The organism is Pseudomonas sp. MWU12-2020 (genome assembly GCF_023100605.1).
Taxonomy (GTDB): Bacteria; Pseudomonadota; Gammaproteobacteria; order Pseudomonadales; family Pseudomonadaceae; genus Aquipseudomonas; species Aquipseudomonas fluorescens_H.
Genome location: NZ_JALMEX010000002.1, coordinates 629771 through 745113 on the forward strand (window position 1 = coordinate 629771; position 115343 = coordinate 745113).

Here is a 115343-nt window from a genome sequence, read left to right on the forward strand (position 1 = left end):
CTGGTCATTGGCCTGCGCATGCCCAACGGGGCCAGCGAGCAGGCGGCCAGTGAATGGCTGCGCAGTGCAATCATCGCCTCGGCGCCGCACGTTGCCTTGCTCAGCCGCCAGCGCATGAGCGGATTGAGCCACCAGGCCATGAGCCGCAGTGAACAAGTGGCCTACAGCGTCGGCGATGACACGCGGCTGTTTGTGGTCACGGCCGAAGGCGCGTGGTTCGACGCACAACTGCCACTGATGATCGCCGCGCCAGCAGCGAAGTTGACCAGCAGTCCGTGGCAGGTGGTGCTGTTTGTTGCGCAGACGAGTGAAAGTGCCTGATCACACAAGGAACGCAGCATGTCGGAAGGGACTGCCGGGGCCGGAACGAGAAATCTGAGTTTGCAGGACGCGCCGCTCAGCAGCGCATTTCGGCAGACGTGGCAGCAATGGTCGCTGGACTGGAGCCAGTTGCCCAAGGACCGCGAGGACGAGGCGGCTCTGGTCGAAACCGTGGTCGAACTCTCGACTCAGGCCTCGCAACGATTGTGGCGCACGGCGTACTCACGGGTAGGGGATTCGGCCACTGAGCAAGTCAAGGCGCTGGTCTATGCCTTTGTCGCGCTGGTTGATGAAACCCTGTTGTTCAGCCCGTGGCCGGGGCAATCGGCCTGGCAGAGCAAACCTCTGGAGTCGCGTCTGTATTCGACGCGCCAGGCCGGCGAGCAACTGCCGGCGGCGATTCAAACAGTGCTCGATGAACAACAACCGACCGCTCGCGATCTGGGCAACGTCTACCTGCAGTGCCTGATCCTCGGTTTTCATGGGCGACTGCGCGGCGAACACAGCCAGGCGCAGTTGGAGAAGTGGCGGTTGGCGTTGTTCAACTTCGCCTGGCAAGACGAGGCCGACTATGCCGATGTCAGTCAGCGCCTGGTGCAACCCTCGCAGGTACCGCCGTTGCAGCTACCGGTACGCACGGCGTTGCCGGACGGCTTTCGCCTGGCGCTGGGGATTGTGGCGATGGTTCTGTTGCTGACCGGGATCGGCCAGTTTCTGTGGCGTGACATTCGTTCGGAACTGGAGCCGGTGCTGCAGATGAGCGATTCAGTGGCGGCCCCGGAGCAAGACTCATGAGCACTTTGACGATTGTCGCGTGGGTGGTCGCGCTGTTGTTGCTGCTGGTGATCATCGCGGTCGCGGTGTGGTGGCTGCGCACCCAGAGCGGCGCGGCGATCCGCAGTTTCTACGCTTCGGTGCGGCACATGGAGCAAGAGCAGGGCACCCATGATCGTTATCAAATGCCGTGGTTGTTGATGCTCGGGGATGAAATCCAGGGCACGCAACTGGTCAACGAATGGCACCTGCAACCCACCGACAAACCGGCGTGGTTCGGCCGCTGGTGGTCGGACCCCGAGGGCGCGGTGCTGGTGGTGCCGCAAGCATTGTTCTTGCCCGAGGACGGCATGCACCTGCAACGCGGCGGCTGGTGGCGTCTGCTCGGGCTGATTTTACGCCTGCGCAGCAAACGTCCGCTGGACGGGGTGATCTGGACGGTGCCGGTCAGTCGTCTGGACAACCTGGAGCAGGCCACCCAACTCGGTCTGGCGGCGCGTCGGCGCTTCATCGATCTGCTGCAACGGTTCGGTTTGAGTGTGCCGGTGTATGTGATCGTCACGGGTCTTGAAGAACTGCCCGGGTTTCAGGAACTGATCAGTGCACTGCCGGATGAGGCCCGTGATCGCACCCTGGGCTGGTCATCGCCCTACGCGCGCGATGCGGTCTGGCAGGGGCAATGGAGCGACCAGGCGCTGGACAGCTTGCACCGGGCTCTGGCCGAGGCGGTGATCGAAATCGGTACTTTGTCCGGGCACCTGAGCGCGGACCTGTACGCGTTGCCGGAACGTCTGGAAAGCCTGCGCCGTGGCCTGCAGAACGTATTGGAGCCGGTATTTCAGGGCAACGCGCAGGGTGAGGCGCCGTGTTTTCGCGGCGTGTATTTCAGCGCGAATCAGCCGGCCGATGATGCGCTCGACGGGTTTTCCGCCGATGACAGCGGCTTGCAGCGCAGTGCGTTCGTGCGCCAGTTGTGGCGCCAGCGCCTGGTCGGCGAACGAGGGCTGGCCCAGGGTGTGCCGCGCCTGTTGCGCTTGCGTCAGCGCTGGCAACGAATCACTGCCGGCGTCGCGCTGGTGGTCGGAGTGCTGTGGGCGGTGGCGATGATCTGGGTCTGGCACGATTCGGTACGCGATGCTCACGAACTGGCGCGGCTGATGCAGGGCGCGCAGAAGAGCTATGTCGCCGTCACCGACGAAGCGCATCGCATCGAGCCGACGCGGCGCAATGTGCAGAGCTTCTGGCGCGTGCTGGAAAAAGCGCCGCACTGGCACTACGTGTCGTTGGTGTTTCCGACCTCGTGGTTCTCCTCTTTCGATACCCGGATCGAACAGGAACTGTTCCGCTCGACCCAGCGCCATATGCTGGTGCCGCTGCACGATCTGCTGGTGGCGGAGCTGGCGAAAATCAAGGCGATTCGCAGCACTGATCGGCGCTCCAGCGTCGAAAGCGAAGACCCGGCGCAATGGCAGAACTACCAGAAGGCCACGGATCTGGTGGATCGCGCATTGCGTCTGGAGCAACAGAATCAGTTGTTCGGTGAAGTGCAGAACAACCAGCGAGTGCCACTCGATGACCTGGTGCAACTGAGCAACAGCGCGCTGTCACTGAATCTCAACGCCGCCACCTTGCCCCATGCCGCTTATTACAACCGACTGCTGGCGGCAGGGGATGGCGGTGATCTGCAGGCGCTGGACCTGAGCGTCGAGCGGCCGCTGATTGTCAGCAACTTCACCGGGCTGATGGAACGCTGGCTCGATCAGTACTTCCTCGCCGACAACTTTGTCAGCAAGGCAGGTTATCTCAAGCTGCATCTGGAGCAACTGGAGGCGGGCAGCGGCAACAGCCTGAGCGAGCTGGAAGATCTGCGGGCACTGATTGATGATCTGCAAGCGGCGATCGCCCTGACCAACTCGACCTGGAGTCGCGGCAAGGGCCAGGAACTGGTACCGGGCTACCGCGACTTTCTCGACAAGGTACGCAAGAGCACATTGCTCGGGCCTGCCGTTGAACAACAACTCGACGCCCAGGCGAGCAAGTTGCAGCAGAGTTTTCGCGATCAGTGGATCGCCCAGGTCGGTTCTCGCGGCAACCTGCTGGTGCAGCAGGGCAGCGGGCAACTGGCGTTGCAGGATCAGGTGGTGAAACTCAACAACGCCGTGCAGGCGCTGTTCAGGCGCGACTTCGTTTCGATCGCGATGCGCGCCACGCAGGACAACGTCAATATGCAGGGCCAGACCGTCGACGGCGATGACCTTAATACCTCGTTGAGCTATTTCGCCAGCTACAAAAGTTATGTCGCCGAAGAGCTGCCGCGCATCCCGCCGGTGTATCGCGATGCCTTGCTGCAAGCGGCCGAAACTGCCGCCGCCCAGGCGATGTGGCTGAGCCTCAAGGATCACAACGACCAGACTCAGCCGTACGCGGTATTCAACGTTCAGGCCGAACAGGCGATGGCCCTGCAAAAAGCCTTTGTCGAGGTGCACCGCAGCGACCTCGCCGCGCGTCTGCAAGGCGCATTGAACCGGCGGGCGCTGGCGCAGATCGTCAGCGGTCTTGAAGAAATCACCGCGCAACCGTTGTTCGGTGGCCGTGCCGAAATCAGTCAGTGGAACGGTTCGAAAAACCTCGGCCTGCAGCTGTTCGGTGCCAGTGATGTGCAGGATCTGAAACTGAGTCTCAAACAGCAGTTCAACACCATGCTCGGCATCACCGAACGTCGCGCGCCGGCCCTGCAGTGGCTGATGACCCAGCAGGGCAACCTGTCGGCGCTGGATTACGAGCGAGTGACCCAGTTCAGCGCGCTCAACGATGAATTGCTCAAGTACAAGGACGCCAACCCGGCGAGTTCCCCGGCGCAGATCGAGCAACTGGTCAGTCGTGATTTCATCGAGATGGACACCGGTTCCTGCCAGCAGGTTCTGCAAACGGCCAACCTGGCGGGTGGGCGTGGCACGCTGGCGATGCGTGCGGTGGAGTTGCAGCAGTCGGCGATGCAGCGTTGCCAGTTCCTGCAACAGCAAGAAGCGGCCACGGCCTGGAATGAACTGGCCAACTATTTCAATCAATACCTGGCCGACCGCTTCCCGTTTGCCAACGGGGTGCAGGCGCAGGACGCCGACCCGTCACGGGTCCAGCATTTTCTGGAAATCATCGACAAGCGCCTGCCGGTGGCGCAGGCCGGACTGGTCTTGAGCCAGACTCCGGAGCGCTTGGCCGCCGAAGACTTTCTCAACCGCCTGAAGCAGGCCAGCGTGTGGCTGACTCCGCTGTTCGTGCGCGACAAGAGCGGCATCCTCGGGGTGGAACTCGACGTGCGCTGGCGCACCGACCGCGAGGAAGAAAGGGGCGCCGATCAGGTGATTGCCTGGGGCTTGCTGGCGGGTAACCAGCAGATCAACTACCCCGGCGTCGAACAGCCGAACCTGCGCTGGATGGTCGGCCAACCGATCCGCCTGACCCTGCGCTGGGCACGCAACGGCAAGGAGCGCCCGGTCAACGATCCGCTGCAACCGAACCTGGTGGTGCGCGACATGGAGGCCGGTTGGGAGTACGGCGGGCCGTGGTCGCTGCTGCGCTTGATGCGTGCGCACTTCTCGGTGCAGCGTCAGCCGAATATGGATTACACCGATTTTCCGCTGGCGTTGCGCCTGCCGGTTACGGCGGCGACCGACAGCGTCACCAGCGAATTCACGCGGATGTTCGTGCGCCTGTCGCTGATGAGCCAGGGCTCAAAATTGCCGCTGTCGATCTCGCCATTGCCTACCCGCGCACCGCGTTCACCCTTTCAGATGACCAACACGACCGCTGCCCTCGAAGCCTCCAAGGAGAATCTGTGAGCCTGCCTTTGACAACCTTGCCAGAGCTGATCGACCAGTTGCTCGCGCCGATCAGCGCCGAGGCGCCGTGTGGTGTCGATCTGCGTTATGAACGCGAGTTCGACCAGTTGCGCGATCTGCGCCGCGAAGACGATGCGAGCCTGCCGACCGGGGTCTGGCAATCGACGCTCAAGCGCGCTAACTGGCCGGAAGTCGAGAAACTGACCACCTGCCTGCTGCTGGAGCGCAGCAAGGATTTGATGCTCAGCGCCTGGCTCGGCGAAGCGTGGCTGCACCTGCAAGCGCTGGACGGGTTGCCCGGCAGTCTGGCGCTGATCGCCGGATTGTGTGAACGTTTTCCCGAGCACCTGCACCCGCAAGCCGAGGACGGCGATCAGTCGTGGCGGGTGATTCCGCTGGAATGGCTGGTGCGCCGGTACTGTGAAATTTTGCTGACCCGGGTGCCGTTGTTCGGCGCGAACAACAGTGATTTCGAGGTTTATACCCTTGAAGTCTGGCGTCGCCTGAAAGTGCAGCAGGTTCAGGCCAATGACAGTAAAGGCGCAAAGACTTCGGCGGAAAATGCGCGCAACGAACAGAAACGGCTCAGTGAGCAGATCCGCGCGACGCCGCTGGCATTCTGGCTGCGCACGCAGGGCAGTCTGCTGTTGAGTCTGCAACACCTGCAACGTCTCGATGCGTGGAGCGATGCTTATCTGGGCGGTCAAGGGCCGGGCTTCGGGCCATTGCAGCAAACCATTGAGGCGCTACTGACGCTGGTTCAGGAGTTCATCGCCATGCACCCACAACAACCGACGCCCGCGCCTGCAACACTCGAGACGCCTGTTGCCGTGGCGCAGGTTGTCGAAGAGGCGCCGGTGGCTCAGGTGTTACGCGAGCCGGCCAGTCGTGAAGAGGCTTACCGCCAATTGCTGCTGATCGCCGAATACCTGGCGCGCACCGAGCCTCACAGCCCGGTGCCGTACCTGATTCGACGCGGAGTCGAGTGGGGTAATAAACCATTGAGCGAATTGCTCGGCGAGCTGATCAGCGCCGACGCTGAATCGCGGCGTTTGTGGACGTTGCTTGGCGTGCTTTAGCGCACGCGTTGATGGCCTGTTTTCGGCGGTAACTGAATTGGCGTCAGCACGGGTTGCCCCGAGAAGAATGCCGTAAGGTTTTTCCCCACCAGTTCCACCGTGCCTTGCGTAGCCTCCGGCGACAGACCGGCGACATGCGGGGTCAGTATCACGTTGCCGAGCGTTTTCAATGCGTCCGGTACTTGTGGTTCGTGGTCGAATACATCCAGCGCGGCGCCGGCGATTCGCCGTTGTTCCAGTGCCGTGATCAGCTCGGCGGTGGCGATCACACTGGCGCGAGCAATATTGACAATGAATCCCGCAGGCCCGAGCGCGTCGAGCACCGGACGCGTCACCAGATGCTGAGTGCCAATTCCGCCCGGCGTGGCGACGATCAGAAAGTCCGAGGCCCGCGCCAGTTCGGTCGGCGTCGAGCAGAAGGTGTAGGGCACATCGCTGCGCACCTGGCGGTTGTGGTAGCTGATCTGCATGTCAAAACCGAGGTGCGCGCGCTTGGCGATCGCCATGCCCACCGCGCCGAGCCCGAGAATCCCCAGGCGTTTGCCGGCCAGCGACGGGCGCATGATCTTCGGCCATTCCCCGCGACGCACGGCGGCGTCGCAGCGCGGAATGTCGCGCACCAGCGCCAGCAGCATCGCCATCGCGTGGTCGGCCACCGACGAGGCGTTGACCCCGGCACCGTTGGTCACGGTGATGCCGCGATCACTGGCAGCCTGCAGGTCGACATGCTCGTATCCGGCGCCGATCACGGTAATGATTTTCAGCGCGGGCAGGGCCGCGATTTCGTCGGCGGTCAGGCCCAACGGGCCACGGGTCAATACCGCATCGATGCGGCTACCGTGGCTGGCGATGGCTTGCGCACGTTCGGCAGGCGTGGGGGCGAGGATCAGGTGAAAGCCCTGATGCTCGAGAATCGGCAAATAGTCATTGATGGTTTCAACCAGTACCAGAACGGTTGCGGGCATTGCGCGGCTCCTGTGATCGTCGGCGGGGCAGGTTGCGAAATTCGGTTCAGAGTGCTGAATGCGGAGCGGCTTGGCAATCATGCTGATTCGCGTTGTGGTGTTCTGATTCTGGACGGCTTCGCGCAAGAAGCAAGGGCGGCAGCACACCGGCTATCCAGTGTGCTGACGGGATCATTGCGCTGTTTGGGCTTTGGTTTGTTCGGCCAGGGCAATCGGTTTGAAATCGTAGGTGGGATAGAACTCGGTTCGGTAACTGCCCCACGCGGTGTTTTCCAGTGCGAGGTTGACTTCGGCCAGGCGCGATGCCGGGAAGCGCACGGTGACCACTTGGCCGATGCCCATCATGATGTTCCAGCTCACCACTTCCACCCCGGCCGGGGGAAAGGTTTTATAGAACCCCTGTTGCGCGAGCTGGGCCTTGAGTTCGCTCAGCGGTCGCGACTGATCGTGTTTCAGGAACACGGTCAACATCATCGCGTTGTCTGCTGTAGCGACAGCATCCTTGACCGGCGGGGTGGCAGCTTGCGCACTGACGCCTGCGCAATAGGCCGAGGAGATCAATAGCGTCGACATCAGCAATGCTTTCATTGTTTTTTGCATGGTGGACTCCTGGTTTATTGTTGGGTGGCGGACTTTGTCTGGACCGTTCCGATATAAGGCGCAAGAACAACGTAGATCCGTACAGGCGGATTCTCATTGCGCATGTCGCGTGGCACTTCCCGGGAATAAAGAAATAACCACCACCGCCGTTGTTGTATTTTGATTCGCCCGTGTCGGTGTGGAAGAACTCATAACGATTGCGTTCGGGATCCCATGTCGAAATTCCCACTACGCCCGGGTAATTCGCTTTGCGTTCTTTGATTCCCTGAACTCAATGCCAGAAAAATATAGGCCCGTAGTTGTGAATTGTTCAATGGCTGAGTATTCGCTTGTAACAAAGAGTTGTTATTTTGCCTTGCGTAACGTTTTGTTCGATTTGTTTTTGCTGGTTTAGGTTGTAGGAGTTATCTGAAATCCCGAAATGAATTTAATTCGGGATGGGCGTTAGATGAAATCAATGCCCAGAACTATGGGCAGTCGTCGGTTATTGACTTCGGTGAACGCGGATCAACATTAAACATCCTTGTAGGAACGCCGATGCAGTTACAAATGCTGCATTGACGTAACCGCACTACAGTGCAGCGACGTCAATTCGCAGGGCGGCGGGTCAGAACGTCACGTCGGCACTGTTGATCAACCGGGCGAAGGCAGCGCCGAGGGTTGCGTTGTGGTGATCGATGATCGCCTGCGCAGCGAGCGCGGGGGTGTCCATGCACGTGTGAGCGTCGGCCACGAGCACGGGTTTGAAACCGAGGTCGGCAGCGGCGCGGCAGGTGCTGTCGATGCAGAACTGGCTTTTCATTCCGACGATATAGAGGTCATTGATCTGCGCCGATTCGAGTCGGCGCGCCAGGTCCGTGCCGTGGAAAGCATTGGGGCGGGATTTGTTGAAGAGGGTATCGACTTCTGCATCCAGCTCCAGTGCCGGCAGCAATTGCCAGAATGGGCTGCCCGCAGCAATCGGCGAACCTTCCGGCCCGGTGTGGCGCACGGCGAAGATTGGCACGTGTTGTTGGCGAGCCAGAGCAATCAGGCGTTGGATATTGGCGAGGAGGCGTTCGCCGTCATGGGGTTGTTCCGGGCCATGGAACAGACCGACCTGCATATCGATGATCAACAGTGCTGCGGACATGGTGTTTCTCCTTGAGTGACTCACTGGTTTGCAACAGCAGCCGCACGGACGGGAGAAACAACAAGGCCCCGTCCATTGCTGGCGGGGCCTTGGGTTTGCTGCGCGGGTTTTACCTCATGCACAAACACCACGACCCGCCGGTGGCGGTCGTGGTGGTACGGGTGAGGTGCAGCGCGCAAACGTTCATGTGGCCGATGATGCGGGGGCCCGTGGCGGGCTGTCAACTGGCGTATTGGGCGATGCCGTTGCCGAACGACCAGTTCTCTTTTTTGACCTCAACCAGATTGATGAACACGTCCTCCAGACGAATGCCCAGATGGGTGTTCAGGTTCTGGGCGATGGCCTGGTACAGGGGCTTTTTTCTGCTCCAGGGTCCGGCCTTCATTGAGGGTGATCTGGATGATCACCAACTGATCGGTGCGCTGGATGCCCAGATATTGCGGGTCGAAGATGAAATGCTCGCCGTCGTGTTCGTTGAGGACCTGGAAGTTATCGTACTCCGGGACGTTGATGGCGCTGCGCATGGCGGCGTAGATCTGCTCGCCGATGCGTTTGGCGAAGGTGGGATCGGCGTGTTTTTTGATTTCGACGCGGACGAGGGGCATGGGCAGAGACTCCGTGGGGGCAGGGGACTCCTCTCACGCTAGAGCATGTCGGCCAAATTGAAAGTGTGGAGTGATGAATTCGCCGCTGTTTTTGTATGAGGCTGCCTACAATTTTCGCGGATTTTGCCTACGAACTTGGCAGATGCATCTGCTATCGGAATGGTGATGAACGCGAAATCATGTGGGCACAAAGCAGCCCGGGCAATGACTGCCAATCGCCAAGGAAGGCAAATGCTTCAAAACAATCGAGAACACCTGGAACTCGAAAGGCTCCGAAATGAAACACGCAAACTCATCGCCGAAAGAAAAAAACTTCTGGCGGAAGAAAAGAAGCTAAGCAGGGAAACGTATTTATATCCGCTCGCCGTATTAGGTGCCCTGGTGACTGCAATCACTGCGGTAGCAAGTGTTTTTTTCAAGTTTTGAGTGTTTTTGTTTCACCACCGTCAGACCCATAAGCCAAAAAGGAAAAACGTACATGAACACCTATGACCTCAAAGCCAGAATGGAAGAACTGGAACGTGAGCACGATGAGTGGGAAGAAAGAATGCGTATTAAAAACAAGGGCGATATTTACCCAATCCTGGGAATGTTGGCGTTCGGCCTGTTTTGCATGTCGCTCGGATTTCTCCTGGCTCGATCGATCTGATCAAGTCCTGTCGTTCGAATTGGCGTTGAAACTTGCCGGAAAACGACATCTCGCGTATCCGCAGCCGACAGGATTTTTCCCGAAAACGACAACCCGCTGATCTGCTCCGTACAACCATTCCTCAGCTAAGTCTTTGCTTCTGCTCATTTATCGCGGAGAATCGCGCCCCTGTTTCGGCCGGAGCATGTCTGTCGGTTTTTTCCGACGCGTCCTGACCGAGTGGCAAGTGACCGGAATGCGGAGATCCGACCGGATGAATGATCAGGCCAATAGCGTCGACGAACGCTATGAAGCGGCAGCACCAGCTGAACTGTCGAGCTGGAATCGCCATGACACCACGTGGATGTTGGGACTGTTCGGGACGGCCATTGGCGCCGGTACCCTGTTTTTGCCGATCAACGCCGGTCTGGGTGGCTTCTGGCCGCTGGTGATCCTCGCGCTGCTGGCCTTCCCGATGACCTTCTTCGCCCACCGAGGCCTGACCCGCTTCGTACTCTCCGGTCGCGAAGGCGCGGACATCACCGATGTGGTCGAGCAGCATTTCGGCATCAAGGCCGGCGCGCTGATCACCTTGCTGTACTTCTTCGCCATTTTCCCGATCCTGCTGATCTACAGCGTCGGTCTGACCAACACGGTCGCCAGTTTCCTCGACCATCAACTGCACATCACGCCGCCACCGCGCGCGCTGCTGTCGTTCGTGCTGATCCTCGGCCTGCTGGCCGTTGTGCGTTGCGGCGAGCAGGTGATCGTCAAGGCGATGAGCCTGATGGTGTACCCGTTCATCGTTGCGTTGCTGTTCCTCGCGGTGTACCTGATTCCGCACTGGAATGGCGGCATTCTCACCACCGCTTCGCAAGTACCGGCGCCGTCGGCGCTGCTGCACACGCTGTGGCTGGCGATTCCGGTGATGGTGTTCTCGTTCAACCACTCGCCGATCATCTCGGCGTTTGCGGTGGACCAGAAGCGTCGTTACGGGGTCAACGCTGACCAGCGCAGCTCGCAGATCCTGTGCCGCGCCCACCTGCTGATGGTGGTGATGGTGCTGTTCTTCGTCTTCAGTTGCGTGCTGACCCTGTCGCCGGAACAACTGGCCGAAGCCAAGGCGCAGAACCTGTCGATCCTGTCGTACCTGGCCAACCACTTCAGCAATCCGACCATCGCTTTCGCGGCGCCGTTGATTGCGTTCGTGGCAATCTCCAAGTCGTTCCTCGGCCACTACATCGGTGCCAGCGAAGGCCTCAAGGGCCTGATCGTCAAGAGCGGCAAGCGTCCGGGCGCCAAGGCGCTGGATCGCATCGTGGCGGCGTTCATGCTGGTGGTGTGCTGGATCGTCGCGACCCTGAACCCGAGCATCCTCGGCATGATCGAGACCATCGGTGGCCCGGTGATCGCCGCGATTCTGTTCCTGATGCCGATGTACGCCATCCGTAAAGTCCCGGCGATGGCACGCTATCGCGGTCAGGCGTCGAACGTGTTTGTCACCGCCGTAGGTCTGGTGGCGATTTCGGCGTTGATTTATTCGCTGACGGCGTAAGCCAAAGCTCCAGATACTCAGCTACAGTGGCCGCTGTGCGTGATGCGCACAGCGGCTTTTTTTCGTCTGGAGACAGTGGATTGTCGAGCGCGCCCCAACCTGTAGAACCACCCAATCGCTGGCAGGACATCCTCGCCGGTCTGTCGATTGCTGGTCTGTTGTTGCCCGAAGCAGTCGCTTATTCCACCATCGCCGCGCTGGCGCCCCAGGCCGGGGTGATCGCCTTGTTTGCCGGGTTACTCTGTTATGGGCTGTTTGGCACCAGCCGTTTTGCGATTGTTTCGGCCACTTCTTCCTCGGCGGCGGTGTTGGCGGCGGCGACTGCAACCCTGGCCAATGGCGATCCGCAGCTGCGTTCTACGCTGGCCATCGGGCTGGTATTGGTCAGCGGTGGGTTGTTCTTGCTGGCCGGAGTATTCCGCTTGGGCACTGTCACGTCGTTTATCGCCAAGCCGGTGCTGCGTGGGTTTGCCTTCGGCTTGGCCCTGACCATCATCCTCAAGCAGGTCGCCAGCGTGGTCGGCGTGCATCTGACCGACGCCAATCTGGTGCGCTTCGCCCCGCAATTACTCGAACAACTGCCGCAATGGAACTGGCCGGCGGCGGCTGTCGCAGCGGTGGCGTTGCTGCTGTTGGGACTGTTTTCGCGCTTTCCACGGGTCCCCGGTGGTTTGCTGGTGGTGGTGATCGGCATTGTCGCCGGGCAATGGCTGAACCTGCCGGCTCATGGCGTGAGCATGATCGGTTTAATCGACCTGAGCCTTGAAGTGCCGAGCCTGCCGGTGTTGCCGTTTGCCGACTGGCTGCGGCTGGGTGAGGTCGGGTTCGCGCTGGTAATGATTCTGTACGCCGAGTCTTACGGTTCGATCAGCTCTTACGCGCTTAAGCACGGTGATCGTGTGACCTCCAACCGTGATCTGCTGGCGCTGGGTGCCTCGAATCTGTTGTCGGGATTGTTCCATGGCATGCCGGCGGGGGCCGGGTATTCGGCAACGTCGGCGAACGAGGCTGCCGGGGCGACTTCCCGCTGGGCCGGTGGGGTGGCGGCGCTGGTGGTACTGGTGATCGTGCTGACGGTACTGCCGTGGATCGCTCTGACGCCGGAGCCGATTCTGGCGGCCATCGTGATTCATGCGCTGGCGCGGGGCTTGAGTCTGCAGCCGCTGGGGCGCTATTTCGTCTGGCGCCGGGATCGGGTGCTGGTGCTGTGCGCGGTGGGGGCGGTGCTGGTACTGGGCATTCTCGACGGGTTGCTGGTGTCGGTGGCCATCAGCGTGCTGCTGATGCTCAAACAGATGTCGGCGGCGGACATTCAGGTGCTCGGGCGGATCGACGGCGGGCATGATTTTGTCGATCTGCAACGTCATCCAACGGCGACAACCGAGCCGGGAGTGTTGATTGTGCGGCCCAGTGAGGCGTTGTTCTTTGCCAACGTCGAGCGGATTCTCGGTGCAGCGTTGCGCCTGATTCGCCATTCGGAGGCGCCGGTGCACACGGTGATCCTGAGTCTGGAGGAAACCCCGGACCTGGACGGCACCAGCATCGAGGCGATGCAGGAGTTTTTCCTGCGGGTGCATCAGGAAGGCAAACGGTTGATTCTGGCGCGGCTCAAGCATGAGGCACTGGCGGTGCTGGAGGCGTTGCCTGAAGTGCAAGCAAATGGCGTGACGCTTAGCGGGCTGAGCGTTGATGGCGCGGTCCGGCAAGCCCTCAAACTCAACACTTAACCCCCGGTATTCCAAGGCATAAAAAAACGCCGCGCATCTCACGATGGGCGGCGTTTTCTATTGCTTTGTAACGTTAGGCTTGAACGACCGGAATCTTGGCGTTCGCAGCTGCTTCACGGAACTCGGCGATCTGGTCGAAGGACAGGTAGCGGTAGACATCGGCCGCCATGCTGTCGATCTTGCCAGCGTATTCCATGTACTCCTCGACGGTCGGCAGGCGACCCAGGATCGAAGCCACGGACGCCAGCTCGGCCGAAGCCAGGTAGACGTTCGCGCCGTCGCCCAGACGGTTCGGGAAGTTACGGGTCGAAGTCGAGACCACGGTGCTGTTCGGCTCAACGCGTGCCTGGTTACCCATGCACAGCGAGCAGCCTGGCATTTCCATGCGCGCGCCGGCCTTGCCGTAGATGCCGTAGTAGCCTTCTTCGGTCAGTTGGTGAGCGTCCATCTTGGTCGGCGGCGACAGCCACAGACGGGTAGGCAGCTGACCCTTGACCTGATCCAGCAGTTTACCGGCAGCGCGGAAGTGACCGATGTTGGTCATGCACGAACCGATGAACACTTCGTCGATCTTCTCGCCAGCAACGCTGGACAGCAGACGGGCGTCGTCCGGATCGTTCGGTGCGCACAGTACCGGCTCGTTGATGTCGGCCAGATCGATTTCGATGACTTCGGCGTATTCGGCGTCGGCATCGGCTTCCATCAGCTCAGGGTTGGCGATCCAGGCTTCCATCGCTTGCGCGCGACGTTCCAGGGTACGTGCATCGCCGTAGCCTTCGCCGATCATCCAGCGCAGCAGGGTGATGTTGGACTGCAGGTACTCGGTGATCGACTCTTTCGACAGCTTGATGGTGCAACCGGCAGCCGAACGTTCGGCCGAGGCGTCGGACAGTTCGAACGCCTGCTCCAGTGTCAGACCTTCCAGGCCTTCGATTTCCAGGATGCGGCCGGAGAAGGCGTTTTTCTTGCCTTTCTTCTCGACGGTCAGCAGACCGTTCTGGATGGCGAAGTAAGGAATGGCATGAACCAGGTCACGCAGGGTGATGCCAGGTTTCATTTTGCCTTTGAAGCGCACCAGGATCGATTCCGGCATGTCCAGCGGCATGACGCCGGTGGCAGCGGCGAACGCGACCAGGCCGGAACCGGCCGGGAACGAGATGCCCATCGGGAAACGGGTGTGCGAGTCACCACCGGTACCCACGGTGTCCGGCAGCAGCATGCGGTTCAGCCACGAGTGGATGATGCCGTCGCCAGGACGCAGGGAAACGCCGCCGCGGGTCATGATGAAGTCAGGCAGGGTGTGGTGGGTGGTCACGTCGATCGGCTTCGGATACGCCGCGGTGTGGCAGAAAGACTGCATCACCAGGTCAGCGGAGAAGCCCAGGCACGCCAGGTCTTTCAGTTCGTCACGGGTCATTGGACCGGTGGTGTCCTGAGAGCCCACGGTGGTCATCTTCGGTTCGCAGTAGGTGCCAGGACGAACGCCTTGGCCTTCTGCCAGACCGCAAGCCTTGCCGACCATTTTCTGCGCCAGGGTGAAGCCCTTGGTGCTTTCAGCCGGTGCTTCAGGCTTCTTGAACAGATCGAATGCTGGCAGACCCAGTTCGGCGCGAGCCTTCTCGGTCAGGCCACGGCCGATAATCAGCGGAATACGACCGCCGGCACGGACTTCGTCCAGCAGCACAGGGGTCTTCATTTCGAAGGTGGTGATGACTTCGTCGGTACCGTGCTTGCAGACTTTGCCTGCGTGCGGGTACAGGTCGATCACGTCGCCCATGTTCATGTTCGACACGTCGAACTCGATTGGCAGTGCGCCGGCATCTTCCATGGTGTTGTAGAAGATCGGAGCGATTTTGCTGCCGAAGCAGAAACCGCCAGCGCGCTTGTTCGGCACGTAAGGGATGTCGTCGCCGAAGAACCACAGGACCGAGTTGGTCGCGGATTTACGCGAGGAACCGGTACCGACCACGTCACCGACGTAGGCGATCGGGAAGCCTTGGCCGCGCATCTCTTCGATCTGCTTCATCGGGCCGGTCTTGCCTTGCTCGTCCGGAACGATGCCGTCACGAGCCATTTTCAGCATGGCCAGGGCGTGCAGCGGGATATCAGGACGCGACCAGGCGTCTGGCGCAGGGGACAGGTCGTCGGTGTTGGTTTCGCCGGTGACCTTGAACACGCGCAGGCTGATCTTGTCGGCCAGTACCGGGCGCTTCTTGAACCACTCGCCGTCAGCCCAGGATTGCAGCACGGCTTTGGCGTGAACGTTGCCGTTCTTGGCTTTTTCAGCCACGTCGTGGAAGGCATCGAACATCAGCAGGGTGTGCTTGAGTTCTTCGGCAGCCACTGGCGCCAGTTCGGCGTTGTCCAGCAGTTCAACCAGGGTCACGATGTTGTAGCCGCCCTGCATGGTGCCGAGCAGTTCTACAGCGCGCTTCTTGTCCAGCAGAGGGGAGGAGACTTCGCCTTTGGCCAGGGCCGACAGGAAACCGGCTTTGACGTAAGCGGCTTCGTCCACGCCTGGTGGTACGCGATTGGTGATCAGGTCAACGAGGAAAGCTTCTTCGCCAGCCGGAGGATTCTTCAGCAGCTCGACCAGGCCTGCAGTTTGTTCGGCGTTAAGCGGCTGGGGAACGATACCCAGGGCTGCACGCTCTTCGATATGTTTGCGGTAGGCTTCAAGCACAGTTATTACCCTCATCAGTGGTCCCAAATGGGTGTCCGGGACGCTCGTCGCGAAATGCTCGTACTCATGCGCTGCGCGGCGTTGTGGGCCGCTTAGCCAGAATTACCGACCATTCCTTACAGAAGCTGCTTTCAAAGTTTTACGCCTGCAGAACGGGGAGCTGATGAGGGTTGGCGTTGGGCTTTTCCCCGCTGGAAAAACCCTTCGCCAACACCGCTCTGAAGGAACGACTGTGCTCGTGACGCTTTGAAAACAGCTTCTAACGGACATTGGCGCCTTAAAAGGCTGGCTGATTCTACGGCAAAAAAAATTTAAAGGTAAGTCGCGCTCTATTGGACTTTGGTGGCGTTGTGCGCAGGTGAGGCAAACCGCGAGCCAGCGCTTGCCCCTGACGTTTGAGGGGTGATCAATGCCCGACAAAGGGCTAACATGCCGGCCTGTTCCGCGTTTCAGTGTTTTGCCAATTTATGCCCAATCAGACCATCAAGACCCCCTGCGTCGGCCTCTGCTCCACTGTTTACGGAGACCTGGTGTGCCGTGGCTGCAAGCGTTTCCACCACGAAGTGATCCACTGGAATGGTTACGGCGAGGAGGAAAAGCGTGCGGTGTGGTTGCGGCTGGAGCAATTGCTGTCACAAGTGATGGCCAGCAAGGTCGAGATCTTCGATCCGGCGCGTCTGCGCCTGCAACTGGAACAGCGCAAGATCCGCTTCGTGCCGCATCAGTCGGAATATTGCTGGGCCTATCAGCTGATTGCTCGCGGGGCGCGGGTGATCATTAATCTGGAAGCCTACGGGATGGTGTTGCTGCCGGAGTTCCGCGACTGGAACCTGCCGGAGTTGCGCGATGCCATTGATCGGGAATTCTTCCTGCTGTCGGAAGCGCATTATCAGCGTTACATCGCTCCCGGTTTCCTCAAGGACGCCTTCGGCGCCTGAAGATCAAAAGCTTCGCGAGCAAGCCCGCTCCCACAGGGATTTTGTGTTCGACATCAATCCACTGTGGGAGCGGGCTTGCTCGCGAAGAGGCCGTTTCAGGCACCGCAACGCTTAATGCTTCACCGCCAACTCCACCAGATGATCCTCAACCTCCTGCGGCTTGAGCACCAGCACATCGCTTTCCAGCGCATCCAGCACCACTTCGGCGGTATTGCCGATCAATGCGCCTGACAACCCGGTTCGCGCCACGGTGCCGATCACCGTCACCGCCGCCTGCAGCTTGTGCGCCATGAACGGAATCAGCACGTCCGCCGGGCCTTCCTCGATGTGCAGATGCTCGTCATCCACATCGAATTCAGCCTGAAACGCCTTGCACTGCTCGCGGTACTTCGCCTCGATCGTCGACTTGAGTTGGAACACCGGATCCGCCGAGGACAGCATCGGCGACGGATGGGCCGTGATGACATGCAGATGCCCCTTGGCGAGGCTCGCGATGTCGTAGCCGTGATCGATGATCGTGGTGTGCAAATGCCGGTGCTCGCCATCGGCATTGCCGACATCGACGGCCGCCAGAATCACCCGGTCTTTCCACGGTGTGCTGGTTTTCACCAGCAGTACCGGGGTCGGGCAGTGCCGCAGCAGTTTCCAGTCGGCCGGGGTCAGCAGGGCTTTTTTCAGGGCGCTGTCGGGGAAGTGCTGTTTGACCACCAGTCCGCAGCCTTCGGCCTGCTGCACATCGATGATGGTTTCGTGCAGGCTCTCGTTCCACGCCTGTTCGGTGGTCACGCTGTAGCCATCGGCGATCAGCGCGGCTTTGAGTACACCGAGCATGGCCGCGTGGTCGTGCTTGCGGTCGCACACCAGCAGGTGCAGATGGGCCTGCGTCACACCGGCGATCAACTTGGCGCGCTTGAGCGCCAGGCTTTCCGAATGTTCGGGGTCGATGACCACCAGAATGCTGCGAATGGCTTGCATGAGCGGAGTCTCCAGCAAAGAAAAGGCACGGCGTAGCACAACTATAGTTGCTGCTCATGTGCCTGCGACTTGATGCATATCAACGCCTGCGACTGGTGGTCTGCGGGCAGGCCGGTATAATCGGCGGCCTTTGCTCGTACACCTTTTACCGTGAGCCCCATGATCCTTCCCGAAATCCACGAATTCCTTGGCTGCCGCACGCCTGACGCCTGGGTCCAGGCGGCACTGGCCGATCAGGAAACCCTGCTGATCGACCACAAGAACTGCGAGTTCAAGGCCGCCAGCACCGCGCTGAGCCTGATAGCCAAGTACCATTCCCACGTCGACCTGATCAACATGATGTCGCGTCTGGCCCGGGAAGAACTGGTGCACCACGAACAAGTCATGCGCATCATGAAGCGCCGCAAGATCGAGCTGCGCCAGCTGCACGCCGGGCGTTACGCGTCGAGTCTGCGCAAAGTGGTGCGCAGTCACGAACCAGTGAAACTGGTGGATACGCTGGTGGTCGGTGCATTTATCGAAGCGCGCAGTTGCGAGCGTTTCGAAGCACTGGTGCCGCATCTCGACGAAGAACTCGGCAAGTTCTATTTCGGCCTGTTGAAAAGCGAGGCGCGGCATTTTCAGGGTTATCTGAAACTGGCTTACCAGTACGGCGACGCGAAGGACATCGCTCAGGTGATCGACAAGGTGCGTGCTGCCGAGCAGGAGCTGATCGAGTCGCCGGATGAAGAGTTCCGCTTTCACAGTGGTGTGCCGGCTGCGGCCTGAGACACAAACTGTTAAAAACTCTTAAGAGTATGAAATATCACCGAAAACCGGCCCCTGCGGCCGGTTTTTGCTGCCCGAAACAACGCCTCGGCGGCGATTGCCGCCATACTGTCGCCCACTTCACACATGGGTTGGCAGACGGTCGTTATGGATAACCTGGGTTTTGGCAAAGTCCTGCTGGTCGAAGACGACGAGCGTCTGGCCACGCTGATTGCGCACTTTCTCGAACAGCATGGCTACGAAGTGCGCGCGGTGCATCGCGGCGATCTGGCGGTGGCCGCGTTTCTCGAGTTCCAGCCCAAAGTGGTGGTGCTCGACCTGATGCTGCCGGGGCAGAGCGGCTTGCATGTGTGCCGGGAAATTCGCAGTGTGGCGGACACGCCGATTGTCATCCTCACCGCCAAGGAAGACGATCTCGACCACATTCTCGGTCTGGAATCCGGCGCCGATGACTACGTAATCAAACCGATCAAACCGCCGGTATTGCTCGCTCGGTTGCGCGCCTTGCAGCGGCGCCAGGTGCCGGACAGCGGCGTGGTCAGCTCGCTGGAGTTCGGACGGTTGAGCATCGATCGCAGCTGCCGCGAAGTGCGTCTGGCCGGCGAGATCATCGAAATGACCACCATGGAATTCGAGCTGCTGTGGCTGCTGGCCAGCGCCGCCGGCAAGACCCTGTCCCGCGATGACATCCTCAATCGCATGCGCGGTATCGCTTTTGACGGGCTCAACCGCAGCGTCGACGTGTACATCAGCAAATTGCGCAACAAACTCAAAGACAATCCCCGCGAGCCGGTGTGCATCAAGACCGTGTGGGGCAAGGGTTACCTGTTCAATCCGTTCGCGTGGGAGCTGTAAATGCTGCGGTTATTCCTCGGGCTGTTTCTGGTGATGACGGTGGGGCTGGTTCTGGCCCTGCAAACCGTCGAGCACACCTTTAACGCGTTGCTCGACAATCAGATGCAGGCCTACAACCGTGAAGCAGTGCGCGGTCAGGCGTGGTCACTGGTCGAACACATGCGCGATCAGCAGGGAGCGGCGCGTGAGCAACAACTGGAAGCGTTGCGTCCGCACTACGGTCTGTCGCTGAAACTGGTCGAGGCCGATCAACTGGCGCTCAGCGCTGAGGAAAAGGCCGAACTGGCGCAGAACCTGCTGGTGATTCGCGACAACTACACCCAGTTCATCAGCAACATCGACGGTGGCTCGCAACTGCTCAGCATCAAGCTGCCGCCCGAGCCGAGCCTGATGCCGTTCTACATCGCGGTGGCTTACGCGATGCTCGCAGTGCTGATCGGCATCGTCCTGTTCTTCTGGGTGCGCCCGCACTGGCGTGATCTGGAAAAACTGCGTCTGGCCGCCGAACGCTTTGGCGACAACGACCTGTCGGTGCGCATTCAACTGTCGAAACGCTCGAACATTCGCGATCTGGCCGAGCACTTCAACCTGATGGCGGCGCGGATCGAAAGCCTGATCGCCAATCAGCGCGAGCTGACCAACGCGGTGTCCCACGAACTGCGTACGCCGATTGCGCGATTGTCGTTCGAACTCGACCAACTCAAGCAACAGCCGGACGCCAGTCAGAACCGCGAACTGATCGCCGACATGTACGCCGACCTTGGCGAGCTGGAAGAAATGGTCTCCGAGCTGCTGACCTACGCCAGCCTCGAACGTGGCGCGACGGTGATCAAGCGTGAAAACATCCAGGCCGCCAACTGGCTCGACAGCGTGGTTGGCAGCGTCGCGCTGGAGGCGGAAGCGGCGGGGGTGCAGTTGCTGATCGGTGATTGTCGGCTCGACACCGTGCGCATCGAGCCGCGCTTCATGGCGCGGGCGGTGATCAATCTGCTGCGCAACGCCATTCGTTATGCCGAGCAGCGAGTCGAAGTGACGCTGGTGCGCAGCGGCGATTACTACGAAGTGCGGGTCAACGACGACGGTCCGGGTGTGCCGGTGGAAGGTCGGGAGAAGATCTTCGAACCGTTCTCGCGGCTGGATGCCAGTCGCGATCGGCGAACCGGTGGATTCGGGCTCGGGTTGGCGCTGGTGCGGCGGGTGTCGCAGTCCCATGGCGGGCAGGTCGAGGTCGGGGAATCGGCTTGGGGTGGGGCGTCGTTCCGGATGACCTGGGCGCATCTGGACTGATTTGTGCTGTCAGTTCCGGCCCTATCGCTGGCAAGCCAGCTCCCACAGGCTTTGTGTACGCCCCGGAACCTGTGGGAGCTGGCTTGCCAGCGATAGGGCCATCAATCACACCACAAAACTGTACTTATTTGACCAACCCCAATCGCTCATGCCACTGCGCAATCGACTCCTCGGGATACACCGCAAACTGTTTGTCCTTGGGCTTCGCATCTACCTCGACCCAAGGCGCCTTCGACCCCAGCATCAAATGCGTGTGCTCCGGCGGCACCGGCAGCGGCGTATCGATGGCCGAAGCGAACGGGTGAATCAGCTCCGGCCATTCCGGGCTGAACAGCCACAAGCCACTGCCGCACTGAGAACAGAAATGCCGCTCGGCTGTGCTGCGATGGGCACGCTTTTCGCCTTCTTCCTTCATCTTCGCGTGGTAGATGCTGATGTGCTTGCGACCCTGGACTTTGAGACTGGCCGCATCGCCGCCGAGGTTGATCGCGTAACCGCCACCGCCCTGGGTCTTGCGGCAGATCGAGCAGTAGCAGCGTTGATAAGGGTAGGGGTGGGCGCTGGTCAGACTGAAGGTGACGGCGCCGCAGTGGCAGGAGCCTTCGAGGTGCATGGGGGGCCTCCGGTTGGCTGGATGGGTGCGGTTGAGCCTAGAAGATTTGTGGTGATCATGTTGACGCCTTCGCGAGCAAGCCCGCTCCCACAGGGGAGCGCGTTCGAGAATGTGGGAGCGAGCCTGCTCGCGAAGAACGATAACGCGGTGCCACTGGACGCCTGCTCAAGGCCCGGTCAGCATGTCCCCAAAAAAGGCCCCCCAATCCATGCGAAGACTCCCCTCACTGGCCGCCCTGCGAACCTTCGAATGCGCCGCCCGCCACGCGCATTTCGGTCGGGCCGCCGCCGAGTTGTGCGTCACCGACAGCGCGGTCAGTCACCAGATCCGGCAACTTGAAGAACAACTCGGCGTCTCGCTGTTCATCCGCGAAGGCCGGCAGATCCGCCCGACCATCGCCGCCGGGCGCTTGATGCAGAGCCTGCAGCAGGCCTTCGAACTGATCGGCGAGGCCTGTGATGAACTGCGCGATCCATCCTCGCTGGCGGTGTTGCGCCTGGCGGTCACCGCAGAACTGGCGCAGAAGTGGCTGATGAACCGCCTCACCGATTTTTACGCACGCTATCCGCACATCACCCTGCATCTCTACGAGCAGCCGATTGACGCCAGTGCCCCCGGCGAAGATATCGATCTGGCGATCACCTACGGCACCGGCCCGGTGGACAGCAGCGCCTACTTCGTAAGGCCGTTGCCGGCGCTGCAATTCTTCCCGGTGTGCAGCCCCGGACTGTTCAACCAGGGCTCTCTGAAAGCCCCGAAGGACCTGGCCCGTCATTGCTTGCTGCACGACGATCAGGACGGCAAGACCTGGACCGCCTGGCTCACCAGTCACGCCGGCGATCTGCGCCCGCAGCGCCAGTTGTATTTCGCCCACGCCGGTCTGGCGCTGGAAGCGGCGGCGCAGGGGCAGGGCGTGGCGATGGGCGACAACCTCACCGCGCAGGAGGACTTGCTGAGCGGGCGCCTGGTGCGGCCGTTCGCGTCAAGCATGACCGCGCTTGGCCAATACGCGCTGGTCTGCGAGCGACTGCGCCTGGAGCGTCCGGCAGTGGCGCAGATGCTCGAATGGTTCAACGATCAACTGGCCGATTGATGAGTTGAATTCAACTGTTCCGCAATAATCATCGTTGGCGGGCCAGCCGTCCGCGACCGTAGCCTGTGGTCATTCCCAACCCCAAGACGAGGTTTGACCATGGCACGTTTGCTCGACTCCACCCCCAAACACGACGGCTTTCGTCTGCCCGGCGAATTCGAAGCCAAATCCGGTTGCTGGCTCGGCTGGCCGGAGCGCACCGACGTGTGGCGCAACGGTGCGAAACCGGCGCAGAAAGTGTGGGTACAGATTGTCAGCGCCATCGCGCAGAGCGAACCGGTCACCGTGTGCGCCTCCGCTGCGCAATTCGCCACTGCCCGCCGCCAGTTGCCGCCGCAGGTGCGCGTGGTCGAGATGACCTGTAACGACACCTGGTTCCGCGACAGCGGTCCGTGTTTCGTGGTCAACGACCAGAGCGGCGAAGTGCGTGGCGTCGACTTCGAATTCAACGCTTACGGCGGGCTCGACGGCGGGCTGTACTACCCGTGGGACAAGGACGACCAGATCGCCAGCAAGATCCTCGAAATCGAACGTTTCGACCGTTACCGCGCACCGCTGATTGCCGAACTCGGCGGCATCCAGAGTGACGGCCAGGGCAGCATCCTCACCACCGAACAGTGCCTGCTCAACCGCAATCGCAACCAGCATCTGGGCAAGGACGAGGTCACTCGACGCCTGACCGATTACCTCGGCGCCGAGCAGGTGATCTGGCTGCCACGGGGCTGCAAGTTCGACGAGACCGATGGCCATGTCGATGATCTGGCGTGCTTCGTACGCCCGGGCGAAGTGGTGCTGCAATGGACCGACAACCGCGATGATCCGCAGTGGGAAATCTATCAGGAGGCCTACGACATCCTGCGCAGCACCCGCGACAGCCGTGGTCGCGAGTTGATCGTGCATAAACTGCCGCAACCGGACGTGCTGGAGTGGACTGCCGAAGAAGCCGAAGGCCTCGATCAGCAGGACAGCACGCACACCCGTCAGGCCGGCACCAAAATCTGCGCGTCGTACATCAATTACTACGCCGGCAACAGCTCGATCGTGGTGCCGCTGTTCGGTGATCGCAACGACCAGGTGGCCCTGGCGACCCTCGCCGAACTGTTCCCGCAGCACAAGATTGTCGGCATCGAAAACTCCCGGGAAATCCTCCTCGGTGGCGGTAACGTTGCGTGCATCACCATGCCGCAATACGCCGGCGCGCCTCACAAGAAGGGGGTGTGATGATGGGCCTGCACAAACTGACTCAAGCGTTACTGCTGGTGCTTGCACCCCTGTGTGTGCAGGCCGCCGACACCGCCAGACCGGTGGTCAACCTGTACATCTGGGGTGAGTATCTGGCCCCGGATACGCTGAAGAATTTCGAGGCGCAGACCGGCATTCATGTGGTCGCCGATCACTTTGATTCGCTGGAAACCGTGGAGACCAAACTGCTCACCGGGCGCAGCGGTTATGACCTGGTGCTGACTGCCGGCCAGCACCTGTCGCGGGCCATCGAGAGCGGTGCGATCCAGCCGCTGGACAAGGCGCGGGTGCCGCATTTTTCCGGCGTCGGTGAAGAGTTCCGTCAGCACATGGCGGTGTTCGATCCGGGCAACCGCTTTGCTGGAATCTACGCTTGGGGCACGACCGGCGTCGGTTATCAGGAGCAGGCGATCAAGCAGCGTCTGCCGGAGGCGCCAACGGACAGTTGGGCGATGCTGTTCGATCCGGCCGTGGTCTCTAAATTTGCCGATTGCGGGGTGAGTCTGCTCAACGATCCAAACGAAGTGTTCGCCGCAGTCATGAAGTACCTGGGCCTGGACATCAACCGGCAGAACCTTGATGACCTGAAGCTCGCCGAGCAGCAACTGGCGAAGATCCGCCCGTACATTCGCTACTTCGACAACGACCTGAACATCAGCGACCTGGCTAACGGCAACACCTGCGTGGCGATGTCGTGGAACGGCAACGTGGCGATTGCAGCAGGGCAGGCGCAAGCGGCGAGCAAGCCGTTCCAGCTCAGTTACCGCATCCCGAAGGAGGGCACGCTGATCTGGTTCGACGCCATGGTCATTCCCAAGGACGCGCCGCATCCGCAGGCCGGGCTGGCGTTGATGGATTACCTGATGACTCCCGAGGTGATCGCGCCGATCACGGACACCATCCATTACGCCAATGCGATCACGGCGGCGGATGCTTTGGTCGATGCCTCGATCCGAAATGATCCGGGGACGTATCCGTCGGAGGCGGTGCGGGCTTCGCTGTACAGCAAGAATGACAATGGCAAGGCGTTCAATCGGGCTTTGATTCGGGCGTTCAGCCGGTTGAAGTCTGGTCTCTGATTTGAGGTTGAATCGACTGGCGCCTTCGCGAGCAAGCCCGCTCCCACAGGGGGAACGCATTTCAAAATGTGGGGGCAAGCATGACAATGGCAAGGCGTTCAATCGGGCTTTGATTCGGGCGTTCAGCCGGTTGAAGTCTGGTCTCTGATTTGAGGTTGAATCGACTGGCGCCTTCGCGAGCAAGCCCGCTCCCACAGGGGAACGCATTTCAAAATGTGGGGCAAGCATGACAATGGCAAGGCGTTCAATCGGGCTTTGATTCGGGCGTTCAGCCGGTTGAAGTCTGGTCTCTGATTTGAGGTTGAATCGACTGACGCCTTCGCGAGCAAGCCCGCTCCCACAGGGGAACGCATTTCAAAATGTGGGGGCAAGCATGACAATGGCAAGGCGTTCAATCGGGCTTTGATTCGGGCGTTCAGCCGGTTGAAATCGGGCCTCTGAAAAGCCAACCCTCACCCCAGCCCTCTCCCGGAGGGAGAGGGAGCCGACCGAGGAGTCTTGCGTAATACATCGACCTGAAAATCCGGGGTGACTATGGATTCACAGCCGCTATTTCAGGTCGGCGGATATCTCAAGTCTCCCCCAGTCAGTTCCCTCTCCCTCCGGGAGAGGGCTAGGGTGAGGGCAGCGGTTTTGGCATGCGCCACAAATACCACGCCGCCACCGTCCGATACGGACTCCACGCCAAGCCGATCTCGATCATCTGCTTGCGCGTCGGCTGCACCTCCAGCCCCTTCAAGCGCCGATAGCCCTCGCGCACGCCAAAGTCATCCGCCGGCAAAATATCCATGCGTTCGAGGCTGTAGATCAACAACATCTCCACCGTCCAGCGGCCAACCCCGCGCAGGCTGACCAGGCGTTCGATCAACGCCTCGTCGTCCATCGCCAGCGCGGTGGGGTAATCCGGCACCACGCCGTCCAGCGTCGCCTGGGCGATGCCCTGAATAGTCGCAATCTTGCCCGCCGAAAAGCCGCAGCCGCGCAACTGATCGAAGTCGGTCGCGAGAATCTGCTCAGGCCGGGGAAACGTCTGCCCAGGAAACAACGCCACCAGGCGCCCGACAATCGCATCCCCAGCCTTGGCGTGCAGTTGCTGATAGGCGATTGCCCGTACCAGCGACTCATACGGATCACGCGCCGGGTGTGGTTGATGCAGACAAGGGCCGATGGCTGCAATGTGTCGCTGCCAGTCCTCGTCGAGTGCGGCCAGAAACTCGCTGGCCGCCTGATAACGATCCAGCATGCTATTTCAGCAGGCCGTTGACTTCGCCGTAGGTCAGCGCCTTCAGGTCGTGGGTGTCGAGCTTGCCACTGGCGAGGAAGCTCTTCACCAGCGAACCCATCGCGCCATAAAGGAATTCGGCGATGCCGGAACCGGCACTCAAGCGGCGCACGCCCAGGGCTTGCAGCTCAGTCGGCGAGGGCAGGCAGGCGAAGCCGAGCACGTTCACCGGCAGTGACGTGCCCTTGCAGATTGCCTCGATTTCATACGCGGCAGTCACGCCGGCAGCAAACAAGCCATCGGCCCCGGCCGCCTGGTACAACGCCGAACGGCGCAGGGTTTCGGCGACGCGATCCTCGGCCGGTACCAGACTCTTGAGGTAGACGTCGGTGCGCGCGTTGATGAACAGCTTCACCTCGCGCTTGCGGGCGACTTCGCGTGCCACTTCGATCTTGCGCACCAACAGTTCCGGGGCGCCGCTACCGTCCTCGATATTGATCCCGACCGCACCGGCAGCGAGCACCGCGTCGATGACTTCGGCCACGCGCCCGAGGTCATCGGAATAACCGGCCTCGATGTCCACGCTCAACGGCACCTTGATCACCCGGGCGATGGATTCCACGGTCGAAATCAGCCGTTCGAGGGGCAGGGTATTGCCATCCGCATAGCCGTGCGCCCACGCGACCGCCGCGCTGCTGGTAGCGACAGCCTTGCCGCCCGCTTGCTCGACCAGCCTCGCACCGGTGGCGTCGGCGACGTTGGTCAGGATCAGCAGGCCATCCTGGTGTAACTGGTGAAACCGAGTGTCGAGCGCGTTCATCGAAATCCCTTCTAGTGAGTGGTGCAAATCTTCAGAAAGCCAGTGGTTGCGTGAGCTGCACCGCAGCGTTTTCCAGCCGCAGCAGAAACGCCTTGCGCGGCTGCCCACCACCATAGCCGGTCAGTGAACCGTCCGCACCGATCACTCGATGGCACGGCACCACGATCGCCAACCGATTGTGCCCGTTGGCCAGCCCCACCGCACGACTGGCGCCGGGTTTGCCCAAACGTGCGGCGAGGGTGCCGTAGGTGCTGGTGTGTCCATAAGGAATGTGCAGCAGTTGCTCCCAGACCTGCCGGTCGAATGCGCTGCCGGGCAGGTGCAGCGGCACGCTGAACAGAGTGCGCGTCCCGGCAAAATATTCGTTGAGCTGCTCTTCGATCTGCTGCAAATGCGCGTTGTGCCCAGGCGCGACCACGTAGCCATGGCGGGTCTGTAACGCTTCGACTTCGCGGGTCAGCGCCGGGCGATCGAGAAACTCCAGCAACACCAGTCCGCGCCGTTCGGCCATGGCGATCATCGGCCCCAGCGGCGTGGTCAGACGGGTGAACAGCAGCGGCTCACTGTTGGCCGCGCGCCCCGGGGTGATGTGGAACGACTTTTGGAACGCATCGCGAAAACCGCTGAGCGATTCGTAGCCTGAGTCGAACGCCGCATGGTCAATCGAGGTGCCCTGGCGAATCCCGCCCAGCGCCATGCCGAGTCGGCGGGTGCGCAGCCACGCATGGAAGGTCATGCCGAAATGCTGCTTGAACCAGCGCCGCAGTTTCAGCGGTTCAATACCTTCGGCCAGCAACTGTGCATCACTCCAGCGCACCTCCGGGTCGGCATCGACGGCTTTCAGCAGGCGCTGCACCCAGTCGGGGGCGATGGCTGCGGCGTCCAGCGGTTTGCAGCGCAGACAGGCGCGATAACCGGCCGACAGGCACTCATCGGCATGGGCGAAGAACTCGACGTTCTCCGGTTTCGGCTTGCGCGCCGTGCAACTGGGGCGGCAGAAGATCCCGGTGGTTTTCACGGCCGTGAAGAACACCCCTTCGTAGGCGGTGTCGCGTTCGAGCATGGCGCGAACCATCTCGGCGTGGGGCGGCAGCAGTGCGGTTTGTATGTTCATGGCCTGAGCTTAAATCCAGGATTTCGATGGCTCCACCGAAAAATCGACAGTGAATTTTTTCGATTCTGCACCACAATCAGCGGGTCGCCGATTCGATGGAGCCAACCCATGCAGCCGTTCATCATTCAACACCTCGATCACATCGTCCTGCGGGTCGCCGATCTGCAACGCAGTATCGATTTTTACGGTCAGGTATTCGGTGCCGAGGTGGTCAAGCACAACGACAAAATGGGCCTGGTGCATTTGCGCGCCGGGACCTCGATGATCGACCTTGTCGACCTGCAGGGTGAGCTGGGCAAGAAGGGCGGCGGGGCGGCCGGCACTGAGCGACGCAACGTCGATCACTTCTGCCTGCGTATCGAACCCTTCGACGAACCGGCGCTGACCCAACACTTGCAGGCACACGGCCTGAGCGTGGAAAAAGCCGCCAGACGCTTCGGCGCCGAGGGCTACGGTCTGTCGCTGTATTGTTTCGACCCGGACGGCAATCAGGTCGAACTCAAAGGGCCGTCAGAGGCCTAGGCCTCACGCCCGTTTGGCCATCAACAGCACCGAAGCCGCCGCCGACAACAGCCCCGCGCAGCAACGGTTGAAGATCCGCTTGCCGCGCGGCTCGGCGAACCAGAGGCGCATGTGCAGGCCCATCCAGGCGTAGGCGCCGATGGCGATCCATTCCAGCAGCAGGAACAGCGCGCCGAGCACGGCGAATTGCGCCGGTACCGGACGGCTCGGGTCAACGAATTGCGGCAGGAATGCCGTGAACAGCAGGATTGCTTTCGGATTGCCCGCCGCCACCAGGAACTCCTGACGCGCCAACCGCCAGAACCCCACCGACGCTCCCGCCACCTGCTGCTCAGCCTCGGGGTTGGCACGCCACAGTTGCCAGGCGAGGTACAGCAGGTACGCCGCGCCAATGATCTTGATCGCATGGAACAGCCATTCCGAGGTTTGCAGCACCACCGACAACCCGGCGCCGGCGAGGGCGATCATCCCGGCGAACGCGATAATCCGCCCGACGCCGGCCGCGCAGGCCCGGCGATAGCCATAGCGGGTGGCATTGCTGACCGACAGCAGGTTGTTCGGGCCGGGGGCCATGTTCAGGGCGAAACAGGCCGGGAGAAACAGCGAAAGCGTTGCGAGATCCATGGGCTTGGGCTCCAGAAGCGATGACGCTTTTTTATCACAGGCTGCGGGCGCGCTGACCCGTACAGTCACGCGGTGCTGTCGCGGTACAGCCTCGATAACCTCTTTAATCGAGTCGAACTTTTCCGATTTTGCGGAACTCTGAAAGGTCAGAACGCGATGGTTTCGTCCGAAAAAAACTGTGCGCCAGGTCAGAAAAGGTATTTGCCGTGTAGTATCCGTCCAACGTTGCAAGCACCCCGCATGGCCCCGAAGCGGCCCCACCAAGAGCGATTTACATGCAAGCAAAGGCCCGTGAAGTTTATGTGCCACTGGTGCTGCAAGATCTGCGAGCCGGTACTGCCGAGCTGCATATCGCACTGGAAAAACGTCTTCCTTTTTTCTCCGATTCCCTCGATGCGAACGCCTTTGAACGTCTGATGCAGGCTTACTACGGCTTTTATCTGCCGCTGGAAAGCGCATTGCTCGACAGCGGCTCGATCCCTGCCGATTTCGATCTGACACCACGTCTCAAGTCGCAGACCCTGTTAAATGATCTGCAGGCTCTGGGCCTGGCGGCCGAGACCATCGCCCGTCTGCCGCTGTGTCAGTCGTTGCCAGTGATCGACTCCAGCGCGACCTGCCTGGGGGTGTTGTATGTGCTGGAAGGGGCAACCCTTGGCGGGCAGATCCTGCGCCGCGAAATCGCCTCGAGGTTGCGCCTGAACGCCGACAATGGCGCGGCATTCCTCGACATTTATGGCGCCGCCACCGGTCGCCGCTGGCGCGATTTCATTGAATACCTGGGCAGTCGGTCGCTGGATGCGGGCGAACGTGAGGCCGTGGTTGCGGCAGCCCAAACCACATTCAGCTGTTTCGAGCGTTGGCTCGAAAGCCGGGAGGTACTGGCATGACTCCGCAAGACAAAGAAGCCTTTGAAGAACTGCTGGCCAACTGTGCCGACGAGCCGATCCGCTTTCCCGGGGCGATCCAGCCCCACGGTTTGCTGCTGACTCTGAGCGAGCCGGCGCTGGAGATCATTCAGATCAGCGCCAACGTCGAGACCCTGCTGGCACGTCCGGCGCAGGAACTGATCGGCCAGCCGCTGCACAAGTTGCTGGGTGAGGCACATGCGGCGGCCGTTAGCGACGCGTTGCTGCATCCGGTGTTTGCCGATGCCGGACCGCTGCATTTTTGGCTCAACGGCACTGCGTTCGAAGGGCTGCTGCACCGTCATCAGGGCGTATTGATTCTGGAACTGGAAATCCACGTCGAGAATTTCCAGCCGCGTAACGTCGCCAGCAATCCAACCAATCTGGGACGTATGCTCCAGCGTCTGCAAGCGGCCACCACGTTGCAGGCGCTGTATGAAATCAGCGTCAAGGAAATCCAGGCGATGACCGGTTACGACCGGGTGCTGATCTACCGCTTCGAGGAGGAGGGTCACGGTCAGGTCATCGCCGAGGCGTCCGATCCGTCGATGGAAGTGTTCAATGGCCTGTTCTTCCCGGCCTCGGACATCCCCGAGCAGGCGCGCGAGCTGTACCGCACCAACTGGCTGCGGATCATCCCGAATGCCGATTACCAGCCAGTGCCGCTGGTGCCCAAGCTGCGCCCGGACACCCAGACCCCGCTGGACCTGAGTTTCGCCACCCTGCGCAGCGTGTCGCCGATTCACTGCCAGTACATGAAGAACATGGGCGTGCTGTCGTCGATGAGTATTTCCCTGCTCAAGGGCGACAAGCTCTGGGGCCTGATCAGTTGCGGCAACCGTCAGCCGCTGCATGTGCCGCACGAGCTGCGCAGCGCGTGCCAGACCATCGGCCAGGTGCTGTCGCTGCAAATCAGTGCGATGGAGTCGCTGGAAATCAGCCGCCAGCGCGAAGAAAAAGTCGAGGCGTTGGCGCTGCTCAATCAGGCAATGGTCGACTCGCCGCAAAACGTCTTTGACGGACTGGCCGGGCAACCCGAGGTGCTGATGGCGCTGACGGGGGCCGGCGGTATCGCGATCATCGAAGACAAACAGCTGCACCGTTACGGCAACTGCCCGGAGCCGGAAGAGATTCGCGCGCTGCACAAATGGTTGCAGGAAACCGGCGAACCGGTGTTCGCCAGTCATCACTTGGCGAGCGTCTATCCGCCGGCCGCGCAGTTTCAGCCAGTGGCCAGCGGCGTGCTCGCCATGAGCCTGCCCAAACCGGTGGACAACGGCGTGTTGTGGTTCCGCCCCGAGGTCAAGGAGAACATCAACTGGAGCGGTGACCCGCGCAAGCCGCTGGACCTGGAAAACTCCGACGCCGGCCTGCGTCTGCGTCCGCGCACCTCGTTCGAAATCTGGAAAGTCGAGATGGCCGGGATCTCCACCAAATGGAGCCATGGCGATCTGTTTGCCGCCAACGATCTGCGCCGTTCGGCACTGGAAAATGACCTGGCCCGCCAAGTGTGCCGCGAGCAGGAAGCGGTGCGCGCCCGTGATGAACTGGTGGCGGTGGTCTCGCATGATCTGCGCAATCCGATGACGGTGATTTCGATGCTCTGCGGCATGCTGCACAAGGCCTTCAGCTCCGATGGGCCGCACACTTCGCGGCGCATCTCCACGGCCATCGACACCATGCAGCAGGCAGCCGGGCGGATGAACACGCTGCTGGAAGACTTGCTCGATACCTCGAAGATCGATGCCGGGCGCTACACCATTGCGCCACAGACCCTGGATGTCGGGCAGATGTTCGAAGAAACCCAGTCACTGCTCGGGCCACTGGCGCTGGACAAGGACATCAGCATCTCGTTCGAAGCCGATCCCGACCTGAAAATCCATGCCGACCCGGAACGCCTGTTTCAGGTGTTATCGAACCTGATCGGCAACGCGATCAAGTTCACCCCGCGCAAAGGCTCGGTGGGCGTGCTGGCCAAGTCTGACGGTAAAGAGATCGTGTTTACTGTGCGTGACACTGGCGAAGGCATTCCCAAGGAAAACCTGGCGCGGGTGTTTGATCGTTACTGGACGGTGAAGGAAGGCAATCCGACCGGAACCGGCCTGGGTTTGTACATCACCCAAGGCATCGTCGAGGCCCACGGCGGGCGGATCGAGGCCAGCAGTGAGCCGGGGCAGGGCACGGAGTTTCGGTTTACGGTGCCGGTGATGCTTGCGGGCGAATGATGAAATAGCCCGGTCGGTAGATACCGGCCGGGCCACAGGTCTACTCGGGATTACAAATCGCCGTCGAGGCCATGGAGCGCGCTGATCGATTCTTTTGACAGCGGACTGAAACGGTTGTGTCGCAGCTCGTGGATCGCATACAGGGCGCGACCCGTGCGGCCGTTGCCGTCACCGAACACATGAAAGCCCGCGACCGTAGCGAACATTTGCTTGCCGAAGTGTTCATGGGCGGGGTCGAGAAGCTTCAGATGATCCTGCATCAAGGAAAAGCCACTGATGTTGCTGCCATATTTTGTAGGGTGCGTGCCTACACGAATGATGTCAGCGGTCGCCGGCGCGATACTGACGTGTAACTGGCGGATCAGATCCGGGTCAGTGAGGGGCTTGTTGCTGTCGGCGTACTCTCTCAGTATGGCTACGATACTGTCGAGGTCGTTGCCCGGTGAGTTCGAAGCATGAACGATCCACGCTCCGGCTCGCTGGGCGTTATCGGTAAAGCCTTTAGGGTTGTAACGTGACTCGGGCACTACGCCGTTGTAAGGGGCTGCCCCCAGATCCTGTTTCAGCACATTCTGCTGATGGTTTTTCATGTAGATAACCTTGCGCGCCTCCAACTCGCTGAACGACTCCAGCAAATCAGAATATTCGCTGCCGGCTGAGCGCGCGGCGCTGTATTCGTGGCGGTTCTTTGTCATGAACGTTGTCAACAGATCATCGAGTGCCGTCTGGCCGATCAGGGCCTCCAGCTCCTGAGTCTTTTGCAGTTTGCGTGTGGTACTCACCTGTGCATTTTTGTACAGCTGGTCCAGCTCCGCGTAGCTGGCACCTTTGGGTAGCGCAGTGTTCTGGTCCAGCAGGCGCTTGAGGACCTGGCTGGCGGTTTCAATGCTGTCATCCTGAAACAGTGCTCGCCCGTGCGCCACCGTCGGTAATGTCATGCGAATCTCCGCCGCCGCCCCGGACTTGCCCAGCGCTTTGACCAGGTCATAAGAACCGCTGCTGGTGCTGGTCAGCCGCCGGAGTTGACGAGCACTGATACGGCTGACGGTGTTGCCGTAATGAGTGAGCTTCAGCGCACTTTTACCCAGCAGTTTGCCGGTGCCGACCAGCAGTTGTGGAACGCCGTCCAGCGGGTTGAACAGCGATACCAGAACATTGCCGGCCACGCGGCTGAAGCTTAACAGCCGCGTGCTGCTGGCCGCGGCTTTGGCCAGGGCTCCGGCCGCCCCGATAAAGACAAAGGCCACGGCGAGGGCGTCGATGACACAGCTGAAAGCCGCCCCGCTGCGTTGATCCGGATCATCCGACGTCAGTTGCTGGATACAGCCCCGGAACGGAATGAAGATATTCAGAATGATGTTGGCAACACGTTCGTACTCCTCCTGCTGCTCTTCGTATTCAGTCTGGTCATAGCCCATCCGGTAATACTCGTCATAGGTGATGGCCGGGTTCTTGTGTGCAATGAAGTCGGCCATGTCCTTGAGCCTGGCGGAGCGAAAGCTGTCCATCGGCGAGACATGCCAGGCGGAAGGTTCGTTGTGCTCGGCAAATTCCCCCAGCCGATCAAGCAGCATGCCGAACTCGCGAATCTGCGCATACTCTTCAAGTTGCCAATGGTGGCGCGGCAGTAACCGGTTGATGTCCGCCTGTTCGGTTGGCCGAGGCGTTGCGCCCTCGAAGTAAGCCTTGTGCTCGCTCACGATGTTTTCGAGGTAGGTGAGGCGCGGGAAAACTCCTGTTTCCTCATTGGTCGCTTCGTCGAAGCTGCCGGTGTCTTCGTTGAACGCTGACGCCTTGAAGTAAGCCTCTGCCAGACGTTCGCTGGTACGGCACAGCCCCTGTAGCGGGAACAGCTCGAAGCAATGGTGCTTCGATTTGTGACGACACAGGATGACCACGCCGTGCGGGGAGAAGTGGTCGGCGCTGTGACCGGGAATGTTGCGGTTGCCGCGCACCAGGTACACGGTTGACGCGCCCTGGGTCAGCGCTTGCCGTTCACTCAGGCTCAGGTTGGAAAACGCCAGCCGGATCATCGTGCTGATACCCGCCTTGAAGCGTTCGTGCTGCGGTTTGAGCTGCTCGGCGTACAACCCGTTGACGGGCGCAAGATCCGCCAGGCCGGGATGCACATCGTGCAGATTGCGTTTGCTCGATTTGCTGGTGAGGTTCTTCCGATGCAGCTGGTTGGCGAGGTAAAGATTGATCACCGTGTCGCGGATCAAACCACCCTTGTTGTGCGGTGAAGCGAACATTTCTCCCTGATTAGCAATGCCGGCGTCCAGCAGCGTTTGTCTTGCCAGTTTGCGGCGGCTGACCGGGGCCGCCGTAATGGCGTGCAGTGCGTCTTCCAGTTCCTTGGCATAAGCGCTGTAGTGATTCATCGCTGCTGTTGCAACGCCTTCTGGCGTCAGTGCCGCTTTTTCATCGGGGAGCATTTCGTTGATGGCTGCCCAGTCCATCACGCATTGCAGATTGAGGACTTGATGCACGGTCCTTTGAGCATCGCTGAGCGGTGCAAGCGCGGCGAATTTGATCAGTTTGGCGTAGGACAGTGTCAGGGACAGCCCGGGCGCGATACGTTCCGTCAGCAACACCGCTTTGCGCAACAATACCCAACCGGGCGAACCGATCAACAGCGTCTGCGGGGTCAGCACCAGGAACTCCGGGGACTGGCCCGCCAGCACCAATTCCACCGCCAGGTGCGCGGCGAACGGATCGGCACGGTTGATCTGCTCGAACTGCTGTTTCAGCCGAGCACGGGCGTGGGCCGAGGTTTCGTGCACGTGCAACGGCGCGTAACGCAAGCCACGATGCGTCGCGACCCGTTCTTCCGAACCCATGTCCAGATCCAGCACGACAGCGGCGAGCAGCAACCGACTGCGCGTGATTTCGGTCATTGCCGGTGCCGGATTCGGGCCATGCAGGACTTCGAGACAGGTTTGCGCAAACTCCCGGGCTTCACGTGTTTCCAGCAGGTGTTCCCACGCCAGGCGCGGATCCTCCATCACCAGCGCGCCACTTTTCTTCACCAGCAGCGCATCTGTCAGATAGTTGATCAACGGTTCGGCATCCCGGCCAGCATCGGCCATGCGCTTGCGCACCTGCTGCAGGATCAGCGGGTATTGCTCGGGTTCGACAATCAGCGCAGCGTCGTCGGCTTCTTCGCTGATGCCCCAGTAGTTGCCGAACTTCGGCGCGGGCGGCAGGGTGAATTTCAGGCAGTCGATCAGGTTGGCGATGGCGGCTTCGTCTTCAGGTCGGTCGATATCCTGAAAGATCAACCAGTTGCGCAAGGGGACTTTGTTGCCGGAAGAAATGATGCCGCCAGTACGCCGGGCGCCATTGGCCAGAAGTTCAACATCGGCGCGCAGCGCTTCGACTTCATAAAGTTGATCGGTAATGATGCTGTAATGAATGTAAGTACCGGTAGAACCTGTTTCTTCATGGGCGGCATAAACTTCGCCATTGCTCAACACCATGAACCAATGGTTCTTGTCGATGCTCAGTTTTTCAGTGAAGCTGGCGAATTCCGGATGGTGTATTACCGTGCGTAGCAATAGTTTGCCGGCGTGATGTGCATGGTCGAAATCGCTACCCGCAATCACCTCGGTGACGAGTTGCAGGGCATCATCGCTGGTGCTGGAGTTTTGCAGAAGGAAGTGTCTGTTTTCCAGGGCTTTGGCAATGTTCAGGCGCTCTTGCTCATCGGCGGAAGCGGGGGCGGCGCTGAACAGGTTGCGGGTAATATCCATATAGAATTCTTCTGTTTCCAGGTTGATGTAATACAGCGATCAGTCACCGGTGGAGTGGCTGTTTGTGAAGTTGCCGGGGAATATAAAACATTGCCCGTCGTGATTTATCTGTTTTGAGTTTCAGACTGTTTTTAAAAGTATCTGGATATTTGTCAGTTGGATTAACGTTAAGAGTTGGTTGGGGATGGGCAGGTGATATGCCGTTCCAGGATGCTGTAGATTAATCGGGGTAATTTTGTTCAATACACCCAAGGGTGGCGCTGGTTAGTGTTGCGATCTTGTTCCTTGAATTGAAACAGGTGTGCGATGAGTCTGATTGTGTCGATGGCGGCGTTTGCATTGGTGGCGTCCATTACCCCGGGACCGGTGAATATCGTGGCGTTGAGTTCCGGCGCGCAATTCGGCTTTCGGGCCAGTCAGCGGCATGTGGCGGGGGCGACGTTGGGGTTTGTGTTGCTGCTGGTGCTGATGGGCCTGGGGCTGCATGAAGTGCTGACGTTGTGGCCGGCCCTGACCCGGGTGGTGCAACTGGCCGGGGTGGCGTTTCTGTTGTTCATGGCCTGGAAACTGGCGGCTGATGACGGTCAGTTGAATGCCGGCGAGGCAGCGCGTGCGCCGTCGATGTTGTACGGCGCGGTGATGCAATGGCTCAACCCGAAAGCCTGGCTGGCTTGCGTGGCGGGGATGGGCGCGTTTGTCGCCGATGGCGAGGCGCGGCTGGTCTGGCAGTTTGCGGCGGTGTATCTGGTGATCTGTTACTTGTCAGTGGGTTGCTGGGTGTATGCCGGGACGTTTTTACGTGGGTATCTGGGCAATCCGGCGGGGATGCGCCTGTTCAATCGGTTCATGGCTTTGTTGCTGGCGGCGAGTGCGATTTATCTGCTGTTGCCATAAGTCTCGTGTCATTCACCCAGCCGATCGTGCTTGCAGCATGGCGACCCATTCTTTGGCGAAGCGATGGCAATCACCGGGCCAGCGCGCCGTCAGCAGATTGCCGTCGCGCACCACGAACCCTTTTTGCGGCACTTTTGCGCTATCACGCCTGGCGATGAGGGGACCGCGTACAAAGTCGGATTGGCGCGACAGTGCGGCAGTCACCTCTGCCTCGACGGTCTGCGGGTAAGTGCGGAAGTAACGCCCCAGCCAGGCGCAGGTCATCAGCCAGGCCGGTAACTCCATGGTGGCCGCCAGCAACGCTGTGACCTTGCGCCCGAACAACACCGAACGTCCGGTGTCAGGGTCAAGGGTGCGGGCCAGTAACAGCACGCCATGACACACCGCCGCCACGGGTTTTTGTGCTTTGAAAAACTGCAGGGCGATTTGCCGTGCCTGTCCGGACTCCAGCAGGCTGCGCATGCCTTTGGCATGACCGCCGGGAATCAGCAGACCGTCGAACTGAGACGGGTCGACATCGGCATACGCCAGCGGTTGAAGAAATGCCGCGCTGTCGATCATCCGGGCGTAACTGTCCAGGTCGGCGTTGCGCGTCATCAGCATCGGGTTCAGCGGCCCGAACCCAACGCTCACCAACCGTGAATCGGCGTAGGCAGGCAGGCCTTGCGGCGTGGCAAAACGGGCTTCGATGCCCGCGTTGTGCAGCGCCTGCCACGGCACGCTGCTTTCAGTCGGGTCGTAATCGGCGGACGGCAACAGAATCAGAATCATCCAGAGCAAACTCCCGGGCCGGGATTGGCCGCTGATCTGGAGCGTAGTCGATTTTGGCTGTCAGCCGCGATATTGGCCGGGTGTCGCGGCCAGATGCTGTTTGAACGCGCGCTGGAAGTGCGCTTGATCGGCAAACCCTGCTTCAAGGGCGACATCGGCAATCAACTGGCCGCTGCGCAGGCGTTCGCGGGCGAACTGGATGCGCTGGTTGACCACGAACGCGTGCGGGGTCATGCCGTAATGCTGCTTGAAGGCGCGGATCAGGTACGAGGGCGACAGCTGCGCCGCCGTGCAGATGTCCTCCAGGCTGAGCAGATCGGTGCAGTGTTCACGAATGAAATCGGCGGCGCGTTCGAGCTTGAAATTCGGCTCGCGCAACGGTTGTTCCGCCGGGTTCAGGCGCAGCTGCAGGTCGCTGAAAAACTCCACCGCTGCGCTCTGTTTACGCAGTACATCCTGCTGCTCATCGACCAGTGTGGCGTACAACCCTTGCAGCGCCCGGAACAGCCGAGCGTCATTCAAATGCGTGGTGGAAAATCGGCGGAACTCAAGCTCGGTACTGAACCCCAGCTGATGCTGCAAGTCCGTCAGCCACGGCGTTTCCACGTACAACATCAGATACGACCACGGCTGATCATCGATCGGATTGCAGGCGTGCACATCGCCCGGATTCATCAGCACCACGGTGCCGGCGGCGACGTCGAACGTCGATTGCTCATGCACGTAAATGCTGCGCCCGGCGGTGATCGCACCGATGGAAAAATGCGCATGGGAATGGCGCGAGTAGCAGACCTCACGGCCATCGGCGATAGCCCGCGCTTCGATGAAGGGCAGGGCGTCGTCACGCCAGAAGTGTGGCGCTTTTTCAGGGCTTTTGGCGGCGGCGTGTTTCATCGTTATTGTTCCCGGCAGGCCAGAACCGGAGTGTATTAGCTCTGGCCGGCAAAGGCCCGCTCAAGTTCGGCGATGTCGAGTTTTTTCATCTTGAACATGGCCTGCATCGCCCTTTGCGACTTAGTGGTGTCGGCGTCTTGCATCATGTGCATGAAGGCCACCGGTACAATTTGCCACGACACCCCGAACTTGTCCTTGAGCCAACCGCATTGCTGGGCCTCAACCGGGCCGCCGGCCGACAGGTTGCCCCAGAAGTGGTCGACTTCTTCCTGATTCTGGCAATTGACCTGAAACGATATGGCTTCACTGAACTTGAACATCGGCCCGCCGTTGAGGCCGGTGAAGGTCTGGCCGTCGAGTTCGAAACTGACGGTCATCACCGCACCCTCCGGCTTGCCGTGAAATTCCTGGCCGACCTTGCTGTAGTGGGTCAGGCCGGTGATTTTCGAATGATCGAAAACCGAGCAATAGAACTTCGCAGCAGCTTCGGCCTGATCATCGAACCACAGGCACGGTGTGAGTTTTTGAAAGCGTTGCATGGCAGTCATCCTCGGCAGGTTAGACACGCAGGATAATCAGCGTAGTCAGTCCTTGGTCGAGTGGCGGTGCCGTAGATCGACAAGTGCTTCGCGGTCGAACACAAACCCCTGTAGGAGTGAGCCTGCTCGCGATGGCGTCGGTACAGGCGTTGGTGTTGCCTGAGCCTACGCCATCGCGAGCAGGCTCACTCCTACAAGGGGCGCTGCTCGGCAATCATCAACAGGGACTGCGGCACCGCACTTTGCGGATGCTGCGGTTCGTTCAGGCCGACCAGTCTGAACCCCGCCATGTCCAAGGCATTCAGCCAACTCGACAGCGTGCGGAAATACCACGGCATCGGCTGCCACCGGCCCTTGAACCCGGCGAAGGATTCTTCACGCCAGCCATCCTGATAATCGCCCGCCGCCACGGCCCACGGATGCAGGGTCTGGATGATCAAGGAGCCGCCGGGAACCAGCAACGCATTCATCGCGGCGAGCAGCGCAATGATGTCCTGATGCAGCAGCGAGAAGTTGGCGCAGATCAAATCGTAATCGCGCCCGACATCGACCCTGGCCTCGACCAGCGCCTCATAACTGGCGACATGCACCTTGGCCGAACCGGCCTCGCGTGCCGCCTCGATCAGCTTCGCATCGCCATCGACACCCGCCGCATCGATGTCCCGGTCTGCCAGCGCCCGCAACAACCAGCCTTCACCGCATCCCAGATCCAGCACTCGCTCGGGTTGACGGCTCATGATCGCCAGCAGGATCGCCTGATCGGTGACCTGCTGACGGCTTTCGATGGCACCGCTGCGGATCACTTCGATCCAGGCATCGGCGTTCTCGTGCCAGCTCTGCAGAAGGGTGGATTCGGGTGAAGGCATGGCGCTGTCTCCGGTAAAAGGCAGATTGTGAGCGTTCGCTGGTGCGCCTGCTATGTTCAAAGGCTGAACAGAGTCTGGCAGAGGATAGACACCATGAGCCCATTAACTGGCGGCTGCCTGTGCGGTGATGTGCGTTTCGCAGCATCGGGCCAACCTTACCGCGTCGGCATCTGCCACTGTCTCGATTGCCGCAAACATCACGGTGCGTTGTTCCATGCCTCGGCGATATTCCCCGAGAATGCGGTGACCGTCAGCGGCAAAACCGGCGAGTATCAAGGGCGAGTTTTCTGCCCGCGCTGTGGTTCACCGGTACTTGCGCGTTCGGGGGATGAAATTGAAGTCAATGTCGGCTCGCTGGACGAGCCTGACCAGTTCAAGCCGACTTATGAGTTGTGGACTATCCGTCGTGAGGCCTGGCTGCCGGCGCTGCCATTGGCTCACCACTACGAACGTGATCGAGAGCGTACGAGTCGTTCCGAGGAGTAGTGCACTTCAGGCCAATCAAGTCCCCTTGTAGGAGTGAGCCTGCTCGCGATAGCGTCAGCAAAGCTTCAACATTTGTTGCCTGATACATCGCCATCGCGAGCAGGCTCGCTCCTACAGGAGATAGGCGGCACTCTCCTCAGCCGCGAATAAAGGCCAGCAAATCCGCATTGATCGTAGCTGCCTCAGTCGTCGGCATCCCGTGCGGAAACCCCGGATACGACTTCAATGTGCCATTTGGCAGCAATTTCGCCGACAAAGGCCCCGAGTTCGCATACGGCACAATCTGATCATCCTCGCCATGCATCACCAGCACCGGCACGGTGACCTTCTTCAAATCTTCGGTGAAATCGGTCTGTGAGAACGCGACGATCCCGTCGTAATGCGCCTTGGCGCCGCCGATCATGCCCTGACGCCACCAGTTGCCGATGATCCCCTCGGAGGGCTTGGCCCCCGGGCGGTTGTAGCCGTAGAACGGCCCGCTGGGAACATCGCGATAGAACTGCGCGCGATTGGCCGCCAGCTGCGCTTGCAAGTCATCGAACACTGATTTCGGCAAGCCACCGGGATTGCTTTCGGTCTTGACCATCAGCGGCGGTACCGCGCTGATCAGCACGCCTTTGGCGACGTTGTCCTGACCATGCCGGGCAATGTAGTGGATGACCTCGCCGCCGCCGGTGGAGTGGCCGACATGCACCACGTTCTTCACCCCCAGATGCTGAACCACCGCCAGCGCATCGTCGGCGTAATGGTCCATGTCGTGGCCGTCCCAGACCTGGCTCGAGCGTCCGTGCCCGCGACGGTCATGGGCAATCACCCGAAAGCCCTGGGCCAGAAAGAACAGCATCTGCGCGTCCCAGTCATCCGAACTGAGCGGCCAGCCGTGGTGGAAGTGGATCACCGGGGCGTCTTTCGGGCCCCAGTCCTTGTAGAAAATATCGACGCCGTCTTGGGTGGTGACAAATCCCATGTTCGCGACTCCTGACCATTGTGATGGGTTACCGCGCTCGTCGCAGACCGGTCGTGATGGTTCGGATGAGCGCCGTTATCAGCCACAGGATTAAAGTCGACATTTTCGGGGGCAGGCATGACCGGTGGTCGCAACGTCTGGCTTCACGCGCAAATTAGGCTTTGCTGAAAGGGATAAGCCGAGGCGCGCACAGGCTTCGATGGCCGTAGCGACGCCCCTTCAGAACACCGTGAGTCTGAGGAAAATCCCCGATGCTGACCTTGAATATCAATGGCAAGGATCAGGAACTCGATGTGCCGGCCGACATGCCGTTGCTCTGGGTCCTGCGCGATGTCGCGCACCTGACCGGTACCAAATTCGGCTGTGGTATGGCCCAGTGTGGCGCATGCACCGTACACGTCGATGGCGCACCGTTGCGTGCCTGTATCACGCCCGCCACCGCCGTGGCCCACGGCCAGAAAATTCTCACCATCGAAGGCCTTTCGACCGACGGCTCGCACCCGGTGCAGCAGGCCTGGGCCGAACTCGATGTGGTGCAGTGCGGTTACTGCCAGTCGGGGCAGATCATGTCTGCCGCCGCGCTGCTGGCGAAAATCCCCAAACCCACCGACAGCGATATCGATCAGGCGCTCTCCGGCAACATTTGCCGCTGCGGCACCTATCCACGGATCCGTGCGGCGGTTAAGCGCGCGTCCGAAATCGGTTGATGCATGTTGGGAGAAGGGTGATGAACAGTCCTGTATCGCGTCGCGGATTTCTCAAGGGCAGTGCCGTGCTGGGTGGCGGTCTGGTGGTGGCGTTTGTCGTCCCCGGTGCCCATCGATTTGCCCTGGCAGCGGAGAATGAAGGCAAGGTCTTCGCGCCGAATGCGTTTTTGCGCATTGCCGCTGACAACAGCGTGACGGTGTTGCTCGGGCATTCGGAAATGGGCCAGGGCATCTGGACCGGCCTGACCATGCTGATCGCCGAAGAGCTGGACGCCGACTGGTCGACGATCCGCGTCGAACACTCGCCGGCCTCGGCGGCCAATTACGGCATGCCGGCGTTTGGCGGGATGCAGATTACCGGCGGCTCGACCTCGACCTGGATGGAGTTCGACCGTTACCGACTCGCCGGGGCCACGGCGCGACAGATGCTGGTGGAGGCGGCGGCCAAGCGTTTCGACGTGGCGCCTTCAGCCATTCGTACTGAATCGGGCGTGGTGATCGCCGGCGATAAACGCGCGACTTACGGCGAACTGGCGGACGCCGCCGGGCAACTGCCTGTGCCGGATCCCAAGTCGATCACCTTCAAGGAGGCCAAAGACTGGAAGGTCATCGGCAAGCCGACCAAACGCCTCGATACCCCGGAGAAAATCACCGGCCGCGCCAAATTCGGCATGGACGTGCAGTTCGACGGTTTGATGACCGCGATGGTCGCCCGTGCGCCGGTGTTCGGCGCGACGGTCAAATCCTTCGAAGGCGCCGAGGCGCTGGCGGTCCCCGGCGTGCACAAAGTGGTGCAAGTACCGACGGGCGTGGCGGTGATCGCTGATCATTACTGGGCGGCGAAACTCGGTCGTGATGCATTAAAAGTCGATTGGAATCTGGGACCGCATACGGATCTGAGCAGCCAGGGCCTGCTCGACAGCTTCCGCAAACTGGCGGCGACACCGGGCACTTCCGCCAGTCAGGCTGGGGATCCGAAAGGCAACTTCGACAAGGCGGCGAAGAAAATCGACGTCGAGTACAGCGTGCCCTATCTGGCGCATGCACCGATGGAACCGCTGAACTGTACGGTGAAGATCAGCGCCGAAAAATGCGAGATCTGGACCGGCACGCAATTCCAGACCCTCGATCAAATGGTCGCCGGCAAGATCACCGGACTCAAACCCGAGCAAGTGGAGATTCACACCGAGTTTCTTGGCGGCGGTTTCGGGCGCCGGGCCAATCCGACCTCGGACTTTGTCGCCGAAGCGGTGCAAGTGGCGAAGGCTGCCGGGATGGCGGTGAAAACCGTTTGGTCCCGCGAAGATGACATTCGTGGTGGTTATTACCGCTCGATGTTCCTGCACCAGGCGCGCATCGGCCTGGACGGGCAGGGCCTGCCGCTGAGCTGGCAGCATGTCCTGGTCGGCCAGTCGATCATGACCGGCACTCTGCTGGAAGCGACCATGGTCAAGAACGGCATCGACCCGACGTCGGTCGAAGGCGTGGCCGACAGTCCGTATATCAAAGGCCTGGCCCATCAACAGGTCGAGCTGCATTCGCCGCAGACCGGGATCAATGTGCTGTGGCTGCGTTCGGTGGGGCACAGCCACACCGCGTTCGTCATGGAGTCGCTGATCGATGAAATGGCCGCCGCAGCGAACAAGGATCCGGTCGAATACCGACGCACTTTGCTCAAGGATCATGCGCGGCATCTAGGGGTGCTGAATCTGGCGGTGGAGAAGGCCAACTGGCAAGCGCCATTGCCGGACGGGCATGCGTTGGGCGTGGCGGTGCATGAGTCGTTCGGCAGTTATGTGGCGCAGGTGGCCGAGGTCTCGCAGGACAATCTGGCGATTCGCGTGCACCGCGTGGTCTGTGCGGTGGACTGCGGGATCGCGGTCAACCCGCAGAGCATCGCCGCGCAGATGGAATCGTGCATCACCTTTGGCCTGGGCATGGCGCTGCACAGCAAACTGACGGTCAAGGACGGCGCGGTGGTGCAATCCAATTATCACGACTATCAGGTGCTGCGGCTCAACGAGATGCCGCTGGTCGAGGTGCATATCGTGCCCAGCATCGACAAACCCGGCGGCATCGGCGAGGCCGGGGTGCCGCCCACCGCGCCGGCGGTGGCCAACGCGGTGTATGCGCTGACCGGGCAACGGTTGCGTGAACTGCCGCTGCAACTGTCGGGGGTGTGAGATGAAACGACATCTGCTGTTGGGCACGGTGATGTTGCTGGGGCTGGGCGGCTACGCCTCGGACCTGTTTGCCGATGATCAGGAGGCGCTCAAGGCGTTCGGTACGGTGCAGAAGGTGTTCCAGAGCCCGCGCTGCCAGAACTGTCACATTCCCGGCGACTCGCCGCTGCAGTTCGATGCGGGCAAACCGCACGCGATGAACGTGGTGCGCGGCATGGACGGCAAGGGCGCCGCCGGTTTGCCCTGCGCCACCTGCCACGCTGAGAGCAACCCGCCCGACAGTTATGGCCCGCATGCGCCACCGGGGGCGCCGCACTGGAGCCTGCCGCCGGCGGCGCACAAAATGGCGTGGATCGGCCTGCCACCGGACAAGTTGTGCGCAATGATCAAGGATCGCTCGAGCAACGGCGACCGGGATTTCGCCGCGCTGATCAAACATGTCAGCGATGACAAGTTGGTGCTGTGGGGCTGGAACCCCGGAGCAGGGCGCACGCCGGTGCCGGTGCCGCATGACATTTTTGTGGCTCAGTTCAAGCTTTGGGCCGACGCGGGTGGCCCGTGTCCGGTGGCGGGCGGTTGAGTATGTGAGTCGTCGGCGAATCAAGCTACTCTAGCGGTCGTTGACCCTGATGGAGTGCGTGATGCTGGCCCCGATCAAACCCGCCAATGAAGCAACCCGAATTCAAGCGCTGCACGGCTTGAATGTCCTCGACTCCGCGCCGGAGGAGCGTTTCGACCGGCTTACGCGGCTGGCCAAGCGCCTGTTCAACGTGCCGATTGCCTTGGTGACGTTGGTGGATAGCGATCGTCAGTGGTTCAAGTCTTGCGTGGGGCTGGGCGTCAGTGAAACGCCGAGGGATGTGTCATTCTGCGGTCATGCGATCCTTCAGAACGAACTGCTGTTGGTGGCTGATGCCAAGGAGGACGCGCGCTTTCACGACAATCCGCTGGTCACCGGCGAGCCGAAGATTCGTTTCTATGCCGGCTACCCGCTGACGGTGCCCAATGGCAACAAAATGGGCACGCTGTGCCTGATCGACACCAGACCGCGCGAACTCGACGACGAGGAGCGCGCCCTGTTGCGCGATCTCGCCGGCATGGCCGAGCAGGAATTGATGGCGGTGCAGATGGCGAGCATGGATGAGCTGACGCTGCTGTCCAACCGCCGTGGCTTCAAGACCCTGGCCCAGCATGCGCTGGACGCCTGCAAACACCGGGACAAACCGGCGACACTGCTGTTTTTCGATCTCAATGATTTCAAGCAGATCAACGATCGCTACGGCCATGCCGAGGGCGACAGTGCGCTGAAGACCTTTGCCGATGTGCTGCGCATCGCTTTTCGCGAGAGCGATGTGGTCGGGCGCTTGGGCGGCGATGAGTTCGTGGCGCTGCTGACCGGCTCCAGTCACGTCGAAACCACAGCGATCATGGCGCGGCTCAAGGAAATCCTCGATGAGCGCAATGCGATGTTGCAGCGCGGCTACGACATTCGCTTCAGCGTCGGCCAGATCGAATACGATTCCCGACGGCATGACACAGTGGATCGGCTGCTGGCCGATGCCGACGAGGCCATGTATGCGCACAAGCAGGCGTTGAAGCGGCGCTGATTCGGGCCTCATCGCTGGCAAGCCCACTCCCACAAGTTTCTCGGGTGTTCACGAAATCCCGGTGCTGCGCGCAACCCTGTGGGAGCGGGCTTGCTCGCGAAAGCGTCTGGTCAGGCGATATCGATGTTGAATGTGCCGGCCTCTTCGTGAGCAAGCCCACTCCCACAAGTTTCTCGGGTGTTCACGAAATCCCGGTACTGCGCAGGACCCTGTGGGAGCGGGCTTGCTCGCGAAAGCGTCTGGTCAGGCGATATCGATGTTGAATGTGCCGGCCTCTTCGTGAGCAAGCCCACTCCCACAAGTTTCTCGGGTGTTCACGAAATCCCGGTGCTGCGCAGGACCCTGTGGGAGCGGGCTTGCTCGCGAAAGCGCCTGGTCAGGCGATATCGATGTTGAATGTGCCGGCCTCTTCGTGAGCAAGCCCACTCCTACAAGTTTCTCGGGTGTTCACGAAATCCCGGTGCTGCGCGCAACCCTGTGGGAGCGGGCTTGCTCGCGAAGGCGTCCGGTCAGGTGGTATCCATGTTGAATGTACCGGCCTCTTAGTGAGCAAGCCCACTCCCACAAGTGTCTCGGGTGTTCACGAAATCCCGGTGCTGCGCAGGCCCCCTGTGGGAGCGGGCTTGCTCGCGAAAGCGTCTGGTCAGGTGGGATCCATGTTGAATGTGCCGGCCTCTTCGTGAGCAAGCCCACTCCCACAGGCTTCTCGGGTGTTCACGAAATCCCGGTGCTGCGCAGGACCCTGTGGGAGCGGGCTTGCTCGCGAAAGCGCCTGGTCAGGCGATATCGATGTTGAATGTGCCGGCCTCTTCGTGAGCAAGCCCACTCCTACAAGTTTCTCGGGTGTTCACGAAATCCCGGTGCTGCGCGCAACCCTGTGGGAGTGAGCTTGCTCGCGAAAGCGGTGTGTCAGGCCATGAGTAATTGCCTGAAGGAATGCCTTCGCGAGCAAGCCCGCTCCCACAGGGGGACAGTGTTCCAGGCACAAAAAACCCGCCGATTGGCGGGTTTTTTATTGGCAGGCCGAAGATTACTCTTCGATATTGCCCATCGCGGTGGTGTTGAAGCCGCCGTCGACGTACATGATTTCACCGCTGATGCCCGACGCCAGGTCGGAGCACAGGAAGGCGCCGGCGTTGCCGACTTCTTCGATGGTGACGTTGCGGCGCAGTGGGGTTTGCGCTTCGTTGGCGGCCAGCATCTTGCGGAAGTTTTTGATGCCCGAGGCTGCCAGGGTACGGATCGGGCCAGCCGATACGCAGTTGACGCGGGTGCCGTCCGGGCCCAGGGAGCCGGCCAGGTAACGCACGCCAGCTTCCAGCGAAGCCTTGGCCATGCCCATCACGTTGTAGTTCGGCATGGTGCGCTCGGCGCCCAGGTACGACAGGGTCAGCAGGCTGCCGTTGCGGCCTTTCATCATTTCGCGGCCAGCCTTGGCCAGGGCCACGAAGCTGTAGGCGCTGATGTCGTGAGCGATGCGGAAACCTTCACGGGTGGTGGCTTCGGTGAAGTCGCCGTCCAGTTGGTCGCCCGGGGCGAAGCCGACGGAGTGCACGATGCAGTCCAGGCCGTCCCACTTCTTGCTCAACTCTTCGAAGACCTTGGCGATTTCTTCATCGCTGGCCACGTCGCACGGGAAGCACAGCTCAGGGCTCGAACCCCAGCCCTGTGCGAACTCTTCAACGCGACCCTTGAGTTTGTCGTTCTGATAAGTGAAGGCAAGCTCAGCGCCCTCGCGATGCATGGCGGCAGCGATGCCGGATGCGATGGACAGCTTGCTGGCGACACCGACGATCAGTACGCGCTTACCGGCGAGAAAACCCATGTGTTGCTCCTCTTTCAGGTTATTGCGCAGTGGCTGGTGCCAAAAAAGCGGCTTCCAGCAACTGCTGTGTATACGGATGTTTGGGGGCGGCAAAAATATCTTGCGCAGCTCCCTGTTCGACCACTTGGCCATGCTTGACCACCATCAACTGGTGGCTCAGCGCTTTGACGACAGCCAGGTCATGGCTGATGAACAAATACGTCAGGTTGTACTTGGCTTGCAGTGAACGCAACAGCTCCACCACTTGCCGCTGCACCGTGCGGTCGAGCGCAGAAGTCGGCTCGTCCAGCAGGATCAGCGCCGGTTTGAGCACTAACGCTCGGGCAATGGCGATACGTTGCCGTTGCCCACCGGAAAATTCGTGGGGGTAGCGGTGCCGGGTTTCCGGATCCAGACCTACCTCCTTCAATGCCGCAATGATCGCCGCTTCCTGCTCGGCGGCGGTGCCCATCTTGTGAATCCGCAGGCCTTCGCCAACGATGTCACTGACGCACATCCGCGGACTCAGACTGCCGAACGGATCCTGAAACACCACCTGCATCTCCCGACGCAACGGACGAACCTCGTTCTGCGTCAGGCAGTCTAGCTGTTTGCCCTCAAAGCGAATGGCGCCTTTGCTGCCGATCAGCCGCAAAATCGCCAGACCCAGCGTGGATTTGCCGGAACCGCTTTCCCCCACGATCCCCAGAGTCTGTCCCTGAGGCAGGCTGAAATTGATGCCGTCCACTGCCTTGACGTAATCCACCGTGCGCTTGAGCAGGCCTTTCTTGATCGGGAACCAGACTTTCAGGTTCTCGACTTCGAGCAGCGGCGCCCCGATTTTATTGGTCGCCGGGCCTCCGCTGGGCTCCGCGCCGAGCAATTCCCGAGTGTACGGATGCTGCGGCGAACGGAACAGCTCTGCGCACGATGCCTGTTCGACGATGCAACCGCGCTGCATGACACATACGCGATGCGCAATTCTTCGCACCAGGTTCAAATCGTGACTGATCAGTAGCAGCGACATGCCCAATCGAGCCTGAAGTTCCTTGAGCAAATCGAGGATTTTCAGCTGAACGGTCACGTCCAGTGCGGTGGTCGGTTCGTCGGCGATCAGCAACTCCGGCTCGTTGGCCAGGGCCATGGCGATCATCACTCGCTGGCGCTGGCCACCGGACAATTCGTGGGGCAGGGCCTTGAGGCGCTTGTGCGGCTCGGGGATGCCGACCATCTCCAGCAACTCCAGCGTGCGCTTGGTTGCGACTTTACCGGTCAGGCCCTTATGGATGCCCAGCACCTCGTTGATCTGCTTCTCGATCGAATGCAGCGGGTTGAGCGAAGTCATCGGTTCCTGAAAAATCATCGCGATCCGGTTACCGCGGATGTGGCGGATGGTTTTTTCGCTCAGGCCGAGCAGATTCTGCCCCGCATAGTTGATGCTGCCGGCCGGATGTCGGGCCAGCGGGTAGGGCAGCAGGCGCAGGATGGAGTGCGCCGTCACCGATTTGCCCGAGCCGGACTCGCCGACCAGCGCCAGGGTTTCACCGCGCTTGATGTCGAAACTCACGCCCTCGACCACCCGGTGCCGCCGCTCGTTCAAGCCGAACTCGACGGCGAGGTCGCGCACTTCGATCAGATTGTCCTGATTCATTTCACTTCCTTGGGTCGAAGGCATCGCGAGCGGACTCGCCGATAAACACCAGCAGACTCAACATCAGCGCCAGCACGGCGAACGCGCTAATGCCCAGCCACGGGGCCTGGAGGTTGGATTTGCCCTGCGCCACCAGTTCACCCAGCGACGGGCTGCCGGCCGGCAAACCGAAGCCGAGGAAATCCAGCGCAGTCAAGGTGCCGATGGCGCCGGTGAGGATGAACGGCATGAAGGTCATGGTCGAAACCATGGCGTTGGGCAGAATATGGCGGAACATGATCGCACCGTTCTGCATGCCCAGCGCCCGCGCGGCGCGCACGTATTCGAGGTTGCGCCCGCGCAGGAACTCGGCGCGCACCACGTCGACCAGGCTCATCCACGAGAACAACAGCATGATCCCCAGCAGCCACCAGAAATTCGGCTGGACGAAACTGGCGAGGATGATCAGCAGATACAGCACTGGCAATCCCGACCAGATCTCCAGAAAGCGTTGCCCGGCCAGATCGACCCAGCCGCCATAGAAACCCTGCAGCGCACCGGCAATCACGCCGATGATCGAGCTGAGCACGGTCAGCGTCAGGGCAAACAGCACGGAAATGCGGAAGCCGTAGATCACCCGTGCCAGCACATCGCGGCCCTGATCGTCAGTGCCCAGCAGGTTGTCCGCCGACGGCGGGGCCGGGGCCGGGACTTTCAGGTCGTAGTTGATGCTCTGGTAGCTGTAGGGGATCGGCGCCCACAACACCCACGCATCCTTGGCCTTGAGCAGTTCGCGGATGTACGGGCTCTTGTAGTTGGCTTCCAGCGGGAATTCGCCGCCGAAGGTGGTTTCCGGGTAGCGCTTGATCGCCGGGAAGTACCAGTTGTTGTCGTAATGCACCACCAGCGGCTTGTCGTTGGCGATCAGCTCGGCACCGAGGCTCAGGCCGAACAGGATCAGGAACAGCCACAGCGACCACCAGCCACGCTTGTTGGCCTTGAACAGTTCGAACCGGCGGCGGTTGAGAGGGGACAGGTTCATCTCAATGCTCCCGGCTGGCGAAGTCGATGCGCGGATCGACCAGGGTGTAGGTGAGGTCGCCGATCAGTTTCACCACTAGACCGAGCAGGGTGAAGATGAACAGGGTGCCGAACACCACCGGGTAATCGCGGTTGATCGCCGCTTCGAAGCTCATCAGGCCGAGGCCGTCGAGGGAGAAGATCACCTCCACCAGCAACGAGCCGGTGAAGAAGATGCCGATGAACGCTGACGGGAACCCGGCAATCACCAGCAGCATCGCGTTGCGGAACACGTGGCCGTAAAGCACGCGATTACGCGTCAGGCCCTTGGCCTTGGCGGTGACCACGTACTGCTTGTTGATCTCGTCGAGGAAGCTGTTTTTGGTCAGCAGGGTCATGGTCGCGAAGTTGCCGATCACCAGTGCCGTCACCGGCAGCGCGAGGTGCCAGAAGTAGTCGAGGATCTTGCCGCCCAGGCTCAGTTCATCGAAGTTGTTCGAGGTCAGCCCGCGTAGCGGGAACCAGTCCAGATAACTGCCGCCGGCAAACACCACGATCAGCAGAATCGCAAACAGGAACGCCGGAATCGCATAGCCGATGATGATCGCCGAACTGGTCCACACGTCGAAGTGGCTGCCGTGCCGCGTGGCCTTGGCGATCCCCAGCGGGATCGACACCAGGTACATGATCAGCGTGCTCCACAGCCCGAGCGAGATCGATACCGGCATCTTTTCCTTGATCAGGTCGATAACCTTGGCGTCGCGGAAAAAACTGTCGCCGAAATCCAGCTTCGCGTAGTTCTTGACCATGATCCACAGGCGTTCCGGGGCCGACTTGTCGAACCCGTACATGTGCTCGATTTCCTTGATCAGCGCCGGGTCCAGACCTTGCGCGCCGCGATAGGCGGAGCCGGCCACCGACACTTCGGCACCGCCACCGGCGATGCGGCTGGTGGCGCCTTCGAAGCCTTCGAGCTTGGCGATCATCTGCTCCACCGGGCCGCCGGGCGCGGCCTGGATGATCACGAAGTTGATCAGCAGAATCCCGAACAGGGTAGGGATGATCAGCAGCAGTCGCCGAAAAATATACGCCAGCATCTGATTACTCCGTGCCCACAGGGTCGGCTTGCAGTTTGGTTTCGACTTCTATGGCGGGTTTCGCGTCAGGCTTGACCCACCAGGTGTTAATCCCGATGTCGTATTTGGGCGAGACTTTCGGGTGGCCAATGTGATTCCAGTAGGCCACGCGCCAGGTCTTGATGTGCCAGTTGGGGATCACGTAATAGCCCCATTGCAGCACCCGATCCAGCGCCCGGGCGTGAGCCACGAGGCTGCTGCGCGAGTCGGCGTTGATCAGGTTTTCCACCAGGTGATCGACGATCGGGTCCTTCAGGCCCATGGTATTGCGGCTGCTCGGTTTGTCGGCGGCGGCGCTCATCCAGAATTCGCGTTGCTCGTTACCCGGCGAGTTGGACTGCGGGAAGCTGCCGACGATCATGTCGAAGTCCCGCGAGCGCACACGGTTGATGTACTGCGAAACATCGACACGGCGGATCACCAGATCGATGCCGAGGTCGGCCAGGTTGCGCTTGAACGGCAGCAGCACGCGTTCGAATTCGGTCTGCGCGAGGAGGAATTCGATGACCACCGGTTTGCCGTTGGCGTCGACCATTTTGTCGTCGACGATCTTCCAGCCCGCCTCTTGCAACAGCTGATAGGCCTCGCGCTGCTGGGCGCGGATCATGCCGCTGGCGTCGGTCTTGGGGTTTTCGAAAGCTTCGCTGAACACCTGGGCCGGGAGCTTGCTGCGAAACGGTTCGAGAATCGCCCGTTGCTCGGCGTCGGGCAGGCCGGTGGCGGCCATTTCCGAGTTCTCGAAATAACTGCGGGTGCGGAAGTAGGCACCGTTGAACAGCTGTTTATTGGTCCATTCGAAATCAAACAGCAGGCCGAGCGCCTGACGCACCCGTACATCCTGAAACACCGGACGGCGCAGGTTGTAAACGAAGCCCTGCATGCCGGTCGGGTTGCTGTTGGCGATCTGTTCCTTGATCAAGCGACCTTCGGTGACCGCCGGGATGTTGTAAGCGTTGGCCCAGTTCTTCGCGGTCATTTCCAGCCAGTAATCGAACTGGCCGGCCTTCAGCGCTTCGACGGCGACGGTGTTGTCTCGGTAGTAATCGGTGGTCATCACGTCGAAGTTGTAGAACCCGCGATTGACCGGCAGGTCCTTGCCCCAGTAGTCCTTGACCCGTTCATAGCGCACCGAGCGCCCGGCTTTCACTTCGGCGACCTTGTACGGGCCGCTGCCCAGCGGAATCTCCAGATTGCCTTTGGTGAAATCGCGATTGGCCCACCAGTGTTTCGGCAGCACCGGGAGCTGACCGAGGATCAGCGGCAACTCGCGATTGTTGTTGTGCTTGAACTTGAACAGCACCTTGAGCGGGTCTTCGGCGATGGCTTCGTCGACATCGCTGTAGTAGCCACGAAACAGCGGCGAGCCGTCCTTGGTCAGGGTCTGGAAGCTGAACACCACGTCTTCGGCGCGCACCGGGTGGCCGTCGTTGAAGCGGGCTTCCGGGCGCAGGTAGAAACGCACCCAACTGTTGTCCGGGGCTTTTTCGATTTTGGCGGCAATCAGGCCGTATTCGGTGAACGGTTCGTCGAGGCTGTGCTTGGTCAGGGTGTCGTAGATCTGCCCGACGTCATCGGCCGGCACGCCTTTGCTGATGAACGGGTTGAGGCTGTCGAAGCCGCCAAATCCGGCCTGGCGGAAGATCCCGCCCTTGGGCGCGTCGGGGTTCACGTAGTCGAAGTTCTTGAAGTCGGCCGGGTACTTCGGCGGCTCGTTGTACAGGGTCACGGCGTGTTGCTGGGCGGCGCAGGCCAGCCCGGCGAACAGCAGACCGCTGGCCTGCACAAGCAGGGCGCGGATGGCGTTCATTGAGCTTTCTCCGAAGATTTCAGCCACCACGTGTTCAGACCCAGGGTGTAGGGCGGCGTGGTGACGAAGGCCAACCGGTTGCGGTAGGCCAGTCGGTGATAATTGAGGTACCAGTTGGGAATGCTGTAGTGCTGCCACAACAGCACGCGGTCCAGCGCCTTGCCGGCGGCAACTTGTTCGTCGCGGGTTTGCGCGGCGAGCAACTGTTCGAGCAGGTGATCGACCACCGGGTTGGCGATGCCCGCGTAATTCTTGCTGCCCTTGACCCCGACCTGACTGGAATGGAAGTACTGCCATTGCTCCAGGCCCGGGCTGAGAGTCTGGTTGAGCGTCATCAGGATCATGTCGAAATCGAACTGGTCCAGGCGCTGTTTGTACTGCGCGCGATCCACTGTGCGCAGGCGCGCGTCGATGCCGATGCTGTTGAGGTTCTCGATGTACGGCTGGAGGACCCGCTCAAGGTTCGGGTTGACCAGCAGCAGTTCGAAGCTCAGTGGCTGGCCCTTGGTGTTTTGCAGGCGCTGGCCATTGAGTTTCCAGCCGGCCTCGGCGAGCAGCGCCAGGGCCTTGCGCATGGTTTCCCGGGGGATGCCGCGGCCATCGGTCTGCGGCAGGCTGAACGGTTCAGTGAGCAGCTTCGCCGGCAATTGATCCTTGTACGGCTTGAGCATCAGCCATTCATGGCCGATCGGCAGGCCGCTGGCGCTGAACTCGCTGTTGGGGTAGTAGCTGGTGGAGCGTTGGTAGGCGTCGCTGAAGAGTGCCCGGTTGGTCCACTCGAAGTCGAACATCAGGCCCATGGCTTCGCGGACTTTGACGTCGGCAAAGGTCGGGCGCCGGGTGTTCATGAACAGCCCCTGGCTCTGCGTCGGGATCTGGTGCGGGATCTGCGCCTTGATCACCTCGCCACGGCGCACCGCCGGGAAGTTGTAGCCGTTGGCCCAGTTCTTCGCCTGATGCTCGATGTAGATGTCGAATTCGCCGGCCTTGAACGCTTCGAACGCCACGTCGCTGTCGCGGTAGAACTCGACTTCCATGCGATCGAAGTTGTACTTGCCGCGATTGACCGGCAGATCCTTGCCCCAGTAATCCTTGACCCGCTCGAAAATCAGCTGCCGCCCCGGCGTCACCGAGGTGATGCGGTACGGGCCGCTGCCCAGCGGTGGCTCGAAGGTAGTGGCCTTGAAGTCGCGATCCTTCCAGTAATGCTGCGGCAGCACTGGCAACTCACCGAGGCGCAGGATCAGCAGCGGATTGCCGGCGCGCTTCATCACGAAGCGGATGCGCTGCGGGTTGAGGATGTCCACGCGTGCGACTTCCTGCAAAGCGGTGCGGTACAGCGGGTGACCTTCCTTGAGCAGCAAGCGATAGGAGAACGCTACGTCGTACGCGGTGATCGGCGTGCCATCGTGAAAACGTGCTTCCGGGCGCAGATTGAACACCACCCAGCTGCGATCTTCGCTGTACTCCACCGATTGCGCGATCAAGCCATAGCTCGACGCCGGTTCGTCACCGGAGGGCGAATACTGGCCGGTGCCGATCATCAGCGGTTCGTTCAGTTCATTGATGCCGTACTGCAGGAAATTCGGGGTGGTCACCGGGCTGGTGCCCTTGAAGGTGTACGGATTGACCGTATCGAAGGTGCCGAACGCCATCACCCGCAACGTACCGCCCTTGGGCGCTTGCGGGTTGACCCAGTCGAAGTGGGTAAATCTGGCCGGGTACTTGAGCGTGCCGAACTGCGCATAACCGTGACTCTCGGTAATCGTCGCGCTTGCGGGTGAGCTCAAGGCCAGGCTGATCAGGAGCAGGAGGAGGGGACGCTTCAAGTCAGATCCGATCCAGGCGGCTTGGGCTTTGTGGGCCGTACAGTAACAGCTTGTCTGGACAGGAAAAAGATGCGGGTTAATGCGGGCTTAATCGCCTTCGATTGCGTTTGCTTTTGGTGGGAGCGGGCTTGCTCGCGAATGCGGCCTGTCAGCCGCATATGAAGGTCACTGATACGCCGCATTCGCGAGCAAGCTCGCTCCCACAAAAGCAAAAAAGCCCCTGAAATTCAGGGGCTCTTCTGTCAATGCGGCTGGTAAACCGTGAGCATCTGCCCAGGCTTGAGGGCCTTGCCCGCACCCGGGTTCCAGCGCTTGAGATGCTGCATCTCGACGTTGAAGCGCTTGGCCACCACATACAAGGTGTCGCCACGCTTGACCTTGTACTGGGTCTGCTGCTGGCTGTCAGCCTTGCCTTTGGTCTTGCTGTTGGCCGCGATGACGGTATTGACCCGGCCACTGTTGCGAGCCGGGGCGCGCTTGGTGGTGTCTTGCATCACCAGGGTCTGGCCGACCTTGAGGTTTTTGCCGGACAACTTGTTCCAGCGTTGCAGATCCTTGACTTCGACCTTGTTGGCCTTGGCAATGGAACCGAGGTTGTCACCGCGCTTGACCCGATAGGCGCGCTTGAGCTTCGCCACTTCACTTGGGTCGGCCCCGTCGAACACCGGTTTCAGCGAGCGCGGGCTGATCAGTTCTTCAGGTCGCATGGTCTGCAGGCTGGCGGTCAGCAGTTGCGCCTTGGAGGTCGGCACCAGCAGGTGCTGGGGGCCGTCGATGGTGGTGCGCTGCTTGAATGCCGGGTTGAGCTGGAACAGTTCGTCTTCGTCGATGTTGGCCACCGCCGCGACCTTGGACAGGTCCATGCGCTGGTTGATTTCGACGACCTGGAAATACGGTTCGTTGGCGATCGGGTTGAGGTTCACCCCGTACGCTTCCGGGGCCAGTACCACTTGCGACAAGGCCAGCAGTTTGGGCACGTAGGCCTGGGTTTCCGCCGGCAGCGACGACAGGTTCCAGTAGTCGGTTGGCAGACCGAGCTTTTCGTTACGCTCGATGGCGCGGCTGACGGTGCCTTCACCGGCGTTATAGGCGGCCAGGGCCAGCAGCCAGTCACCGTTGAACATGTCATGCAGGCGGGTCAGGTAGTCCATCGCTGCGGTGGTCGAGGCAGTGATATCGCGACGGCCATCATAAAAGCGGGTCTGGCGCAGGTTGTAGTAGCGGCCGGTGGACGGAATGAATTGCCACAGGCCCGAAGCATCGGCCCGGGAGTAGGCCATCGGGTTGTAGGCGCTCTCGATCACTGGCAGCAGGGCCAGTTCCAGCGGCATGTTGCGCTCTTCGAGACGCTCGACGATGTAATGAATGTAGAGACTGCCGCGTTCGCCGGCGTTTTCCAGAAAGGACGGGTTACTGGCAAACCACAGGCGCTGCTGCTCGATGCGCGGGTTGACGCCCAGGCCGTCCTGCAACTGGAAACCACCGCGCATGCGCTCCCAGATGTCCTGAGGCACCTGCGGACTTGGCTTTTCGCTCAGCCAGATCGGCTTCTGCTTGGCTCGCGCAGCAATGTTCGGCGTATGGCTCGCCTCGGACTGCGGAGCATGGCTGGAGCAGCCCGCCAAAGTGGCGGACACAGCGACCGCGATGGCTTGAGCCAGGCGGGTCAACGTGTCTGAATTGACGGACTTACGTATGGATGACGACATTGGCTGGAAGTAAGTTCCGGGCAAAAATGTCGGGCGATTCTAGAAAGCGCACCCCCTGCGGTCAACCATTCAGAATTTTTGTACCAAGTGGTGAGTCACTTAGAACGTATCTTTCCACGCCCGCAGAGCCGCAAAAACCTCACTCGGCGCCCGGTTTTGAGCGCCTGCCCGTTCGTCCACTTTTTGTGTAACTAATGTTTCAGTGGTACGCAAAAACGGATTGGTGAGCTTTTCCAGGGCCAGGGTCGAGGGCAGGGTCATCACGCCTTTTTCCCGTTGTTGGGTGACTTTTTCCAGACGGGCGGCAATGTCCGGGTTACTCGGTTCGACGGCCGCGGCAAATTTCAGATTGCTCAGGGTGTATTCATGGGTGCAATACACCAGCGTATCCTCGGGCAAGCTGGCGAGGCGGCTGAGCGAGTGGTGCATTTGCTCCGGCGTGCCTTCGAACAGGCGTCCGCAACCGGCGGCGAACAGGGTGTCGCCGCAAAACAGCAGGCCGTGGTGGTAATAGGCGATGTGGCCGAGGGTGTGACCGGGCACCGCATAGACATCGAAGTCCCAGCCGAGGACGCTGACCTTGTCGTTGTCCTTGAGCGCCACGTCGCGCCCCGGGATGTTTTCGCTGGCCGGGCCGTAGACTTTGGCGCCGCTCGCCGCTTTCAGGCGTTCGACGCCGCCGACGTGATCGTGATGGTGATGGGTGATCAGAATGTCGCTCAACACCCAGCCCGGGTGCGCGGCCAGCCAGGCCTGCACCGGCGCGGCATCGCCCGGGTCGACCACGGCGCAGCGCTGGGTGCGGTGATCCTGTAACAACCAGATGTAGTTGTCGGTGAACGCGGGCAGGGCACTGATCTGTATCATCGTCGGAATTCGCCAAGCGGAAAACATTGGCGCATCTTAGAGCTTCTAGCGGCGTTGGAGAATGACATGACCGATAAAGCGTTCGCTCAGGCCGATCCCGACTGGCTGGCGTTGATCGGCGCGGCCCGAGAATGGCTGGCCGGCCCGCTCGGGCAATTTCTGCTGGATGAAGAACGACGCATGCTCGAAGACGAGTTGGGGCGGTTCTTCGGCGGCTACCTGGTGCATTACGGGCCGTCGGCCCAGACTCCGCCGTCGGCGCCGCAGGTGCAGCGCAACGTGCGGCTCGGCGCGCCATTGCCGGGGGTCGAGATCGTCTGCGAGGAACAGGCCTGGCCATTGAGTGAGCACGCTGCCGACGTGGTGGTGTTGCAGCACGGTCTGGATTTCTGTCTGTCGCCCCACGGTTTGCTGCGCGAAGCGGCAAGCAGCGTGCGCCCCGGCGGGCATCTGCTGATCATCGGCATCAACCCCTGGAGCACCTGGGGCTTGCGCCATGTATTCGCCCACGATGCGTTGCGTCAGGCACGCTGCATCTCGCCATCGCGGGTGGCCGACTGGCTCAATCTGCTGGGCTTTGCGCTGGAGAAACGCCGCTTCGGGTGCTATCGTCCGCCGCTCGCTTCGCCCAAGTGGCAGGCCCGACTGGCCGGCTGGGAACGCAAGGCCGGCGACTGGCAACTGTCGGGCGGTGGCTTCTATTTATTGGTCGCGCGCAAGATCGTGGTTGGCCTGCGTCCGGTGCGTCAGGAGCGCCGCGAGCCAATGGGCAAGCTGATTCCGCTGCCGATGGCCAAGGTCAACCGCCGTCGTATCGAACCGTAAACCTTCTTTTTATAGTGGCCGGACTTGTTCCGGCCGCGGCCATCGTCGATCCGCGATTGACGGGGCCAGGCATTTTTCTGGATAGAGTGGCATGAGCGAAAACGTCGATAGCGTAGAACTGTTCACCGACGGTGCCTGCAAGGGCAATCCCGGCCCGGGCGGCTGGGGCGCCCTGCTGGTGTGCAAGGGCGTCGAAAAGGAACTGTGGGGCGGCGAAGCCAACACCACCAACAACCGCATGGAACTGCTCGGCGCCATCCGTGGCCTCGAAGCCTTGAAGCGGCCGTGCGAAGTGCTGCTGGTCACCGACTCGCAATACGTGATGAAGGGCATCAACGAGTGGATGGCCAACTGGAAAAAACGCGGCTGGAAGACAGCGGCGAAAGAGCCGGTGAAAAACGCCGACCTGTGGAAAGAGCTGGACGAGCAGGTCAACCGGCACAAGGTCACCTGGAAGTGGGTGCGCGGGCACATTGGTCACCACGGTAACGAACGGGCTGACCAGTTGGCCAACCGTGGGGTGGATGAAGTTCGCGGGTACAAGCAGAGCTGATTCCCTCCGTTGCACCGAGTCGTGGCCTTCGCGAGCAAGCCCGCTTCCACACTGGATCTCCTGCGTACATCAACATTGTGACCACCGCAGATCCTGTGTGGGAGCGGGCTTGCTCGCGAATGGGCGCGACACGGTCTGACTGAAACACCCCCACCGAGCGTGTTAACATCGCCGCTTTTGCACGATTGACCCCGTTGAGAATTGAACACTGATGGCCACCAGATCCGTTGTACTCGATACCGAAACCACCGGCATGCCGGTGACCGATGGTCACCGGATCATTGAAATCGGCTGTGTCGAACTGATCGGTCGGCGCCTGACGGGCCGGCACTTTCACGTCTATCTGCAACCGGATCGCGAGAGTGACGAGGGCGCGATCGGCGTCCACGGCATCACCAACGAATTCCTCGTCGGCAAGCCCCGTTTCGCCGAAGTCGCCGACGAGTTCTTCGAGTTCATCAACGGCGCGCAGCTGATCATCCATAACGCGGCGTTCGACGTTGGCTTCATCAACAACGAATTCGCCTTGATGGGGCAGCACGATCGCGCTGACATCACCCAGCATTGCACCATCCTCGACACCCTGATGATGGCCCGGGAACGTCACCCGGGGCAGCGCAACAGCCTTGACGCGTTGTGCAAACGTTATGGCGTCGACAACTCCGGCCGTGAATTGCACGGCGCCTTGCTCGACTCGGAGATTCTCGCCGACGTCTACCTGACCATGACCGGTGGCCAGACCAGCCTGTCGCTGGCCGGCAACGCTTCCGACGGCAATGGTACGGGTGAGGGCGCGGACAACTCCGCCACGGAAATCCGCCGTCTGCCGGCGGATCGTCAGCCTGCGCGGATCATTCGGGCGACGGAAGAGGAACTGGCGGCGCATATGGCGCGACTCGAAATCATCGCCAAGTCTGCGGGTGGCCCGGCGTTGTGGACGCAGATTGCCGAGGCTGATGCTCAGGCCTGAACACATTTTGTGGCGAGGGAGCTTGCTCCCGCTGGGGCGCGAAGCGACCCCCGGCGTACGTTCAGCTAAATTGAATTGACCTGTTTTGCGACTGCTGCGCAGCCGAGCGGGAGCAAGCTCCCTCGCCACAAAAGCCGAGTCAGGCTGAGTGAAGCCAACTGGCCACCCTCGCCACTTTCGCTGCAACCCTCTACCCTGAGTGCATTGGCAGACTTTGATCCGCCGCCTCGGGACACTGAGCCTCATGTACAAAGATTTGAAGTTTCCGGTGTTGATCGTCCACCGCGACATCAAGGCCGACACGGTCGCCGGTGACCGTATCCGTGGCATCGCCCGGGAGTTGGAGCAGGAAGGTTTCAATATCGTTTCGGCCATCGACTACACCGAAGGTCGGTTGGTGGCCTCGACCCATCACGGCCTGGCGTGCATGCTGATCGCAGCCGAAGACGCCAGCACCCATTCCCATCTCTTACAAAACATGGCCGAACTGATCGGTCTGGCCCGGGTGCGCGCGCCGGATCTGCCGATCTTCGCCCTGGGCGAACAGGTGACTCTGGAAAACGCCCCGGCCGATGCCATGGCCGAGCTCAATCAACTGCGCGGCATTCTCTATCTGTTCGAAGACACCGTGCCGTTTCTCGCCCGGCAAGTGGCGCGGGCGGCGCGCAAATATCTGGATGGTCTGCTGCCGCCGTTCTTCAAGGCACTGGTGCAGCACACCGCCGATTCCAACTATTCCTGGCACACCCCCGGTCATGGCGGTGGCGTGGCCTATCACAAGAGCCCGGTGGGGCAGGCGTTTCATCAGTTCTTTGGTGAAAACACCCTGCGTTCGGACTTGTCGGTATCGGTGCCGGAGCTGGGTTCGCTGCTCGATCACACCGGCCCGCTCGCTGAAGCGGAAGAGCGTGCGGCGCGCAACTTCGGTGCCGATCACACGTTTTTCGTGATCAATGGCACCTCGACTGCCAACAAGATCGTCTGGCACTCAATGGTCGGTCGCGATGATCTGGTGCTGGTGGATCGCAACTGCCACAAGTCGGTGTTGCACGCGATCATCATGACCGGCGCGATCCCGTTGTACCTGTGCCCGGAGCGCAATGAGCTGGGGATCATCGGCCCGATTCCGCTGAGCGAATTCAGCCGCGAATCGATCCAGGCCAAAATCGATGCCAGCCCGTTGACCAAGGGCCGTGCGCCGAAAGTCAAACTGGCGGTGGTGACCAACTCGACCTACGACGGCTTGTGCTACAACGCCGAGCTGATCAAACAGAGCCTGGGCAACAGCGTGGAAGTCCTGCATTTCGACGAGGCGTGGTACGCCTACGCGGCGTTTCACGAGTTCTTCGCCGGGCGTTATGGCATGGCCACCTCGCGCACAGAAGACAGCCCGCTGGTGTTCACCACCCATTCCACGCACAAACTGCTCGCCGCGTTCAGCCAGGCCTCGATGATTCATGTGCAGGACGGCGGTGCGCGGCAACTGGACCGTGACCGTTTCAACGAAGCGTTCATGATGCACATCTCGACCTCGCCGCAGTACAGCATCATCGCTTCGCTGGATGTCGCTTCGGCGATGATGGAAGGCCCGGCCGGGCGTTCGCTGTTGCAGGAAACCTTTGATGAAGCCCTGAGTTTTCGCCGGGCGCTGGCCAATCTGCGCCAGCACATTGCGGCGGATGACTGGTGGTTCTCGATCTGGCAACCACCCGGCGTCGAAGGCATCGACCGTGTGCGGACCGAAGACTGGCTATTGCAGCCGGACGCTGACTGGCATGGCTTTGGTGAAGTCAGCGACGACTATGTGCTGCTCGACCCGATCAAAGTGACCCTGGTGATGCCCGGTTTGAATGCCGGCGGCGCGCTGAGCGAGAAGGGCATTCCAGCGGCGGTGGTCAGCAAGTTCCTATGGGAGCGCGGGTTGGTGGTGGAGAAGACCGGGCTGTATTCGTTTCTGGTGCTGTTCTCCATGGGCATCACCAAGGGCAAATGGAGCACGCTGCTCACCGAGTTGTTGGAGTTCAAGCGCAGTTACGACGCCAACGTCAGTCTGGCCACTTGCCTGCCTTGCGTGGCCCAGCAAGACACCGCGCGCTATCGCGGCATGGGTTTGCGTGACCTGTGCGATCAACTGCACGCCTGTTACCGCAGCAATGCCACCGCCAAGCATCTGAAACGCATGTACACGGTACTGCCGGAAATCGCCATGAAACCGGCCCACGCCTACGATCATCTGGTGCGCGGCGAAGTCGAGGCGGTGCCGATCGATGAGCTGGAAGGGCGGATTGCCGCGGTGATGCTGGTGCCGTATCCACCGGGGATTCCGTTGATCATGCCGGGCGAACGCTTTACCGAGGCGACCCGCTCGATCATCGACTACCTGAAGTTTGCCCGCACGTTCGATAGCAGCTTCCCCGGTTTTGTCGCTGATGTGCATGGACTGCAACATGAAGACGAGGGCAATGGGCGGCAGTACACCGTCGATTGCGTCAAGGAATGAGGACTTTTCCGAGTATGCAGCCGGTCATGAATCCGAAATACCCAGGGCTGTCGGTGCGCGTCGCCGACGATGGTTTCGCGGCGTACATCTGGGGCAGCGACTTCAGTTTCGAAGTGGCCGCGTACGGCGCGGCAGTCATTGGCCAACCGGTCGAGCGCTGGGCGGTGACGCCGATCGTGCCATATCGCAAGTGCTACGGCATCGATCCTGAAGAGTTCAGCAGCTATCGCGATGGCGCCGACAGCGCGATCTTCATGGCGTATCTGGATGACGAGCCGGTCGGCCATCTGGTGATCAGCACCAACTGGAACGGCTTTGCCCACATCGATGAGCTGGCGGTGCACGCCCCGGCGCGCCGGCATGGTGTGGCCAAGGCGTTGCTGGATGTCGCGCAGTTCTGGAGTCGCAAGAAGAAACTGCCGGGGATCATGCTCGAAACCCAGAACAACAACCTCGGTGCCTGTCGCTTGTATGAACGTTGCGGCTACGAGATTGGCGGTATCGACCATTTGCGTTATCGCGGGATAGACCCGAACACCGCGGAAATCGCTCTGTTCTGGTATCGACTGTTCGATAACCCGCTGGAAAACCCGCTCAGCTCGCCAGCATCGCCTCGGCTTGTTCCGTGACAATCGTCAGCAGCGTCTGAATCGCTGCCGGCGTGGCGCTGTGTCGGTAGGTCAGGGCATACAGGCTGATCGGCACCGCCGGTGACAACGGGCAGACATCCAGTCCGCCGGCCCGTGCGCCGAGCGCGGTGAACGGGTCGACGATGGCCAGGCCTTCGCCGGCCTCGACCATGCTGCGCATCATCTGATGGGTTTGCACCCGGGTCTGGATGCTCGGCGCCGGGCGCAGGGCCTGGAGTTTGTTCTCCAGCGCCGGGCTCAACGGGTCGTGGCCTTCGAGGCCGACCATCGCCTGGCCGGCGAGATCCTGCAGGGAAGTGTATTTCTGCTTCGGTTGCAGCCAGCCGTGGGGCGCGAGCAGTTGCAGCTTGCCGTGGGCCAGCGGCTGCGCATGGATGTCGGGATGTTCCGGATCGTGCAGGCTCAGGCCCAGATCGCTTTCGCGCAGCAGCAGACTGCGGACGATGTCGCACGTGGGCGAACTGAGCAAGCGGCAGGGGGCATCGGGCAAACGCCGGCGCAGCAGCGCGATGCTTTGCGGCAACAGGTGGTGCGCCAGCGGCGGCGTGCCGATGATGCGCAGGGGTGGGGCGAGGTATTGCTTGAGGCTGCTGGCCAGCCGTTGCACCGGTTCCAGCGCTTGATAGACGTGAGCGATTTCCACCTGCAACGCCCGCGCTTCAGGCGTCGACTGCAGGCGGCCACGGACGCTGGCAAACAGCATGAACCCCAACTGACTCTCGGCTTCGCGCAATCGCTCTTCGACATCGGCCACCGGCAGTTGCAGCCATTCGGCGGCGGTGCCCAGGTGACCGGTCTGCAAGAGCGCCTGAATCACTTCGATATGACGTAAACGCATGCGTGAAGTCCATGTTCAGCAGGTGGGGTCAGTGGTTGAATCCTACCCCAAGTCTGCGCATATGACTTCTGCTCATAACGCGCGGTTATTGAGCGGCGGTTGTCTCAGGTTCGCGGATCAGCGTGATGTCCGACTGAACCAGCAAAAACTCGCTGTCACTGAGCTTTTTGACGCGATCGCCAATGGCCAGCTTGTAGGTGGTGACAGGCTCCATGCCGGTGAGACCGTCTGCCGACGGGGTGGATTCCTGGAACTCATGCACGGAATAAACGCGGCCTTCCGCATCTCTTGCATGGAACTGACCGACGAGTACTGCTGCCATCTGCTTAGAACCTCTGGAGATAAAACACTTGATTTGCGGCTTGGTAGACCGTCATCAAGCCCTGTAAGTTTTCCTACAGGAAAAAAATAATCAGCGCGGAGGAATTTCCTTCGCTCACTGGTGGAATCGGCTTCGGATCATCTATAACTACTGGCTCTTCCCTCCGACAGTCGAGAGTCTTCCATGAGCAATGTCTACAACGTCGCTGTAGTCGTCGGCAGCCTGCGCAAAGCATCGATCAACCGCAAAGTCGCACTGGCGCTGGCCGAGCTGGCACCGGCGAACCTCAAACTGAAGATTGTCGAAATAGGCGATCTGCCACTTTATAACGAAGACATCGACGGCGATTCACCGCCCGCAGCCTACAGCACTTTTCGCCAGGAAGTCGGCTCTTCCGACGCGGTGCTGTTTGTCACCCCGGAATATAACCGCTCCGTGCCGGCACCTTTGAAGAATGCGATTGACGTGGGCTCACGGCCTTATGGCAAAAGCGTCTGGGGCGGCAAACCGGGTGCGGTGATCAGCGTGTCGCCGGGAGCGATTGGCGGGTTTGGCGCCAACCAGCATTTGCGCCAGTCCTTCGTGTTTCTCAATGTGCCATGCATGCAGCAGCCCGAGGCGTATCTGGGTGGGGCGGGTTCGGCGTTTGACGAGGCGGGCAAGCTGAGCGAGTCGGTCAAGCCGTTCCTGCAGAACTTCATCAATGCGTATGGGGAATTTGTGGAACAACACAAGAAATAATCGGGTCAGAGCTGCGACAAACCAGAGATCCTGTGGGAGCGGGCTTGCTCGCGAAGGCGGTGTGTCAGATGACAACTTTGTGTCTGACCTGGCGCCTTCGCGAGCAAGCCCGCTCCCACGTCTGGATCTTCACTCATTGAATAATTGAAGGCTGTCGCGAATGCTCGCTGCGTCACTGATCTTCCTGCTGACCATCACCCTTGTCATCTGGCAACCCAAAGGCCTCGGGGTCGGCTGGAGCGCGACGCTTGGCGCGGTGCTGGCCCTGATCTTTGGCGTCGTGCACCTGAGCGACATTTCGCTGGTGTGGCAGATCATCTGGAACGCCACCGGCACCTTCGTCGCGCTGATCATCATCAGCCTGCTGCTCGACGAAGCCGGGTTCTTCGCCTGGGCCGCGCTGCACGTGGCGCGCTGGGGGCGGGGCAGTGGGCGCAAGCTGTTTGCCTACATGGTGCTGCTTGGCGCGCTGGTATCGGCGCTGTTCGCCAATGACGGCGCGGCGCTGATCCTCACGCCTATCGTGATTTCGATGCTGCTGGCGCTGCGCTTTTCCCCGGCGGCGACCCTCGCGTTCGTCATGGGCGCCGGTTTCATCGCCGATACCGCGAGCCTGCCGCTGGTGGTGTCGAACCTGGTCAACATCGTTTCGGCGGACTTCTTTCACATTGGCTTCAACCGCTATGCGGCAGTGATGGTGCCGGTCAACTTCGTCAGCGTGGCCGCAACGCTCGCCGTGCTGATGTGGTTCTTCCGCCGCGACATTCCCAAGGCCTACGACCCCGAACAGCTTGACCTGCCGCACACGGCGATCCACGACAAAGCCACGTTCTACGCCGGTTGGGTGGTGCTGGTGATTCTGTTGATCGGCTGCTTCTTCCTCGAACAGCTGGGCATCCCGATCAGCGCGATCTCGGCGGTCTGCGCGGCGCTGCTGCTGGGGATCGCCGCCCGAGGCCACAAGATTTCCACGCGCAAGGTGCTGAAAGAAGCACCGTGGCAGATCGTGATTTTCTCGCTGGGCATGTATCTGGTGGTCTATGGCCTGCGCAATGCCGGGCTGACCGGGTATCTGGCCGGCTGGCTGGATGTGTTCGCCGGGTACGGCGTGTGGGGCGCGGCGCTGGGTACCGGGGTGCTGACCGCGCTGTTGTCATCAATCATGAACAACTTGCCGACAGTGCTGATCGGCTTGTTGTCGATCGATGCGAGTCAGGCCAGCGGTGTGGTCAAGGAAGCGATGATCTATGCCAACGTGATCGGCAGCGACCTGGGGCCGAAAATCACCCCGATCGGCAGTCTGGCAACCTTGCTCTGGCTGCATGTGCTGGCGCGCAAGGATATCCGGATTGGTTGGGGGTATTACTTCAAGGTCGGGATTGTGCTGACGGTGCCGGTGTTGTTGGTTACCTTGGCGGCTTTGGCGGTGCGGTTATCCCTTTAGACCGAGTCGGCCTTATCGCTGGCAAGCCAGCTCCCACAGGTTTTGTGGCGTGGCTCAGGAAGCGAGCACACAGAAGATCCCTGTGGGAGCTGGCTTGCCAGCGATGGGGCCGGTGCAAACACCGCAAAATCTCAGGCCTGCCCCGGCACATTCGGCCAAAGATCCGCCACCAGAAACAACCGCTCCGCCTCTTCCCATTCGCCCTGCGCATTCTCGGTCAGGCGCACCAGCAGTTGCGCCGGGGCCATCGGTTCCAGGTCATCCAGCCACATCTGCAGGTGTTCAGCGCTCCAGGTCTGATCCGTCGGATAGTGCGCCGGTGCCAGCCAGGCATGGCGGGGCAGGGGTTGCCAGCGGCCGGCCGGACGTTGAGCGACGAACGCCGGCCAGTCCTTCTGATGCAGCCAACTGCCACGCAGGTGCTGCGGATGCGCCCCCCTGGGCGGTTCGGCCTGACCGGGCCACGGATACAGCAGATATCCGCCCAGCCACAGCTGCGCACTGAACACTTCGATGTCCAGCTTGGCCAGCGCCTCGCGGCTTTCCGGGCGCGCCGAAATCGGCAGTTGATGTTCGGCCAGATGCGCCAGTTTGCGGTCGAGCCGATCGTGACAGCCCGGCCCCAGCCACTGCGCCGGGTCGTGGCCGTTGCCCTCCTGCGGGCCGAGGTAGAGCTTGATCGCCAGTTCCAGGTGATGCACGCCGTCGCGGTCGCGCAGCAGCATGTCCAGCTCGCCGAGGGTGTGGCCTTCGCGGCGGATCGGCAGGTTGGCGGCAATCAGCTCGATGCCCGGCGCATGCTCCACGGCAAACTGCCACAACCGTTCGTAATACAGGCCCAGCCGCCGGGTACGCGCCTGCGCCAGCCAGTGCAGCAAGCCATAACTGTCGCGATCCAGTTGCCGCAGCCAGTGCTCCAGACGCGCGGGATCGCTCACCCAATCGCTGCCGGCCAGCGGATGGCGCTGCGGCCACGGCGTCGCGGCCAACATTGGCGGGGCGAGAATCACCCACGCCAGGTCACGCACTTCCGGATGGCGTAATTGGTGTGGCAACTGGAGCAAGTCGGGAAACAGGATCATCTTGCGAGCATAGCCTTAAACACGAGCGCACCCTTGTGGCTGAAAGGATTTTGTCTATGGCGGGCTTTCGCCCATAATCGTGCTTTTCGCGTTTTCGATTGTCCGCAGAGGTCCCATGGAGCAATTTCGTAATATCGGCATCATCGGTCGCCTGGGCAGTTCCCAGGTGCTGGATACCGTCCGCCGACTGAAACGCTTTCTGCTCGATCGTCACCTGCACGTGATTCTCGAAGACACCATCGCCGAAGTTCTGCCGGGCCACGGCCTGCAGACCTCGTCACGCAAGATGCTCGGCGAAGTCTGCGACATGGTCATCGTCGTCGGCGGTGACGGCAGCCTGCTCGGCGCCGCTCGCGCATTGGCCAAACACAATATTCCGGTGCTGGGGATCAACCGTGGCAGCCTCGGTTTTCTCACCGACATTCGCCCCGATGAACTGGAAGTCGAAGTGGCCAAGGTGCTCGACGGCCATTATCTGGTGGAAAACCGCTTCCTGCTGCAAGCCGAAGTTCGCCGGCATGCCGAGGCCATTGGCCAGGGCGATGCGCTGAACGACGTGGTACTGCACCCGGGCAAATCGACGCGGATGATCGAGTTCGAGCTGTACATCGACGGCCAGTTCGTCTGCAGCCAGAAGGCCGACGGCCTGATCGTCGCCACGCCGACCGGTTCCACCGCGTATGCGCTGTCCGCTGGTGGCCCGATCATGCATCCCAAGCTCGATGCCATTGTGATCGTGCCGATGTACCCCCATATGTTGTCGAGCCGGCCAATTGTGGTCGATGGCAACAGTGAGCTGAAAATCGTCGTGTCGAAAAACATGCAGATTTACCCGCAAGTCTCCTGCGACGGGCAGAACCACTTCACCTGCGCGCCGGGCGACACCATCACCGTGAGCAAGAAAGCGCAGAAGCTGCGGCTGATTCACCCGCTCGACCACAACTACTACGAAGTCTGCCGGACCAAGCTCGGCTGGGGCAGCAAGTTGGGTGGTGGAGGCGACTGATGCTCGATCCCGCGCGCAGTTATGACTTGATTGGTGACGTGCACGGATGCGCCCTGACCCTCGAACACTTGCTTGACCGTCTCGGTTATCACAAGCAGGGCGGGGTCTGGCGGCATCCATCGCGCATGGCCGTGTTCGTCGGCGACATCATCGACCGTGGCCCGCGGATTCGCGAGGCGCTGCACATCGTCCACGACATGGTCGTGGCCGGGCAGGCGCTGTGCATCATGGGCAACCACGAATTCAACGCCCTGGGCTGGAGCACGCCGGCGCCTCCGGGCAGTGGCAAGCAGTTCGTCCGTGAGCACACGCCGCGCCATGCGCGCCTGCTGCAGGAAACCCTGACCCAGTTCGAAGGCCACCCCGGTGACTGGCACGATTTCCAGCGCTGGTTCTACCAACTGCCGCTGTTTGTCGACGCCGGACGTTTCCGCGTGGTGCACGCTTGCTGGGATGCCGGACTGATCGAACCGTTGCGCGCGCTGTTTCCCGATGGCTGCATCGACGAGCATTTTCTGCAGGCCTCGGCGGTTCCGGACAGTTTCGCCTGCACGGTGTTTGATCGACTGCTGCGCGGCACCGACATGCGCCTGCCGGATGGCTTGACCATGACCAGCGGCGACGGTCTGGTGCGTTCGTTCTTCCGTACCAAGTTCTGGGAAGACGACCCGAAAACCTACGGTGACATCGTCTTCCAGCCGGATGCACTGCCGGAGCCGGTGGCGCAGAAGCCGCTGACTTCCAGTGAAAAAAACAACCTGCTGCGCTATGGCATTGATGAGCCGTTGCTGTTCGTCGGCCACTACTGGCGCAGCGGCAAACCGGCGCCGATCCGCCCGAATCTCGCGTGTCTCGATTACAGCGCGGTGCTCTACGGCAAACTGGTGGCCTATCGTCTGGATCAGGAAACACGCCTGGATCCGCATAAATTTGTCTGGGTCGATGTCGAGCGGCCGGAGGTGCTGCAATGAGTGCGGTAGCGGTATTGCGTCTGCCGTTGGCGGTGGATCTGAGCGGTTTCGTCAAACTGCTGCAACGGATGCAGGTGCCGCACCGGGTCAGCGAAGAGGCGGGCGAGCAGGTGCTGTGGGCGCCGGCGGAAATCAGTGAGGACGTGCGGTCGCTGTACGAGCGCTTCCCGGCCGGTGACCCCGATCAACAGCTGGACATCCCGGTGGCCCCGACCTTCAAGCGTCCGGGCTTCGCCGAACAACTCAAACACGCCAAGGCCACCGGGTTCATCCTGCTGCTGAGCCTGCTGGTCGGCGGCCTGACCTATCTGGGCGACAACCTGGATACCCTGCGCTGGCTGACCTTCCTCGATTTCCGCGTGGTCGGCGAGTACATCCACTTCACGCCGCTGGCCGACAGTCTGGCGGCGGGGCAGTGGTGGCGCCTGTTCACCCCGATGCTGCTGCACTTCGGCATTCTGCACCTGGCCATGAACGGCATGTGGTACTGGGAGCTGGGGCGGCGCATCGAATCGCGTCAGGGCAGCATCAATCTGCTCGGTCTGACGTTGTTGTTCAGCCTGGTGTCGAACTACGCGCAGTTTGCCTGGAGTGGCCCGAGCCTGTTCGGCGGGCTGTCCGGCGTGCTCTACGGATTGCTCGGCCACTGCTGGATTTTCCAGTTGCTGGCGCCGAACCCGGCGTATCGCCTGCCGCGTGGCGTGCTGGTGATGATGCTGGTGTGGCTGGTGATTTGCATGTCCGGGCTGGTCTCGATGATCGGTTTCGGCCAGATCGCCAACGCCGCGCACGTCAGCGGGTTACTCATCGGATGCCTCACCGGTTTGTTGGGCGGTTTGTATAACCGCCGTAAACTGGCCGCCTAAAATTTTCAGTGAATAAAGAGCACGGAGACCCAGATGTCCTCTTTTAACGACATGATCAAGAACATCACCCTGGACATCTACGAGAGCCTGAAACTGGCCGTGGAAATCGGCAAGTGGTCCGACGGTGGCAAACTCACCGCCGAACAGCGCGAGCTGTCGTTGCAGGCGATGATCGCCTGGGAAATCCAGAACCTGCCTGAAGACCAGCGCACCGGTTACATGGGCCCGCAAGAATGTGCGTCGAAGTCGATCGAAGTGCCGAACATCCTGTTCAAGTCGGATGCCATCCATTGATCGAGATTGGCCGCGGTGCAATCAGCAAAATGTCGGCGCGCCTGGACGGGCCGAATGTGCAATACGCGTTTCGTCTGGATGACGTCGAGGTGCCGGTCAATCCCATGATCGGCACCACGGTGCGTCTGGAGTACCTGGGGGCGATCCACTGCACCCATTGCGGGCGCAAGACCAAAACCAGTTTCAGCCAGGGTTACTGCTACCCGTGCATGACCAAACTGGCGCAGTGCGACATCTGCATCATGAGCCCGGAGCGCTGCCACTTCGAGGCCGGCACCTGCCGCGACCCGGTGTGGGGCCAGCAGTTCTGCATGACCGATCACGTGGTGTATCTGGCCAACTCGTCGGGGATCAAGGTCGGCATCACTCGCGCCACGCAACTGCCGACCCGCTGGCTCGATCAGGGCGCGAGTCAGGCGCTGCCGATCATGCGTGTGTCGACGCGGCAACAGTCGGGCTTCGTCGAAGACCTGTTCCGCAGTCAGGTGGCCGACAAGACCAACTGGCGCGCCTTGCTCAAGGGCGATGCGGCGGCGGTGGATCTGGCCCAGGTGCGCGACCAGCTGTTCGACAGCTGTGCCGAAGGCCTGGACGGCTTGCAGCAGCGATTCGGCCTACAAGCTATTCAGAAGATTACCGATGTAGAACCTCTCGAAATCCGCTATCCGGTCGAGCAATACCCGGCCAAAATCGTCAGCTTCAACCTGGACAAGAACCCGATTGCCGAAGGCACGCTGCTGGGGATCAAGGGTCAGTACCTGATTTTTGACACCGGCGTGATCAACATTCGCAAATACACGGCCTATCAGCTCGCCGTGCATCAATAAGGATTCCAGCATGCGCACCGAACAACCGAAGATGATTTACCTGAAGGACTATCAGGCACCCGAGTACCTGATCGACGAGACGCACCTGACCTTCGAGCTGTTCGAGGACCACAGCCTGGTCCACGCGCAACTGGTGATGCGCCGCAACCCGGAGCGTGGCCCGGGCCTGCCGCCGCTGGTGCTCGACGGCCAGCAACTGGAGCTGCTGTCGGTGACCCTGGCCGACCAGGAACTGAGCGCCGGCGATTATCAGCTGACCGAAAACACCCTGACCCTGCAACCGGCCAGCGCCAGCTTCACGGTCGATACCAGCGTCAGGATCCACCCGGAAACCAACACCGCGCTGGAAGGCCTGTACAAGTCCGGCACGATGTTCTGCACCCAGTGCGAGGCCGAAGGCTTCCGCAAGATCACCTATTACCTCGACCGCCCGGACGTGATGAGCAAGTTCACCACCACGGTGGTCGCCGAACAGCACAGCTATCCGGTGCTGCTGTCCAACGGCAACCCGATTGCCTCGGGCCCTGGCGAAGATGGCCGGCACTGGGCGACTTGGGAAGACCCGTTCATGAAGCCGGCGTACCTGTTCGCGCTGGTGGCTGGTGATTTGTGGTGCGTCGAAGACACCTTCACCACCATGACCCAGCGCAATGTCGCGCTGCGCATCTACGTCGAGCCGGAAAACATCGACAAGTGCCAGCACGCGATGAACAGCCTGAAGAAGTCGATGCGCTGGGACGAAGAGGTTTACGGTCGCGAGTACGATCTGGACATCTTCATGATCGTCGCCGTCAACGACTTCAACATGGGCGCGATGGAGAACAAGGGTCTCAACATCTTCAACTCCAGCGCCGTGCTGGCCCGCGCCGAAACCGCCACCGACGCTGCGCACCAGCGGGTCGAGGCGATCGTCGCCCACGAATACTTCCACAACTGGTCGGGCAACCGCGTGACCTGCCGCGACTGGTTCCAGCTGTCGCTCAAGGAAGGCTTTACGGTGTTCCGCGACGCCGGTTTCTCCTCGGACATGAACTCGGCCACGGTCAAGCGCATTCAGGACGTGGCGTACCTGCGTACCCACCAGTTCGCCGAAGATGCAGGTCCCATGGCTCACGCGGTGCGTCCGGACAGCTTCATCGAGATTTCCAACTTCTACACCCTGACCGTGTACGAAAAAGGCTCGGAAGTGGTCGGCATGATCCACACCCTGCTGGGCGCCGAAGGTTTCCGCAAGGGCAGTGACCTGTACTTCGAACGCCATGACGGCCAGGCTGTGACCTGCGACGATTTCGTCAAGGCCATGGAAGACGCCAACGGTGTCGACCTGACCCAGTTCAAGCGCTGGTACAGCCAGGCCGGCACACCGCGTCTGGCGGTCAGCGAGTCCTACGACGCCGCGGCGAAAACCTACAGCCTGACCTTCCGCCAGAGCTGCCCGGAAACCCCGGACAAGGTGGAAAAACTGCCGTTCGTGATCCCGGTCGAACTCGGTCTGCTCGACAGCAAAGGCAACGAGATTGCCCTGCGTCTGGCCGGTGAAGCATCGGCCCAGGGCACCAGCCGCGTGATCTCGGTGACCGAGGCTGAGCAGACCTTCACCTTCGTCGACATCGCTGAACACCCGCTGCCATCGTTGCTGCGTGGTTTCTCCGCACCGGTGAAACTGAGCTTCCCGTACAACCGCGACCAGTTGATGTTCCTGATGCAGCACGACAGTGACGGCTTCAATCGCTGGGATGCCGGTCAGCAGCTGTCGGTGCAGGTGCTGCAGGAACTGATCGCCCAGCAGCAGAAGGGCGAGAGCCTGGTGCTCGATCCGCGTCTGATCTCGGCGCTGAAAACCGTGCTGTCCGACGAGTCGCTGGATCAGGCCATGGTCGCCGAAATGCTCTCGCTGCCTAGCGAAGCCTATCTGACCGAAATCAGCGAAGTGGCGGATGTCGAGGCGATCCACACCGCCCGCGAGTTTGCCCGCAAGCAACTGGCGGACAACCTGTTCGAAGCGCTGTGGCTGCGTTACCAGGCCAACCGTGATCTGTCGAAGCAAACGCCGTATGTGGCCGAGGCCGAGCACTTTGCCCGTCGCGCGCTGCAGAACATTGCGCTGTCGTACCTGATGCTCAGCGGCAAACCGGAAGTGTTGGCCGCTACGCAAGAACAGTTCGAAAACAGCGACAACATGACCGAGCGCCTGACCGCGCTGGCGGTGCTGGTCAACTCGCCGTTCGAAGAACAAAAGGCCAAAGCGCTGGCGACCTTCGCCGAGCACTTCAAGGACAACCCGCTGGTCATGGATCAGTGGTTCAGCGTGCAGGCCGGCAGCACGCTGCCGGGTGGTCTGGAACGTGTGAAAGCCTTGATGCAGCACCCGGCGTTCAACATCAAGAACCCGAACAAGGTGCGTGCGCTGGTCGGTGCGTTTGCCGGGCAGAACCTGATCAACTTCCACGCCGCCGACGGTTCGGGCTACCGCTTCCTCGCGGATCTGGTTATCGAACTGAACGGCTTCAACCCGCAGATCGCCTCGCGCCAACTGGCGCCACTGACTCGCTGGCGTAAATACGACAGCGCCCGTCAGGCGTTGATGAAGGCTGAGCTGGAGCGGATTCGGGCTTCGGGGCAGTTGTCGAGCGATGTGTACGAAGTGGTGAGCAAAAGCCTGGCGTAACGCGTAACGACATGTGGGAGCGGGCTTGCTCGCGAAAGCGGTGTGTCAGACACGGAGATGTCGACTGGTACACCGCATTCGCGAGCAAGCCCGCTCCCACAGTTATTTGCGTCGTGCACAAACCCCTGTAGGAGCTGTCGAGTGCAACGAGGCTGCGATCCTTTGATTCTGGTTGTTTGAATCAGGATCAAAAGATCGCAGCGTGCCGCAGCTCCTACAGGGTTATTGCGTTATTTCAGATCAAACCGATCCAGATCCATCACCTTGGCCCACGCCGCCACGAAGTCTTTGACGAACTGTTCCTTCGCGTCAGAACTCGCATACACCTCGGCCAGCGCACGCAGGATCGCGTTGGAACCAAACACCAGATCAACCCGCGTCGCCGTCCACTTCACGCTGCCGGTTTTACGGTCGCGTCCTTCGAACTCGTCCGCTGCCGGTGAGGTCGGCTTCCACTCCACGCCCATGTCCAGCAGGTTGGTGAAGAAGTCGTTGCTCAGGGTTTCAGTGCGCGAGGTGAACACGCCATGCTGGCGTTGCCCGACGTTCGCCCCCAATACCCGCAGACCACCGACCAGAACGGTCATTTCCGGCGCGGAGAGGGTCAGCAGTTGCGCCTTGTCGATCAGCAGCGCTTCGGCGGAAACGGTGTATTTACCCTTGCTGTAGTTACGGAAACCATCGGCAATCGGTTCGAGGAAACCAAACGACTCGACGTCGGTTTGCTCCTGAGTCGCATCGGTGCGGCCTGGATTGAACGGCACAGAGACCGAGTGCCCGGCGTTTTTCGCCGCTTGTTCGACCCCGGCGTTACCCGCCAGCACGATCAGGTCCGCCAGTGAAACTTTCTTGCCGGATGAGCCGGCGTTGAACTCGTTCTGAATGCCCTCAAGGGTCTTCAGCACCTTGTCCAGTTGCTCCGGCTGGTTGGCCTGCCAGAATTTCTGCGGGGCCAGACGCAGACGACCGCCGTTGGCGCCGCCACGTTTATCGGAACCACGGAAGGTCGATGCGGCGGCCCACGCCGTCGAAACCAGTTCCGAGACGGAAAGCCCCGACGCTAGCACTTTGATTTTCAGCGCCGCCGCATCGTTGCTGTCGATCAGCGGGTGAGTGGCTTCAGGAATCGGGTCTTGCCACAGCAGTTCTTCGTTGGGCAGTTCCGGGCCGAGGTAGCGCGACAGCGGGCCCATGTCTCGGTGGATCAGCTTGTACCAGGCGCGGGCGAAAGCGTCCGCCAGTTGATCCGGGTTGGCCAGGAAACGTCGGGCGATCGGCTCGTAGATCGGGTCGAAGCGCAGCGCCAGGTCGGAGGTGAGCATGGTCGGCGAGAGCTTTTTGCTCGGATCGTGCGCATGGGGAACGGTGCCGGCCCCGGCGCCGTTTTTTGGTTTCCACTGATGCGCACCGGCCGGGCTTTTGAACAGTTCCCACTCGAAACCGAACAGGTTTTCCAGGTAGTTGTTACTCCACTGGGTCGGGGTGGTGGTCCAGGTCACTTCCAGGCCGCTGGTGATGGTGTCGGCGCCTTTGCCGGTACCGAATGCGTTGCGCCAGCCAAGGCCTTGTTCTTCCAGGCCGGCCGCTTCCGGCTCAGGCCCGACATTGTCGGCAGGGCCGGCACCGTGGGTCTTGCCGAAAGCATGACCGCCAGCGATCAGTGCCACGGTTTCTTCGTCGTTCATCGCCATGCGGCCAAAGGTTTCGCGGATATCGCGACCCGAAGCCACCGGATCCGGGTTGCCCTCGGGGCCTTCCGGGTTCACATAAATCAGGCCCATCTGCACCGCGGCGAGCGGGTTCTCCAGATTGCGTTCGCCCTGATCGGTGCGGCTTTCCTCTTTGCCGTGCAGGTCCGGTTCGGCTACCAGCGTGCCGTCACCGGGTTCCTGCATGGCGGATTTGTCCTTGCCGTAGCGGCTGTCGCCACCGAGCCATTCGTGTTCCGAACCCCAATAAACGTCTTCGTCCGGTTCCCAGACATCGGGACGTCCGCCGGAGAAGCCGAAAGTCTTGAAGCCCATGGATTCCAGCGCGACGTTGCCGGTGAGTACGATCAGGTCAGCCCAGGAAATATTGCGACCGTATTTCTGTTTGATCGGCCATAGCAGTCGGCGGGCCTTGTCGAGGCTGACGTTGTCCGGCCAGCTGTTGAGCGGGGCGAAACGCTGTTGCCCGGAGCCGGCGCCTCCGCGGCCATCGGCGGTGCGATAGGTGCCGGCGCTGTGCCAGGCCATGCGGATGAACAGCGGGCCATAGTGGCCGAAGTCGGCGGGCCACCAGTCCTGGGAGTCGGTCATCAGCGCGCGCAGGTCTTGTTTCAGGGCCTGGAAGTCCAGGTTCTGGAAGGCTTTGGCGTAGTCGAAGTCCTTGCCCAGCGGATCGGACTTGGGCGAGTGCTGGCTGAGGATCTTCAGGTTCAGTTGATTCGGCCACCAGTCACGGTTCGTCGTACCACCACCGGCGGCGTGGTTGAACGGGCATTTCGATTCGTTTGCCATGTTCGAGTCCTTATCAGGTCTTGTACGGCCGGCTCGTGCCGACTTCGGAGTAGTAAGGCTAGACCCGACTCGGGCAACCAGCTAATAGGCCGACTATTGGAGGCTGATAGGCGCAGTCTTTCAGCGTCTTTGAGCTATTGCACAGGCGGCCTGATTCCCTGAATCAGGCCTGAAATCCGCGTGCTTGAGCGCTTGCTGCAAAACGAATTGGAAGAATCGTGATGACAGAAAGAAATGTTATTGTATAACATAAAAAAGATTTCATTCTGTTTCTGCCGGTATTGTTTGCAACACGCCGGCAGCGATCCTCACTTTTCTGCTCACGGAAGTTTTGAAATGCCTGCCCGTTCCCAACCCCTTCAACGACGCCTGACTCCGCTGGCTGCTGCGCTGCTGATCGCCTCACCGGTGTTCGCCGTCGAGCCGCTCGAGTTGCAACCGCAAGTCATCACCGGCAACCCTTTGGGCAGCCAGACTCTGGCATCGCCCTCGACCGTCCTCAGCGGCGACGACCTTACGTTTCAACAGAAAGGCAGTCTGGGCGAGACGCTGAACAAGCAGCCCGGCGTGTCCTCGTCGTACTTCGGCCCCGGCGCGAGTCGGCCGATCATTCGCGGTCAGGACGGTGATCGCATTCGCATCTTGCGTAACGGTGTCGGCGCGCTGGACGCCTCGTCGCTGTCGTACGACCACGCGGTACCACTGGACCCGGTCAACGTCGAGCGCATTGAAATCGTCCGTGGCCCGGCAGCGTTGCTGTATGGCGGCAGTGCGATTGGCGGGGTGGTCAACACCTTCGATAACCGCATCCCCATCGAAGCCATCGACGGCATTCACGGTGCCGGCGAGTTGCGCTACGGCGGCGCCGACACCACCCGCAGCAGCGCCGGGAAACTGGAGGCCGGCAACGGTCAGTTCGCCTTGCATCTGGACGCCAGCGCCCGTGAGTTCAATGACCTGAAGATTCCCGGCTACGCCAAGACCGGCGCGGCACGCGCCAACGACGACGGCGACTCGCGCAAGCATCGGCTGGCCAACAGCGACGGCCGTCAGGATGGCGGCGCCGTCGGCGGTTCCTACACTTGGGATGACGGCTACGCCGGTCTGTCCTACAGCAATTACGATTCGAACTACGGCTCGCCCGCCGAAGACGACGTGCGCATCCGCATGCAGCAGGAGCATTACGCATTCGCCTCGGAAATGCGCAATCTCGACGGGCCATTCAGCTCGATCAAGCTCGACGCCGGCTACACCGATTACCAGCACCGGGAAATCGAGGGCGGCGAGGTTGGTACCACGTTCAAGAACAAGGGTTACGAAGCACGGGTCGAGGCCCGGCATCAGCCGTTGGGCCCGTTCAACGGGGTGATCGGCGCCCAGGTCAGCCGCAACGAATTCTCGGCGCTGGGCGAAGAGGCCTTTGTGCCGCACACCGATACCGACGCTGGCGCACTGTTCATTCTGGAAGAGTTGCAAGCCACCGAGCGTCTGCTGTTCACCCTCGGCGGCCGACTCGAACACACCACGGTCGACCCGGACGCCAAAGGCAACGAGCGCTTTGCCAACGCCGACCGCTCCAACCGTTTCACCGCGGGCAGCCTGTCGTCCGGCGCGGTCTACACGCTGACGCCGATCTGGTCGGTCGCCGCGACACTCGGCTACACCGAGCGTGCACCGACCTTCTATGAGCTGTACGCCAACGGCGCCCATGTCGCGACCGGCACCTATGAAGTAGGCGATGCCGGGCTGTCGAAAGAAAAAGCCGTGTCCAGCGACCTCGCGTTGCGTTTCGATAACGGCACGCACAAGGGCAGTGTCGGCGTGTTCTACAGCCACTTCTCCAACTACATCGGCTTGCTCGGCACCGGCCGCACCCTGAATGACGAAGGCGAAGAGGACGCCGGCGGGATTCCCGAATACACCTACTCGGGCGTGCGTGCACGTTTCAGCGGCATCGAGGCGCAGGATCGCTGGACGCTTGGCGAAAATGCCTACGGCAAATTCGCGCTGGAGCTGTCGGGCGATTACACCCGCGCCAAGAATCTCGACAACGGTCAGGATCTGCCGCGCATTGCGCCGTTGCGCTTGAACAGCGGTTTGCTGTGGGAATTGGATCGCTGGCAGGCGCGGATCGATATCGAACACGCCAGCTCGCAACATCGTGTGCCGACCAACGAAAGCAGCACCGATGGCTACACCACGCTGGGGGCGAATGTGGGGTATCACTTCGATGTCGGCCAGAGCAAATGGCTGGCCTTCGTCAACGCCGAGAACCTGACCAACCAGACCGTGCGTTACGCCAGTTCGATTCTGCGCGATATTGCACCGGCAGAAGGGCGCAGCATTCAGGTGGGGTTGCGTACGACGTTCTGATTAGTTGACCTGTTAACACTTCCCCCTGCAGGAGCTGCCGCAGGCTGCGATCTTTTGATCTTGATCTTGAAAAAACAAAATCAAAAGATCGCAGCCTGCGGCAGTTCCTACACGGGTGGCATCAACTCGATTGCACAGTCTCATCATCCGGCAGCGCATCCAGCGGTTCTTCCTGCTCCAGCAACTCGGTAATCACGCTGAAATCCGGGACCTTGACCGCACCCAGTCCATAAACGGCTCATACATTGTCGGAAACCAGTTTGATACTGCAGTTAATTGTTTTGATTTTCAGACTTTTTATTTCGAATTCAGCTAATAACCTGTCAGTTATGACAGTAGTAGCCGGGTTGTTTGAGGCATAGCTTTACAGGCGCAGGCAACCGCCTTCAAACCACTCGGAGCATCGACATGCAAAATTCAAATAAATCAGAAGAGCAAATTTTCAACTTGATTAATAAAAATCAAAATCAATTTGAAGGCACGTTTAGTGCTAGCGTTGATGGAGAAGAGTTCATGTTCGCGGATAAGCACGTGCTTTTTTATAGGGCAGAGAAAGACTATTTCATTGTTGGGTCTGACAATGAAGACGAAAACTACGTTACCTTCTGTGTTCAACAGCACTTAGTAAAAGAAGGACCTCACCAGGTGAAGAAGTACGAAGGTGGTCTGGTTTGGAGCGTTAAAATCAAAGACCGTTTTCACGTTGTTCAACAAGGACAGGCAACTGTGACGTTCTTGCAAAGAGGCGAATATCGATACGGTGCTTTTGGTGACATCGATTTTGTTTTGCCTGATGGAAGGAAAATAACAGGTGAGTTTGACATTAAGCGTCGTGAGTAAACGTAAAGGGACGGATCCAACCAGTCCGTCCCTTTCCTGATTTCAACTCGATTGCGCAGTGTCATCATCCGGCAGCGCATCCAGCGGATCTTCCTGCCCCGGCAACTCGGTAATCACGCTGAAGTCCGTGACCTCCACCGCGCCCAGTCCATAGCCCAGCAAGTGGAACGAAAAGGCCTTGCGCGGTTGCGGGTTGTCGAAGCTGAAATCCATCTCCAGCGGCTGATCGGCCGTGGCAACCATCTCGGTCGGCAGGCCCAGTTGCACGTCCTGTTCGAACTCCTTGGCCTTGAGCTGAATGTACGCCGCCTGCTGCGGATCCACCGAGCGCACGGTCAGGCGCACGCGAGTGTGCGAGCCCTTGGGCATTTCCAGGTATTGCGCACCGATCAGGTTGTCGGCCCAGTCATCGTTGATCTGCGCCTGCAGCGGGATCACGTTGTTGCTGCCGAACTGGTAACGCTGATTGAGTGGGGTGCGCAGCAGCGACAGGTCCAGCGCCATGGCCCGCGCGGCTATCTGTCGGGCCTGCTGGCTGCTTTCGGTACCCCTGAAGGTGGCGCGCTCGGCAATGAAACCGGCGCTTTCGTAGTAGCGACAACGGCGCGGCATGTCGCACTCGGAAAAGATTCCCAGGCCGTTGTGGTAGCGCAGTTTACCGTTGGTGTAGGACATGATTTCGCGTCCGCTGTCGTAGTCGCGGAACAGCGAACGGCCGCTCAGCGCCGACGGCACCGGCAGATCGAAATAGTCGAGGATCGACGCGCTCAGATCGACATGACCGTACACCCCGGCATTCAGTCGCGGCAGTTGCTCGTGTTCCGGCGCCAGCGTCAGGTTGAAGCCCCACGACGACGCCAGACGCACGCCGTCGATGCCGTGGGATTCGTCCGAAGTGATCACCACCAGCGTGTCTTTGAGCACGCCCTGGCGTTCGAGACCGCTTAGGAACTGCTCCAGAGCATCGTCGAGGTAACCGACGGCAGCCTGCTTCGGCGTCTCGTAGCGCGCCAGATATTCTTCCGGTGCGGAGTAGGGCTGGTGGGTGCCGACGGTCAGCAGAGTGAGCATCCAAGGTTTTTTCTGCTTCTTCAATTGACCAACGTAATCCAGCGCGCCTTCGAAGAACGCCTTGTCATCCTTGCCCCACGGGAATTCCAGATAGTTGGCGTTGGTGAACCATTCCAGACCATGGGTCGCATCGAAACCGATGTGCGGCATGATCTTGTCTTTAGCCATGAAACGCAGACCGGCGCCTTGCAGATAGTGAGTGCTGAAGCCGTTCTGCCGCAGTTGCGCCGGCAGGCAGGCCTGATTGCGCTCCTGCTGGGTGAGCATTTCAACGCCTTTGGGCGTGCCGTTGTTGAGCTTGTCGTAATCGCCACAAAGCATGGCGTACAGGCCGCGAATGGTCTGGTGTGTGTGCAGCACGTAATCCGGGGTGTTCATGCCACGCTCGGCCCAGCGGCTGAGGTTGGGCATCAGGTCTTCCTGATAGTGACTGCCGATGGCCTCGCGATTGGCGCGGATGTAAGCGCCGGGAATGCCTTCCAGAGCGATGATCAGCACGTTGCGCGCCTGCCCCGGCGCGGCCAGCAGCTTGTGGCCGTTGAGATCCAGATCCGTCAGCCCGGCCATCTGTGGCGCGGCGGGTTCGACGTCACCGTCCAGCCATTCCTCGGCCTGCAACTGCAGATCGGCCACTTGCGCGGCGAGCAATTGATGCGGCAGGTTGTACATGCGCCATGGATCTTCTTCGCTCGGCCACTGGTTTTGCACGGCCCAATGCGCGGCGAACAGCAGCGCCGGTGCGGCCCACACGGCGCGGGGCAGGGCAGCAGCGGGTTGCGCGCGATTGACGAAACGCGTCAGCAACCAGAGCAGCAGCGCCAGCAGCAGGGCAACCCCCAGCGCCGGATGGGCGAAACCGCCACCGGTGGAGTTTTCCACGAACTGCGGGTCAATCAGGTAATGCAGGTCGGTAGGATTCGGCAGCCGGCCGACAGCACTGACCAACTCGGCCGTCGCCACCGCCAGCAACACCCAGAACAGCAGCAACGGCAACGCCAGCCACCACGCGCGACGATGCAGCAACACCACCAACAAACTGCCAATGGCCAGGTCGGACAAATAGCCCAGGGGCGACGACCAGCCCAGCGCCGCGCGCAGGCACACCGGCACGATCAGCACCAGCAGAATCAAGGAAAACAGGCGGGCATGCGGCTGCCGCAACCAACGCAAAAGAACGCTCACAAAAAAGACCTTCCAGCCATCAAACCGTCATAAAAGTGTGCGCGATGATACCAAGGGTGGGCTGTCTGATCGCCCTTTTAAACACACGGCTGATCTGCTCTCGCAAGCGCGGTAAAGGGCCTGAAGCCATGACCGGCGTTCGTGTCAGCCCGATAGCGGCGAATGGGCGCGCTGCTGTCGACGGCAGATTTATTGTTTCAGGCTGTTTAAGGAAGTCGCCCGCACTGTATGAAAGCCACACCACGACGGCAGCTGGAGTCGAAGAAGCGCATGGCGATGCCGGCAGCTGACAACTCTGAGGCATCGCCCACCGTCAGCCAATTCGGCGATCAGTCCAAACCGTCGTCGAAGATGCTTTCAATCGGTAACTCGAACGCCCGGGCAATCTGAAACGCCAGTGGCAGGCTAGGGTCATAACGCTCGTTTTCGATGGCGTTGATCGTCTGGCGCGACACCTTGAGGCGTTCAGCCAGATCGACCTGCGACCAGTTGCGCTCGGCGCGGAGTGCCTTGAGGCGATTTTTCATTGGTAGCGACGTCGCGCGATTTGCAGGCCGAGAATCCACATGGCGCCCATCACGGGCCACACGCAAGTCCACGGTATGTGTGGGGCGCCGACGTTTTCCAGAAAACCGTAACTGAAGGTCAGCAGCGCCGAGGCGGCGAATGCAAATCCCAGCGCTTCGAACTGTATACGCAGATGCATTTCGTCCATGCGCCGCATGTTGCGCACGATGCTCCAGCACATCAATCCTGCCGGGATAATCGGTGTCAGCGCGACGGCTGAACGCAGAATCATGTTGGCATCCGTCAGGTATTGCGTAGCGATCACTGAGGCCATCAACACCAGCATATAGAGGATCAGCGCTGTGCCCATTTCAAGGTAGTACCGGTTCATTCTTCAACTTCCTATGTAAAAGACCCTTTACATACTTGCTAAAATTTTTTCTTATGTAAAGCAAGCTTTCCATAAACCTCGACCGGGTTGTTTCTGGACAGCCTAATGGCCACTCAGTAGCATTCGAGCCCAACGGACTTTCCCTCTGCACGTCGTCCGACGTGGAATGCTCAAGGAATCGACATGCGCGACACCCCTCAAGGCGAACAACGAACGGTCGTGACCTTGGTCAACGGCGAGATTCATCACGAAACCCAGATCAGTTTCAGTTCGGTGTCGGTCGTCAATGGCGAAGTTCGGGTGCATACCGCTGAAGGCAATCAAATAAATGTCCAGATACCGGGTGCGGACTTCTCATTGCGCTTTGATCTGGATGGGGTGCAGCAGATGCCGCTGGCGCAGCAGACGCCGGTTGAAACGGTGCCCGTCGATGACAGCCTGAAGCTGTTCACCTGGAAATCCGTGCTGATCACCCTCGGGCTGTGGATCGTTGTCGGCTCGGTTGCAGGCTGGCCGGGGTTCTTCATTGCCGCCGGGTACTTCGGCTATCACTGGCGTCAGGTGGCAAAGCGCAAGAAATCGCTGGCACAGGCGCCAGTGGATCAAGCCGTGCCGCGGTCCAGCTCGGGGATGTCCCGAGAAAGTGTGCGTGACGCATTGGCTCGAAAGCGTTGAAGACGACATGTCAGGAATAGCCATGCAAACGTTCACAAGTGGAAAGGTCGTCATCGAGTTCGGTGATTTCAGAGGAACGATGGTTCGCCATGAACGGTTTTTGATGCCTGCCGGCGAGTATCAGGATCGGTATTGGGTCAGGACTGCACAGGGTGATCTGCCGCTGGATCTGTTCAACAAGCATCTGCCGGTCAAGCGGGGCGAAGAGATCTCGGTACTCTACGGCTGCCTACCGGGTGGCGAACGCAAGAGCGCGGTCTGTGTGTTCAACCACTGCGAGGGTCGCCTCACGCCGCTGTCGGAGGGGAAAATGCTTCACGAAGAATTCATTCATCGCATCCCGGTCAGCCTCCCGTATGTTGCCTGCCTGGCGACCTCGGCAGTGGCGGGGGCGTTCTTCAACTGGTGGGGCGCGCCGGCGGGATTGGTCGTCTACTACCTGCTGAAGGCCGAGAGCGCCAAACGCAAAATGCTTCTGGTCAGTGGTCTGGACCTGCACCTGGAGAAGTTGAGCAAGCGCTATTTGCGTCAAGCATCGCGGGGCAGGATCAAGCGGTTGCTGGCGCGAAATCCTCGAATGACTGCACCGTTGGATTTGAACAAGCAGGACAGTGATTCGCTGGCGATTGCGCGAGACGCGTAACACGCAAAAAAAGGGGCGACCTGATCATCGATCAGGCCGCCCCTTTTTATTGCCGCCAAGTCAGATCAATGCATCTTGCTGTGATCGTGACCTTCCATGTGCGTCAGCGCACGGACTTCAGCTTTGACTTCGACGGTTTCTTTCTCGCCCTTGGCGTTTTCCACAGTCAGGGTCAGCGGCACGCTTTCGCCTTCCTTGAGCTGGCCGGTCAGGCCCATCAGCATTACGTGGTAGCCGTTCGGGTCGAAGGTGACCGCTTTGCCGGCCGGCAGGTCGACCGATTTGACCGGGCCCATGCTCATCACGTCGTTCTTCATCGACATTTCGTGGATCTGCACATCTTTGGCCACCGGCGAGGCAACGCTCAGCAGTTTGCTGTCGCTGTCAGCGGTGACGGTCATGAACGCGCCGCTGGCCGATTGGGTCGGCACGGTCGCACGCACCCAGGCGTCGTCGACCCTGGTCTGAGCGCTGGCCTGAAAAGCCAGGCCCAGCAGGGACACCGCGAAAACGGCGCGTTTGATGTTGTTCAAAACGGGGTGCATCAGCAGACCTCCATAACGGTGAGCAAATCTTCCGTGCACTCTTGTGCCGAAAGCGATACAGACAGACCCATGCGCAACTGGCCGCGCGAGTCGTAGACGTAACTGGTGGACGTGTGGGAGATGGTGTAGGTGTCGCCCGCCGGCTCTTTCTCGAAGAACACGTCGAATTCCTTGGCGGTGGCCTGGGTTTCTTCCAGCGTGCCGTACAGTGCGACGAAGCTCGGGTCGAAGGCTTTGACGTAGGCGTCGAGGATCTGCGGCGTATCGCGTTCCGGGTCGAGGGTGATGAAGATCACCTGCAGACGGTCGCCGTCCTTGCCCATCAGCTTCTTGATTTGCGCAGCGCGGGCGAGGGTGGTCGGGCACACCGCCGGGCATTGGGTGAAGCCGAAGAAGATCATCGGCATCATCCCGCGAAAGCTCGACAGCGTCATGGTTTCGCCGTCGGTGTTCTTCAGCTTGAAGGTGCGTCCGAGGATCTTGTCACTCAGGTCCTTGCCGTACTTGTACGACAGTTGGCCACGGGTGTCGCAGCCGGCGAGCAGGCCCAGGCCCAGCACGCCCATTCCCGCAAGCACCTTGCGGCGAGTCAACAAAGCCGTCATCTAATACCGCCTTTTGCAGCCCGTCAGTCGGCAGGACTGGCGGGGGGTTAACCGTAAAAGCGGCGCATGATACCAAACTGAAGGCAGACCCCGGCCACGGATCGCCGCGCGGCGCAGGATCGGGCGACAAAAGGTGTAAGAAAAAGTGACGAGTGACTACTGAACACTCGCCTCATCGGCCCGCCAGCCGCCGCCTAGCGCGGTGTACAGATTGACCTCGGCCACCAGTTGCGCCAGCCGGTCAGTGATCAGACCCTGTTGCGAACTGAACAGTGAACGTTGCGCATCGAGAAACACCAGACTGCTGTCGACGCCATTCTGATAACGGTGCTGTGCCAGGTTGTAGTAGTCCTGAGTGGCCTGCACCAGGTCGCGCTGCGCCTGCAATTGCTGCTGATAAGTGCTGCGCGCCGCCAGGCCGTCAGCGACTTCCTGAAACGCGGTTTGAATCGATTTCTCGTATTCGGCAACCGCCACGTCTTTCTGCAACTTCGAATAATCCAGACTCGCGCGCAGGCTGCCAGCATTGAAAATCGGCAGGTTGATTTGTGGCTGGAAAGTCCAGCCTCCCGATCCGCCGCTGAACAGTCCGGAAAGGTCGCGGCTGGAAGTGCCGGCGCTGGCGGTCAGGCTGACGCTGGGAAAAAACGCCGCCCGCGCCGCACCGATATTGGCGTTGGCCGCCTTCAGTTTGTACTCGGCCTGAAGAATGTCCGGGCGTCGTTGCAGCAGATCCGACGGCAACCCGGCCGGCAGTTGTTGCACCAGATCGCTTGACAGTGGCCGCGCCGGCAGTTTCTCGGGGACCTGAGCGCCGACCAGCAGCGTCAGGCTGCTCAGATCCTGCGCCACCTGGCGTTTATAACGCGCCAGATTGGCCCGCGAACTGTCGACGCTGGTTTGCGCCTGCGCCTGTTCCAGCGCCGAGGACTTGCCAGCGTCACGGTTGCGCGTGGTCAGGCGCAGGCTTTGCTCATCGGCGGCCAGGGTCTGGCGGCTCAGCTCGAGCAGCTCCTGATCGGCACGCCAGGTCAGGTAGGCATTGGCAACGTTGGCCACCAGACTCAGCTCGGCACTGCGTCGCGCCTGCTCGGTCGCCAGCCAGGTTTGCAACGCCTGCTCACTGAGGCTGCGCACCCGGCCGAAAAAATCCAGTTCATAGGCACTGGCGCCCAGATTCACCGCGTAAGTGGAATTGATCAGCGCTTTGCCGCGGGTCACGCTGGGCGGCATGCGCTGGCGCGATTCGCTGGCAGTGGCCGACACCGCCGGCAGCAAATCGGCACGCTGAATCCGGTACTGCGCCTGGAACGCTTCGACGTTCAGCGCCGCCACCCGCAGATCGCGATTGTTGACCAGCGCGCTTTCAATCAACTGTTGCAGCGCCGGGTCGTTGAACAGTGTGCGCCAGTCCTCAGTGCGCGGTGCAGCCTGCGTCGGTGCCGGGTAAACGCTGCCTTGCGGGTACTGCGCAGCGCTCGGTGAGGCAGGGCGCTGGTACTCGGGAATCAACGAACAACCGGCCAGCAGGGCGGCGAGGGACAGCAGGGAAATGCGCAACATCGGACGCTCTCATGCAGAAAAAACACGTGCCGGGAACTGAGTCCCCACACCACTATCGAACACCGCTGAACCATGACCCTGCGGTTACGCGCCGGCCATCCAGCGCGCCAGCCCGTGCCGTCCGCTGACCCCGAGTTTGGCGGTCGCCCGTTTGAGATAGGTCTCGATCGAACTGCTCTTGACCCGCAGCTTCTCGGCCAGTTGCGGCACGGTGCCGCCGGTCAGCAGGCCCAGGCAGACTTCTTTTTCCCGCGCCGACAGCACGATGCCGCCCAGCGCCAGGCGCTCATCCAGCATTTGTTGCAACGGTGCCTGCTCCAGATCGGCCAACGGTGGGCGCGGCTGTTTGGCGATGATTTGCCGACTGAGGTGCGCGTGCCGTTCAATCAGCGGCAGCAGAGTGTCGGACAGACTTTTGAGAAACGACAGCTCCGGCAGGGAAAACACCCGTTGCGTATGCGGTCGGTAGAACGAGATGACACAGCGGCGGTTGGAGGTGCGGGACACCAGATTGCACTGGTGGACGCTGTGCTGCGGATGTCGTGGCTGAAGTGATGCTTTGAGTTGAATCAGCAGGGAATCATTCATCTCGATCATCTTCTGCAACAACGGATGATCGTCCGGACTCTTCAACGGGTCCGGTGGCGGGAAAGTCTGGGGCAGGCCGGCGCTGCCCAGCGCCTTGATCTCGACCACGCTGGCCTGGCGCTCGTCGAGGATCCACTCGCTGAGGTCGACGCGATTGACCGGCACCAGGGTGTCGACCAACTGGAACATATTGCTGGCGAAAAGATCGTCGCCCGTGCTGGCAATCAGTTCCCCCAGTTGCCAGTAGAAGTGCGGGTTTTCCATGTTGCGAATGCTGCCGGTCAGATTCATATCCTTGTCATCCCTGGTTCCGAGTCATCACCGAGTCGTCCGCTGTTTATGCAAAAGCCGCCCACGCAATCGTCCCTCCTTGAAACTGATCTGGGGCGGGATTTAAGCCTATGGATTTGTCCTACGTCTGTAGGGGAAAACAGGGACACAAAGTGCCATCATTTCTGAAACTTGGCGCCGGGCTTCTGACGCCATTTGGTACAGATGTCGTGCGCTGTCTGACTGTTTGGTCACGGAAAAGCCTTGAAAACCGGGACATTTACGGTGCTGTGAGGTAACTGAGAGGGCCGATGGCAGCGCTGATGTGTGGCATTTTTCCTACAAGTTTTTCAGTGTTTCCTGTCCGAACTTTTAGATAGTTCCCGCCCAGTCAGGGTCAACAAGCACTGACAGGCCCGCGCACGGGGTGGGGTTGTCCGGGTTTCACGTGTCATGTCGGCATCGGGGCCGATGCTTGAATAGGCGCAAAATCACATGAGAAGGATCTTATGCCGCCTATTTCTGCTCTTGCGGTGGCCACGCCGTCCGCATCGCTCCAGACGTATCCGCTGACCGCTGCGCAGCTGGATATCTGGCTGGATCAGCTGAGTCGCGGTGATTCGCCGCTGTACAACATTGGCGGGTACATGGACCTCAGCGGCCCGCTGGATCCGGCACTCATGCACGCCGCCCTCGAAGCGCTGGTGGCCCGGCATGACGCGATGCGCACGATCCTGCTGCCGGGCGCCGGTGTCGATGGCTTGCCTTTGCAGCAGTTTGCCCGCTCATTACCGGTGCCGATGCCGATCGACGATGTGTCGACGCACACTGACCCGGAGGCGGCAGCGCGGGCCCTGGTGCAGGCGCGCATCAATCAGCCCTTCGTGCTGGACGGCGGCTGCCTGTTCCGTTTTCTGTTGATCCGCCTTGATGGCGAGCGCCATTGGTTGTCCGCTCAGGCTCATCACTTGATCGTCGATGGCTGGAGCTTCGGCGAAATGTTCAAGTCTTTGGACGAAATCTATAACGCGCTGGCGCAGGGCCGGCCTGTGCCGGCTTCGGCGCCGTCGTACATCGACTTCATCGAAGACAATGCGCGCTATCACGCGTCGCCGCGTTATGCGCAGGACCGCAGCTACTGGCTGGACAAGTACCGACAATTGCCCGAGCCGCTGTTGCTGCCGCGATATCAGCAGAGCCTGGCCGGCAATGCCGCGCAGACGCAGGTCCATGCGCAGCCCTTGCCGGCGCTGCTGCACCAGCGCATGAAGCAGGTGGCCCGGGAATTTGGCGCTTCGGCATTCCATGTGTTGCTGGCGGCGCTGCACGTGTATTTCAGCCGTACCGCCGAGCGTGACGAATGGGTCGTCGGGCTGCCGATCCTCAATCGCTCCGGCGCGCGCTTCAAGTCCACGCTTGGGCTGTTCGCCCAGGTCAGTGCGGTGCGCATGGGCTTCGGCCGCGAACGCACCTTCGCTGAACTGATCAGTACGATCCGTGAGGAACTGCGCAAGGATTTCCGCCATCAGCGTTTTTCCGTGAGTGAGATGAACCGCGCCCTGGGCCTGCTGCGTGAGGAGCGCTCGCAGTTGTTCGAGGTCACGGTGTCCTACGAGCAGGGCGCTCACGATTATCGCTATGGCGAGGCGTCGGGGCGGATGATCAAGGCCTCGAACCAGGAAGAGGCCACGCCGCTTGCGGTGCACCTGCTGAGTAATCTGACCAATGACGACGCGCGCCTCTACCTGATCTACAGCGAGGCGTTTTTTGCCGCCGATGAGGTCAAGGCGCTGGCCGACCGCTGGTTGCTGATTCTGGAGCAAGGGCTGGAGGCGGTGAACCTGCCTGTCGCGGATTTCGCGCTGAGCACGCCCGAAGAAAGCGCGCTGCTGCAACAGTGGAATGCGACACGAGTGGAGTACCCGAGCGCGACGACCATCCATCAGCGTATCGAGGCCCAGGCCGCGCAACGACCACAGGCGCTGGCGGCGGTTCATCAAGGGCATTGCCTGACCTATGCCGAGCTCAATCAACGCGCCAACGCGCTGGCTCATCATCTACTCGATCTCGGTGTACGGCCGGATGACCGGGTGGCCATCGTCGCCCGGCGCGGGCTCGACACACTGGTCGGGCTGTTGGCCATTCTCAAGGCGGGTGCCGCTTATGTGCCGCTCGACCCGGCGCATCCTGCCGAGCGCCTGAGCTATCTGCTGGAGGACAGCTCGCCAATCGCGGTGCTGACCCAGAGTGCGTTGCGCGGGCACCTGCCGGCGTTGTCGGTGCCGGTGATCGAGCTGGATCACCCGACCTGGTCCAGCGCCCATGTCGGCGCACCGAAGGTGCCGGGGCTGACCCCGGAAAACCTCGCGTATGTGATTTACACCTCCGGCTCTACCGGCCTGCCCAAAGGGGTGATGGTCGAGCACCGCACGCTGTGCAATCTGGTCGATTGGCACGCTGACGTTTTCGACCTGCGTGCCGGAAGCCATACGTCGAGCCTGGCCGGGTTCGGTTTCGATGCGATGGCCTGGGAAGTCTGGCCGGCGCTGTGCGTGGGCGCGATCTTGCACCTGGCGCCGCTCAGCGATGGCAACGAAGACATTGATGCGCTGCTCGACTGGTGGCGTGCGCAGCCGCTGGACGTGAGTTTTTTGCCGACCCCGATCGCCGAATACGCGTTCAGCCGCCAGCTCGATCACCCGACGTTGCGCACGCTGCTGATCGGTGGCGATCGCTTGCGTCAGTTCCCGCGTCAGCAATCGTTCGAAGTGATCAACAACTACGGACCGACCGAAGCCACCGTGGTGGCGACTTCAGGGCGCATCGACGCCGGGCAGGCGCTGCATATCGGTAAACCGGTGAGCAACGCCACGGTGTATCTGCTCGACGAGCAGCAGCAACCGGTGCCGATTGGCGTGAGCGGCGAGTTGTACGTCGGCGGGGCCGGGGTGGCTCGCGGTTACCTGAACCGCGCGGACTTGAGCGCCGAGCGCTTCCTGCGTGATCCGTTCAGCGCTGAACCGGGTGCGCGCCTGTACCGCACCGGCGACCTTGCACGCTGGCGCGCCGACGGCAATCTGGAGTATCTGGGGCGCAACGACGATCAGGTGAAAATCCGCGGCGTACGGATCGAACCGGGCGAGATCGAGAGCGCACTCGCCAGCCATACGGCGGTGCGCGAAGCGGTGGTACTGGTGCGCGACGGGCAACTGCTGGCGTGGTTCACCGAGCAGGCGCCGCTGGACATCAACGCGCTGCACGCGCACCTGAAAACGCGCCTGACCAGCGCCATGTTGCCCAGTGCTTATGTGCGTCTGGCGGCGTTGCCGCTGACCGCCAACGGCAAGGTCGATCGCAAGGCGCTGCCGGCCCCCGGGGCGGAAGATTTGATCCGCCGCGAATACGAGGCGCCGCAAGGCGAGGTCGAAATCGCTTTGGCGCAGATCTGGGCCGAAGTCCTGCAAGTCGAGCGGGTCGGGCGTCACGACCATTTCTTCGAACTCGGCGGACACTCGTTGCTGGCGGTGATCATGATCGAACGCATGCGTCAGCTCGATTTGAGCAGCGACGTGCGTGTGCTGTTCAGTCAGCCGACCCTCGCGGCGCTGGCGGCTTCAGTCGGCAGCGGTCGCGAGATCGAAGTGCCGGCCAACCGCATCACCGCCGATTGCACCCACATCACCGCGGATATGCTGCCCCTGCTGCAACTGGATCAGCCGACCCTCGACCGGATCGTGGCCACTGTGCCGGGCGGCGCCGCCAACGTGCAGGACATCTACCCGCTGGCACCGCTGCAGGAAGGCATTCTCTATCACCACATCACCGCCGCTCAGGGCGATCCGTACCTGCTGCAATCGCAACTGGCGTTCGACAGTCTTGAACGCGTCGAAGCCTTCGCCGCTGCGCTGCGCCAAGTCATGGCGCGCCACGACATTCTGCGCACCGCGGTGCTCTGGGAAGGCCTGACCACCCCGGTGCAGGTGGTGTGGCGCGAGGCGATTCTGCCGTTGCAGGAGGTCGAGCTGGACCCGGCCAACGGCCCGATCATCGAGCAGTTGCACGCGCGCTTCAACGCCCGGCGTTATCGCCTCGACGTCAGTCAGGCGCCACTGATGCGTCTGGTGTATGCCCGCGATCCGGCGCTGGATCGGGTGGTGGGCATTCTGCTGTTCCATCACCTGGCCATGGACCACATCGCTCTTGAAGTAATGCGCGGCGAGATGCAGGCCAGCCTGTCGGGGCAGGTCGTGGCGCTGGCGCCGCCGGTGCCGTATCGCAATTACGTGGCGCAGACGCGGCTGGGTGTCACGGAGCAGGAACACGAAGTGTTTTTCCGCGCGCAACTGGCGGACATCGACGAGCCGACCCTGCCGTTCGGGCTGCAGGAAGTGCAGGGCGACGGTAACGGTATCGAGGAAGCGCAGCAGGTGCTGCCGGCGGACGTGTATCAGCGTTTGCGCACCCAGGCGCGACAGGCCGGTGTCAGCGTCGCCAGTCTGATTCATCTGGCGTGGGCACGGGTACTGGCGGCGACTTCGGGCCAGCAGCGCGTGGTGTTCGGCACCGTGCTGATGGGGCGCATGCAGGGGGGCGAGGGTGCCGACCGCGCCTTGGGTGTGTTTATCAATAGCTTGCCGCTGCGCATCGATGTCGATGCAGGCGTGCTGGACGCGGTGCGCGCCACCCATGCGCGGCTGACCGCGCTGCTCGGGCATGAACACGCTTCGCTGGCACTGGCCCAACGCTGCAGCGGCGTGGCCTCGCCGTCGCCGCTGTTCAGCGCGCTGCTCAATTATCGGCACAGTGACGAATCCGAACTGCTGGAACCATCCAGCCAAGCCTGGCAAGGCATCGAAACCCTGGCCAACGAGGAGCGCACCAATTACCCGCTGACCATGAGCGTGGACGATTTTGGCAACGGCTTGCGCCTCACCGGCAGGGCCGTCGCCCAGATTGGCGCGCAACGGATTTGCGGCTACATGCAAACCGCGTTGCACGGTTTGCTGCAGGCTCTGGAACAGGCCCCGCAACAGCCGTTGAATCAGTTGCCGATCCTGCAGCCGGAGGAGTTGCAACGCTTGCTGATCACGTTCAACACCACCGAGGTCGATTGTCCGCTGGACCAGCCGTTGCACACGTTGTTCGAAGCACAGGTGCGGCGCAAACCGCACGCCGTTGCCGCACAGGCCGGTGAGCGAAGCCTGACCTATGCGCAACTCAACGAGCGCGCCAATTGCCTGGCCCATCACCTGCGCGAAGTCGGCGTGCAACCGGACTCGCGGGTGGCGATCTGCGTCGAGCGCGGGCTGGATCTACTGGTCGGCTTGCTCGGCATCCTCAAGGCGGGCGGCGCCTATGTGCCACTGGATCCGGACTATCCGCTGGAGCGCCTGAACTACATGTTGCAGGACAGCGCGCCTGTCGCACTGCTGGTGCATGGCGCCACGCGACAACTGCTGGGCGAGCCGGGTGTGACGCTGATCAATCTGGATCACGGCAGTTGGGAGCAGCAGCCGGCAGGCAACTTGCAGGTGCCGGGCCTGAGTGCTTCGAACCTTGCCTACATGATCTACACCTCGGGTTCTACCGGGTTGCCGAAGGGCGTGATGATCGAGCATCGCAGCGCCTGCAACATGGTGCATTGGGGCTCGCAGCTCAGTCCGCCGACCGAACACGGCGCGCTGCTGCAAAAAGCGCCGTTCAGCTTCGACAGTTCGGTGTGGGAGATCTTCTGGCCGCTGTGTTCCGGGATGCGATTGGTATTGGCGCGGCCGGACGGCAACCGCGATTCGGCCTATGTGGTGCAGACCATTCGCGAGCAGCAGGTGACGGTGGTCAAGTTCGTTCCTGCGCTGCTGCAGCAGTTCATCGAGCAGGACGGTGTCGAACAGTGCACCAGCCTGACCGATGTGCTTAACGGTGGCGGCGAACTCAGTGCAGCGCTGGCGCGTCAGGTGCGCGATCGCCTGCCGTGGGTGCGTTTGCATAACGTTTACGGCCCGACTGAAACCACGGTGGACAGTACGGGCTGGACGCTGGAACCGGACATGCCGGTACCGGACAACGTGGTGCCGATCGGCACAGCCTTGAGCAACACGCGGCTGTACGTGCTTGATGCGTACGGTCAACCAGTGCCACAAGGCGTCAGCGGAGAGTTGCACATCGGCGGCGTCGGCGTGGCGCGTGGTTATCACGGCTTGCCGGAAATGCAGGCCGAGCGCTTCATCGACAGCCCGTTTGTGGTGGGTGATCGCCTTTACCGTACGGGAGATCTGGCGCGCTACAACAATCACGGCGAGCTGGAATTCCTCGGCCGCAACGACTTCCAGATCAAGCTGCGTGGCTTGCGCCTGGAGCCGGGGGAAATCGAAGCACGGTTGATCGAACATCCGGCGATTCGCGAGGCGGTGGTGATGGTCCGTGATGAGCGTCTGGTGGCCTGGTACACCGTGCGTTCCGGCGTGGAAGCACCGAGTCTTGAGACGTTGCGCAGCCATGTGCCAGAGCGTCTGCCGGAGTACATGGTGCCGGGCGCGTTTGTGCGGCTCGACGCTTTGCCGCTGACGCCGAACGACAAGATAGACCGCAAAGCCCTGCCGGAGCCGGGAGCCGATGCGGTGATCAACCGCCCATACGTGGCGCCACAGGGTGACGTCGAAACCGCGCTGGCGCAGATCTGGGCTGAAGTCCTCGGCGTCGAACAGGTTGGACGTCACGACAACTTCTTCGAACTCGGTGGGCACTCGCTGCTGGCAGTGAGTCTGGTAGCGCGCATGCGTCAGAGCGGTTTGCACACCGACGCCCGGGCGCTGTTCAGCCAGCCGACGCTGGCGGCGCTGGCGCTCAGCACCACACCCGAGGCGCAGCAAGTGGTCATCCCGCAAACCACCATCCCGAGCCTCAATCGCAAACGCCGGCTCTAGCCCGGAATTGATTGTGTAAACCAAACCCTGTGGGAGCGGGCTTGCTCGCGAATGCGGTGTAACAGTCACCATCAACATCGACTGACCCACCGCATTCGCGAGCAAGCCCGCTCCCACAGGGGGATTGCGGCGGCCGAGCCTGTGGCTTGTCCCCGCTTCCCATGTCAGCCCCGCAAGCCCCGATGTTTTAGCTTTTCCAGGCTGCGCGCAGCAGGCACGGACTCGCGGCTGCGCGCTCCTTTTTCTCGTATTTACAGCAGGTTATCCCATGCATTTCAGCGAACTGATGGCTGTTATTTCCACCCATGCGATCCGCCTTCAACAGGAAGATGAAGACCTGGTCATTCTGGGCAGCGACGACGCGCTGGACGATGCGTTGTGGGACAGCCTCAGCGAACACAAGGCGCAACTGCTGGAACTGGTCGCGCAACACGGTGGCGACTGGCTGAGCCCGGCGTTTCGCATCACCCCGGACATGCTGCCGCTGGTGACGCTGGATCAGCCGACCATCGATCGGCTGGTCGCCAATGTGCCGGGTGGCGCCGCCAACCTGCAGGACATTTACCCGCTGGCGCCGCTGCAGGAAGGCATGCTCTATCTGCATCTGTCTGCGCCCGCCGGTGACCCTTACGTGTCGCAGGCGCGGTTTGCCTTCGACAGCCGCGAACGTCTGAACGCCTTCGCCGAAGCGTTGCAGTGGATGATCGAACGCCACGACATCCTGCGCACCTCATTCGTCTGGGAACGCCTGGATGAACCGCTGCAAGTGGTGCAGCGACATGCTCGTCTGTATTGCGAAGAAGTCGCCCTCGACCCGGGTGCGGATGCACTGACGCAATTGCTTGAACGCCACGACCCACGGTTCTTCCGCCTCGACATCCAGCAGGCGCCGCTGCTGCGTCTGGTGTACGCCATGGATCCGGCCAACGGTCGCGTGGTCGCGCTGTTGCTGTTCCATCACCTGATCATGGACCACGTCGCCCTCGATGTGGTGCGCCGCGAAACCCGCGCGCACCTGCTCGGCCAGACCGCGCAGGTCGGGCCGGCGGTGCCGTACCGCGATCACCTGGCCAAGGCCCGTCTGCGTCTGGACGAGCAGGTGCACGAAGCGTTTTTCCGCGAGATGCTCGCCGACATCGACGAGCCGACCTTGCCCTGTGGTTTGCAGGATGTGCAGGGCGATGGCCAAGGCATCGAAGAAGCCTTGCTGATGCTCGACACCGACTTCAGCCGGCAATTGCGCGGGCAGGCGCGTCAGCTCGGAGTCAGCGTCGCCAGTCTGATGCACCTGGCGCTGGCGCGGGTGCTCGGTCAGTTGTCCGGGCGTACGGCGGTGGTGTTCGGCACCGTGCTGCTGGGGCGGATGGCGGCGGGAGAGGGTGGCGAACAGGCGCTGGGGATGTTCATCAACACCTTGCCGCTGCGTGTGGATGTCGGGCAGGACGGCGTGCGTGCCGGGGTGCTGGCGACCCATCGGCGCCTGACCGCGTTGCTCGGCCATGAGCAGACCTCGCTGGCACTGGCCCAGCGTTGCAGCGCGGTGGCGGTGCCGACGCCGTTGTTCAGCGCGATCCTCAACTATCGCCATAGCAGCAGTGAAGAAATCGCCGAAGTCAGCGAACTGGTCCCCGGCGTGCAAGTGCTGGGCGCCCGCGAGCGCACCAACTACCCGCTGACGATCAACATCGACGACCTCGGCGAAGACTTGCGCATCACCGCGCTGGCGGATTCGGCGCTGGGCGCCGAACGCATCGCCGCTTATCTGCACACCGCGTTGCACAGCCTGCTGCAGGCCTTGCAATCGACCCCGGATGCGCCGCTGCAACGCCTGAATATTCTGCCGGCGGCCGAACGTGAATATCTGCTGCACGGGGTCAACTCGCCGTTGCCGCAGTTCCCGGAAACGCCGCTGATTCATCAGCAGTTCGAAGCCCATGCGGCGGCGCGGCCGGAGGCCACAGCGCTGCTGTTTGAGGCGCAGACGCTGAGCTACGGCGAGCTTAACCGCCGCGCCAATCAGCTTGCCCATCACCTGCTGGCACAGGGGATTCGCCCGGATCAGCGCGTGGCGATCTGCGTCGAGCGTGGCCCGCACATGATCATCGGCCTGCTCGGTATCCTCAAGGCGGGCGCCGGTTACGTGCCGATCGACCCGGCGTATCCACTGGAGCGCATCGCCTACACCCTGCAGGACAGCGCCCCGGTGGCGGTGCTGACCCAAGCCGATACGCTGGACCGGGTTGGCGCGCTCAACGTGCCGATCATCGATCTGGACAGCCTGCAGTTGCAGGCTGAACTCAGCAGCAATCCGCAGATTCCCGAGCTGACTCCAAGTCATCTCGCCTACGTGATCTACACCTCGGGCTCCACCGGATTGCCCAAAGGCGTGATGGTCGAACACCGCAATGTGGTGCGGCTGTTTTCGGCGACCCACGACTGGTTCAACTTCAACCCGCAGGATGTGTGGGCGCTGTTCCATTCCTTCGCTTTCGATTTCTCGGTCTGGGAAATCTGGGGCGCGCTGGCGTTTGGCGGGCAATTGTTGCTGGTGCCGCAGGCGGTCAGCCGCTCGCCGGACGACTGCTACGCGCTGCTGTGCCGCAGCGGCGTCACCGTACTCAATCAGACCCCGAGCGCCTTCCGCCAGTTGATCGCCGCGCAGGGGCGCAGCCCGTTGCAGCACTCGTTGCGCGAAGTGATTTTCGGCGGCGAAGCCCTGGAACCGGGCCTGCTCAAACCGTGGTACGCGCGGGTCGGCAATGCCGGTACAAGACTGGTGAACATGTACGGCATCACCGAAACCACGGTGCACGTGACCTATCGGCCACTGGAAGCAGCGGACGCGCTGCTGGTCGGGCGCAGCCCGATCGGCGTCGGCATCCCCGACCTGCAGCTGTACGTGCTCGACGCGCAGCGCGAACCGGTGCCGGTCGGCGTGATCGGCGAGTTGTACGTCGGCGGCGCCGGGGTTGCCCGCGGCTACCTCAACCGCGAGACGCTGACTGCCGAGCGCTTTATTGCCGACCCGTTCAGCGGCCGTGCCGAGGCGCGTCTGTACAAGACCGGTGACCTCGCGCGCCGGACGGCGGATGGCAGCCTTGAGTACCTGGGGCGTAACGACGATCAAGTGAAGATCCGTGGTTTCCGCATCGAACTCGGTGAAATCGAAGCTCGCCTCGCAGCCTGCACCGGTGTGCGCGAAGCGGTGGTGATCGCCCGCGAAGACAGCCCCGGCGATCAGCGTCTGGTCGCCTACTGGCTGGCCGCCGCAGGCGCTGAGCCAAGCGCTGCGCAATTGCGCGACGAGTTGCTGCTGTCGCTGGCCGACTACATGGTGCCGAGCGCGTTTGTGCGCCTCGATGCGTTGCCGCTGACCAGCAACGGCAAGCTCGATCGCAAAGCCTTGCCACAACCGGACAGCGAGGCGTTCGCCCGTCGCGGTTTCGAAGCTCCGCTGGGACCGGTGGAAACGCTGATCGCCGGGATCTGGCAGACCCTGCTCGGTGTCGAGCAGGTCGGGCGGCATGACAATTTCTTCGAACTTGGCGGTCATTCGCTGTTGGCAGTCAAACTGATCGAACGCATGCGTCAGCACGACTTGCAGTGCGACGTGCGCGTGCTGTTCGGCCAGCCGAGCGTGGCGGCACTGGCGGCGACCTTGAGCCACAGTCATGTCCTGCGAGTGCCGGACAATCTGATTCCTGCCGATTGCCCGCGGATCACCCCGGACATGCTGCCCCTGGCGACGCTGGATCAGGCCGCCATCGACCGCGTGGTCGCCAGCGTGCCCGGCGGCGTTGCCAATGTGCAGGATATCTATGGCCTGGCACCGTTGCAGGCAGGGATCCTTTATCACCATCTGGCGACCAGCGCCGGTGACCCGTACGTGTTGCAGGCGCAATTCGCCTTCGCCGGACTGGCGCAGATCAAGGCTTTCGTCCGTGCGTTGAACGCGGTGATCGAACGCCACGACATTCTGCGCACCAGCGTGGTCTGGGAAGGGCTTGAAGAACCGGTGCAAGTGGTCTGGCGCGAGGCGCCGCTGGCGCTGGAACGGGTCGATGCCGACCTGCTGGTCGGCGATGTGCTGGAGCAGATGCAGGCACGTTTCGATCCGCGGCACTATCGCCTCGACCTGCGCCGCGCACCGTTGATGCGTCTGGCCTACACCGAAGACCGTGAACAGCAGCGCTGGGTCGGCATCCTGTTGCTGCACCATATCGTGCTCGATCACACCGCACTGGAAGTGTTGCTCGCGGAAATGAACGACAGCCTGTACCCGAGCGGCGCCGATCTGCCGCCGCCGGTGCAGTACCGCAACTACGTGGCGCAGGCGCAACAACAGGCCAATGCCGAGGCGCATGAAGCGTTCTTCCGCGACATGCTCGGCGACATCGACGAGCCGACCGTGGCCTTCGGTGTGCAGGACGTGCATGGCGATGGCAGCACCATCATTGACAGTGAGCAGGCGCTGGACGCTGGCGTGGCCGAGCGCTTGCGCGAGCATGCGCGCCGCCTCGGTATCAGCGCCGCCAGTCTGGTGCACCAGGCCTGGGGCCAGGTGCTGGCGCAGGTTTCGGGGCGCGAAGAGGTGGTGTTCGGCACCGTGCTGCTCGGGCGCATGCAGGGCGGCGAGGGCGCCGATCGCGCACTCGGCATGTTCATCAATACCTTGCCGCTGCGGGTCAGCGTCGGCGCGACCGCGGTGCAGCAAGGCGTGCGCGCTACTCACGAACGTCTGGCGCAATTGCTGGCGCATGAGCAGGCCTCCCTGTCGCTGGCCCAGCGTTGCAGCGGTGTTGCCGCGTCGCTGCCGCTGTTTAGCAGCTTGCTCAACTATCGCCACAGTGCGGCGGAACCGGCAGGCGTGACCTGGGACGGGATCGAGATTCTCAGCTCGCGCGAGCGCAGCAACTATCCGCTGGTGGTCAGCGTCGATGACCTCGGCGCCGGTTTCCGCCTGAGCGTGCAGGCGGTGCCGCAAGTGGATGGCGCGCGGGTCTGCGATTACTTGCAGACCGCGCTGCACAACCTGCTGACCGCCCTCGAGCACAATCCGGCCACGCCGCTGCGGCAGATTTCGGTGATGTCGCCGAGCGAGCGTCAGCGGGTCCTGGTCGGGTTCAACATCACCGGTCGCGACTACCCGCAGGCGCAGACCGTGCAGCGTTTGTTCGAGGCCCAGGCGGCCGCGCACCCCGAGGCATTGGCGGCGGTGCAAGGTGCGCAGCAGGTGAGCTATGGCGAACTCAATCAGCGGGCCAATCGCCTGGCGCATCACCTGATCGGCCTTGGCGTACAGCCCGATGATCGGGTCGCCCTGTGCGCCCGGCGCAGCCCGGACATGCTGGTCGCGTTGCTGGCGATCCTCAAAGCCGGCGCCGGTTATGTGCCGGTCGATCCGGCGTATCCGCCGGAACGCATCGCCTACCTGTTGCAGGACTGCGCCCCGGTGGCCGTCGTGGCGCAGGCGTCAACCCGTGATCTGCTGGGCGCAGTGCCGGTCATCGATCTGGACCGCGACCTCTGGCAGCACCTGTCGGATGCCAATCCGCAGTTGCCAGCATTGACGCCGAACCACTTGGCCTACGTGATCTACACCTCCGGTTCGACCGGCCAACCGAAAGGGGTGATGGTCGAGCATGCGACCCTGGAAAACCTCGTGCACTGGCACGCCGAAGCTTTCGACTTGCAGGCCGGCAGCCAGACCGCGAGCGTCGCTGGCTTCGGTTTCGATGCCATGGCCTGGGAAGTCTGGCCGGCACTGTGTGTCGGCGCGACCTTGCATCTGCCGCCGGCGTCGATCCGCAACGAGCACCTCGACGAGCTGCTCGACTGGTGGTGCGCGCAGCCGTTGCAGGTCAGCTTCTTGCCGACGCCGGTGGCCGAATACGCGTTCAGCCGGCAATTGCAGCACCCGACCTTGCGTACGCTGCTGATCGGCGGCGACCGACTGCGTCAGTTCAGTCGCCAGCAAACCTTCGCCGTGATCAACAACTATGGCCCGACCGAAGCGACGGTGGTCGCCACCTCGGGGCGGGTAGAGCTTGACCAGCCGTTGCATATCGGCCGTCCGATCGCCAATGCCAAAGTCTACGTGCTGGACGCTGAGCAGCGCCCGGTGCCGGTGGGTGTGGCCGGCGAGTTGTATGTCGGCGGGGCGGGTGTGGCGCGAGGTTATCTGAATCGCCCCGAGCTGAGCGCTGCGCATTTCCTGTTCGATCCGTTCAGCGACGAGCCGCAGGCACGCATGTACCGTACCGGCGATCAGGCGCGTTGGCTGGCCGACGGCAACATCGAGTACCTGGGGCGCAACGACGATCAGGTCAAATTGCGTGGCGTGCGTATCGAACTCGGTGAAATCGAAGCCGCGCTCGGCAGCCACGCTGCGCTGCAGGAAGCGGTGGTGCTGGTCCGCGACGGGCGGCTGATTGCGTGGTTCACCGAGCGCACGGCGGTCGATATTCAACAGTTGCATACGCATTTACAGGCACGCTTGCCGGATGCGCTGCTGCCGGCGGCTTACGTGCGGCTGGACGCATTGCCGCTGACCGCCAACGGCAAGATCGACCGCAAGGCCTTGCCGGAACCGGAGCATGGCGCGTGGCTCAGTCGTGACTATCAGGCCCCGCAAGGGCCGGTCGAGACGGCGCTGGCGCAGATCTGGATCGACGTGCTGAAAGTCGAGCGGGTCGGGCGTCAGGATAATTTCTTCGAGCTGGGCGGGCATTCGCTGTTGGCGGTGAGCCTGATCGAACGCATGCGCCAGATCGACCTCGCGGCCGACGTACGCGTGCTGTTCAATCAGCCGACCCTGGCCGCATTGGCGGCCGCCGTGGGCAGCGGTCGCGAAATCGAGGTGCCGGCCAACCGCATTCCGCCGGGCTGCACGCACATCACCCCGGACATGCTCAGCCTGACTGAACTCGATCAGGCCAGCATCGAGCGCATCGTCGCCACCGTGCCGGGCGGGGCTGCCAACGTGCAGGACATCTATCCGCTGGCACCGTTGCAGGAAGGCATTCTTTACCACCACCTGAGCGCCGAACAGGGCGATCCGTACCTGCTGCAATCGCGGCTGATCTTCGACAGCGTCGAGCGTCTGCGCACCTTCAGCCATGCCTTGCAGCAGGTCATCGAGCGCCACGACATTCTGCGCACCAGTGTGGTCTGGGAAGGGCTGGCGAGTCCGCAGCAAGTGGTCTGGCGTCAGGCGCCGCTGGTAGTGCAAGCGGTGCCGCTGGATCCGGCGCAGGGCGACGTCCTCGAGCAGTTGCACGCGCGGTTCGATGCCCGGCACAACCGCCTCGACCTGAGCCAGGCGCCGCTGATGCGCATCGTCTACGCCGAGGACCCGGCGCAGCAACGGGTGGTGGCGATCATCCTGTTCCAGCACTTGATTCTCGACCACACCGCCATGGAGGTGGTGGGCCAGGAAATGCGCGCGTTCATGTTCAATCAGGCCGACAGCCTCGGCACGCCGATGCCGTATCGCAACTACGTGGCGCAGGCGCGTCTGGGTGCCAGCGAGCAGGAGCATGAAGTGTTCTTCCGCGACATGCTCGGCGATATCGATGAACCGACCCTGCCGTTCGGTCTGCACGATGTACAAGGCGATGGCGGCGACATCGAGGAGGCGCAGCAAGCCGTGGATGCCGGGTTGACCCTGCGCCTGCGTGAACAGGCGCGGCAGCTCGGTGTAAGCCCGGCGAGCCTGATGCACCTGGCCTGGGCGCAGGTGTTGGGCGTGCTTGCCAACCGCCGCGACGTGGTGTTCGGCACGGTGCTGTTGGGTCGTTTGCAGGGCGGTGAGGGCGCGGATCGCACCCTCGGCGTGTTCATCAACACTTTGCCGTTGCGGGTGGATGTCAGCGAAGGCGTGCGCGCTGCGGTCAAGACCACCCATGCACGACTGACGGCATTGCTCGCCCATGAACACGCGCCATTGGCGCTGGCCCAGCGCTGCAGCGCGGTGTCCGGCGCGCCGCTGTTCAGCGCCTTGCTCAACTACCGGCATAGCGCCGCCGAGGCGCAGCCGCGTGACGGTCAGGGCATCTGGGAAGGCGTGCAATTGCTCGGTGGCGAGGAGCGCAGCAACTATCCGCTGACCCTCAGCGTCGACGATCTCGGCGCAGGCTTTTCCCTGTCGGTGCTGGCGTTGGCGCAGATCGGCGCGCAACGGATCTGCGGCTACATGCACACCGCGCTGGAACATCTGGTGCACGCACTGGAGCAGACGCCACAGCGTGCGCTCAACCGTTTGCCGATTCTTGCGGTGGAGGAATACGAGCGCTTGCTGGTCGGTTTCAACCCGACGGCGGCGGCGTATCCGCGCGGCGCAACGATTCAGGCGCTGGTGCAAGCGCAGGCCGAGCAGCAGCCGCAGGCATTGGCGGTGGTGCAGGGCACGCAGCAACTGACCTATGCGCAACTCAATCAGCAGGCCAATCGCCTGGCGCAGCACTTGCTCGGCCTCGGCGTGCAGCCGGACGACCGGATTGCCGTGTGCCTGCAACGCGGCCCGCAGATGCTGGTGGCGCTGCTGGCGATTCTCAAGGCCGGCGCCGGTTATGTGCCGGTCGATCCGGCGTACCCGGCCGAACGCATTGCCTACCTGTTGCAGGACAGCGATCCGGTGGCGGTGCTGGCGCAAGGCTCGACCCGCGAGCTGCTGGGCCGGGTGCCGGTGATCGATCTGGACAACGCCCTCTGGCAACACCTGCCGGCTACCAATCCGCAACTGCCGACGCTGACCCCGGCGCATCTGGCCTACGTGATCTACACCTCGGGCTCGACCGGCCAGCCGAAAGGCGTGATGGTCGAACACGCGACCCTGGAAAACCTTGTGCACTGGCACTGCGAGGCGTTCGATCTGCGTGCCGGCAGCCACACCGCGAGCGTCGCCGGTTGCGGTTTCGACGCGATGGCCTGGGAAGTCTGGCCGGCGCTGTGTGTCGGCGCGACCCTGCACCTGCCGCCGCCGTCGATCAGCAACGAACACCTGGATGAACTGCTCGACTGGTGGCGCGCGCAGCCGTTGCAGGTGAGCTTCCTGCCGACGCCGATTGCCGAATACGCCTTCAGCCGTGAGCTGGGGCATCCGACCTTGCGCACGCTGTTGATCGGCGGCGACAAGTTGCGGCAGTTCTCGCGTGAGCAGACGTTTGCCGTGATCAACAACTACGGCCCGACCGAGGCCACGGTGGTCGCCACCTCCGGCCCGGTCGCCGTCGGCGCGCTGCTGCACATCGGCCGGCCCATCAGCAACGCCCGGATCTACTTGCTCGATGAACAGCAGCGTCCGGTGCCGGTTGGCGTTACGGGTGAGTTGTACGTCGGTGGCGCGGGTGTCGCCCGTGGTTATCTGAACCGCCCCGAGCTGACCGCCGAACGCTTCCTCGAAGACCCGTTCAGTGACGAGCCACAGGCGCGCATGTACCGCACTGGCGACTTCGCGCGCTGGTTGGCCGACGGCAATATCGAGTACCTGGGACGTAACGACGATCAGGTCAAACTGCGCGGCGTGCGGGTGGAGCTGGGTGAAATCGAAGCCGCGCTGTCCAGCCATCCGGCAGTGCAGGACGCGGTGGTGCTGGTGCGCGAGGCACGCTTGATCGCCTGGTTCACCGCCCGCACAACGGTCGATATCGAGGACCTGCGCAGCCATCTGCAAGCGCGCCTGCCGCAGGCACTGGTGCCGGCAGCCTACGTGCGGCTTGAGGCGCTGCCGCTGACCGCCAACGGCAAACTCGACCGCAAGGCCTTGGCCGAACCGGATCAGAACGCCTGGCTCAGCCGCGAATACGCCGCGCCGCAAGGGCCGGTGGAAACCGCGCTGGCGCAGGTATGGGCCGAGGTGCTGCAAGTCGAACAAGTCGGACGTCACGACAACTTCTTCGAACTGGGCGGGCATTCGCTGCTGGCGGTGACCCTGATCGAGCGCATGCGTCAGCTCGGCCTGAGCACCGATGTGCGCGTGCTGTTCAGCCAGCCAACCCTCGCCGCACTGGCCGCCGCCGTCGGCAGTGGTCGCGAAGTCGCGGTGCCGGCCAACCTGATTGCGCCCGGTTGCACGCGCATTACCCCGGACCTGCTACCGCTGGTACAACTGGATCAGGCCAGCATCGAGCGCATCGTCGCCACGGTGCCAGGCGGGGCCGCCAACGTGCAGGACATCTATCCGCTGGCGCCGTTGCAGGAAGGCATTCTTTACCACCACTTGAGCGCCGGGCAGGGCGATCCGTACCTGCTGCAATCGCGTCTGGCATTCGACAGCCTTGAACGCTTGCAGGCCTTTGCCGCCGCGCTGCGCCAGGTCATGAGCCGTCACGACATTCTGCGTACCGGAGTGGTCTGGGAAGGGTTGTCGACGCCGGTGCAAGTGGTCTGGCGTGAAGCTGAGCTGCCGCTGCAGGAAGTCGCACTCGACCCGGCCGCCGGTGACGCACTTGCGCAATTGTTTGAGCGTTTCGACGCGCGGCATTTCCGCATCGACCTCAGTCAGGCGCCGCTGATTCGCCTGGTGTATGCGCAGGATCCGGCCAACGACCGGGTGGTCGCCATGCTGCTGTTCCATCACATCGCCATGGATCACACGGCGCTGGAAGTGGTGCAGCAGGAACTGCAGGCGCTGCTCTTCGGTCACGGCGAAGCCCTGATCCCCGCCGTGCCGTATCGCAATTACGTGGCGCAGACCCGGCTGGGTGTCAGCGAGCAGGGGCACGAAGCGTTTTTCCGCGCGATGCTCGGCGAAATTGACGAACCGACGCTGCCGTTCGGTCTGCTCGATGTGCATGGTGACGGCCATGACATCGAAGAAGTCCGGCAGCGGGTGCCCGACGCCTTGGCGCGGCGCTTGCGCAGCCAGGCGCGGCAGATGGGCGTGAGTGTCGCCAGCCTGTTTCATCTGGCGTTTGCCCAAGTATTGGCGGCGACCTCCGGGCATGACCGCGTGGTATTCGGCACCGTGCTGCTGGGACGGATGCAGGGCGGTACCGGCGCTGATCGCGGTCTGGGAATGTTCATCAACACGCTGCCGCTGCGGGTGGATCTGGGCGATGTTTCGGTGCGTGCCGGGGTGCGCGCCACCCATGCGCAACTGACCGCATTGCTCGGCCATGAACATGCGTCACTGGCATTGGCCCAGCGTTGCAGCGGGGTGGCGGCGCCGTCGCCGCTGTTCAGCGCCATGCTCAACTACCGGCACAGCGTCAGCGAAGAACAGTTGCAGGCCAATCGCCTGGCCTGGCAAGGCATCGAAAACCTGTCCAGCGAGGAACGAACCAACTACCCGCTGAGCTTCAACGTCGATGACCTGGGTCAGGGCTTTGACCTCACGGCCATGACCCCTTCGCAGGTTGGCGCGGCGCGGGTGTGTGGCTACATGCAGCAGGTGTTGGCGGGGCTGGTCGAGGCGCTGGAGCAGACACCGCAGCAGGCTTTGAACCGCCTGCCGGTGCTGGCGGATGCCGAGCGCCAGCAGTTGCTGTTCGGCCTGAATGCCACGCAGGTCGATTACAACCTCGATCAGACCATTCATGGCTTGTTCGAGGCGCAAGTGGCGCGCACTCCGCAGGCGCCAGCGGTGGTCGCGAGCGAGCAGCAACTGAGCTACACCGAACTCAACGCTCGGGCCAATCAACTGGCGCGGCACCTGCGTGAATTGGGCGTAGGGCCGGATGCGCGGGTGGCGATCTGCGTCGAGCGTGGTCTGGACATGGTGGTCGGGCTGCTGGCGATTCTCAAGGCCGGCGGCGGGTATGTGCCGCTGGATCCGGCGTATCCGCTGGAGCGTCTGGCCTACATGCTGGAGGACAGCGCGCCGCTGGCGGTGCTGGTGCAGGGAACCACGCGTTCGTTGCTCGGCGAAGTCGCCGTGCCGCTGATCGATCTGGATCAGCCGCACTGGCAATCGCTGCCGACTGACAATCTATCGCTCGCTGAGTTGACCCCGAATCACACCGCCTACGTGATCTACACCTCCGGTTCCACTGGCCAACCAAAAGGCGTGATCAACGAACATAGCGGGGTGGTCAACCGCCTGCTGTGGATGCAGGACGCCTATCAACTCACCGCCAGCGACACGGTGTTGCAGAAGACCCCGTTCAGCTTCGACGTCTCGGTCTGGGAATTCTTCTGGCCGCTGATGACTGGCGCCCGACTGGTCATGGCCCGGCCCGAGGGACACAAGGATCCGCAGTACCTCAGCGACATCATCGAACGCGAACACATCACCACGCTGCACTTTGTTCCGTCGATGCTCGATGTGTTCCTCGCTCATGCTGACACCGCACGCTGCACCAGCCTGCGGCAAGTCATGTGCAGCGGCGAAGCCTTGCCGGGCAGCGTGGTACGGCGCTTCAAGCAGCAACTGCCGGGCAGCCAATTGCACAACCTCTACGGTCCGACCGAAGCCGCGGTGGACGTGACCGCGTGGAACTGCGCCGGGCCGCTGGACAACACTCCGGACAACACGCCGATCGGCAAACCGATCGCCAACACCCGCATGTACATCCTCGATGCTCAGCAGCAACCGGTGCCGCACGGCGTGGTTGGCGAGTTGTACATCGGTGGCGTGCAGGTGGCGCGCGGTTATCTGAATCGCCCGGAACTGAATGCCGAACGCTTCCTCAACGATCCGTTCCAGGCCAATGGGCGGATGTACCGCACCGGCGATGTCGCGCGTTACCTGCCGGACGGCAACATTGAATACCTGGGCCGCAACGACGACCAGGTGAAGATCCGTGGTTTGCGCATCGAACTCGGCGAGATTCAGGCGCGCCTGACGCAGATCGACGGCATTCAGGAAGCCGCCGTGCTGGCCCGCGAAGACGTGCCGGGCGACAAGCGTCTGGTCGCGTACTACACCGGCGCACCGCTGGAAATTGAAACACTGCGCGGCCACTTGCTGGAAAACCTGCCGGACTACATGGTGCCCGCCGTGTTCGTGCATCTCGATGCACTGCCGCTCAGCCCCAACGGCAAACTCGACCGCAAGGCGCTGCCGGCGCCGGATCAGGGCGCATTGCCGGTGCGCGAATACGAAGCCCCGGTGGGCGACGTCGAAATCACCCTCGCACGGCTCTGGGCTGAATTGCTCAACGTCGAGCGGGTAGGGCGCCACGATCATTTCTTTGAACTGGGTGGTCACTCGCTGCTGGCGGTCAGTCTGATCGGCCGGCTGCGTCAGGAAGGCATGGAAGCCGATGTCAGGTCGCTGTTCGAACATCCGACCCTGGCCGGCTACGCCGCAATTACCGAACGAATGGAGATCGTCCTGTGAACGTGATCGAACTGTTGGCCACATTGAAGGCTAAAGATATCCAGCTGGCGGTCGCGGACGACCAATTGCGGGTCAACGGCAACAAGCAGGCGTTGAACGACCCGGCGTTGCTGGCGCTGTTGCGCGAGCACAAACCGGCGCTGATCGAACTGATCAAGGCCGGGCAGTACTCGGCCAGCAAGCATGGCCAGGTCGAAGTGCCGGCCAACGGAATTGTTGCGGGCACCACGCACATCACCCCGGCGATGCTGACGCTGGTCGAGCTCGACCAAGCGACCATTGACCACCTCGTCGCACAAGTCCCCGGCGGCGCAGCCAACGTGCAGGACATCTACCCGCTGGCGCCGCTGCAGGAAGGCATCCTGTATCACCACGTCAGTGGCGGTGACGGCGATCCGTATGTCATGCAATCGCATTTCGCCTTTGCCAGCCGTGAGCGTTTTCAGGCGTTCGCCCAGGCCCTGCAAAGCGTGATCGATCGCCATGACATTCTGCGCACCGCTGTTCATTGGGCAGGGCTGGACGCGCCGGTGCAGGTGGTCTGGCGTCGGGCCGAACTGCCGGTGGAAGAAGTGACGCTGCCAGATGCCGCCAGCGACGTTTTGGCGTATCTGCACGAGCGCTTCGACGCCCGGCACTTCCGCCTCGACGTCACCCAGGCGCCGCTGATGCGTCTGGCCCACGCCTGGGATGAAGCCGGGCAACGGGTGATCGCCACGCTGTTGTTTCATCACATGGCGCTCGACCACTCGGCGCTCGACGTGGTGCGCCACGAAATGCGCGCGTGCCTCACCGGGCAAAGTGAACTGCTCGGGCGCCCGGTGCCGTTTCGCAACTACGTGGCGCAGGCGCGTCTGGGCGTCAGCGAAGCCGAGCACGAGGCGTTTTTCCGCGAGATGCTCAGCGATATCGACGAGCCGACGCTGCCTTATGGTCTGCAGGATGTGCAGGGTGACGGCAGTGAAATCGTCGAACTCAGCGTGCCGGTGCCAACGTTATTGGGCCAGCGTCTGCGGGCGCAGGCGCGAACCCTTGGCGTGAGTGTCGCGAGCCTGTTCCACCTCGGCTGGGCGCAGGTACTGGCCGCGCTGACCGGCAAGCAGCAAGTGGTGTTTGGCACCGTGCTGATGGGCCGCATGCAGGGCGCCGAAGCGATTGACCGGGCGCTGGGAATTTTCATCAACACCTTGCCGTTGCGGGTGAATATCGACGGGCAGGATGTGCGCGCGGCGGTCAACGCCACCCACGCACGGTTGACCACGCTGATGCGTCACGAACACGCACCGCTGGCCCTGGCTCAGCGCTGCAGCCACGTGGTGGCGCCGACCCCGCTGTTCAGCACACTGCTCAATTATCGTCACAGCCACAACGTGGCCACTGCCAGCGCCGAAACCCTCGCGGCGTGGCAGGGCATCACCACCCTGCACTCAGAAGAGCGCACCAACTATCCGCTGACGATGAGTGTCGATGACCTCGGTGACGGTTTCAGCCTGACCCTGTTGGCCAGCACCCAGACCGATCCACAGCGCATCTGCGATTACCTGCACTGCGCGCTGGAAAACCTGCTGCTCGCTTTGGAGCAGGCGCCGCAGACACCGGTCAACCAACTACCGATCCTGCCAGCGGCGGAGCTTGCGCAGGTACTGCTCGACTTCAATGCCACTCAAGTGGATTTCCCGGCTGCACAGACCATCCAGCAACGTTTCGAGGCGCAGGTGGCCGAACGGCCTGAAGCGCTGGCGGCAGTGTTTGCCGACGCGCATTTGACTTACGGCGAACTCAATCAGCATGCCAACGCCTTGGCGCAGCACCTGATCGGCTTGGGCGTGAAACCGGATAATCGCGTGGCGATCGTCGCCCGCCGTGGGCTGGACACCCTGGTCGGGCTGGTGGCGATCCTCAAGGCCGGCGCCGGTTACGTGCCGATTGATCCGGCGCACCCGGCCGAGCGTTTGAACTACCTGCTCGACGACAGCGCGCCAGTCGCCGTACTGACCCAAAGTCATCTGCGCGAGCGACTGCCGGCGCTAAGCGTGCCGGTGCTTGACCTCGACCGCCGCACTTGGCCGCTGACTGCCACACAAAACCCGCAGGTAGCGGGCCTGAGCACCGCAAATCTGGCCTACGTGATCTACACCTCCGGCTCCACCGGCCTGCCCAAGGGGGTGATGGTCGAGCACCACACGCTGAGCAATCTGGTCGACTGGCACTGCACCGCGTTCGACCTGTGCGCCGGACGTCACACCTCAAGCCTCGCCGGTTTCGGCTTCGATGCGATGGCCTGGGAAGTCTGGCCGGCGTTGTGTGCGGGCGCGACCCTGCATCTGGCGCCGACCCACGACGGCGGCGAGGACATCGATGCCTTGCTCGCGTGGTGGTGCGCGCAGCCGCTGGACGTGAGCTTCCTGCCGACGCCGGTGGCCGAATACGCCTTCAGCCAGAACCTCGAACACCCGACCCTGCGCACGTTGCTGATCGGCGGCGACCGCTTGCGTCAGTTCAACCGTAACCAGCATTTCGACGTGATCAACAACTACGGCCCGACCGAGGCCACGGTGGTCGCGACTTCAGGTCTGGTGCAAAGCGGCGATGCGCTGCACATCGGTAAACCGGTAAGCAATGCCACGGTCTACCTGCTCGACGAACAGCAGCGCCCGGTGCCAATTGGCGTGGCTGGCGAGTTGTACGTTGGCGGTGCCGGGGTCGCTCGTGGCTACCTGAATCGCCCGGACATGACCGCCGAGCGCTTTCTGCGTGACCCGTTCAGCCGCGCGCCGAACGCACGGATGTACCGCACCGGCGACCTCGCACGCTGGCGCGAGGACGGCAACATCGAGTACCTGGGGCGCAACGACGATCAGGTGAAAATCCGTGGCGTGCGCATCGAGCTGGGCGAGATCGAAACCTGCCTCAACCAGTTGCCGGGGATTCAGGAAGCGGTGCTGCTGGCCCGCGAAGATCAACCCGGCCAGCCGCGACTGGTGGCTTACTTCACCGAGCAGGCGCAGGTCGAAGCGCTGCCGGTGGGCGAGTTGCGCGCGCAACTGCTCAGCCGTTTGCCGGAGTACATGGTGCCGACGGCGTTCGTCAAACTCGCCGCGCTGCCGCTGACCGCCAATGGCAAGGTCGACCGCAAGGCTTTGCCGGCGCCGGATCTGGCGGCGCTGTTCACCCGCGAGTACGCGGCGCCCGAAGGCGAGGTGGAAACCGCGCTGGCGCAGATCTGGGCCGACGTGCTGCAGGTCGAGCGGGTCGGGCGGCAGGATCACTTTTTCGAACTCGGCGGGCATTCGTTGCTGGCAATGCGCATGGTCTCGCAAGTGCGCCAGCGCTTGGGTGTCGAGCTGGCGCTGAGCGATCTGTTCGCCAATGCCGAACTGGCGGCGGTCGCGGCAGTGCTGAGCGAGGCCGGACGCTGTGCGCAGCCGCAGATCGTGCCGGTCCCGCGTGACGGCGCGTTGCCGCTGTCGTTCGCCCAGCAACGCCTGTGGTTCCTCGCGCAAATGGAAGGCGCCAACACCGCCTACAACATTCCCGTGGCCCTGCGGCTGCGTGGCCGTCTCGATGACGCGGCGCTGCAACGCGCACTGGCACGGATCGTCGCCCGCCACGAAACCCTGCGCAGCCGCTTCGCGCAATTCAACGACGAAGCCCAGGTGCTGATTGCCCCGGTGGACACCGGTCTGCTGCTGCGGGTCGAAGACCTGCGCCAGCACCCGCAACCTGAGGAAACCCTACAGGCGCTGATTCAGGGCGAAGCTTCGGGGCCGTTCGACTTGCAGGACGATCCGTTGATTCGTGGGCGACTGGTACGCCTGGCGGACGATCACCATGTGCTGTTGCTGACCCTGCACCACATCATCTCCGACGGCTGGTCGATGGGTGTTTTGACCCGCGAACTGATGGCGCTGTATCAGGCGTTCAGTCATGGCCAGCCGGATCCGCTGCCGCCCCTGGCGCTGCAATACACCGACTACGCGGTGTGGCAACGGCGCTGGCTCAGCGGCGAAGTGCTGCAGCGTCAGAGCGAATACTGGCAACAGACCCTCGCTGGTGCCCCGGCACTGCTGATGCTGCCGACCGATCGGCCGCGCCCGGCGCAGCAGGACTATGCCGGCAGCAGCGTTGCCGTCGTGCTCGACGAGCGCCTTAGCGCCGGGCTCAAAGCCTTGGGTCAGCGTCACGGCGTGACCCTGTACATGACGCTGATGAGTGCCTGGGCAATGCTGCTCAGCCGCTTGTCCGGGCAGGCTGAAGTGGTGATCGGTTCGCCGGTGGCCAACCGCACCCGCGCCGAGATCGAAGGCCTGATCGGCATGTTCGTCAACACCCTGGCGCTGCGCATCGACACCTCGGGCGAGCTGAGCGTCGAAGCACTGCTGGCGCGGGTCAAGGCGCAAACCCTGCAAGCGCAGGCGCATCAGGATCTGCCGTTCGAGCAAGTGGTGGAAATCACCCGGCCCGTGCGCAGCCTGGCGCACAGCCCGTTGTTCCAGACCTTGCTCAGTTGGGATGGCCTCGAAAGCCCGGCGTTGGCCCTCGGTGAACTGACGCTGGAAGGCGTGGCCGAGCCGAGCCACTTTGCCAAGTTCGACCTGTCGCTGAGCCTCAGTGAGTCCAACGGCAGCATTCGCGGATCGCTGGAATACGCCACGGCGTTGTTTGACCAGAGCACGGTCGAGCGCTTCAGCGGTTACTTCCTGCGCCTGTTGCAGGCGATGGTCACCAACGATCAGGCAGTGCTGGAACACGCGCCGCTGCTGGCGCAGGAAGAACAGCAGCGCTTGCTGGTCGAGTTCAATGCCACGGCGGTCGATTTCAACCTTGAGCAGACCATTCATGGCTTGTTTGAAGCACAAGTGGCGCGCTCGCCGCAGGCACCCGCCGTGGTCGCTGGCGAGCAGCAACTGAGCTTTGCCGAACTCAATGCCCGGGCCAATCAACTGGCGCGGCACCTGCGTGAATTGGGTGTAGGGCCGGATGCGCGGGTGGCAATCTGCGTCGAGCGCGGTCTGGACATGGTGGTCGGGCTGCTGGCGATCCTCAAGGCCGGCGGCGGTTACGTGCCGCTGGATCCGGCGTATCCGCTGGAACGTCTGGCCTACATGCTCGAGGACAGCGCGCCGCTGGCGGTGCTGGTGCAGGGAACCACGCGTTCGTTGCTCGGCGAAGTCGCCGTGCCGCTGATCGATCTGGATCAGCCGCACTGGCAGTCGCTGCCGACTGACAATCTATCGCTCGCTGAATTGACCCCGAATCACACCGCCTACGTGATCTACACCTCCGGTTCCACTGGCCAACCGAAAGGCGTGATCAATGAGCACAGCGGGGTGGTCAACCGCTTGCTGTGGATGCAGGACGCCTATCAACTCACCGCCAGCGACACGGTGTTGCAGAAGACCCCGTTCAGCTTCGACGTCTCGGTATGGGAGTTCTTCTGGCCGTTGATGACTGGCGCCCGATTGGTCATGGCCCGACCTGAGGGGCACAAGGACCCGCTGTACCTCAGCGAAATCATCGAACGCGAACACATCACCACGCTGCACTTTGTCCCGTCGATGCTCGACGTCTTTCTCGCCCATGCTGACACCGCACGTTGCAGCAGCCTGCGGCAAGTCATGTGCAGCGGCGAAGCCCTGCCGGGCAGCGTGGTACGGCGCTTCAAGCAGCAACTGCCCGCCAGCCAATTGCACAACCTCTATGGCCCGACCGAGGCCGCGGTGGACGTGACCGCATGGAATTGCGCCGGGCCGCTGGAAAGCACCCCGGACAACACGCCAATCGGCAAACCGATCGCCAACACCCGCATGTACATCCTCGATGCCCAACAACAACCGGTGCCGCACGGCGTGGTCGGCGAGCTGTACATCGGTGGCGTGCAGGTGGCGCGCGGTTATCTGAATCGCCCGGAACTGAATGCCGAACGCTTCCTCAACGATCCGTTCCAGAGCAATGGGCGGATGTACCGCACCGGCGACGTCGCCCGCTATCTGCCGGACGGCAATATCGAATACCTGGGCCGCAACGACGATCAGGTGAAGATCCGTGGTTTGCGCATCGAACTTGGCGAGATTCAGGCGCGCCTGACGCAGATCGACGGCATTCAGGAAGCCGCCGTGCTGGCCCGCGAAGACGTGCCGGGCGACAAGCGTCTGGTCGCGTACTACACCGGCGCACCGCTGGAAATTGAAACACTGCGCGGCCACTTGTTGGAAAATCTGCCGGACTACATGGTGCCCGCCGTGTTCGTGCATCTCGATGCATTGCCGCTCAGCCCCAACGGCAAACTCGACCGCAAGGCACTGCCGGCCCCGGATCTGGCGGCGCTGACCGCCCGCGAATACGTAGCGCCGGTCGGCGAAGTGGAAATCGTCCTCGCGCAGCTCTGGGCTGAATTGCTCAAGGTTGAGCGGGTAGGGCGCCATGACCATTTCTTTGAACTCGGCGGGCACTCGCTGCTGGCGGTGAATCTGGTGGCGCGGATGCGCCGTGCCGGCCTGAGCGCCGACATCCGCGTGCTGTTCAACCAGCCGACCCTGGCTGCACTGGCCGCTGCCGTGGGTGGCGAGCCCGAGGCCGAAGTCGCGGCCAACCTGATCACTGCGGACTGCACGCGTATCACTCCCGAGTTGCTGCCACTGGTGGCGCTCGACCAGCCAAGCATCGACCGCATCGTCGCCAGCATCCCCGGCGGCGTGGCCAACGTGCAGGACATTTACCCGCTGGCGCCTTTGCAGACGGGGATCCTGTTCCATCATCTGTCCGCCGCGCAGGGCGATCCGTATGTGTTGCAGGCGCAGTTTGCATTTGCCGATGAGCAACGCCTGAACAGCTTCACTCAGGCCTTGCAGAACGTAATCCAGCGCCATGACATCCTGCGTACTTCGCTGTTCTGGGACGGACTGCAAGACCCGGTGCAAGTGGTCTGGCGTGAGGCGCCGCTGGCGTGCGAATGCCTGGAACTGCATGACGCGGACGGCGATGTACTGGAGCAATTGCGCCAACGCTTCGACGCCGCGCAGTACCGCATGGCCGTCAATCAGGCGCCGCTGATGCGCGTGGTACATGCGCGGGATGCAGCCAATCAACGTGTGGTGGCGTTGTTGCTGTTCCATCACCTGGTGATGGACCACGTGGCACTGGAGGTGCTGCAACACGAAATGCAG

79 protein-coding genes and 2 pseudogenes (2 of these 81 running past the window's edge) are annotated in these 115343 nt (G+C 61.7%); 44 read left to right on the forward strand and 37 right to left on the reverse strand.

Features of this window, described 5'->3' with window-relative positions:
• The 4 genes in view from tssK to tssA are tightly spaced (at most 18 nt apart) and all read left to right on the forward strand, a layout consistent with a single transcriptional unit that may run on beyond the window.
• On the forward strand, window positions 1-321 hold the 3' end of the coding sequence (tssK, locus tag M0814_RS06985) for a type VI secretion system baseplate subunit TssK (RefSeq protein ID WP_003224077.1). Its footprint begins 1011 nt before the window's first position; 321 of the gene's 1332 nt are visible here — the last part of the coding sequence; its start codon lies off the left edge, out of view; it ends in the stop codon at window positions 319-321.
• A gap of 18 nt (window positions 322-339) precedes the next feature.
• Window positions 340-1116 (forward strand): DotU/TssL family secretion system protein, encoded by a 777-nt coding sequence (locus tag M0814_RS06990; protein WP_003224078.1) that lies wholly within the window; start codon window positions 340-342, stop codon window positions 1114-1116.
• Entirely contained in the window at window positions 1113-4934 is a 3822-nt protein-coding gene (locus tag M0814_RS06995; RefSeq protein ID WP_103484409.1) for a type VI secretion protein IcmF/TssM N-terminal domain-containing protein, read from the forward strand. The genes M0814_RS06990 and M0814_RS06995 overlap by 4 nt, the downstream gene beginning before the upstream one ends.
• Window positions 4931-6013, forward strand: a complete 1083-nt coding sequence (gene tssA, locus M0814_RS07000; RefSeq protein WP_103484408.1) for a type VI secretion system protein TssA — start codon at window positions 4931-4933, stop codon at window positions 6011-6013. Before M0814_RS06995 ends, tssA begins: the two co-directional genes overlap by 4 nt.
• Here tssA and M0814_RS07005 read toward each other — a convergent pair.
• From M0814_RS07005 to M0814_RS07025, 5 genes and pseudogenes are all read right to left on the reverse strand, one after another.
• Window positions 6010-6978 (reverse strand): 2-hydroxyacid dehydrogenase, encoded by a 969-nt coding sequence (locus tag M0814_RS07005; protein WP_103484407.1) that lies wholly within the window; start codon window positions 6976-6978, stop codon window positions 6010-6012. The two genes, tssA and M0814_RS07005, sit on opposite strands and share 4 nt — an antisense overlap.
• Window positions 6979-7149: 171 nt before the next feature.
• A complete protein-coding gene (locus tag M0814_RS07010) occupies window positions 7150-7578 on the reverse strand; it encodes a hypothetical protein (protein ID WP_103484406.1) in 429 nt (142 codons plus the stop codon).
• A gap of 14 nt (window positions 7579-7592) precedes the next feature.
• A pseudogene (locus M0814_RS07015) lies at window positions 7593-7828 on the reverse strand (DUF4822 domain-containing protein); the annotation flags it as partial.
• Between the two features lie 357 nt (window positions 7829-8185).
• Window positions 8186-8710 carry a cysteine hydrolase family protein gene (locus tag M0814_RS07020; protein WP_103484405.1) on the reverse strand — a complete coding sequence of 175 codons (525 nt, stop codon included), beginning with the start codon at window positions 8708-8710 and terminating at the stop codon, window positions 8186-8188.
• Window positions 8711-8930: 220 nt separating this feature from the next.
• A pseudogene (locus M0814_RS07025) lies at window positions 8931-9315 on the reverse strand (tautomerase family protein).
• Between the two features lie 231 nt (window positions 9316-9546).
• On the opposite strand from M0814_RS07025, the gene M0814_RS07030 reads away from it, so the two are divergent.
• From M0814_RS07030 to M0814_RS07045, 4 genes are all read left to right on the forward strand, one after another.
• Window positions 9547-9741: a hypothetical protein gene (locus M0814_RS07030; RefSeq protein WP_103484404.1), complete on the forward strand. Its 195-nt coding sequence runs from the start codon at window positions 9547-9549 to the stop codon at window positions 9739-9741.
• A gap of 52 nt (window positions 9742-9793) precedes the next feature.
• On the forward strand, window positions 9794-9964 hold the full coding sequence (locus tag M0814_RS07035; RefSeq protein WP_177434681.1) for a hypothetical protein: 171 nt from the start codon (window positions 9794-9796) through the stop codon (window positions 9962-9964).
• Between the two features lie 253 nt (window positions 9965-10217).
• The gene (locus M0814_RS07040) at window positions 10218-11498 is read left to right on the forward strand and encodes an HAAAP family serine/threonine permease (protein WP_003224089.1); all 1281 of its coding nucleotides are present in this window, start codon (window positions 10218-10220) and stop codon (window positions 11496-11498) included.
• An 80-nt stretch (window positions 11499-11578) separates the two neighbouring features.
• Window positions 11579-13225 (forward strand): SulP family inorganic anion transporter, encoded by a 1647-nt coding sequence (locus M0814_RS07045; RefSeq protein ID WP_112997795.1) that lies wholly within the window; start codon window positions 11579-11581, stop codon window positions 13223-13225.
• A gap of 73 nt (window positions 13226-13298) precedes the next feature.
• Here the strand turns inward: M0814_RS07045 and acnB are convergent, their stop codons facing one another.
• The gene (gene acnB / locus M0814_RS07050) at window positions 13299-15908 is read right to left on the reverse strand and encodes a bifunctional aconitate hydratase 2/2-methylisocitrate dehydratase (RefSeq protein ID WP_045122402.1); all 2610 of its coding nucleotides are present in this window, start codon (window positions 15906-15908) and stop codon (window positions 13299-13301) included.
• A 467-nt stretch (window positions 15909-16375) separates the two neighbouring features.
• On the opposite strand from acnB, the gene M0814_RS07055 reads away from it, so the two are divergent.
• Window positions 16376-16846 (forward strand): DUF1289 domain-containing protein, encoded by a 471-nt coding sequence (locus tag M0814_RS07055; RefSeq protein ID WP_003224096.1) that lies wholly within the window; start codon window positions 16376-16378, stop codon window positions 16844-16846.
• Between the two features lie 111 nt (window positions 16847-16957).
• Here M0814_RS07055 and M0814_RS07060 read toward each other — a convergent pair whose 3' ends face one another.
• Window positions 16958-17821, reverse strand: a complete 864-nt coding sequence (locus M0814_RS07060; protein WP_103486529.1) for a universal stress protein — start codon at window positions 17819-17821, stop codon at window positions 16958-16960.
• A 159-nt stretch (window positions 17822-17980) separates the two neighbouring features.
• Here M0814_RS07060 and miaE point away from each other — a divergent pair, with 159 nt between their 5' ends.
• The 3 genes from miaE to M0814_RS07075 all read left to right on the forward strand — a co-directional run bounded on the left by miaE (window position 17981) and on the right by M0814_RS07075 (window position 20731).
• Entirely contained in the window at window positions 17981-18589 is a 609-nt protein-coding gene (gene miaE / locus M0814_RS07065) for a tRNA isopentenyl-2-thiomethyl-A-37 hydroxylase MiaE (RefSeq protein ID WP_003224098.1), read from the forward strand.
• Between the two features lie 147 nt (window positions 18590-18736).
• Window positions 18737-19444: a response regulator gene (locus M0814_RS07070; RefSeq protein WP_045122404.1), complete on the forward strand. Its 708-nt coding sequence runs from the start codon at window positions 18737-18739 to the stop codon at window positions 19442-19444.
• Window positions 19445-20731, forward strand: coding sequence for an ATP-binding protein (locus M0814_RS07075; RefSeq protein ID WP_003224101.1), 1287 nt, complete (start codon window positions 19445-19447; stop codon window positions 20729-20731).
• Between the two features lie 124 nt (window positions 20732-20855).
• On the opposite strand, the gene M0814_RS07080 is transcribed toward M0814_RS07075, so the two are convergent.
• Entirely contained in the window at window positions 20856-21344 is a 489-nt protein-coding gene (locus M0814_RS07080) for a GFA family protein (protein WP_103486528.1), read from the reverse strand.
• 208 nt (window positions 21345-21552) lie between these two features.
• Here M0814_RS07080 and M0814_RS07085 point away from each other — a divergent pair, with 208 nt between their 5' ends.
• The 3 genes from M0814_RS07085 to M0814_RS07095 all read left to right on the forward strand — a co-directional run bounded on the left by M0814_RS07085 (window position 21553) and on the right by M0814_RS07095 (window position 24758).
• Window positions 21553-22437 (forward strand): LysR substrate-binding domain-containing protein, encoded by an 885-nt coding sequence (locus M0814_RS07085; RefSeq protein ID WP_103486527.1) that lies wholly within the window; start codon window positions 21553-21555, stop codon window positions 22435-22437.
• Window positions 22438-22536: 99 nt separating this feature from the next.
• A complete protein-coding gene (aguA, locus tag M0814_RS07090; RefSeq protein WP_103486526.1) occupies window positions 22537-23658 on the forward strand; it encodes an agmatine deiminase in 1122 nt (373 codons plus the stop codon).
• A gap of 2 nt (window positions 23659-23660) precedes the next feature.
• Complete coding sequence (locus tag M0814_RS07095; RefSeq protein ID WP_112997801.1) at window positions 23661-24758, forward strand: extracellular solute-binding protein; 1098 nt, start codon at window positions 23661-23663, stop codon at window positions 24756-24758.
• Between the two features lie 613 nt (window positions 24759-25371).
• Here M0814_RS07095 and M0814_RS07100 read toward each other — a convergent pair.
• The 3 genes from M0814_RS07100 to M0814_RS07110 are packed head-to-tail and all read right to left on the reverse strand — an operon-like array spanning window position 25372 to window position 27914.
• Window positions 25372-26001: a DNA-3-methyladenine glycosylase gene (locus M0814_RS07100; protein ID WP_103485703.1), complete on the reverse strand. Its 630-nt coding sequence runs from the start codon at window positions 25999-26001 to the stop codon at window positions 25372-25374.
• A 1-nt stretch (window position 26002) separates the two neighbouring features.
• A complete protein-coding gene (locus tag M0814_RS07105; RefSeq protein WP_103485704.1) occupies window positions 26003-26800 on the reverse strand; it encodes an isocitrate lyase/phosphoenolpyruvate mutase family protein in 798 nt (265 codons plus the stop codon).
• Between the two features lie 31 nt (window positions 26801-26831).
• On the reverse strand, window positions 26832-27914 hold the full coding sequence (locus M0814_RS07110; protein WP_103485705.1) for a bifunctional transcriptional activator/DNA repair protein Ada: 1083 nt from the start codon (window positions 27912-27914) through the stop codon (window positions 26832-26834).
• A 108-nt stretch (window positions 27915-28022) separates the two neighbouring features.
• Between M0814_RS07110 and M0814_RS07115 the strand changes: the two genes are divergently transcribed.
• Window positions 28023-28436 carry a VOC family protein gene (locus M0814_RS07115; RefSeq protein WP_103485706.1) on the forward strand — a complete coding sequence of 138 codons (414 nt, stop codon included), beginning with the start codon at window positions 28023-28025 and terminating at the stop codon, window positions 28434-28436.
• A 3-nt stretch (window positions 28437-28439) separates the two neighbouring features.
• On the opposite strand, the gene M0814_RS07120 is transcribed toward M0814_RS07115, so the two are convergent.
• Window positions 28440-29060, reverse strand: coding sequence for a LysE family translocator (locus tag M0814_RS07120; protein ID WP_103485707.1), 621 nt, complete (start codon window positions 29058-29060; stop codon window positions 28440-28442).
• Window positions 29061-29335: 275 nt separating this feature from the next.
• Here M0814_RS07120 and M0814_RS07125 point away from each other — a divergent pair, with 275 nt between their 5' ends.
• Window positions 29336-29950: a biliverdin-producing heme oxygenase gene (locus M0814_RS07125; protein WP_103485708.1), complete on the forward strand. Its 615-nt coding sequence runs from the start codon at window positions 29336-29338 to the stop codon at window positions 29948-29950.
• Window positions 29947-32193, forward strand: coding sequence for an ATP-binding protein (locus M0814_RS07130; RefSeq protein WP_103485709.1), 2247 nt, complete (start codon window positions 29947-29949; stop codon window positions 32191-32193). Before M0814_RS07125 ends, M0814_RS07130 begins: the two co-directional genes overlap by 4 nt.
• A gap of 50 nt (window positions 32194-32243) precedes the next feature.
• On the opposite strand, the gene M0814_RS07135 is transcribed toward M0814_RS07130, so the two are convergent.
• Window positions 32244-35945, reverse strand: coding sequence for a hypothetical protein (locus M0814_RS07135; RefSeq protein ID WP_103485710.1), 3702 nt, complete (start codon window positions 35943-35945; stop codon window positions 32244-32246).
• A gap of 306 nt (window positions 35946-36251) precedes the next feature.
• Between M0814_RS07135 and M0814_RS07140 the strand changes: the two genes are divergently transcribed.
• Entirely contained in the window at window positions 36252-36839 is a 588-nt protein-coding gene (locus M0814_RS07140) for a LysE family translocator (protein ID WP_103485711.1), read from the forward strand.
• Window positions 36840-36851: 12 nt separating this feature from the next.
• Here M0814_RS07140 and M0814_RS07145 read toward each other — a convergent pair whose 3' ends face one another.
• The 4 genes from M0814_RS07145 to M0814_RS07160 form a co-directional block, all read right to left on the reverse strand.
• On the reverse strand, window positions 36852-37610 hold the full coding sequence (locus M0814_RS07145) for a DJ-1/PfpI family protein (RefSeq protein WP_103485712.1): 759 nt from the start codon (window positions 37608-37610) through the stop codon (window positions 36852-36854).
• A 60-nt stretch (window positions 37611-37670) separates the two neighbouring features.
• A complete protein-coding gene (locus M0814_RS07150; RefSeq protein WP_103485713.1) occupies window positions 37671-38504 on the reverse strand; it encodes an AraC family transcriptional regulator in 834 nt (277 codons plus the stop codon).
• 35 nt (window positions 38505-38539) lie between these two features.
• The gene (locus M0814_RS07155) at window positions 38540-39043 is read right to left on the reverse strand and encodes a VOC family protein (RefSeq protein ID WP_103485714.1); all 504 of its coding nucleotides are present in this window, start codon (window positions 39041-39043) and stop codon (window positions 38540-38542) included.
• Between the two features lie 191 nt (window positions 39044-39234).
• Window positions 39235-39909 carry a class I SAM-dependent methyltransferase gene (locus M0814_RS07160; RefSeq protein ID WP_103485715.1) on the reverse strand — a complete coding sequence of 225 codons (675 nt, stop codon included), beginning with the start codon at window positions 39907-39909 and terminating at the stop codon, window positions 39235-39237.
• A 93-nt stretch (window positions 39910-40002) separates the two neighbouring features.
• Here M0814_RS07160 and M0814_RS07165 point away from each other — a divergent pair, with 93 nt between their 5' ends.
• Window positions 40003-40395: a GFA family protein gene (locus M0814_RS07165; protein WP_103485716.1), complete on the forward strand. Its 393-nt coding sequence runs from the start codon at window positions 40003-40005 to the stop codon at window positions 40393-40395.
• Between the two features lie 136 nt (window positions 40396-40531).
• Here M0814_RS07165 and M0814_RS07170 read toward each other — a convergent pair whose 3' ends face one another.
• Entirely contained in the window at window positions 40532-41362 is an 831-nt protein-coding gene (locus M0814_RS07170; RefSeq protein ID WP_103485717.1) for an alpha/beta hydrolase, read from the reverse strand.
• Between the two features lie 251 nt (window positions 41363-41613).
• On the opposite strand from M0814_RS07170, the gene M0814_RS07175 reads away from it, so the two are divergent.
• The 4 genes from M0814_RS07175 to M0814_RS07190 all read left to right on the forward strand — a co-directional run bounded on the left by M0814_RS07175 (window position 41614) and on the right by M0814_RS07190 (window position 45859).
• Window positions 41614-42069 (forward strand): (2Fe-2S)-binding protein, encoded by a 456-nt coding sequence (locus M0814_RS07175; protein WP_003224136.1) that lies wholly within the window; start codon window positions 41614-41616, stop codon window positions 42067-42069.
• A gap of 20 nt (window positions 42070-42089) precedes the next feature.
• Window positions 42090-44252, forward strand: a complete 2163-nt coding sequence (locus tag M0814_RS07180; protein ID WP_103485718.1) for a xanthine dehydrogenase family protein molybdopterin-binding subunit — start codon at window positions 42090-42092, stop codon at window positions 44250-44252.
• Window position 44253: 1 nt separating this feature from the next.
• A complete protein-coding gene (locus M0814_RS07185; protein ID WP_103485719.1) occupies window positions 44254-44832 on the forward strand; it encodes a hypothetical protein in 579 nt (192 codons plus the stop codon).
• A 61-nt stretch (window positions 44833-44893) separates the two neighbouring features.
• Window positions 44894-45859 carry a sensor domain-containing diguanylate cyclase gene (locus M0814_RS07190; RefSeq protein ID WP_103485720.1) on the forward strand — a complete coding sequence of 322 codons (966 nt, stop codon included), beginning with the start codon at window positions 44894-44896 and terminating at the stop codon, window positions 45857-45859.
• A gap of 1030 nt (window positions 45860-46889) precedes the next feature.
• Here the strand turns inward: M0814_RS07190 and fabI are convergent.
• The 8 genes from fabI to gloB all read right to left on the reverse strand — a co-directional run bounded on the left by fabI (window position 46890) and on the right by gloB (window position 57661).
• Window positions 46890-47684, reverse strand: a complete 795-nt coding sequence (fabI, locus tag M0814_RS07195; protein ID WP_003202751.1) for an enoyl-ACP reductase FabI — start codon at window positions 47682-47684, stop codon at window positions 46890-46892.
• Between the two features lie 19 nt (window positions 47685-47703).
• Entirely contained in the window at window positions 47704-49314 is a 1611-nt protein-coding gene (locus M0814_RS07200) for an ABC transporter ATP-binding protein (protein WP_103485053.1), read from the reverse strand.
• 1 nt (window position 49315) lies between these two features.
• The gene (locus M0814_RS07205) at window positions 49316-50335 is read right to left on the reverse strand and encodes an ABC transporter permease (protein ID WP_103485052.1); all 1020 of its coding nucleotides are present in this window, start codon (window positions 50333-50335) and stop codon (window positions 49316-49318) included.
• A 1-nt stretch (window position 50336) separates the two neighbouring features.
• The gene (locus M0814_RS07210) at window positions 50337-51410 is read right to left on the reverse strand and encodes a microcin C ABC transporter permease YejB (protein ID WP_003224148.1); all 1074 of its coding nucleotides are present in this window, start codon (window positions 51408-51410) and stop codon (window positions 50337-50339) included.
• A gap of 4 nt (window positions 51411-51414) precedes the next feature.
• Window positions 51415-53256: an extracellular solute-binding protein gene (locus tag M0814_RS07215; protein WP_103485051.1), complete on the reverse strand. Its 1842-nt coding sequence runs from the start codon at window positions 53254-53256 to the stop codon at window positions 51415-51417.
• Window positions 53253-55085, reverse strand: coding sequence for an extracellular solute-binding protein (locus tag M0814_RS07220; protein ID WP_103485050.1), 1833 nt, complete (start codon window positions 55083-55085; stop codon window positions 53253-53255). Before M0814_RS07220 ends, M0814_RS07215 begins: the two co-directional genes overlap by 4 nt.
• Window positions 55086-55327: 242 nt before the next feature.
• On the reverse strand, window positions 55328-56794 hold the full coding sequence (locus tag M0814_RS07225) for a LysM peptidoglycan-binding domain-containing protein (protein ID WP_003224155.1): 1467 nt from the start codon (window positions 56792-56794) through the stop codon (window positions 55328-55330).
• A gap of 99 nt (window positions 56795-56893) precedes the next feature.
• A complete protein-coding gene (gloB, locus tag M0814_RS07230; protein ID WP_103485056.1) occupies window positions 56894-57661 on the reverse strand; it encodes a hydroxyacylglutathione hydrolase in 768 nt (255 codons plus the stop codon).
• Between the two features lie 66 nt (window positions 57662-57727).
• Between gloB and M0814_RS07235 the strand changes: the two genes are divergently transcribed.
• The 5 genes from M0814_RS07235 to M0814_RS07255 all read left to right on the forward strand — a co-directional run bounded on the left by M0814_RS07235 (window position 57728) and on the right by M0814_RS07255 (window position 63138).
• A complete protein-coding gene (locus tag M0814_RS07235) occupies window positions 57728-58486 on the forward strand; it encodes a methyltransferase domain-containing protein (protein WP_003224159.1) in 759 nt (252 codons plus the stop codon).
• A 91-nt stretch (window positions 58487-58577) separates the two neighbouring features.
• Window positions 58578-59039 (forward strand): ribonuclease HI, encoded by a 462-nt coding sequence (gene rnhA / locus M0814_RS07240; protein WP_103485049.1) that lies wholly within the window; start codon window positions 58578-58580, stop codon window positions 59037-59039.
• Between the two features lie 211 nt (window positions 59040-59250).
• Window positions 59251-60009: a DNA polymerase III subunit epsilon gene (gene dnaQ / locus M0814_RS07245; RefSeq protein WP_007965849.1), complete on the forward strand. Its 759-nt coding sequence runs from the start codon at window positions 59251-59253 to the stop codon at window positions 60007-60009.
• 244 nt (window positions 60010-60253) lie between these two features.
• The gene (locus tag M0814_RS07250; protein WP_103485048.1) at window positions 60254-62509 is read left to right on the forward strand and encodes an Orn/Lys/Arg decarboxylase N-terminal domain-containing protein; all 2256 of its coding nucleotides are present in this window, start codon (window positions 60254-60256) and stop codon (window positions 62507-62509) included.
• A gap of 14 nt (window positions 62510-62523) precedes the next feature.
• Window positions 62524-63138, forward strand: a complete 615-nt coding sequence (locus M0814_RS07255) for a GNAT family N-acetyltransferase (RefSeq protein ID WP_003224167.1) — start codon at window positions 62524-62526, stop codon at window positions 63136-63138.
• Here M0814_RS07255 and M0814_RS07260 read toward each other — a convergent pair.
• Window positions 63104-63997: a LysR substrate-binding domain-containing protein gene (locus M0814_RS07260; protein ID WP_103485047.1), complete on the reverse strand. Its 894-nt coding sequence runs from the start codon at window positions 63995-63997 to the stop codon at window positions 63104-63106. The two genes, M0814_RS07255 and M0814_RS07260, sit on opposite strands and share 35 nt — an antisense overlap.
• Window positions 63998-64082: 85 nt before the next feature.
• Window positions 64083-64319, reverse strand: a complete 237-nt coding sequence (locus tag M0814_RS07265; RefSeq protein ID WP_003224168.1) for a hypothetical protein — start codon at window positions 64317-64319, stop codon at window positions 64083-64085.
• Between the two features lie 183 nt (window positions 64320-64502).
• Between M0814_RS07265 and M0814_RS07270 the strand changes: the two genes are divergently transcribed.
• Together M0814_RS07270 and M0814_RS07275 are read left to right on the forward strand one after the other, a co-directional pair.
• Complete coding sequence (locus M0814_RS07270; protein WP_003224170.1) at window positions 64503-65060, forward strand: NAD(P)H-dependent oxidoreductase; 558 nt, start codon at window positions 64503-64505, stop codon at window positions 65058-65060.
• A 160-nt stretch (window positions 65061-65220) separates the two neighbouring features.
• The gene (locus tag M0814_RS07275) at window positions 65221-66504 is read left to right on the forward strand and encodes an arsenic transporter (protein ID WP_103485046.1); all 1284 of its coding nucleotides are present in this window, start codon (window positions 65221-65223) and stop codon (window positions 66502-66504) included.
• A gap of 131 nt (window positions 66505-66635) precedes the next feature.
• Here M0814_RS07275 and M0814_RS07280 read toward each other — a convergent pair whose 3' ends face one another.
• Window positions 66636-67586 carry a DUF1853 family protein gene (locus M0814_RS07280; protein ID WP_103485045.1) on the reverse strand — a complete coding sequence of 317 codons (951 nt, stop codon included), beginning with the start codon at window positions 67584-67586 and terminating at the stop codon, window positions 66636-66638.
• Between the two features lie 115 nt (window positions 67587-67701).
• On the opposite strand from M0814_RS07280, the gene M0814_RS07285 reads away from it, so the two are divergent.
• The 6 genes from M0814_RS07285 to pepN are packed head-to-tail and all read left to right on the forward strand — an operon-like array spanning window position 67702 to window position 74218.
• Window positions 67702-68592, forward strand: a complete 891-nt coding sequence (locus M0814_RS07285) for an NAD(+) kinase (RefSeq protein WP_003224174.1) — start codon at window positions 67702-67704, stop codon at window positions 68590-68592.
• On the forward strand, window positions 68592-69563 hold the full coding sequence (locus tag M0814_RS07290; RefSeq protein ID WP_003224175.1) for a metallophosphoesterase: 972 nt from the start codon (window positions 68592-68594) through the stop codon (window positions 69561-69563). The genes M0814_RS07285 and M0814_RS07290 overlap by 1 nt, the downstream gene beginning before the upstream one ends.
• Window positions 69560-70429 carry a rhomboid family intramembrane serine protease gene (locus tag M0814_RS07295; RefSeq protein ID WP_103485044.1) on the forward strand — a complete coding sequence of 290 codons (870 nt, stop codon included), beginning with the start codon at window positions 69560-69562 and terminating at the stop codon, window positions 70427-70429. The genes M0814_RS07290 and M0814_RS07295 overlap by 4 nt, the downstream gene beginning before the upstream one ends.
• A 33-nt stretch (window positions 70430-70462) precedes the next feature.
• On the forward strand, window positions 70463-70723 hold the full coding sequence (locus M0814_RS07300) for a DUF1315 family protein (protein WP_103485043.1): 261 nt from the start codon (window positions 70463-70465) through the stop codon (window positions 70721-70723).
• A complete protein-coding gene (locus M0814_RS07305; protein ID WP_003224179.1) occupies window positions 70720-71550 on the forward strand; it encodes a DUF2797 domain-containing protein in 831 nt (276 codons plus the stop codon). Before M0814_RS07300 ends, M0814_RS07305 begins: the two co-directional genes overlap by 4 nt.
• Window positions 71551-71560: 10 nt before the next feature.
• Window positions 71561-74218, forward strand: coding sequence for an aminopeptidase N (gene pepN / locus M0814_RS07310; protein WP_103485042.1), 2658 nt, complete (start codon window positions 71561-71563; stop codon window positions 74216-74218).
• Between the two features lie 230 nt (window positions 74219-74448).
• On the opposite strand, the gene katG is transcribed toward pepN, so the two are convergent.
• Window positions 74449-76719 (reverse strand): catalase/peroxidase HPI, encoded by a 2271-nt coding sequence (katG, locus tag M0814_RS07315; protein ID WP_103485041.1) that lies wholly within the window; start codon window positions 76717-76719, stop codon window positions 74449-74451.
• A 336-nt stretch (window positions 76720-77055) separates the two neighbouring features.
• Here katG and M0814_RS07320 point away from each other — a divergent pair, with 336 nt between their 5' ends.
• Entirely contained in the window at window positions 77056-79092 is a 2037-nt protein-coding gene (locus tag M0814_RS07320; RefSeq protein WP_103485040.1) for a TonB-dependent receptor, read from the forward strand.
• Between the two features lie 408 nt (window positions 79093-79500).
• Window positions 79501-79932 (forward strand): hypothetical protein, encoded by a 432-nt coding sequence (locus M0814_RS07325; protein ID WP_103485038.1) that lies wholly within the window; start codon window positions 79501-79503, stop codon window positions 79930-79932.
• 42 nt (window positions 79933-79974) lie between these two features.
• Here the strand turns inward: M0814_RS07325 and M0814_RS07330 are convergent, their stop codons facing one another.
• The 3 genes from M0814_RS07330 to M0814_RS07340 all read right to left on the reverse strand — a co-directional run bounded on the left by M0814_RS07330 (window position 79975) and on the right by M0814_RS07340 (window position 83083).
• Complete coding sequence (locus M0814_RS07330; RefSeq protein WP_103485037.1) at window positions 79975-82185, reverse strand: LTA synthase family protein; 2211 nt, start codon at window positions 82183-82185, stop codon at window positions 79975-79977.
• 329 nt (window positions 82186-82514) lie between these two features.
• A complete protein-coding gene (locus M0814_RS07335; protein ID WP_098968294.1) occupies window positions 82515-82712 on the reverse strand; it encodes a helix-turn-helix transcriptional regulator in 198 nt (65 codons plus the stop codon).
• Window positions 82709-83083 carry a hypothetical protein gene (locus tag M0814_RS07340; protein ID WP_103485036.1) on the reverse strand — a complete coding sequence of 125 codons (375 nt, stop codon included), beginning with the start codon at window positions 83081-83083 and terminating at the stop codon, window positions 82709-82711. Before M0814_RS07340 ends, M0814_RS07335 begins: the two co-directional genes overlap by 4 nt.
• 183 nt (window positions 83084-83266) lie before the next feature.
• Between M0814_RS07340 and M0814_RS07345 the strand changes: the two genes are divergently transcribed.
• Both M0814_RS07345 and M0814_RS07350 read left to right on the forward strand, forming a co-directional pair.
• Window positions 83267-83758: a hypothetical protein gene (locus M0814_RS07345; RefSeq protein WP_103485035.1), complete on the forward strand. Its 492-nt coding sequence runs from the start codon at window positions 83267-83269 to the stop codon at window positions 83756-83758.
• Between the two features lie 22 nt (window positions 83759-83780).
• Entirely contained in the window at window positions 83781-84401 is a 621-nt protein-coding gene (locus M0814_RS07350; protein ID WP_247868468.1) for a hypothetical protein, read from the forward strand.
• 65 nt (window positions 84402-84466) lie between these two features.
• Here M0814_RS07350 and M0814_RS07355 read toward each other — a convergent pair whose 3' ends face one another.
• The 4 genes from M0814_RS07355 to M0814_RS07370 form a co-directional block, all read right to left on the reverse strand.
• On the reverse strand, window positions 84467-84946 hold the full coding sequence (locus M0814_RS07355; RefSeq protein WP_003224198.1) for a copper chaperone PCu(A)C: 480 nt from the start codon (window positions 84944-84946) through the stop codon (window positions 84467-84469).
• A complete protein-coding gene (locus M0814_RS07360) occupies window positions 84946-85551 on the reverse strand; it encodes an SCO family protein (protein WP_103485034.1) in 606 nt (201 codons plus the stop codon). The genes M0814_RS07355 and M0814_RS07360 overlap by 1 nt, the downstream gene beginning before the upstream one ends.
• A 156-nt stretch (window positions 85552-85707) precedes the next feature.
• A complete protein-coding gene (locus M0814_RS07365) occupies window positions 85708-87114 on the reverse strand; it encodes an efflux transporter outer membrane subunit (RefSeq protein ID WP_103485033.1) in 1407 nt (468 codons plus the stop codon).
• An 84-nt stretch (window positions 87115-87198) separates the two neighbouring features.
• A complete protein-coding gene (locus M0814_RS07370; protein WP_103485032.1) occupies window positions 87199-87993 on the reverse strand; it encodes a helix-turn-helix transcriptional regulator in 795 nt (264 codons plus the stop codon).
• 488 nt (window positions 87994-88481) lie between these two features.
• Here M0814_RS07370 and M0814_RS07375 point away from each other — a divergent pair, with 488 nt between their 5' ends.
• The 3 genes from M0814_RS07375 to M0814_RS07385 form a co-directional block, all read left to right on the forward strand.
• Window positions 88482-94895, forward strand: coding sequence for a non-ribosomal peptide synthetase (locus M0814_RS07375; RefSeq protein ID WP_112997798.1), 6414 nt, complete (start codon window positions 88482-88484; stop codon window positions 94893-94895).
• Between the two features lie 268 nt (window positions 94896-95163).
• A complete protein-coding gene (locus M0814_RS07380) occupies window positions 95164-108177 on the forward strand; it encodes a non-ribosomal peptide synthetase (RefSeq protein WP_112997799.1) in 13014 nt (4337 codons plus the stop codon).
• Window positions 108174-115343: the start of a non-ribosomal peptide synthase/polyketide synthase gene (locus tag M0814_RS07385; RefSeq protein ID WP_348773072.1), read on the forward strand. It continues 10674 nt past the right edge of the window; 7170 of the gene's 17844 nt are visible here — the first part of the coding sequence; its start codon is at window positions 108174-108176; the stop codon falls past the right edge of the window. Before M0814_RS07380 ends, M0814_RS07385 begins: the two co-directional genes overlap by 4 nt.

What these genes read in the sequence shown, in the direction of transcription:
- M0814_RS06990 (WP_003224078.1), top strand. Translation starts at nt 340, where the DNA reads ATGTCGGAAGGGACTGCCGGGGCCGGAACGAGAAATCTGAGTTTGCAG.
- M0814_RS06995 (WP_103484409.1), top strand. Translation starts at nt 1,113, where the DNA reads ATGAGCACTTTGACGATTGTCGCGTGGGTGGTCGCGCTGTTGTTGCTG.
- M0814_RS07005 (WP_103484407.1), bottom strand. Translation starts at nt 6,978, where the DNA reads ATGCCCGCAACCGTTCTGGTACTGGTTGAAACCATCAATGACTATTTG.
- M0814_RS07010 (WP_103484406.1), bottom strand. Translation starts at nt 7,578, where the DNA reads ATGCAAAAAACAATGAAAGCATTGCTGATGTCGACGCTATTGATCTCC.
- M0814_RS07020 (WP_103484405.1), bottom strand. Translation starts at nt 8,710, where the DNA reads ATGTCCGCAGCACTGTTGATCATCGATATGCAGGTCGGTCTGTTCCAT.
- M0814_RS07030 (WP_103484404.1), top strand. Translation starts at nt 9,547, where the DNA reads ATGCTTCAAAACAATCGAGAACACCTGGAACTCGAAAGGCTCCGAAAT.
- M0814_RS07035 (WP_177434681.1), top strand. Translation starts at nt 9,794, where the DNA reads ATGAACACCTATGACCTCAAAGCCAGAATGGAAGAACTGGAACGTGAG.
- M0814_RS07040 (WP_003224089.1), top strand. Translation starts at nt 10,218, where the DNA reads ATGAATGATCAGGCCAATAGCGTCGACGAACGCTATGAAGCGGCAGCA.
- M0814_RS07055 (WP_003224096.1), top strand. Translation starts at nt 16,376, where the DNA reads ATGCCCAATCAGACCATCAAGACCCCCTGCGTCGGCCTCTGCTCCACT.
- M0814_RS07060 (WP_103486529.1), bottom strand. Translation starts at nt 17,821, where the DNA reads ATGCAAGCCATTCGCAGCATTCTGGTGGTCATCGACCCCGAACATTCG.
- miaE (WP_003224098.1), top strand. Translation starts at nt 17,981, where the DNA reads ATGATCCTTCCCGAAATCCACGAATTCCTTGGCTGCCGCACGCCTGAC.
- M0814_RS07070 (WP_045122404.1), top strand. Translation starts at nt 18,737, where the DNA reads ATGGATAACCTGGGTTTTGGCAAAGTCCTGCTGGTCGAAGACGACGAG.
- M0814_RS07075 (WP_003224101.1), top strand. Translation starts at nt 19,445, where the DNA reads ATGCTGCGGTTATTCCTCGGGCTGTTTCTGGTGATGACGGTGGGGCTG.
- M0814_RS07080 (WP_103486528.1), bottom strand. Translation starts at nt 21,344, where the DNA reads ATGCACCTCGAAGGCTCCTGCCACTGCGGCGCCGTCACCTTCAGTCTG.
- M0814_RS07085 (WP_103486527.1), top strand. Translation starts at nt 21,553, where the DNA reads ATGCGAAGACTCCCCTCACTGGCCGCCCTGCGAACCTTCGAATGCGCC.
- aguA (WP_103486526.1), top strand. Translation starts at nt 22,537, where the DNA reads ATGGCACGTTTGCTCGACTCCACCCCCAAACACGACGGCTTTCGTCTG.
- M0814_RS07095 (WP_112997801.1), top strand. Translation starts at nt 23,661, where the DNA reads ATGGGCCTGCACAAACTGACTCAAGCGTTACTGCTGGTGCTTGCACCC.
- M0814_RS07100 (WP_103485703.1), bottom strand. Translation starts at nt 26,001, where the DNA reads ATGCTGGATCGTTATCAGGCGGCCAGCGAGTTTCTGGCCGCACTCGAC.
- M0814_RS07105 (WP_103485704.1), bottom strand. Translation starts at nt 26,800, where the DNA reads ATGAACGCGCTCGACACTCGGTTTCACCAGTTACACCAGGATGGCCTG.
- M0814_RS07110 (WP_103485705.1), bottom strand. Translation starts at nt 27,914, where the DNA reads ATGAACATACAAACCGCACTGCTGCCGCCCCACGCCGAGATGGTTCGC.
- M0814_RS07115 (WP_103485706.1), top strand. Translation starts at nt 28,023, where the DNA reads ATGCAGCCGTTCATCATTCAACACCTCGATCACATCGTCCTGCGGGTC.
- M0814_RS07120 (WP_103485707.1), bottom strand. Translation starts at nt 29,060, where the DNA reads ATGGATCTCGCAACGCTTTCGCTGTTTCTCCCGGCCTGTTTCGCCCTG.
- M0814_RS07125 (WP_103485708.1), top strand. Translation starts at nt 29,336, where the DNA reads ATGCAAGCAAAGGCCCGTGAAGTTTATGTGCCACTGGTGCTGCAAGAT.
- M0814_RS07130 (WP_103485709.1), top strand. Translation starts at nt 29,947, where the DNA reads ATGACTCCGCAAGACAAAGAAGCCTTTGAAGAACTGCTGGCCAACTGT.
- M0814_RS07135 (WP_103485710.1), bottom strand. Translation starts at nt 35,945, where the DNA reads ATGGATATTACCCGCAACCTGTTCAGCGCCGCCCCCGCTTCCGCCGAT.
- M0814_RS07140 (WP_103485711.1), top strand. Translation starts at nt 36,252, where the DNA reads ATGAGTCTGATTGTGTCGATGGCGGCGTTTGCATTGGTGGCGTCCATT.
- M0814_RS07145 (WP_103485712.1), bottom strand. Translation starts at nt 37,610, where the DNA reads ATGATTCTGATTCTGTTGCCGTCCGCCGATTACGACCCGACTGAAAGC.
- M0814_RS07150 (WP_103485713.1), bottom strand. Translation starts at nt 38,504, where the DNA reads ATGAAACACGCCGCCGCCAAAAGCCCTGAAAAAGCGCCACACTTCTGG.
- M0814_RS07155 (WP_103485714.1), bottom strand. Translation starts at nt 39,043, where the DNA reads ATGCAACGCTTTCAAAAACTCACACCGTGCCTGTGGTTCGATGATCAG.
- M0814_RS07160 (WP_103485715.1), bottom strand. Translation starts at nt 39,909, where the DNA reads ATGCCTTCACCCGAATCCACCCTTCTGCAGAGCTGGCACGAGAACGCC.
- M0814_RS07165 (WP_103485716.1), top strand. Translation starts at nt 40,003, where the DNA reads ATGAGCCCATTAACTGGCGGCTGCCTGTGCGGTGATGTGCGTTTCGCA.
- M0814_RS07170 (WP_103485717.1), bottom strand. Translation starts at nt 41,362, where the DNA reads ATGGGATTTGTCACCACCCAAGACGGCGTCGATATTTTCTACAAGGAC.
- M0814_RS07175 (WP_003224136.1), top strand. Translation starts at nt 41,614, where the DNA reads ATGCTGACCTTGAATATCAATGGCAAGGATCAGGAACTCGATGTGCCG.
- M0814_RS07180 (WP_103485718.1), top strand. Translation starts at nt 42,090, where the DNA reads ATGAACAGTCCTGTATCGCGTCGCGGATTTCTCAAGGGCAGTGCCGTG.
- M0814_RS07185 (WP_103485719.1), top strand. Translation starts at nt 44,254, where the DNA reads ATGAAACGACATCTGCTGTTGGGCACGGTGATGTTGCTGGGGCTGGGC.
- M0814_RS07190 (WP_103485720.1), top strand. Translation starts at nt 44,894, where the DNA reads ATGCTGGCCCCGATCAAACCCGCCAATGAAGCAACCCGAATTCAAGCG.
- fabI (WP_003202751.1), bottom strand. Translation starts at nt 47,684, where the DNA reads ATGGGTTTTCTCGCCGGTAAGCGCGTACTGATCGTCGGTGTCGCCAGC.
- M0814_RS07200 (WP_103485053.1), bottom strand. Translation starts at nt 49,314, where the DNA reads ATGAATCAGGACAATCTGATCGAAGTGCGCGACCTCGCCGTCGAGTTC.
- M0814_RS07205 (WP_103485052.1), bottom strand. Translation starts at nt 50,335, where the DNA reads ATGAACCTGTCCCCTCTCAACCGCCGCCGGTTCGAACTGTTCAAGGCC.
- M0814_RS07210 (WP_003224148.1), bottom strand. Translation starts at nt 51,410, where the DNA reads ATGCTGGCGTATATTTTTCGGCGACTGCTGCTGATCATCCCTACCCTG.
- M0814_RS07215 (WP_103485051.1), bottom strand. Translation starts at nt 53,256, where the DNA reads ATGAACGCCATCCGCGCCCTGCTTGTGCAGGCCAGCGGTCTGCTGTTC.
- M0814_RS07225 (WP_003224155.1), bottom strand. Translation starts at nt 56,794, where the DNA reads ATGTCGTCATCCATACGTAAGTCCGTCAATTCAGACACGTTGACCCGC.
- gloB (WP_103485056.1), bottom strand. Translation starts at nt 57,661, where the DNA reads ATGATACAGATCAGTGCCCTGCCCGCGTTCACCGACAACTACATCTGG.
- M0814_RS07235 (WP_003224159.1), top strand. Translation starts at nt 57,728, where the DNA reads ATGACCGATAAAGCGTTCGCTCAGGCCGATCCCGACTGGCTGGCGTTG.
- rnhA (WP_103485049.1), top strand. Translation starts at nt 58,578, where the DNA reads ATGAGCGAAAACGTCGATAGCGTAGAACTGTTCACCGACGGTGCCTGC.
- dnaQ (WP_007965849.1), top strand. Translation starts at nt 59,251, where the DNA reads ATGGCCACCAGATCCGTTGTACTCGATACCGAAACCACCGGCATGCCG.
- M0814_RS07250 (WP_103485048.1), top strand. Translation starts at nt 60,254, where the DNA reads ATGTACAAAGATTTGAAGTTTCCGGTGTTGATCGTCCACCGCGACATC.
- M0814_RS07255 (WP_003224167.1), top strand. Translation starts at nt 62,524, where the DNA reads ATGCAGCCGGTCATGAATCCGAAATACCCAGGGCTGTCGGTGCGCGTC.
- M0814_RS07260 (WP_103485047.1), bottom strand. Translation starts at nt 63,997, where the DNA reads ATGCGTTTACGTCATATCGAAGTGATTCAGGCGCTCTTGCAGACCGGT.
- M0814_RS07265 (WP_003224168.1), bottom strand. Translation starts at nt 64,319, where the DNA reads ATGGCAGCAGTACTCGTCGGTCAGTTCCATGCAAGAGATGCGGAAGGC.
- M0814_RS07270 (WP_003224170.1), top strand. Translation starts at nt 64,503, where the DNA reads ATGAGCAATGTCTACAACGTCGCTGTAGTCGTCGGCAGCCTGCGCAAA.
- M0814_RS07275 (WP_103485046.1), top strand. Translation starts at nt 65,221, where the DNA reads ATGCTCGCTGCGTCACTGATCTTCCTGCTGACCATCACCCTTGTCATC.
- M0814_RS07280 (WP_103485045.1), bottom strand. Translation starts at nt 67,586, where the DNA reads ATGATCCTGTTTCCCGACTTGCTCCAGTTGCCACACCAATTACGCCAT.
- M0814_RS07285 (WP_003224174.1), top strand. Translation starts at nt 67,702, where the DNA reads ATGGAGCAATTTCGTAATATCGGCATCATCGGTCGCCTGGGCAGTTCC.
- M0814_RS07290 (WP_003224175.1), top strand. Translation starts at nt 68,592, where the DNA reads ATGCTCGATCCCGCGCGCAGTTATGACTTGATTGGTGACGTGCACGGA.
- M0814_RS07295 (WP_103485044.1), top strand. Translation starts at nt 69,560, where the DNA reads ATGAGTGCGGTAGCGGTATTGCGTCTGCCGTTGGCGGTGGATCTGAGC.
- M0814_RS07300 (WP_103485043.1), top strand. Translation starts at nt 70,463, where the DNA reads ATGTCCTCTTTTAACGACATGATCAAGAACATCACCCTGGACATCTAC.
- pepN (WP_103485042.1), top strand. Translation starts at nt 71,561, where the DNA reads ATGCGCACCGAACAACCGAAGATGATTTACCTGAAGGACTATCAGGCA.
- katG (WP_103485041.1), bottom strand. Translation starts at nt 76,719, where the DNA reads ATGGCAAACGAATCGAAATGCCCGTTCAACCACGCCGCCGGTGGTGGT.
- M0814_RS07320 (WP_103485040.1), top strand. Translation starts at nt 77,056, where the DNA reads ATGCCTGCCCGTTCCCAACCCCTTCAACGACGCCTGACTCCGCTGGCT.
- M0814_RS07325 (WP_103485038.1), top strand. Translation starts at nt 79,501, where the DNA reads ATGCAAAATTCAAATAAATCAGAAGAGCAAATTTTCAACTTGATTAAT.
- M0814_RS07335 (WP_098968294.1), bottom strand. Translation starts at nt 82,712, where the DNA reads ATGAAAAATCGCCTCAAGGCACTCCGCGCCGAGCGCAACTGGTCGCAG.
- M0814_RS07340 (WP_103485036.1), bottom strand. Translation starts at nt 83,083, where the DNA reads ATGAACCGGTACTACCTTGAAATGGGCACAGCGCTGATCCTCTATATG.
- M0814_RS07345 (WP_103485035.1), top strand. Translation starts at nt 83,267, where the DNA reads ATGCGCGACACCCCTCAAGGCGAACAACGAACGGTCGTGACCTTGGTC.
- M0814_RS07350 (WP_247868468.1), top strand. Translation starts at nt 83,781, where the DNA reads ATGCAAACGTTCACAAGTGGAAAGGTCGTCATCGAGTTCGGTGATTTC.
- M0814_RS07355 (WP_003224198.1), bottom strand. Translation starts at nt 84,946, where the DNA reads ATGCACCCCGTTTTGAACAACATCAAACGCGCCGTTTTCGCGGTGTCC.
- M0814_RS07360 (WP_103485034.1), bottom strand. Translation starts at nt 85,551, where the DNA reads ATGACGGCTTTGTTGACTCGCCGCAAGGTGCTTGCGGGAATGGGCGTG.
- M0814_RS07365 (WP_103485033.1), bottom strand. Translation starts at nt 87,114, where the DNA reads ATGTTGCGCATTTCCCTGCTGTCCCTCGCCGCCCTGCTGGCCGGTTGT.
- M0814_RS07370 (WP_103485032.1), bottom strand. Translation starts at nt 87,993, where the DNA reads ATGAATCTGACCGGCAGCATTCGCAACATGGAAAACCCGCACTTCTAC.
- M0814_RS07375 (WP_112997798.1), top strand. Translation starts at nt 88,482, where the DNA reads ATGCCGCCTATTTCTGCTCTTGCGGTGGCCACGCCGTCCGCATCGCTC.
- M0814_RS07380 (WP_112997799.1), top strand. Translation starts at nt 95,164, where the DNA reads ATGCATTTCAGCGAACTGATGGCTGTTATTTCCACCCATGCGATCCGC.